The organism is Granulicatella sp. zg-ZJ, from assembly GCF_010892355.1.
Lineage (GTDB): Bacteria > Bacillota > Bacilli > Lactobacillales > Aerococcaceae > WM01.
In genome coordinates, this window is the sequence record NZ_WNJY01000002.1 from 1 (window position 1) to 115,343 (window position 115,343).

Annotated in this window: 121 protein-coding genes and 1 riboswitch (1 of these 122 running past the window's edge); of the genes, 35 read left to right on the forward strand and 86 right to left on the reverse strand. The window is 34.7% G+C overall.

All coding sequences use genetic code 11. From position 1 onward, the window contains the following. The coding region (locus tag GMA11_RS09480; RefSeq protein ID WP_205422838.1) for a transposase at positions 1 to 256 on the forward strand (256 nt) is incomplete at its 5' end. A gap of 19 nt (positions 257 to 275) precedes the next feature. Here the strand turns inward: GMA11_RS09480 and GMA11_RS00695 are convergent. Together GMA11_RS00695 and GMA11_RS00700 are read right to left on the reverse strand one after the other, a co-directional pair. Beyond that, entirely contained in the window at positions 276 to 1,514 is a 1,239-nt protein-coding gene (locus GMA11_RS00695; protein ID WP_163545288.1) for a CapA family protein, read from the reverse strand. A gap of 16 nt (positions 1,515 to 1,530) precedes the next feature. Then, complete coding sequence (locus GMA11_RS00700) at positions 1,531 to 2,298, reverse strand: C39 family peptidase (RefSeq protein ID WP_163545289.1); 768 nt, start codon at positions 2,296 to 2,298, stop codon at positions 1,531 to 1,533. Between the two features lie 260 nt (positions 2,299 to 2,558). On the opposite strand from GMA11_RS00700, the gene GMA11_RS00705 reads away from it, so the two are divergent. The 5 genes from GMA11_RS00705 to GMA11_RS00725 all read left to right on the forward strand — a co-directional run bounded on the left by GMA11_RS00705 (position 2,559) and on the right by GMA11_RS00725 (position 7,662). Then, positions 2,559 to 3,479, forward strand: coding sequence for a peptidase U32 family protein (locus tag GMA11_RS00705; RefSeq protein WP_163545290.1), 921 nt, complete (start codon positions 2,559 to 2,561; stop codon positions 3,477 to 3,479). Between the two features lie 13 nt (positions 3,480 to 3,492). Continuing rightward, a complete protein-coding gene (locus GMA11_RS00710) occupies positions 3,493 to 4,731 on the forward strand; it encodes a U32 family peptidase (RefSeq protein ID WP_163545291.1) in 1,239 nt (412 codons plus the stop codon). Positions 4,732 to 4,740: 9 nt separating this feature from the next. Then, positions 4,741 to 6,168, forward strand: coding sequence for an SLC13 family permease (locus GMA11_RS00715; RefSeq protein WP_163545292.1), 1,428 nt, complete (start codon positions 4,741 to 4,743; stop codon positions 6,166 to 6,168). A gap of 11 nt (positions 6,169 to 6,179) precedes the next feature. Then, positions 6,180 to 6,446, forward strand: coding sequence for a chorismate mutase (locus GMA11_RS00720; protein ID WP_163545293.1), 267 nt, complete (start codon positions 6,180 to 6,182; stop codon positions 6,444 to 6,446). A gap of 70 nt (positions 6,447 to 6,516) precedes the next feature. After that, on the forward strand, positions 6,517 to 7,662 hold the full coding sequence (locus GMA11_RS00725) for an AI-2E family transporter (protein ID WP_163545294.1): 1,146 nt from the start codon (positions 6,517 to 6,519) through the stop codon (positions 7,660 to 7,662). 49 nt (positions 7,663 to 7,711) lie between these two features. Here GMA11_RS00725 and GMA11_RS00730 read toward each other — a convergent pair whose 3' ends face one another. Next, positions 7,712 to 8,536: an undecaprenyl-diphosphate phosphatase gene (locus tag GMA11_RS00730; RefSeq protein WP_163545406.1), complete on the reverse strand. Its 825-nt coding sequence runs from the start codon at positions 8,534 to 8,536 to the stop codon at positions 7,712 to 7,714. An 87-nt stretch (positions 8,537 to 8,623) separates the two neighbouring features. Between GMA11_RS00730 and GMA11_RS00735 the strand changes: the two genes are divergently transcribed. Continuing rightward, on the forward strand, positions 8,624 to 10,549 hold the full coding sequence (locus GMA11_RS00735) for an ABC-F family ATP-binding cassette domain-containing protein (protein WP_163545295.1): 1,926 nt from the start codon (positions 8,624 to 8,626) through the stop codon (positions 10,547 to 10,549). Positions 10,550 to 10,595: 46 nt separating this feature from the next. Here the strand turns inward: GMA11_RS00735 and GMA11_RS00740 are convergent, their stop codons facing one another. Continuing rightward, the gene (locus GMA11_RS00740) at positions 10,596 to 10,877 is read right to left on the reverse strand and encodes a hypothetical protein (RefSeq protein WP_163545296.1); all 282 of its coding nucleotides are present in this window, start codon (positions 10,875 to 10,877) and stop codon (positions 10,596 to 10,598) included. Between the two features lie 156 nt (positions 10,878 to 11,033). On the opposite strand from GMA11_RS00740, the gene thrC reads away from it, so the two are divergent. Together thrC and guaC are read left to right on the forward strand one after the other, a co-directional pair. Then, positions 11,034 to 12,512 carry a threonine synthase gene (gene thrC / locus GMA11_RS00745; RefSeq protein ID WP_163545297.1) on the forward strand — a complete coding sequence of 493 codons (1,479 nt, stop codon included), beginning with the start codon at positions 11,034 to 11,036 and terminating at the stop codon, positions 12,510 to 12,512. A gap of 440 nt (positions 12,513 to 12,952) precedes the next feature. Then, positions 12,953 to 13,939 carry a GMP reductase gene (guaC, locus tag GMA11_RS00750; protein ID WP_163545298.1) on the forward strand — a complete coding sequence of 329 codons (987 nt, stop codon included), beginning with the start codon at positions 12,953 to 12,955 and terminating at the stop codon, positions 13,937 to 13,939. Between the two features lie 86 nt (positions 13,940 to 14,025). Here the strand turns inward: guaC and GMA11_RS00755 are convergent, their stop codons facing one another. The 12 genes from GMA11_RS00755 to GMA11_RS00810 form a co-directional block, all read right to left on the reverse strand. Further along, positions 14,026 to 14,937: a carbohydrate kinase family protein gene (locus GMA11_RS00755; RefSeq protein WP_163545299.1), complete on the reverse strand. Its 912-nt coding sequence runs from the start codon at positions 14,935 to 14,937 to the stop codon at positions 14,026 to 14,028. Between the two features lie 171 nt (positions 14,938 to 15,108). Next, positions 15,109 to 15,909 (reverse strand): ABC transporter permease, encoded by an 801-nt coding sequence (locus GMA11_RS00760; RefSeq protein ID WP_163545300.1) that lies wholly within the window; start codon positions 15,907 to 15,909, stop codon positions 15,109 to 15,111. 3 nt (positions 15,910 to 15,912) lie between these two features. Beyond that, positions 15,913 to 16,875 (reverse strand): ABC transporter permease, encoded by a 963-nt coding sequence (locus GMA11_RS00765; RefSeq protein WP_163545301.1) that lies wholly within the window; start codon positions 16,873 to 16,875, stop codon positions 15,913 to 15,915. Between the two features lie 15 nt (positions 16,876 to 16,890). Beyond that, positions 16,891 to 17,829, reverse strand: coding sequence for a succinylglutamate desuccinylase/aspartoacylase family protein (locus tag GMA11_RS00770; protein ID WP_163545302.1), 939 nt, complete (start codon positions 17,827 to 17,829; stop codon positions 16,891 to 16,893). A gap of 10 nt (positions 17,830 to 17,839) precedes the next feature. Beyond that, positions 17,840 to 18,595: an ABC transporter ATP-binding protein gene (locus GMA11_RS00775; protein ID WP_163545303.1), complete on the reverse strand. Its 756-nt coding sequence runs from the start codon at positions 18,593 to 18,595 to the stop codon at positions 17,840 to 17,842. After that, positions 18,592 to 19,368: an ABC transporter ATP-binding protein gene (locus GMA11_RS00780; RefSeq protein WP_163545304.1), complete on the reverse strand. Its 777-nt coding sequence runs from the start codon at positions 19,366 to 19,368 to the stop codon at positions 18,592 to 18,594. The genes GMA11_RS00775 and GMA11_RS00780 overlap by 4 nt, the downstream gene beginning before the upstream one ends. A 3-nt stretch (positions 19,369 to 19,371) precedes the next feature. Then, entirely contained in the window at positions 19,372 to 20,910 is a 1,539-nt protein-coding gene (locus GMA11_RS00785; RefSeq protein WP_163545305.1) for an ABC transporter substrate-binding protein, read from the reverse strand. 145 nt (positions 20,911 to 21,055) lie between these two features. After that, a complete protein-coding gene (locus GMA11_RS00790; protein WP_205422840.1) occupies positions 21,056 to 22,342 on the reverse strand; it encodes a hypothetical protein in 1,287 nt (428 codons plus the stop codon). Positions 22,343 to 22,407: 65 nt separating this feature from the next. Continuing rightward, positions 22,408 to 22,965, reverse strand: coding sequence for an NADPH-dependent FMN reductase (locus tag GMA11_RS00795; protein ID WP_163545306.1), 558 nt, complete (start codon positions 22,963 to 22,965; stop codon positions 22,408 to 22,410). Then, the gene (locus GMA11_RS00800) at positions 22,944 to 23,411 is read right to left on the reverse strand and encodes a MarR family winged helix-turn-helix transcriptional regulator (RefSeq protein WP_163545307.1); all 468 of its coding nucleotides are present in this window, start codon (positions 23,409 to 23,411) and stop codon (positions 22,944 to 22,946) included. The genes GMA11_RS00795 and GMA11_RS00800 overlap by 22 nt, the downstream gene beginning before the upstream one ends. Before the next feature lie 87 nt (positions 23,412 to 23,498). Continuing rightward, entirely contained in the window at positions 23,499 to 23,918 is a 420-nt protein-coding gene (locus tag GMA11_RS00805; RefSeq protein ID WP_163545308.1) for a CopY/TcrY family copper transport repressor, read from the reverse strand. Then, positions 23,915 to 26,095, reverse strand: coding sequence for a cation-translocating P-type ATPase (locus tag GMA11_RS00810; RefSeq protein ID WP_163545309.1), 2,181 nt, complete (start codon positions 26,093 to 26,095; stop codon positions 23,915 to 23,917). The genes GMA11_RS00805 and GMA11_RS00810 overlap by 4 nt, the downstream gene beginning before the upstream one ends. Positions 26,096 to 26,230: 135 nt before the next feature. Here GMA11_RS00810 and GMA11_RS00815 point away from each other — a divergent pair, with 135 nt between their 5' ends. The 6 genes from GMA11_RS00815 to GMA11_RS00835 all read left to right on the forward strand — a co-directional run bounded on the left by GMA11_RS00815 (position 26,231) and on the right by GMA11_RS00835 (position 32,813). Beyond that, entirely contained in the window at positions 26,231 to 26,959 is a 729-nt protein-coding gene (locus GMA11_RS00815) for a GntR family transcriptional regulator (RefSeq protein ID WP_163545310.1), read from the forward strand. 32 nt (positions 26,960 to 26,991) lie between these two features. Next, positions 26,992 to 28,155, forward strand: a complete 1,164-nt coding sequence (locus GMA11_RS00820; protein WP_163545311.1) for an SIS domain-containing protein — start codon at positions 26,992 to 26,994, stop codon at positions 28,153 to 28,155. Positions 28,156 to 28,168: 13 nt separating this feature from the next. Further along, on the forward strand, positions 28,169 to 29,317 hold the full coding sequence (nagA, locus tag GMA11_RS00825) for an N-acetylglucosamine-6-phosphate deacetylase (RefSeq protein WP_163545312.1): 1,149 nt from the start codon (positions 28,169 to 28,171) through the stop codon (positions 29,315 to 29,317). A 12-nt stretch (positions 29,318 to 29,329) separates the two neighbouring features. Then, the gene (lacD, locus tag GMA11_RS00830) at positions 29,330 to 30,334 is read left to right on the forward strand and encodes a tagatose-bisphosphate aldolase (protein WP_163545313.1); all 1,005 of its coding nucleotides are present in this window, start codon (positions 29,330 to 29,332) and stop codon (positions 30,332 to 30,334) included. Between the two features lie 259 nt (positions 30,335 to 30,593). Further along, complete coding sequence (locus GMA11_RS09395; protein WP_255465962.1) at positions 30,594 to 30,722, forward strand: hypothetical protein; 129 nt, start codon at positions 30,594 to 30,596, stop codon at positions 30,720 to 30,722. A gap of 159 nt (positions 30,723 to 30,881) precedes the next feature. Beyond that, positions 30,882 to 32,813 carry an Ig-like domain-containing protein gene (locus tag GMA11_RS00835; protein ID WP_163545314.1) on the forward strand — a complete coding sequence of 644 codons (1,932 nt, stop codon included), beginning with the start codon at positions 30,882 to 30,884 and terminating at the stop codon, positions 32,811 to 32,813. Positions 32,814 to 32,866: 53 nt separating this feature from the next. Here GMA11_RS00835 and GMA11_RS00840 read toward each other — a convergent pair whose 3' ends face one another. Beyond that, positions 32,867 to 33,496: a TIGR01906 family membrane protein gene (locus GMA11_RS00840; RefSeq protein WP_163545315.1), complete on the reverse strand. Its 630-nt coding sequence runs from the start codon at positions 33,494 to 33,496 to the stop codon at positions 32,867 to 32,869. Positions 33,497 to 33,615: 119 nt separating this feature from the next. On the opposite strand from GMA11_RS00840, the gene GMA11_RS00845 reads away from it, so the two are divergent. From GMA11_RS00845 to GMA11_RS00860, 4 genes are all read left to right on the forward strand, one after another. Next, positions 33,616 to 34,575 carry an aromatic acid exporter family protein gene (locus tag GMA11_RS00845; RefSeq protein ID WP_163545316.1) on the forward strand — a complete coding sequence of 320 codons (960 nt, stop codon included), beginning with the start codon at positions 33,616 to 33,618 and terminating at the stop codon, positions 34,573 to 34,575. Positions 34,576 to 34,631: 56 nt separating this feature from the next. Next, positions 34,632 to 35,978, forward strand: a complete 1,347-nt coding sequence (locus tag GMA11_RS00850; RefSeq protein ID WP_163545317.1) for a Mur ligase family protein — start codon at positions 34,632 to 34,634, stop codon at positions 35,976 to 35,978. Beyond that, positions 35,978 to 36,628: a type 1 glutamine amidotransferase gene (locus GMA11_RS00855; RefSeq protein ID WP_163545318.1), complete on the forward strand. Its 651-nt coding sequence runs from the start codon at positions 35,978 to 35,980 to the stop codon at positions 36,626 to 36,628. Before GMA11_RS00850 ends, GMA11_RS00855 begins: the two co-directional genes overlap by 1 nt. A 115-nt stretch (positions 36,629 to 36,743) precedes the next feature. Then, positions 36,744 to 37,361: a DedA family protein gene (locus GMA11_RS00860; RefSeq protein WP_163545319.1), complete on the forward strand. Its 618-nt coding sequence runs from the start codon at positions 36,744 to 36,746 to the stop codon at positions 37,359 to 37,361. A gap of 77 nt (positions 37,362 to 37,438) precedes the next feature. Here GMA11_RS00860 and truA read toward each other — a convergent pair whose 3' ends face one another. The 10 genes from truA to GMA11_RS00910 all read right to left on the reverse strand — a co-directional run bounded on the left by truA (position 37,439) and on the right by GMA11_RS00910 (position 48,308). Next, a complete protein-coding gene (gene truA / locus GMA11_RS00865; protein ID WP_163545320.1) occupies positions 37,439 to 38,251 on the reverse strand; it encodes a tRNA pseudouridine(38-40) synthase TruA in 813 nt (270 codons plus the stop codon). A 102-nt stretch (positions 38,252 to 38,353) separates the two neighbouring features. Next, complete coding sequence (gene cysS / locus GMA11_RS00870) at positions 38,354 to 39,760, reverse strand: cysteine--tRNA ligase (RefSeq protein WP_163545321.1); 1,407 nt, start codon at positions 39,758 to 39,760, stop codon at positions 38,354 to 38,356. Continuing rightward, entirely contained in the window at positions 39,705 to 42,401 is a 2,697-nt protein-coding gene (locus tag GMA11_RS00875) for a YfhO family protein (protein ID WP_163545322.1), read from the reverse strand. Before GMA11_RS00875 ends, cysS begins: the two co-directional genes overlap by 56 nt. 5 nt (positions 42,402 to 42,406) lie before the next feature. Beyond that, a complete protein-coding gene (locus GMA11_RS00880; protein WP_163545323.1) occupies positions 42,407 to 43,165 on the reverse strand; it encodes a hypothetical protein in 759 nt (252 codons plus the stop codon). Beyond that, on the reverse strand, positions 43,134 to 43,433 hold the full coding sequence (gene yidD / locus GMA11_RS00885) for a membrane protein insertion efficiency factor YidD (RefSeq protein WP_163545324.1): 300 nt from the start codon (positions 43,431 to 43,433) through the stop codon (positions 43,134 to 43,136). The genes GMA11_RS00880 and yidD overlap by 32 nt, the downstream gene beginning before the upstream one ends. A 128-nt stretch (positions 43,434 to 43,561) precedes the next feature. After that, a complete protein-coding gene (locus GMA11_RS00890) occupies positions 43,562 to 44,488 on the reverse strand; it encodes an LPXTG cell wall anchor domain-containing protein (RefSeq protein ID WP_163545325.1) in 927 nt (308 codons plus the stop codon). A gap of 700 nt (positions 44,489 to 45,188) precedes the next feature. After that, positions 45,189 to 45,980 (reverse strand): energy-coupling factor transporter transmembrane protein EcfT, encoded by a 792-nt coding sequence (locus GMA11_RS00895; protein WP_163545326.1) that lies wholly within the window; start codon positions 45,978 to 45,980, stop codon positions 45,189 to 45,191. Then, complete coding sequence (locus tag GMA11_RS00900) at positions 45,974 to 46,834, reverse strand: energy-coupling factor transporter ATPase (RefSeq protein WP_163545327.1); 861 nt, start codon at positions 46,832 to 46,834, stop codon at positions 45,974 to 45,976. Before GMA11_RS00900 ends, GMA11_RS00895 begins: the two co-directional genes overlap by 7 nt. Next, a complete protein-coding gene (locus GMA11_RS00905; RefSeq protein ID WP_163545328.1) occupies positions 46,810 to 47,649 on the reverse strand; it encodes an energy-coupling factor ABC transporter ATP-binding protein in 840 nt (279 codons plus the stop codon). Before GMA11_RS00905 ends, GMA11_RS00900 begins: the two co-directional genes overlap by 25 nt. A 20-nt stretch (positions 47,650 to 47,669) precedes the next feature. Beyond that, complete coding sequence (locus GMA11_RS00910) at positions 47,670 to 48,308, reverse strand: CPBP family intramembrane glutamic endopeptidase (RefSeq protein ID WP_163545329.1); 639 nt, start codon at positions 48,306 to 48,308, stop codon at positions 47,670 to 47,672. An 83-nt stretch (positions 48,309 to 48,391) separates the two neighbouring features. On the opposite strand from GMA11_RS00910, the gene GMA11_RS00915 reads away from it, so the two are divergent. The 6 genes from GMA11_RS00915 (at position 48,392) to folK (ending at position 54,776) form a co-directional block, all read left to right on the forward strand. Then, positions 48,392 to 48,961, forward strand: coding sequence for a GNAT family N-acetyltransferase (locus tag GMA11_RS00915; RefSeq protein ID WP_163545330.1), 570 nt, complete (start codon positions 48,392 to 48,394; stop codon positions 48,959 to 48,961). Positions 48,962 to 49,201: 240 nt separating this feature from the next. Then, positions 49,202 to 50,359 (forward strand): pyridoxal phosphate-dependent aminotransferase, encoded by a 1,158-nt coding sequence (locus GMA11_RS00920; protein WP_163545331.1) that lies wholly within the window; start codon positions 49,202 to 49,204, stop codon positions 50,357 to 50,359. A gap of 453 nt (positions 50,360 to 50,812) precedes the next feature. Beyond that, positions 50,813 to 52,054 carry an MFS transporter gene (locus tag GMA11_RS00925; protein ID WP_163545332.1) on the forward strand — a complete coding sequence of 414 codons (1,242 nt, stop codon included), beginning with the start codon at positions 50,813 to 50,815 and terminating at the stop codon, positions 52,052 to 52,054. Positions 52,055 to 52,072: 18 nt separating this feature from the next. Beyond that, on the forward strand, positions 52,073 to 53,125 hold the full coding sequence (locus GMA11_RS00930; protein WP_163545333.1) for a helix-turn-helix transcriptional regulator: 1,053 nt from the start codon (positions 52,073 to 52,075) through the stop codon (positions 53,123 to 53,125). 193 nt (positions 53,126 to 53,318) lie between these two features. Beyond that, positions 53,319 to 53,873 (forward strand): GTP cyclohydrolase I FolE, encoded by a 555-nt coding sequence (gene folE / locus GMA11_RS00935; RefSeq protein WP_163545334.1) that lies wholly within the window; start codon positions 53,319 to 53,321, stop codon positions 53,871 to 53,873. A gap of 75 nt (positions 53,874 to 53,948) precedes the next feature. Continuing rightward, positions 53,949 to 54,776, forward strand: a complete 828-nt coding sequence (gene folK / locus GMA11_RS00940; protein WP_163545335.1) for a 2-amino-4-hydroxy-6-hydroxymethyldihydropteridine diphosphokinase — start codon at positions 53,949 to 53,951, stop codon at positions 54,774 to 54,776. A 15-nt stretch (positions 54,777 to 54,791) separates the two neighbouring features. Here folK and GMA11_RS00945 read toward each other — a convergent pair whose 3' ends face one another. The 40 genes from GMA11_RS00945 to tmk form a co-directional block, all read right to left on the reverse strand. Beyond that, on the reverse strand, positions 54,792 to 56,174 hold the full coding sequence (locus tag GMA11_RS00945; RefSeq protein WP_163545336.1) for an SLC13 family permease: 1,383 nt from the start codon (positions 56,172 to 56,174) through the stop codon (positions 54,792 to 54,794). Positions 56,175 to 56,236: 62 nt separating this feature from the next. Beyond that, positions 56,237 to 56,329, reverse strand: a riboswitch (THF riboswitch). Between the two features lie 115 nt (positions 56,330 to 56,444). After that, on the reverse strand, positions 56,445 to 57,410 hold the full coding sequence (gene folP, locus GMA11_RS00950; RefSeq protein WP_163545337.1) for a dihydropteroate synthase: 966 nt from the start codon (positions 57,408 to 57,410) through the stop codon (positions 56,445 to 56,447). A gap of 484 nt (positions 57,411 to 57,894) precedes the next feature. Next, a complete protein-coding gene (rplQ, locus tag GMA11_RS00955; protein ID WP_163545338.1) occupies positions 57,895 to 58,275 on the reverse strand; it encodes a 50S ribosomal protein L17 in 381 nt (126 codons plus the stop codon). 23 nt (positions 58,276 to 58,298) lie between these two features. Further along, the gene (locus GMA11_RS00960; RefSeq protein ID WP_163545339.1) at positions 58,299 to 59,243 is read right to left on the reverse strand and encodes a DNA-directed RNA polymerase subunit alpha; all 945 of its coding nucleotides are present in this window, start codon (positions 59,241 to 59,243) and stop codon (positions 58,299 to 58,301) included. A gap of 125 nt (positions 59,244 to 59,368) precedes the next feature. Then, complete coding sequence (gene rpsK, locus GMA11_RS00965) at positions 59,369 to 59,755, reverse strand: 30S ribosomal protein S11 (protein ID WP_163545340.1); 387 nt, start codon at positions 59,753 to 59,755, stop codon at positions 59,369 to 59,371. A 23-nt stretch (positions 59,756 to 59,778) separates the two neighbouring features. Beyond that, entirely contained in the window at positions 59,779 to 60,144 is a 366-nt protein-coding gene (gene rpsM / locus GMA11_RS00970; RefSeq protein ID WP_163545341.1) for a 30S ribosomal protein S13, read from the reverse strand. Between the two features lie 23 nt (positions 60,145 to 60,167). After that, entirely contained in the window at positions 60,168 to 60,281 is a 114-nt protein-coding gene (gene rpmJ, locus GMA11_RS00975) for a 50S ribosomal protein L36 (RefSeq protein WP_050738992.1), read from the reverse strand. Between the two features lie 78 nt (positions 60,282 to 60,359). Beyond that, positions 60,360 to 60,578 (reverse strand): translation initiation factor IF-1, encoded by a 219-nt coding sequence (gene infA, locus GMA11_RS00980; protein ID WP_034551736.1) that lies wholly within the window; start codon positions 60,576 to 60,578, stop codon positions 60,360 to 60,362. An 87-nt stretch (positions 60,579 to 60,665) separates the two neighbouring features. Next, a complete protein-coding gene (locus tag GMA11_RS00985; RefSeq protein ID WP_163545342.1) occupies positions 60,666 to 61,313 on the reverse strand; it encodes an adenylate kinase in 648 nt (215 codons plus the stop codon). 76 nt (positions 61,314 to 61,389) lie between these two features. After that, positions 61,390 to 62,691: a preprotein translocase subunit SecY gene (gene secY, locus GMA11_RS00990; protein WP_163545343.1), complete on the reverse strand. Its 1,302-nt coding sequence runs from the start codon at positions 62,689 to 62,691 to the stop codon at positions 61,390 to 61,392. Beyond that, positions 62,691 to 63,131, reverse strand: a complete 441-nt coding sequence (rplO, locus tag GMA11_RS00995) for a 50S ribosomal protein L15 (RefSeq protein WP_163545344.1) — start codon at positions 63,129 to 63,131, stop codon at positions 62,691 to 62,693. The genes secY and rplO overlap by 1 nt, the downstream gene beginning before the upstream one ends. Positions 63,132 to 63,168: 37 nt before the next feature. Beyond that, positions 63,169 to 63,348 (reverse strand): 50S ribosomal protein L30, encoded by a 180-nt coding sequence (gene rpmD / locus GMA11_RS01000; RefSeq protein ID WP_163545345.1) that lies wholly within the window; start codon positions 63,346 to 63,348, stop codon positions 63,169 to 63,171. A 17-nt stretch (positions 63,349 to 63,365) separates the two neighbouring features. Continuing rightward, positions 63,366 to 63,860 (reverse strand): 30S ribosomal protein S5, encoded by a 495-nt coding sequence (gene rpsE / locus GMA11_RS01005; RefSeq protein ID WP_163545346.1) that lies wholly within the window; start codon positions 63,858 to 63,860, stop codon positions 63,366 to 63,368. A 20-nt stretch (positions 63,861 to 63,880) separates the two neighbouring features. Further along, the gene (gene rplR, locus GMA11_RS01010; RefSeq protein WP_163545347.1) at positions 63,881 to 64,237 is read right to left on the reverse strand and encodes a 50S ribosomal protein L18; all 357 of its coding nucleotides are present in this window, start codon (positions 64,235 to 64,237) and stop codon (positions 63,881 to 63,883) included. 72 nt (positions 64,238 to 64,309) lie between these two features. Further along, positions 64,310 to 64,846: a 50S ribosomal protein L6 gene (gene rplF / locus GMA11_RS01015; RefSeq protein WP_163545348.1), complete on the reverse strand. Its 537-nt coding sequence runs from the start codon at positions 64,844 to 64,846 to the stop codon at positions 64,310 to 64,312. Between the two features lie 41 nt (positions 64,847 to 64,887). Further along, positions 64,888 to 65,286: a 30S ribosomal protein S8 gene (gene rpsH / locus GMA11_RS01020; RefSeq protein WP_163545349.1), complete on the reverse strand. Its 399-nt coding sequence runs from the start codon at positions 65,284 to 65,286 to the stop codon at positions 64,888 to 64,890. Between the two features lie 32 nt (positions 65,287 to 65,318). Next, positions 65,319 to 65,504: a type Z 30S ribosomal protein S14 gene (locus GMA11_RS01025; protein WP_163545350.1), complete on the reverse strand. Its 186-nt coding sequence runs from the start codon at positions 65,502 to 65,504 to the stop codon at positions 65,319 to 65,321. An 18-nt stretch (positions 65,505 to 65,522) separates the two neighbouring features. Continuing rightward, positions 65,523 to 66,062 (reverse strand): 50S ribosomal protein L5, encoded by a 540-nt coding sequence (gene rplE / locus GMA11_RS01030; protein WP_163545351.1) that lies wholly within the window; start codon positions 66,060 to 66,062, stop codon positions 65,523 to 65,525. Between the two features lie 27 nt (positions 66,063 to 66,089). Then, complete coding sequence (gene rplX / locus GMA11_RS01035; RefSeq protein ID WP_163545352.1) at positions 66,090 to 66,401, reverse strand: 50S ribosomal protein L24; 312 nt, start codon at positions 66,399 to 66,401, stop codon at positions 66,090 to 66,092. A 46-nt stretch (positions 66,402 to 66,447) separates the two neighbouring features. Continuing rightward, positions 66,448 to 66,816, reverse strand: coding sequence for a 50S ribosomal protein L14 (rplN, locus tag GMA11_RS01040; protein WP_135125299.1), 369 nt, complete (start codon positions 66,814 to 66,816; stop codon positions 66,448 to 66,450). 43 nt (positions 66,817 to 66,859) lie between these two features. Further along, positions 66,860 to 67,126 carry a 30S ribosomal protein S17 gene (gene rpsQ, locus GMA11_RS01045; protein WP_163545353.1) on the reverse strand — a complete coding sequence of 89 codons (267 nt, stop codon included), beginning with the start codon at positions 67,124 to 67,126 and terminating at the stop codon, positions 66,860 to 66,862. A 28-nt stretch (positions 67,127 to 67,154) separates the two neighbouring features. Continuing rightward, positions 67,155 to 67,349 (reverse strand): 50S ribosomal protein L29, encoded by a 195-nt coding sequence (gene rpmC, locus GMA11_RS01050; RefSeq protein WP_163545354.1) that lies wholly within the window; start codon positions 67,347 to 67,349, stop codon positions 67,155 to 67,157. Further along, positions 67,339 to 67,773 carry a 50S ribosomal protein L16 gene (gene rplP, locus GMA11_RS01055; RefSeq protein ID WP_163545355.1) on the reverse strand — a complete coding sequence of 145 codons (435 nt, stop codon included), beginning with the start codon at positions 67,771 to 67,773 and terminating at the stop codon, positions 67,339 to 67,341. The genes rpmC and rplP overlap by 11 nt, the downstream gene beginning before the upstream one ends. A gap of 2 nt (positions 67,774 to 67,775) precedes the next feature. Then, positions 67,776 to 68,438: a 30S ribosomal protein S3 gene (rpsC, locus tag GMA11_RS01060; RefSeq protein WP_163545356.1), complete on the reverse strand. Its 663-nt coding sequence runs from the start codon at positions 68,436 to 68,438 to the stop codon at positions 67,776 to 67,778. Between the two features lie 3 nt (positions 68,439 to 68,441). Further along, positions 68,442 to 68,795, reverse strand: a complete 354-nt coding sequence (gene rplV / locus GMA11_RS01065; RefSeq protein ID WP_163545357.1) for a 50S ribosomal protein L22 — start codon at positions 68,793 to 68,795, stop codon at positions 68,442 to 68,444. Between the two features lie 18 nt (positions 68,796 to 68,813). After that, positions 68,814 to 69,095, reverse strand: coding sequence for a 30S ribosomal protein S19 (gene rpsS, locus GMA11_RS01070; RefSeq protein ID WP_163545358.1), 282 nt, complete (start codon positions 69,093 to 69,095; stop codon positions 68,814 to 68,816). A 45-nt stretch (positions 69,096 to 69,140) separates the two neighbouring features. After that, positions 69,141 to 69,971, reverse strand: coding sequence for a 50S ribosomal protein L2 (gene rplB, locus GMA11_RS01075; protein ID WP_163545359.1), 831 nt, complete (start codon positions 69,969 to 69,971; stop codon positions 69,141 to 69,143). Between the two features lie 39 nt (positions 69,972 to 70,010). Then, on the reverse strand, positions 70,011 to 70,301 hold the full coding sequence (gene rplW, locus GMA11_RS01080; protein WP_163545360.1) for a 50S ribosomal protein L23: 291 nt from the start codon (positions 70,299 to 70,301) through the stop codon (positions 70,011 to 70,013). Continuing rightward, positions 70,301 to 70,924, reverse strand: coding sequence for a 50S ribosomal protein L4 (gene rplD / locus GMA11_RS01085; RefSeq protein WP_163545361.1), 624 nt, complete (start codon positions 70,922 to 70,924; stop codon positions 70,301 to 70,303). The genes rplW and rplD overlap by 1 nt, the downstream gene beginning before the upstream one ends. Before the next feature lie 23 nt (positions 70,925 to 70,947). Then, a complete protein-coding gene (rplC, locus tag GMA11_RS01090) occupies positions 70,948 to 71,586 on the reverse strand; it encodes a 50S ribosomal protein L3 (protein ID WP_163545362.1) in 639 nt (212 codons plus the stop codon). A 23-nt stretch (positions 71,587 to 71,609) separates the two neighbouring features. Beyond that, positions 71,610 to 71,918 carry a 30S ribosomal protein S10 gene (rpsJ, locus tag GMA11_RS01095; RefSeq protein WP_163545363.1) on the reverse strand — a complete coding sequence of 103 codons (309 nt, stop codon included), beginning with the start codon at positions 71,916 to 71,918 and terminating at the stop codon, positions 71,610 to 71,612. A 677-nt stretch (positions 71,919 to 72,595) separates the two neighbouring features. Continuing rightward, positions 72,596 to 73,105 (reverse strand): chromate transporter, encoded by a 510-nt coding sequence (locus GMA11_RS01100; protein WP_240332441.1) that lies wholly within the window; start codon positions 73,103 to 73,105, stop codon positions 72,596 to 72,598. A gap of 16 nt (positions 73,106 to 73,121) precedes the next feature. Beyond that, entirely contained in the window at positions 73,122 to 73,679 is a 558-nt protein-coding gene (locus tag GMA11_RS01105; RefSeq protein ID WP_163545365.1) for a chromate transporter, read from the reverse strand. Positions 73,680 to 73,735: 56 nt separating this feature from the next. Continuing rightward, positions 73,736 to 78,067, reverse strand: a complete 4,332-nt coding sequence (locus tag GMA11_RS01110; RefSeq protein ID WP_163545366.1) for a PolC-type DNA polymerase III — start codon at positions 78,065 to 78,067, stop codon at positions 73,736 to 73,738. Between the two features lie 420 nt (positions 78,068 to 78,487). Continuing rightward, the gene (proS, locus tag GMA11_RS01115; protein WP_205422841.1) at positions 78,488 to 79,927 is read right to left on the reverse strand and encodes a proline--tRNA ligase; all 1,440 of its coding nucleotides are present in this window, start codon (positions 79,925 to 79,927) and stop codon (positions 78,488 to 78,490) included. Between the two features lie 403 nt (positions 79,928 to 80,330). Next, positions 80,331 to 81,137: a DUF805 domain-containing protein gene (locus GMA11_RS01120; protein ID WP_163545368.1), complete on the reverse strand. Its 807-nt coding sequence runs from the start codon at positions 81,135 to 81,137 to the stop codon at positions 80,331 to 80,333. A gap of 18 nt (positions 81,138 to 81,155) precedes the next feature. Further along, on the reverse strand, positions 81,156 to 81,488 hold the full coding sequence (locus tag GMA11_RS01125) for an initiation control protein YabA (protein ID WP_163545369.1): 333 nt from the start codon (positions 81,486 to 81,488) through the stop codon (positions 81,156 to 81,158). Positions 81,489 to 81,504: 16 nt separating this feature from the next. Further along, positions 81,505 to 82,464, reverse strand: a complete 960-nt coding sequence (gene holB / locus GMA11_RS01130) for a DNA polymerase III subunit delta' (protein WP_163545370.1) — start codon at positions 82,462 to 82,464, stop codon at positions 81,505 to 81,507. Beyond that, positions 82,464 to 82,793 carry a cyclic-di-AMP receptor gene (locus tag GMA11_RS01135; RefSeq protein WP_163545371.1) on the reverse strand — a complete coding sequence of 110 codons (330 nt, stop codon included), beginning with the start codon at positions 82,791 to 82,793 and terminating at the stop codon, positions 82,464 to 82,466. The genes holB and GMA11_RS01135 overlap by 1 nt, the downstream gene beginning before the upstream one ends. A gap of 22 nt (positions 82,794 to 82,815) precedes the next feature. After that, on the reverse strand, positions 82,816 to 83,463 hold the full coding sequence (gene tmk / locus GMA11_RS01140) for a dTMP kinase (RefSeq protein WP_163545372.1): 648 nt from the start codon (positions 83,461 to 83,463) through the stop codon (positions 82,816 to 82,818). Between the two features lie 94 nt (positions 83,464 to 83,557). Between tmk and GMA11_RS01145 the strand changes: the two genes are divergently transcribed. Continuing rightward, positions 83,558 to 84,640, forward strand: a complete 1,083-nt coding sequence (locus GMA11_RS01145) for an Mbeg1-like protein (RefSeq protein WP_163545373.1) — start codon at positions 83,558 to 83,560, stop codon at positions 84,638 to 84,640. A 93-nt stretch (positions 84,641 to 84,733) separates the two neighbouring features. On the opposite strand, the gene clpB is transcribed toward GMA11_RS01145, so the two are convergent. Next, positions 84,734 to 87,331: an ATP-dependent chaperone ClpB gene (clpB, locus tag GMA11_RS01150; protein WP_163545374.1), complete on the reverse strand. Its 2,598-nt coding sequence runs from the start codon at positions 87,329 to 87,331 to the stop codon at positions 84,734 to 84,736. A 171-nt stretch (positions 87,332 to 87,502) separates the two neighbouring features. Between clpB and GMA11_RS01155 the strand changes: the two genes are divergently transcribed. The 6 genes from GMA11_RS01155 (at position 87,503) to GMA11_RS01180 (ending at position 92,759) form a co-directional block, all read left to right on the forward strand. Continuing rightward, the gene (locus GMA11_RS01155; protein ID WP_205422842.1) at positions 87,503 to 88,219 is read left to right on the forward strand and encodes an ABC transporter ATP-binding protein; all 717 of its coding nucleotides are present in this window, start codon (positions 87,503 to 87,505) and stop codon (positions 88,217 to 88,219) included. Further along, a complete protein-coding gene (locus tag GMA11_RS01160; RefSeq protein ID WP_163545375.1) occupies positions 88,206 to 89,717 on the forward strand; it encodes a putative ABC exporter domain-containing protein in 1,512 nt (503 codons plus the stop codon). Before GMA11_RS01155 ends, GMA11_RS01160 begins: the two co-directional genes overlap by 14 nt. Positions 89,718 to 89,844: 127 nt before the next feature. After that, positions 89,845 to 90,564: a YebC/PmpR family DNA-binding transcriptional regulator gene (locus GMA11_RS01165; protein WP_163545376.1), complete on the forward strand. Its 720-nt coding sequence runs from the start codon at positions 89,845 to 89,847 to the stop codon at positions 90,562 to 90,564. Between the two features lie 140 nt (positions 90,565 to 90,704). After that, a complete protein-coding gene (locus GMA11_RS01170; protein ID WP_163545377.1) occupies positions 90,705 to 91,202 on the forward strand; it encodes a divergent PAP2 family protein in 498 nt (165 codons plus the stop codon). A gap of 13 nt (positions 91,203 to 91,215) precedes the next feature. Continuing rightward, positions 91,216 to 92,187: an NAD(P)/FAD-dependent oxidoreductase gene (locus GMA11_RS01175; RefSeq protein WP_163545378.1), complete on the forward strand. Its 972-nt coding sequence runs from the start codon at positions 91,216 to 91,218 to the stop codon at positions 92,185 to 92,187. Positions 92,188 to 92,279: 92 nt separating this feature from the next. Continuing rightward, a complete protein-coding gene (locus GMA11_RS01180) occupies positions 92,280 to 92,759 on the forward strand; it encodes a prolyl-tRNA synthetase associated domain-containing protein (RefSeq protein ID WP_163545379.1) in 480 nt (159 codons plus the stop codon). Positions 92,760 to 93,088: 329 nt separating this feature from the next. On the opposite strand, the gene dtd is transcribed toward GMA11_RS01180, so the two are convergent. From dtd to GMA11_RS01220, 9 genes are all read right to left on the reverse strand, one after another. After that, positions 93,089 to 93,532 carry a D-aminoacyl-tRNA deacylase gene (gene dtd, locus GMA11_RS01185; protein ID WP_163545380.1) on the reverse strand — a complete coding sequence of 148 codons (444 nt, stop codon included), beginning with the start codon at positions 93,530 to 93,532 and terminating at the stop codon, positions 93,089 to 93,091. Positions 93,533 to 93,567: 35 nt separating this feature from the next. Next, positions 93,568 to 95,769 (reverse strand): bifunctional (p)ppGpp synthetase/guanosine-3',5'-bis(diphosphate) 3'-pyrophosphohydrolase, encoded by a 2,202-nt coding sequence (locus GMA11_RS01190; protein ID WP_163545381.1) that lies wholly within the window; start codon positions 95,767 to 95,769, stop codon positions 93,568 to 93,570. Between the two features lie 128 nt (positions 95,770 to 95,897). Beyond that, positions 95,898 to 96,239 carry a hypothetical protein gene (locus tag GMA11_RS01195; RefSeq protein ID WP_163545382.1) on the reverse strand — a complete coding sequence of 114 codons (342 nt, stop codon included), beginning with the start codon at positions 96,237 to 96,239 and terminating at the stop codon, positions 95,898 to 95,900. A gap of 164 nt (positions 96,240 to 96,403) precedes the next feature. Beyond that, the gene (locus GMA11_RS01200; RefSeq protein ID WP_370516559.1) at positions 96,404 to 97,186 is read right to left on the reverse strand and encodes an ABC transporter permease; all 783 of its coding nucleotides are present in this window, start codon (positions 97,184 to 97,186) and stop codon (positions 96,404 to 96,406) included. Next, positions 97,183 to 98,097, reverse strand: coding sequence for an ABC transporter ATP-binding protein (locus GMA11_RS01205; RefSeq protein ID WP_163545383.1), 915 nt, complete (start codon positions 98,095 to 98,097; stop codon positions 97,183 to 97,185). Before GMA11_RS01205 ends, GMA11_RS01200 begins: the two co-directional genes overlap by 4 nt. Positions 98,098 to 98,463: 366 nt before the next feature. Beyond that, the gene (locus GMA11_RS01210; RefSeq protein WP_163545410.1) at positions 98,464 to 99,267 is read right to left on the reverse strand and encodes an ABC transporter ATP-binding protein; all 804 of its coding nucleotides are present in this window, start codon (positions 99,265 to 99,267) and stop codon (positions 98,464 to 98,466) included. Next, entirely contained in the window at positions 99,267 to 100,160 is an 894-nt protein-coding gene (locus GMA11_RS09250) for an ABC transporter permease (RefSeq protein ID WP_240332442.1), read from the reverse strand. The genes GMA11_RS01210 and GMA11_RS09250 overlap by 1 nt, the downstream gene beginning before the upstream one ends. A 12-nt stretch (positions 100,161 to 100,172) precedes the next feature. Then, complete coding sequence (locus GMA11_RS09255; protein ID WP_240332443.1) at positions 100,173 to 101,123, reverse strand: ABC transporter substrate-binding protein; 951 nt, start codon at positions 101,121 to 101,123, stop codon at positions 100,173 to 100,175. Between the two features lie 48 nt (positions 101,124 to 101,171). Continuing rightward, on the reverse strand, positions 101,172 to 102,191 hold the full coding sequence (locus tag GMA11_RS01220; RefSeq protein ID WP_205422843.1) for an ABC transporter substrate-binding protein: 1,020 nt from the start codon (positions 102,189 to 102,191) through the stop codon (positions 101,172 to 101,174). Between the two features lie 668 nt (positions 102,192 to 102,859). Between GMA11_RS01220 and GMA11_RS01225 the strand changes: the two genes are divergently transcribed. Both GMA11_RS01225 and GMA11_RS01230 read left to right on the forward strand, forming a co-directional pair. Beyond that, a complete protein-coding gene (locus GMA11_RS01225; protein WP_163545384.1) occupies positions 102,860 to 105,136 on the forward strand; it encodes a SpaA isopeptide-forming pilin-related protein in 2,277 nt (758 codons plus the stop codon). Positions 105,137 to 105,308: 172 nt separating this feature from the next. Beyond that, on the forward strand, positions 105,309 to 106,613 hold the full coding sequence (locus tag GMA11_RS01230) for an ISL3 family transposase (RefSeq protein WP_163545385.1): 1,305 nt from the start codon (positions 105,309 to 105,311) through the stop codon (positions 106,611 to 106,613). A gap of 295 nt (positions 106,614 to 106,908) precedes the next feature. Here the strand turns inward: GMA11_RS01230 and lysS are convergent, their stop codons facing one another. The 3 genes from lysS to rplS all read right to left on the reverse strand — a co-directional run bounded on the left by lysS (position 106,909) and on the right by rplS (position 109,952). Beyond that, positions 106,909 to 108,432, reverse strand: coding sequence for a lysine--tRNA ligase (gene lysS / locus GMA11_RS01235; protein WP_163545386.1), 1,524 nt, complete (start codon positions 108,430 to 108,432; stop codon positions 106,909 to 106,911). 42 nt (positions 108,433 to 108,474) lie between these two features. Then, positions 108,475 to 109,473 carry a tRNA dihydrouridine synthase DusB gene (dusB, locus tag GMA11_RS01240; protein WP_163545387.1) on the reverse strand — a complete coding sequence of 333 codons (999 nt, stop codon included), beginning with the start codon at positions 109,471 to 109,473 and terminating at the stop codon, positions 108,475 to 108,477. Between the two features lie 131 nt (positions 109,474 to 109,604). After that, positions 109,605 to 109,952, reverse strand: a complete 348-nt coding sequence (rplS, locus tag GMA11_RS01245; protein ID WP_163545388.1) for a 50S ribosomal protein L19 — start codon at positions 109,950 to 109,952, stop codon at positions 109,605 to 109,607. Positions 109,953 to 110,183: 231 nt separating this feature from the next. Between rplS and GMA11_RS01250 the strand changes: the two genes are divergently transcribed. Next, a complete protein-coding gene (locus GMA11_RS01250) occupies positions 110,184 to 110,417 on the forward strand; it encodes a helix-turn-helix domain-containing protein (RefSeq protein WP_163545389.1) in 234 nt (77 codons plus the stop codon). A 137-nt stretch (positions 110,418 to 110,554) separates the two neighbouring features. On the opposite strand, the gene GMA11_RS01255 is transcribed toward GMA11_RS01250, so the two are convergent. The 6 genes in view from GMA11_RS01255 to GMA11_RS01280 are tightly spaced (at most 27 nt apart) and all read right to left on the reverse strand, a layout consistent with a single transcriptional unit that may run on beyond the window. Next, positions 110,555 to 111,172: a Spy0128 family protein gene (locus tag GMA11_RS01255; RefSeq protein WP_163545412.1), complete on the reverse strand. Its 618-nt coding sequence runs from the start codon at positions 111,170 to 111,172 to the stop codon at positions 110,555 to 110,557. A gap of 27 nt (positions 111,173 to 111,199) precedes the next feature. Next, a complete protein-coding gene (gene srtB / locus GMA11_RS01260; protein WP_163545390.1) occupies positions 111,200 to 111,925 on the reverse strand; it encodes a class B sortase in 726 nt (241 codons plus the stop codon). A gap of 14 nt (positions 111,926 to 111,939) precedes the next feature. After that, the gene (locus tag GMA11_RS01265; RefSeq protein ID WP_163545391.1) at positions 111,940 to 113,097 is read right to left on the reverse strand and encodes a Spy0128 family protein; all 1,158 of its coding nucleotides are present in this window, start codon (positions 113,095 to 113,097) and stop codon (positions 111,940 to 111,942) included. 20 nt (positions 113,098 to 113,117) lie between these two features. Further along, positions 113,118 to 113,678: a signal peptidase I gene (lepB, locus tag GMA11_RS01270; protein WP_163545392.1), complete on the reverse strand. Its 561-nt coding sequence runs from the start codon at positions 113,676 to 113,678 to the stop codon at positions 113,118 to 113,120. Further along, positions 113,656 to 113,892 (reverse strand): hypothetical protein, encoded by a 237-nt coding sequence (locus GMA11_RS01275; protein WP_163545393.1) that lies wholly within the window; start codon positions 113,890 to 113,892, stop codon positions 113,656 to 113,658. Before GMA11_RS01275 ends, lepB begins: the two co-directional genes overlap by 23 nt. Next, positions 113,882 to 115,343: the final stretch of an InlB B-repeat-containing protein gene (locus tag GMA11_RS01280; RefSeq protein WP_163545394.1), read on the reverse strand. 2,060 nt of this gene lie beyond the right edge of the window; only the last 1,462 of its 3,522 coding nucleotides appear in the window; its start codon lies beyond the right edge, outside the window; its stop codon occupies positions 113,882 to 113,884. Before GMA11_RS01280 ends, GMA11_RS01275 begins: the two co-directional genes overlap by 11 nt.

Sequence of the window (115,343 nt, forward strand, 5' to 3'; positions counted from 1 at the left end):
TGAGCGTAGCTTTGCAGACTCTAAACAAAATCATGGGTATCGGTTTGCACAATATAGAGGAGTAGCCAAGATGCAGCAGTACACTTGGTTATCTTGTGCTGCCCAAAACATGAAAAAAATGGCAATTTTACTCACGAGAGATAGCCATTTTTTACAATATAGTTCTTTATTTATCATTTTTAAATGCAAAATCCAACGTATTTTTCAAAACTGGAGAAATACGTTGGATTTTTTATCGCTATTGTCAACAGTCTGAAGTGAGTAAATCTGAAAATTTACTCACTCCATTTTAAATTGATATGTTCATTGACTTCTTTGTATGCTTTATCAATTCTTTTTTGTGTTGCTTCATCGAGTATATCTCTATATTTTCCACCTTGGATAAAATCTTGTAAAATATAGGTCGTGTAGTCGTACAAATCATATCCATTCGGAGATTTTCTGCCATTTGGTGTGCGACTTACCCACGTTGGATGTGCCTGTACGGTATCGATAATTGTTTTGTCATTTTCCTTTTTGATTGTCACATCCATTAACAATCCTCGTTCTGTCCATTCATTGTCCAGTGTTTCGATACGCTGATTGGAAATAAAATTACCCATTGAATAAATAATAAATTTTTTATCCCCATTTTTCACAACCGTTTCACTCGGTTCAATCACGTGAGGATGCCCACCAAAGATAATGTCGGCTCCCCAATCAATCATTTTGTGGTATAAAGCAACTTGTTCTGGTGTTGGCTCTAGAGCATACTCGATACCCATTTGAGGCATCACAATCGTTATATCTGCTATTTTTTCTGCTTTTTCAAGATCACGTTTTATTTTTTCTTCGTTTAAATCAGCTAAATAATCGTCATAATCTTTTTGAGAAATCGTCTGTTCAATGCCATTAAATCCATACGCATAACCTAGTATCGCTATTTTAATACCGTTCACTTCTTTGACTAAAATCTCATTTCGACTTCTCTTAGCAAAAACACCAAATGTATCTATTCCTCTTTCATCAAAAGCTTTAACCGTTGATTTAATCCCTTCAATACCTGTATCTAAAATATGATTATGCGCTAAGTCCATCACATGATACCCCGCCCATTTTATCGCATCCGCTGTTTCGATAGGTGCATTAAATGTTGGGTAGCCTGCCAACTCTTTATCCGGAGCAATGGTTCCCTCAAAATCTCCAATGGCTAAATCGGCTTTAGCTAGCCATTCTTTGACATATTTGAAATTTTGTTTAAAATCATATGTTCCATTCTCTTGCAAAGCACTCATATACAATAAATCATGGTACAAAATATCGCCATTTGCCATAATGCGAGCTGTTTGCACGGATGATGTTTTTTGTGTTGTTGTGCTTTCTATATGTGGCTGCTCTTGTGTTTGTGTTGCAGGTGCTTTTAACCAAATATCTTTAAACAAAAAAGCAAATCCTAAAAGACAGCATACAAGAATGCTTAATACGCCAATCATGATACCGGCATGACTTTTTTTGCGATGTCTACTTCTTCTCATTTATATTCCCCCTCTATTACCAAGCATAATTTGGTTCTTCACATGTCATCATAGATTCAAATAATTCGGCTGGTGTAATCGTTTTTAATCCGCCATAAACTTTGTCTTGTTGGTTTGGAGATGGGTCTAAATAATACAAGACATCAATGTCTTTCCCGTCGGGTGTTGTTTTATACCCGATACCAATGACATTGTGTTCACCTTTAGAGCCTGTATACACTTTAGATACATCCATTGTATAGTACATCGGATAACCGTCTTGAATATTTTTCTTCACTCGTTCTTTAAATAGTCGCATTTGTTCTGATTGCGGCGAAGGATTTGTCACTGTTTCTAAACGATACCCCGCCTGATTCCCCGTAGGTACTTCGTATCCAAAAAGATGTTTGTTTAAAATACGAATAGCATCACGGTTATGCGTGCCGAATGGTTCGTATGTTCCCATTTCTTTTGCGAGCGTATATTGATCAACGTCAACATTTCGAGAAGACAGCATCATGCTCACGGTTGTTGGTGCACAATAATTCCATACTTGTTGAATTTGTGGTTTAACACTTAACACTACTTTTTGATTTCCTAGACTTTGTTGTGTGGTTTCTTTTTTAGTTTCTTGTTGTTGACTTTTTGGTTGTGTTGTCATTTGTTGTGAACTCGGCTGAGATGTTGTCTGTTGTGTAGTCACTATTTTTGAGTCCGTTGTCACGACCATTTCTCGTTTTACTTGTACATTTAAAGAACACCCAGCTAGCAGAAGGTATACACCCATAAATAAATATTTTTTCATAAGTTTTCCTCCTTACACATTTATAAGCCTATTATACTATTGAAACAATCTTTTTGTAAGTGTTATTTTCATTTTAGTTTTTAGGTTAAAGTCGCATTTATACTGGACTTTTTACATCAATTTACTTATAATATTGCTTAATAAACAACTTAGGTGCAAGGTAAGTTGTCGTGTCAAACAGACATCGTTACTTTGCTATTTCATGCTTAAACGACTTTGTCTGTTTAAGTTTTTTTATTATATACAGAAAGGGTTACTATATGATTGAAATTATCGCAACTGTTGAATCTATTGAACAAGCTCGCCAATTATTAGAAGCCGGGGTAGACTGCCTATATTTTGGTGAGGATACATTTGGATTACGTTTGCCTCACTCTTTTTCAAGAGAGGAGCAAAAAACATTAACTGAATTAGCACACCAATATGGTAAAAAAGTATCTATTGCCTTAAACGCTATTTTCCATAATAGTGGGATTGCAAAAGTACCTGAATATCTTACGTTTTTAAAACGTATTGGTGTGGATACTATCACATCAGGAGATCCCGGTGTCGTACAAATTATGAAACAAGATGAGTTATTTATTCCATATCGTTATGATGCTCAAGTCGTTGTAACAAGTAGCAAACAAATTAACTTTTGGGCAAACCGACGAGCTGTTGGTGCAGTCGTTGCCCGTGAAGTACCTAAAGAATCTCTGGAAATTTTAGCACGTGACGTCATTGTTCCCATCGAATATTTGGTATATGGTGCCACTTGTATTCATCAATCAAAACGTCCACTTCTACAAAATTATTTTAATTTTATTAAACGAACAGAATCTGTCGGTCGAAATCGTGGTTTCTTTTTATCTGAGCCAGATAAACCAGATACACACTACTCTGTTTATGAAGATGATAATGGCACACATATTTTTGCCAATAACGATATTTTGCTGGCACAATATTTACAAGAACTAGCTGATATGAACGTTACACAGTGGAAATTAGAGGGGATTTTCTCACCTGGGGACAATTTTGTAGACATTGCGAAACTATTTGTTCAAGCGAGAAATGACATTATGGCTAAAAATTGGTCACATGAAAAAGCATTACACTTAGAAGAAAGTGTAAAAGCATTACATCCTAAAACACGTGGTTTAGATACTGGATTTTATTTATTTGATCCAAACATTGTGAAATAACGAGGTGACATAGATGACAAAAATATTAAAAAAACCAGAAGTATTAGCACCTGCCGGTACACTGGAAAAACTAAAAACAGCCGTTTTATACGGAGCAGATGCTTGCTTCATTGGTGGGGAAGCTTACGGTTTACGTAGTCGTGCAGGAAACTTTGGTTATGATGAAATTGCAGAAGGTGTTGCTTTTGCACATGAACATGGTGCAAAAGTATATGTCGCTGCCAATATGGTTACTCATGAAGGCGACGAAGAAGGTGCAGGAGAATTTTTCAAAACGATTCGAGATATTGGTGTTGATGCTGTAATTGTATCCGACGTAGCATTGATGGATATTTGTGTGATGAATGCTCCTGGTTTACCTATTCACTTATCTACTCAAGCCTCTGCTGCGAATTATGAAAATTTAAATTTTTGGAAAGACGAAGGTTTAGAGCGTGTCGTTTTAGCACGTGAAGTGTCTATGGAAGAAATTTTTGAAATGCAAGAAAAAGTAGATGTAGAAATTGAAGCCTTTATCCACGGCGCAATGTGTATTTCCTATTCAGGTCGTTGCGTACTATCTAATCACATGGCACAACGTGACGCTAACCGTGGTGGTTGTTGTCAATCATGTCGTTGGAAATACGGTTTATACGACATTGACACAACAGGACAGACACATCATATTGGAAATGGGCATGACGGTGTTGACGAACCCTTTTCAATGAGTGCTGTGGATATGTCTATGATTTATCATATTCCAGACTTAGTAAATGCAGGCGTAGACAGTTTGAAAATTGAAGGACGCATGAAATCTATTCATTATGTATCTACTGTATGTAATGTTTACAGAGCTGCTGTAGATAGTTATTGTGAAGACCCTGATCATTACGAAGTGAAACAAGAATGGGTAGATGAACTATGGAAAACAGCCCAACGTGAATTGGCAACAGGCTTTTATTATCATGTACCGACTGAAAATGAACAGTTATTCGGAGAACGTCGTCAAATTCCTGCATATAGTTTTATCGGGCAAGTATTAGCGTATGACGAGGATACACAAATCGCAACGATTCAACAACGTAATAACTTTAAAGTAGGCGATAAAATCGAGTTCTACGGCCCAGGCATGCGTCACTTTGAACAAGAATTAACACAATTATGGAATGAATACGACGAAGACATTACTGTTGCACCAAACGCTATGATGATTTGCAAAATCAAAACAAACCGTCCTGTCAAACCTATGGATATGATTCGTAAGCAAAAATAGGAGGTACGTATGACACGCACAAAAAAAAGCATTACTTTTTTTAGTTTATGCCTTATTTTATTAGGTTATATAAACACACACTATCACTGGCAATTATTTGGCATTCAACCTGCGAGTTTTATGGCACTGTCTGTTTTTGTGGCAAGTTTATGTTTGTGGTTATTTGTCAGTATCGACTGGTCTAGTTTACTTTGTATTGTGTCGTTAAGTTTGGTCCCTACCATTAGCTTAAATCAGATTTTGGAAAAATCATTCGGAAATAGTACCTTTATCTTTTTACTATTTACATTTATATCTACTTACGCAATCAATCAAACGGTATTTTTAAAACGTGTGATTGCCAAAATATTGATGAGCCGCTTCGCAAGAAGTCATCCTACACGTTTTATATTTACCTTTTTAACAAGTGTTTTAGTATTGAGTAGTATTATTTCACCAACGGTTATGTTCATGTTTGTCTTTCCGATTTATGAAGAAATTTGTTTACAATTCGGATTAGAAAAACAAGATAAAGCAGCATCTTATTTATTGATTGCTGTATTTTCAACCATTGCTATTGGATGTGCAATGACACCTATCAATCACGTTTTTGCCATTACGGCAATGGGTTTATTCACAAGTGCTACTCATATTTCTATTACAAACAGTCAATATATGAGCATGGCTATCCCAACAGGACTTTTACTATATGGCATCTTATTATTAAGTGTACATCATTTATGTAAACAATCCTTTTCAACAAAAACCATTCATACATTAGATACTTTAAAGCATTTACCAAATCAGACAAAGCGTGAAACATGGATTGTCATATTATTCTTCATGATGATTAGCCTATGGATTTTACCGGAATTTTTTGGGGTATCGAAATATATCAGTATCGTACTGCCACCAATGCTTACAACGATTGCGATGTGTATGATACATATCGAAGGAAAACCTTTATTAAATTTATCGGATGCTTTAACTAAAGGTGTCCACTGGCAAAGTTTGTTTTTAGTTGGTGCCACATTAGTATTGGGTTCGGTATTATCTGATGCTAAAGTTGGTGTTATTGACTTACTGAACACCTATATGACACCATTTGTATTAAGTTTATCACCTATGTTCATGATTTTATTCTTTATCGCATGGGCAGGTATTCAGACAAATTTCACGTCTAATTTAGTGACCGTATCAGTAGTCACCACTTTAGCCATAACCATTTGGCAATCTGCACACTTACCTATCAATATGGGCGTTTTAGCCTGTTTCATCGGATTTATGTCCTCTCTAGCATTCGCAACAGCTCCTGCAATGCCCTATGTCGCAATTTCCATTGGATCTGGGTGGACAACAAGTAAAGATACTTTTTTATTTGGTACGTGGTTATTATTTTGGAGCATTGTACTTGCTGTGTTAATAGGCTACCCACTAGGAGCATGGATACTATCATAAGGAGATTAAATATGTTAGAAAAACAAAGGAAAGAGATTGATGCGATTGATAAAGAGCTAGTCGCATTATTTGAAAAACGAATGGCAGTCGCCTTAGAAGTAGCAACAATAAAAAAGGAGCATCAACTACCCGTATTTGATGCCAAAAGAGAACAAATGGTTTTTGAAAAAGTAATCTCTTATCTTGAAAATGATACATTAAAACCTTTATTAAAAGAAGTGTATAGCACATTGATGAAAGTTTCTAAAAATTATCAGAACATTCATTTATCTGAGTAAATATAACCATATTATTTTTTATGAAATTATGATATAATGCTTGTCAAATAAGGTAGAAAAGAGGCTTTATATGAAACGTTCAGATGAAACACCCTTGATACGATTTTTAGGGGGGAAAAACTTAATATTTACACTTGTATCCCTCTTATTATTATGTTTATGTATTTATCTTACAACTAAAATTTCATTCATTTTTGGTCCAATCAATATTTTAATGACATCTATCATTACACCTTTTCTACTAGCTGTTATTTTTTATTATATGTTTATTCCATTAGTAGATTGGTTAGAAACAATAAAAGTACCTCGTGCTATTGGGGCATGTATATCTCTTATTTTAATGCTTGCGTTCATCGTGATTGGTTGCGCATTTGCTATCCCAATTATTATTTCGCAAATCGTATCTTTTACCCAAGCGTTACCCGGATTGATTGAAAACTTTGTTGCAACACTTCAACAATTTAGTACATCAAAAGAATTCCAATCTTATTACAATCAAGCATTGATTTGGTTTAACGATAGTTTAACAGAATTAGTACAACAGTTAGTAAGCACATTAGGCACAACCATTCAAGGTATTACATCTATTTTGTCGACAATATCTAGTGTCATGTTCACACTCATGACTTTCCCGATTTTTCTATTTTTCTTATTGATTGATGGTAGAACCTTTAAAAATCATTTTTTAAGTATTTTTCCAAAGAAAAAAAGAGAAGAAATCAATCAGTTAACACATGACATCAATGTACAAGTGGGTGCTTATATTAAAGGACGTCTACTCGTGAGCTTTTTAGTGGGTATTTACTATTTCATCGGCTATTCTGTCATTGGTTTAAATTACGCTTTCGTATTAGCATTACTATCTGGTATCATGAGTTTAATTCCTTATCTTGGTGCTATTATCGCATTAGTACCCGCTATAATTATCGCTTGTATCCATTCATGGTTAATGTTTATTGAAGTATTGATTGTATGGGGATTTGCTCAAATTTTAGACGGTAATATTTTAGGGCCACATATCATTGGTAAGTCACTTAAAATGCACCCACTAACGATTATCATTGTCTTAATTGGGACAGGTAGTTTAATGGGTATCGTAGGTATGATTATTGGCATTCCGCTTTATGCGATTATCCGTATTATCTTTGGATTTTTCTTTAAAAAATATAAAGAACGTTACAATAAATATTTTGGTGAAACTGAAGACGGCTATTAAATACAAAAAGAGAGGTTGCGATTGCAACCTCTCTTTTTGTATAAAACTGCTATTTCACAAAAAAACTAGCTAATAACACAACAAAACCAAGAACAATACGATATTTACCAAATGCTGTGAAATTGTGTTTTTTCACATATTTTACTAAACGTTGAATAACAATCATTGATACGACAAACGCTACTAACATTGCGACTAAAAGCATCATAAATTCTTCAAGGGACATACTATGCTTTAATAAAAATTTTATCAATTTTAATCCACTTAAACCAAACATGGCAGGAATACCTAAGAAAAATGAAAATTCTGTCGCAACATAACGTGATGTACCTAATAAAACAGCTGCTAGAATGGTCACACCTGAGCGAGAAGTCCCTGGTATCAAGGCTAAAATTTGAGAAATACCAATAAATAAAGCTGTTTTATACGTTAATGTTTCTAATTGAGATATGCTCACTTTGCGTGACGCATTTTTTTCTATCCATATAAATAAAATACCATATAAAATAAGCATGAGTGCAACGGTCACATGATTCATAAAATGAGCTTCAACAAGATTATCAAGAGGAAATACCAACACAGCCGGTAATGTCGCAATAGCAACTTTTATCCACAAATCAATAGACTGTTTTTTCTCCTCTTGTGTTTTTGAGGGGGATATAGGATTTAATTTATGGAAATAAATAACCATAACTGCTAAGATAGCGCCTAATTGTATAACAACTTTAAATAACTCAAAAAAGTCTGGTCGTACATCTAATGGTAAAAATTGTTGTAATAAAATCAAATGCCCTGTACTACTAATCGGTAACCACTCAGTAATACCTTCAACAATACCATAAATAATGACTTTAATAATTTCTAACATACTAATCTCCTTTCACATCTGATAACAGTATATCACTTTTTTAGAAAAATATGGTATCATAATAACGCATTTAGTTTAGAAAAGGAAACGATTATGATTATATTACAAGGGCAGCAACTCTCCCGCCATTTTGGTTCTGATGTCTTATTTGAAAACATTCATATTGCGATTCAAGATCAAAGTCGAATTGGATTAGTTGGGCGAAATGGAACAGGGAAATCGACACTTTTAAAAATATTGGCAAGCATTGAACAAAGTGATAGTGGTCAAATTAGCATGGTCAAACAGTTAAAAATCGGCTACTTAGATCAACATAGTGCTGTAAATACAGAGAACACGATTTGGGAAGAAATGTTACACGTTTTTGATGATGTGATTGCTTTACAAGACCGACTAAATCGTATAGCACTCTCTTTGAGTGATGAGGCAATTTTAAACGATGAAAAAGCATATCAAGAAACACTTTCTCAATACGATACACTCCAACACGAATTAGACAATCGTGGAGGATACCAATATGAAGCCACAATAAAATCTGTATTAAATGGATTTAAATTTTATGAAAAAGACTATCATCAATCTATCGGAAATTTATCAGGTGGACAAAAAACACGTTTAGCTCTGGCTAAATTACTTTTGGAAAAACCCGATTTACTTATTCTTGATGAACCTACGAACCATTTGGATATTGATACATTATCGTGGCTTGAAACATATCTTATAAACTATCAAGGTGCCTTATTGATTGTATCTCACGACAGATACTTTTTAGACAAAGTCGTCAAAGAAATTTATGAAATAAGTCAAAAACAAATACATCACTATAAAGGAAATTATTCGTACTATTTAGAGGAACGTGATAAGCGTTTAGCACTTGAATGGAAACAATACGAAAAACAACAAGAAGAAATCGAAAAATTAGAAGATTTTATTGCGAAGAATATTGTACGTGCCTCAACAACGAAACGTGCACAGAGTAGACGAAAACAACTGGAAAAAATGGTCCGTTTGGAAAAACCAAAGGGAGATGAAAAATCAGCACGATTGACATTTGTAACAGAAAAAGAAAGTGGTAATGTTGTCTTACAAGCAGAACAATTAGGTATTGGATATGAAGATACCTTGCTGGCATACCCTATTGACTTAGATATTCGCAAACAACAAGCCATTGCTGTTGTGGGACCAAATGGTATTGGAAAAACAACGCTATTAAAAACATTACTAGGTACTTTACCAACAGTAAAAGGTCATTATAAAGTGGGTGCAAATGTAAGCATCGGCTACTATGACCAAGAACAACGGCATCTAACGCCGACAAAAGATGTTTTATCTGAATTATGGGACGACTATCCCTTAATGAATGAAAAAGATGTCAGAAGTGTTTTAGGGAGTTTTTTATTTAGTGGAGATGATGTAAAAAAACTAGTAGCTTCACTAAGCGGTGGCGAAAAGGCACGTTTGTTATTAGCAAAATTAGCATTACAAAAAGATAATTTCTTAATTTTAGACGAACCAACAAATCATCTTGATTTGGATAGTAAAGAAGTGCTAGAAAATGCATTGATTGATTTTGACGGAACGTTATTATTTATCTCTCACGATAGATATTTTATCAACCGTGTCGCTACATCTGTTTTAGAACTGTCTAAAAACGGCAGTACATTATATATAGGTGATTACGATTATTACATAGAAAAAAAATCTCAAGAAAAACAAGAGATTCTCATAGAACAAGAAAAAAACGTTTCTATTCAACAATCTGATTACACCCTTAGCAAAGAAAAACAAAAGCAAAAGCGTCAGCTGGAAAGACAGCTAGAAACTTTAGAACAGCAGATGCATGATTGCCAAGAACGCATAGGGAACATTGAAGAATCATTGGCTTCGCCTGATGTGTTTACGAATCACGAAGAATCTTATCGTTTAAACACGCAGCTTGAAGAAGAACGTCAGAAATACGACACCTATTTAAACGAATGGGAAACTGTCGCACTAACTTTAGAAGACTTGCCTATTTAATCAAAACGGAGACAATCGAACTCTAGTGCCGATTGCCTCCGTTTTATTATCCTTCAAAAATAATTTCATACGAATCACTATTTTCCATACGTTTTAATGGATAGTTTGTACGATACACACTTCTGGTTGGTTCTTGTTCTAAATACATAAAGAAATCATGTGTTTCACTCGGATAAATGGTGACCATTTTTGTGAAATAATGATCTTGATCAATAATGATGGTTTTCATTTGTGTCGGATCTGTAATCCATGGTGTGTAAACATTAAAAAATGCACCTGGAGATACTTCGTATTCATATTTTAATAGTGTAATCATTGGTAAATCCATGCCCTATTCTCCTTTCTTTAAATTCCTTTAAATTTCTTTAAAACCACTTGTAAACGATATATACATTGTATCACAAAGTTTATTAAAAATATATGATAGCCAATATATTAAAAACTTGATATAATGCAAAAGACAATGTATATAAAGGAGTTTATTATGAGTATCATCTATCAGAGTACACGAGATGCAAAAAATCAAGTATCTGCAAGCCAAGCTATCTTAAAAGGAATTGCTGAAGACGGTGGTTTATATGTTCCTGAAACATTTCCAACACTACCTGTTTCTTTAGAAGCACTAGCCGATATGTCTTATCAAGAAATTGCATTTTTAGTCTTACGTGCTTTTTTATCTGATTTTTCAGATGATGAATTAAGAGCGTGTGTCAACAGTGCTTACTCAACAACAAAATTTGATATTGACGACATCGTGTCTATTCAATCATTTGGCAACAAACATTATTTAGAACTATTTCATGGCGAAACTATCGCCTTTAAAGATATGGCATTATCCATTTTGCCATATTTAATGTCCACAGCTGCTAAAAAAAATGGCAGCCATAAAGATATTCTTATCTTAACGGCAACATCTGGAGATACGGGTAAAGCAGCAATGGCAGGTTTTGCCGATGTACCTCACACAAAAATTATCGTGTTCTATCCAAAAGGCGGTGTGAGCCATATCCAAGAATTACAAATGTTAACTCAAAAAGGCGATAATACTCATGTTATTGGTATTACAGGTAATTTTGATGATGCACAAAGTGCTGTTAAAGCAATGTTTACTGATACAGATATGATTGAAAAAGTAAATCAAGCTGGTTATCAATTTTCATCTGCCAATTCAATCAATATTGGTCGTTTAATGCCTCAAGTTGCTTATTATGTGTATGCTTATGCCCAATTAGTGAAAAACAAAGTTATTCGTTGTGGCGAATCAATCAATGTATCTGTCCCAACAGGTAATTTTGGTAATATTTTAGCTGCCTACTATGCAAAACAAATAGGTCTACCGATTGATACATTTATTTGTGCCTCTAACAAAAACAATGTATTATCCGACTTTTTTGCAACAGGCACATACAACAAAAACCGTCCGTTCTATGTGACAAATTCTCCGTCTATGGACATTCTAATTTCAAGTAATTTAGAGCGATTGATTTATCATGCTGTGGAACAAGATACACAAAAAACACGTGATTTAATGCATGCTTTAAGCCAACAAGGTGAGTACCATGTTGATTTAAATGATATTTTATCGGCCTTTTATGGTGATTTTGCAACAGAAGACAATATTACCGCACAAATTAAGCGTACATTTGATAACTATAAATATCTGATTGACCCACATACAGCCGTGTCTGATTTTGTATATGATATGTATGCTGAAAAAACAGGAGATAACAAACATGTCGTTATTGCCTCAACAGCAAGCCCATATAAATTCCCTAAAAGTGTCATGAGTGCATTTAGACACGATAATTTAGACGATGATATGGCATTAGTGGATGCATTAGAAACCTTATCAAACATCCCTCAACCACAAGCTGTTTTAGATGTGAAACAAGCAACTATTCGCCATCATAAAGTAGTATCCGTTGAAGAAATGGCGCAAAGTGTACTTGATTGTTTATCATAAAGCAATACTAAAATTTTTAAATAGTAAAAAGGCTTAAAATCAATATTTTGAACAAATTGATTTTAAGCCTTTTGAGTAATACTATACCTTTTAAAACAATCTATAGACAAATTTTGACTAGTTATTAATTTGTCTGAAAAGAATTATTTTCTCTGTCATAAAAAATTTTCTAATAAAAAGATTTCACAAAAAGCTTCTTCTATATAAATAAAAAACTTATTAAAACTACTTGTAAAAAATACTCTTCTTTTTTCTATGCCCAACTTTACTAAATAGAATTGATGATAAACACATATTATCCCTATTCCGATATGTTTATTATTTGACTTCAAGACATGAGTACGATATGATAACTGAGGATACATTTTCCCCTACACAGATTTTGTGCGATAAAATGTGTCTTTTTTTATGCATAAAATCAATTATAAAGGAGTGTTATCATGGAACAATTCTCTGTTTTTGATTACGAAGATATACAACTTATTCCAAATAAATGTATCGTGAATAGTCGTTCAGAATGCGATACAACGGTGACATTAGGAAAACATACATTTAAAATCCCTGTTGTCCCAGCAAATATGCAAACAATTATAGATGAAAAACTAGCAGAAGAACTAGCAAAAAACGGCTACTTTTATATTATGCATCGTTTTGATGAAAGCACACGTTCAACTTTTATTAAAAATATGCACGATAAAGGTTTAATTGCATCTATTAGTGTAGGTGTTAAACCACATGAATATGATTTTATTACAACACTAGCACAAGAAACACTAATTCCAGATTATATTACAATTGATATTGCACATGGACATTCTAATGCAGTCATTAACATGATTAAACATATTAAAGAGCATTTACCTGAAACATTTATTATTGCAGGAAATGTGGGTACTCCAGAAGCTGTACGTGAATTAGAAAATGCTGGTGCTGATGCAACAAAAGTAGGTATCGGACCAGGTAAAGTATGTATCACAAAAATAAAAACAGGTTTTGGTACAGGTGGCTGGCAATTAGCCGCTGTACGCTGGTGTGCAAAAGCTGCTAGAAAACCAATTATTGCTGACGGTGGTATTCGTACACATGGTGATATTGCAAAATCTATTCGTTTTGGAGCAACAATGGTCATGATTGGTTCTCTTTTTGCAGGACATGAAGAATCTCCTGGAAAAACAGTAGAAATTGACGGTAAGAAAATGAAAGAATATTTCGGCAGTGCTTCTGAATTCCAAAAAGGTGAAAGAAAAAATGTCGAAGGTAAAAAAATGCTTGTTGATTATAAAGGAAGCATTCACGACACATTAATTGAAATGCAACAAGATTTACAATCTTCTATCTCTTATGCAGGTGGAAAAGATTTAGATGCTATTCGTCACGTTGATTACATGATTGTAAAAAACTCTATTTTTAACGGTGACACACACTAATAAATAACCCCAGCAAGATGACTTGTTGGGGTTATTTTTATTCTTAATCAACTGGATTGGTCCTATAGAACTTTTTTGACTATTGTTTAAATAGGCTTCTTTTCTAATTGTGCTTTGCTATCTTTATACATGTTTTTTGGTAAATTACTCGACGCAACACTAACCACTTTAGTCGCAAGATGATTGGCGAAATATAAAGCTTCTTCTACTGTATACCCCTGGCACATTGCCGATAAAAATCCTCCAACATGGCTATCTCCCGCTCCTATAGTATTCACGACCGTCGCTTTTTCTGTTGGAACAAGATGACAGATTTTCCCGTCATAATACAAAGCCCCTTTTTCTCCACATGTCACAATCACAAGCTGATTCGTTTTAGAAAATAATTTTTTTGCGGCACTTTCTACATCATCACAAGATGCTAATTCTTTTGCTTCAACATCGTTCATATGCAAAATAGGACGGCAAGCAAATAATTTTTCCAAACGTTCTTTTGGAATAAATTTTCCTCTAGGACTTGGGGCAAAAATAATTTGACAAGGTAAAGTGGCCAACGTATCGACCAAACGCTCTCCATCAATATCCTCTACCTCTAAGCCACAAACATACACATAACGATACGCATTCATATTTAAATTTCCCAACCATGTCGGTTCAAATGTATATTCTGCTCCGTGATGTGATAAAAATGTACGTTCTCCACTTTTTTCAACAAAGCAATAACAACACCCATTTTCTTGTGTACTTTTCACAAAGGATTGAATACCTACTTGCTGTATATGTTTTTCGACAAATTCACCAAAAACACCTGTTCCTATTGGAGAAATAAATGTATAGGGAATATCTAAATGGTGCAGAACATGTACAACATTATACGCACATCCACCTAACCCCATTCGTTGATGTAACACATTCCCCGATTCTTGTCTACGTGGTAATGTATCGATATTTACAACAATATCACACACTGTTGACCCAATAACTAAGCATTTATCCATTTTAAAACCTCTAACATTATTATTTATTCATAAAAAATCATTCGTGTTAAAACGATTATATCACGATATTTTTGTTTTTTCATTCTTTTTTACAGAAAATGTCAGTTCTATTTAAACCGTAGACAAACAAAAAAGCTCTTCATCAACTTATGTTGGAAAAGAGCCTTTTTATTAGTTTAATTTTTGTTTTAATAACTCTCCAAAACGTGTGAATAATAACACGGTTAAAATAATCATCAAACATGGGAAAACAACAATCCACGGTGCTTCTTGAATATACGCTCTTCCATCATTTATCATCGCCCCCCATTCTGGACTAGGAACTTGTGCACCTAATCCAATAAAACTTAATCCTGCAATTTCCATAATCGTATTACTCACATCAAAAATAGCTGTCGTTAAAATTTGCGGAAATAAACTTGGTAAATAATAATTACGAATGGTTTGTAAGTATTCATTCCCAAACATTGTTGCACTTTGAATATATGGTTCTTCTTTTAATTGTAAAGTTAATATCCTTGTTAAATAAGCATATTTTGCCCAGTTTGTCATACAAATCGCAATAACCGTTTGCTGTAATCCAACACCTAAAATACCCACAAGCATAATGACAAAAATAATAGCTGGAAAGGCTTGAAAGGCTGTAATAATCAAAAAAATAGTTCTATCAAATTTACCACCTATTAACCCACTACTAATACCAATAAAAGAACCTACCGTCACAACAATAAATAAAATGAATAAGGACGGTATAACGGTTTGAATCCCCCCACTTAGTGTCCGCTCAAAGACAGATCTACCTAATGCATCGGTACCAAACCACTCCTTGCTATTCGGTGCATGAAAAGCTTGTGCCAAATTCACTTTCGTCACACTTTCACCAAATACAAATGCAGCGATACATAAAATACCGATAAATAAGAGAATGATAGCTCCGTATATCTTTAATTGATGATTCATTTTTCTTTTCATTACCTACACCACCTCTTTCACGCGCATGTCTTTTAACGCTTCTTTTCTTGTTCGTGGATTTAACCAAGCAATGACAATCTGAAACACTAAATTAACAACTAAAACACCTGCTGTAATAAATAAGACGATACCTTGAATAAGTGGATAGTCACGGTTCCCTGCAACTGTAATCAATAGTTTCCCGATACCTGGCCATGAAAAAAGATTTTCAATAATGGCGACACCACCTAATAAAGAACCTAAAGATAAACTTACTAATGTTAAAAGGAATGGTAATGTATTTCCTAATACATCAAACAGCAAAATACGCCATTCGGGAATGCCTCTTCCTCTTGCACCCTCTACGCTTGGAGAATGTAATTCATCAATCAAATGCGTACGCATTTGTGGAATATAGCGTGTCGACATGGTAATACTTACGGTTAAAACAGGAAGAATAAGCCCCAATTCGTTCGCCGTAGATTGAATAGGCAATAATTTTAATTGAACAGAAAAAATAATCATAAGCAAAATACCAATAACAAAACCTGGAATAGCATTGATAAAACCTGTTATCATTAAAATAGCTCTATCCATTTTAGAATGTTCATAATAGGCACTAATCAATGCAAACGGAATGGAAATTGTGAGTGTTGCCAACAATATATATAGTGCTAAATAAACTGTATTCGGGAAATAAAAAATCAACTGTTCCCAAACAGATGCTCCTGAATTATAGGTCACCCCAAAATCGCCTTGTAAAATTTTGAATAACCATATTCCATACTGTTCAATAAATGATTTATCAAATCCAAATTCGTGTCGTTTCAACGCTAGTAATTCTTGTGTATACGGAATACCTTGTGCCGATAAAATACTTTCTGCTGGATCACCGGGTGCTAAATAAATAAACAAAAAAGATAAAAAAGTTACACAAAGTAAAATCACGACAAAATGAATGACTGATTTTCGTATCATTTTTAACATAATAACGTCCTTTCATCAGTAGACAATCGTGACAAGTGATTCATCTTTTTCGACTGCTACAACTGCTTTTTTATACAGGAGTAATCCTTTTTGAGTGGCGATCACAGATTGAAGTAAAGCACCATGAACAGAACGAATTTCTCCTAAAAGTTGCCCCTCTTCTACATACGTCCCCACTTCAACATAAGAAAACCAACATCCTTGATATTCGCTAGATAAGACGTACGTTTTATCAAATACAGTTGCTGTATGCTCTTTTTCAATACCGTCTAAAAGATACACCATTGTATTGCAAACAGCTTCTTTTAATAATCGAACATCTTCACATGTACATTTTCCATTTTCACCTTGTTCTAAAATCACACTCGGAATACCATAATCAATAGACGCCGATTGATACAACCCTCCTGTTGCATGAGAAGCATATACAACCGGAATCCCGCTAGCTAATGCCATTTTTTTAGAAATTGTCATCACTTCTTCACTTGCTAGCAAAGAGTAATAACAATGTGGCAATAAGCTTTCTGTTAGATTCCCTCCATGCAAGTCAATAATGAATTGACACACGGAAAAAACTTCATCTTGTACAACTTGTTTGATTTGATAACTTAGTATTTCTTTATGTTCCTTATCTTGAAAAATACGATTTAAGTTAATTGTATCTTCAGGAACAAAACATGGATCTATTTCTAAAAATCCTGGCATATTCACAACATGAAAGAAGCACAATGTCCCATTTAAAGTCGTTACATCAATCTCTTCAATAAGATCTATCATCACTTTTAACCCAACATATTCGCTACCATGCACCGCTCCTGTAACACCAATAACTTTATCTTCCGTCTTTCCTTTTAAAATCGTAAAAGGAATAGATACACCCTCTCGAACATATAAATCGGATTGATAAATAGAACCCGGCTCTAATGTCTTAATGATTTCTTTTAAAATTGTCATCTTCTTTCTCCTATTGATTATATTCAAACGATTGATACTGATTTAACAATAATTTTGTATAGTCAGATTTTGGCGATGTCACAATATCTTTCATTTGTCCTTGCTCCATAATGCAACCATTTTTTAAGACAATGGATGTATCACAAAAGTCGCTGACTAATGCCAAATCGTGTGATATAAACAAAAAAGTTGTTTCTCTTTCTTGCTTAATTTTTTTTAAAAGTATCATAATATCCGCTTGAATCGTTACATCCAATGCACTTGTAATTTCATCACATACTAAAAGGTCAGGTTTAACAAGCAACGCTCTAGCAATACCTGCCCGTTGGCATTCGCCTCCACTTAATTGAAGTGGTAACTGATGCGCATGATGCTCATTTAATCCCACAGATTGTAAACTTTCTATAATCAAAGCTTCACATTCAGATTTTGTGGCTAATTCATAGTTTATCAAGACTTCCTCAAAACTTTTATACACTGTTCGTTTTGGATGAAAAAACCATTGTGGATGTTGTGGAATATATTGCACGCGTTTGTAGTAATCTTTCAAGGAATACTGACTAATATCTTTTCCGTCAAGTAATATTTGTCCTTTTTGTACAGGTGAAAAACGACATAAAATATGTGCTATTGTACTTTTTCCACTTCCACTTTCACCAACTAGACCTAATACACTTTTTTTCTCTAAATCGAAAGAAATATCAAAGACACCGACATTTTTTGTGTACTGATGAGTTAACTCCTGACATTTTAATAAAGCACTCATTCTGTCTCTCCTCGCTTTAATTTTGGTACAGCTTGTAATAATTTTTGCGTATATGGATGTTGAGGACTTTTTAAAACATTTTTTGTGAGTCCCTCCTCAACAAATTCGCCTTTTTTCATAATATAAATTCTGTCAGATAATTCATACGCCAAACTGATGTCATGTGTTGAAAACAGTAACGCCACATGCTCCGTTTTTCGTAGACGTTTTAATAATTCTGTTAATTCACGCTTGCTCACCACATCTAGTGCACTCATGGGTTCATCGGCAATTAGTAATTTTGGATTGGCAACCAGTGCTAGTGCAATACTCACGCGTTGCATCATACCTCCACTTAATTCAAATGGATATTTATCAATAATATCTTTTGGATTTTTAAACTCAACCAATCTCAAACATTCTTCTAAACTTCTAAGTTTACTTGATTTTCGACCATAACTTTTCACTAGATCATTATAGTGTGCCTTTATTTTACGTCTATTATTAAAACTCACACTAGCATGCTGGCTAATCCACGTCACATCTGTTCCTAAAAAATGTAGATGTTGGCGCCTTTTTTGTGGTTCAATCTGAATACCGTCAAATATAATTTGTCCAGATGTTTTTTCAAGTTCTCCAAAAGGAAATCCTAGTAAACTTTTTAATAATGTCGATTTGCCACTCCCGCTTTCGCCAACTATAGAAACAGCCTCTTTCTCATTCAGAGAAAGAGACATGTTTGTCAAAATAGTTTTTGTAGGGGATTGAACACTTAGCTGTTCTACCTTTAACATAGTTTATTCCTTTACTAATTCATTTGTGACATGGTAGTAGTCTGTCGGATGAGATACAAGACCTTTTACATCTTTGCCCATCACAAAAGCAACTTTGAAATGCCCGATGTACGTAAATGCATAATCTTTATCAATCAATGCTTCAATTTCTTGGCTCAACGCATTACGTTTTTCTAAACCAACAGTTGTTGCCAATTCTTTGATTTTCGCATCGACTTGTTCATTTTTATAATGTCCCACATTCACAACACCGTCAGAAGCAACAGACCCTAAGAAATAAGAATACGCATCTCCTATTGGTGCACCCACCATTGTATATGGTGATACATCATACGTATTTTCTTTTAAAGCAGGTCCAATTTTTTCAACTGTTTTAATCGTTGAGTCAATGCCTACTTCTTTTAATTGTTGTTGGAATGCTTGCATTGCCAATGGAATTTCTGCTAAACGATTATAAGATAATAGTTCTAAATTGATATTTTTTCCATCTTTTTCACGAATACCGTCATTATTCGTATCTTTATAACCCGCTTCATCTAATAATGCTTTTGCTTTTTCAACATTATATTCATGTACACTTGTATGAATGGCAAATCCTAAATTTTCTGTAAAGGCACTTTTCGCCACTTCTGCTGACCCTGCAAATAAAGATTTTGTATATGTTTCTTTATCAACTAATGTATCTAATGCTTGTCTAAATTTTGCATCTGCAATCAATGGTTTATCAAAATTATACATGAAGTTTACAAAACGAGTGCCCCCAACTTCTGAAATCGTATAATCAGCATTTGAACGATAAGACCCTAAATTTGCATAAGCAATACCAAAAGCCGCATCAATTTCTTTTGATTGCAGTGCTAATGATAATGCATTGGCATCTGTAAAGTATTTAATAGAAATTTGATTTGTTTTTGGTTTACCATTCCAGTATTGGTCATACGCTTTTAATTCAACACCACTTTCAGCAGTATAACTGGTCACAATATAAGGCCCCGTTCCCACAAGCGCTTTATCCGTGTCCAATTTTCCTGTTGTATCAACAATACATGCGTATGGTTCTGATAATAAATTTGCCATAATCGGCACTTCTTGTGTTGTTTTAATCACAACTTGATTATCTTTGGCTGTAATATTTTCAATCGTTAAATCGCCTTTAGCACGTTCATTTTTCTCTAGTAAACGTTCCAAAGATACTTTTACTTTTTCGGCTGTCATTTTTTCGCCATTTTGGAATGTCACATTATCTTTTAATGTCACTGTCCATTCTAATTGACTTGTTTGTTCAATACTTTTTGCCAACCATGGTTCTGGTTCTAATTTATCATTTAATTTAAATAATGTTTCCCCTGAACCATAACGAACTGTAAACCAGCCATTATAATCTGCAGCAGGGTCTATATTAGCCGGTAACTGATTATATCCGATTGTTATTTTTTGACTTGCCTGTTTTTGTTCTGTTTTTGGTGCAGTCTGCGTTTGTGTTGGGTTAACACATCCAGCTAAAACACATAAAGCTACACCTGTTAATAATGTTTTTTTCATTTCGTAGTCCCTCCTATTTACAAAATTATTATATAGTTATTATTACGTTTTGTAAACGTCTTTTTTTATAAGAAAAATGCGATTTACGAAAAAAATGTGTATATTTATTCCGATTTAGGTCAATATACACACTTCTTTTTACTTGTTAATAAACTGATTTTTCTACGACAATACTATGTTTTTTCTCAAACTCTCTATCTAAATACGTTTGGTACGTCCCCGGAGAAATAAAGCCTTTTACATTTAATATATCTGTACCAGCTCGACCAACGATACTATCTGCCAATAGCACACAGTTCGTGCTTAAAACAAAATATGTTTTAAATTTAGATGATGTAAATTTAAAAAGATTTGCTCCAGTTTCTTGTTTTAATTTGTACGCATACATCACATCTTGTTGTTCACCTTGTTTTGTCACATACTGATTTGGTTCCCAAGGTGTGACTAAAGCATCAATCGTATGTAGCTGCTCTTCTACTGCTTGTCTTTGTTTATCATCTAATGACAAACCATAGACTAATAATGTTTTATGACTTTCTTTTTTACAAAATGCAATATATTTTTCTCGGTCTGTTTTAAATAAAACACCGTCTCCAATCATACCAAATAAGCGTTCTGAATTTGTATCATAATTTCCATACGAAATCACTTGATTTTGATAACAAATATCTACATGCCCAATCGCACCAAATCCTGATTCGGTTACGTGTACGAATAATTCCAAATCAACGGTAGCCTCTTCTTTTTTCACATCATAAGCTAACTCAAGAGAAATATATTCATCTGATGCCATATAGTCATTTAATTTTTGAAGCGTTCGTCTTGGAATAAGTGCTGCAAAAACAATAGGTAGCGATACTCTGACACGTCTTGTTAATTCACCTTTATGCATTTCTTTATCGAATGTCACACCATCTCTTAAATTGGTTAAACCAAGTACAATTAAATAGATACCTAGAATAAACAATTGAACACCAACACTGTCTTTCGGCGTTAAAGCCGATACACCCAAAATAAATAACCAACATGCATCAAATAAAAACTTAAATCTTGGTTTAATATCGTTTTGACGATAGATGTAATACGTCACACCATTGATAAACGCTTGTAATAATTGGTAGATACCAACAAAAATCGTCAATAAATATAAAGGCATACGTACAATAATTGCTAAATCACCAAAAACAAAAATACATAATGGCTTTATGAGTGTTATCCAAAAGAACTGTCTTTTATCTTTTGCACGAAACGGCCACATAATCAAGTCAAAACTCGTAACCAATAATAGTAAAAACAATATCAATTCGACTGCATAAACAGCAACTACTTCTTGAAAAACAGTTAGTAGTATCCCTACGAAGATTTCTAATATCCCTTCAATGATAAGTTTTCTACCGGAATAACCGATGTCACTAATCTTTTTCACGCCCACTTGCCGTATACCTCCTTACCGTATTGATTATAACAAAAAAATCGGGGATAAACCCGATTTTTCTATTATACATTCACAAATTCAATAAATTGTTTTACTTGTTCATTCAAGGCAGCTTTTTGTTCATCTGATAAAATCAACTGACCTGTTACCCATGATTCCATTGGTAACGCAATACCTACACCTGTATCGTCCATAGTATTCATACGAATTTTTTTCAAATAAACACCTAATTGCTCACGTACGTAGAACGCCTCAGTAGAACCCCCTGCACCAGAGAATGTTATTGGTTTTCCTGCAATAACTGTTGGTTCTTGGCTTCCTGCTTCAGATGCTCTTGACAACCAGTCAAATAAATTTTTTACGATAGCTGGATACGCATGATTGTATTCAGGTGTTACAACCCATACACCATCTGCTTTAGCAACTGTTTCTCGAGTACGTACAACAGAAGCAGGTGTTGGAAATTCTGCATCTTGTTCTAATATAGGAACATCTTTATAATCTAAAAAAGATACATCTGCATGCTCTTGTAATTGTGCTGCGATATATTCCGCTAGCGCTTGATTATATGATTGTTGACGTGTTGATCCTACGACCATTAAAATTGATTTTCTTGACATTGTTTTTCCTCCGTGTGTACCTGTTTAAATGTTTTTAGTAAACTAATCAATAATGCTTTCTGTTCTTTGGATAAAAGACGATAAACTTCTTCTATTTCTTGGTGATGTTGTGGCAAAATTTCTTGAAAGAGTTGTTTGCCTTTTTCTGTCATACCAATAATAGTTGCTCGCTTATCTGTTGCTGAAGTCTCTTTATAAATCAAACCTTGTTTTTCCATATTTTTTAACACAACAGTCATATTTCCAGATGTGGCAAGCATACTTTGAATAAGCTCGCAAATACGTAATGGTCCCTTTGCATATAGGACATCTAGCACACCAAACTGTGTCATGGTTAAGCCATTCGATTTAACAATTTTACCTAGATTACTTTCAACTGTTCGCCATGCTTTCATCATTACAATATGTGTATGAAGTGATGAATTGGTTTCATATAAATGCTCCATGTTATCCTCCTGAAAAATACTACTAATTAGTGGCAAAAGCATTTTATCACTAATTAGTAGTATCGTCAATAATTTTATTACAAAAAGTTAGTGGCTTTTACAACAATGGCATTGCCCTTTTAAACACGTACACATTATCGTTTCGGGAGCTGTATCTTTTTTATATTGTAAAAGATGTATTATCTCTTCAATAATATTTTGCGTTAGCGGGACTGTTTTCATCATATCTAAAATAAGTTGCCCTTGTTTTGTGGGACATACGTGTTCTAAAACAGCATTCATTTTTTCAAGAGCAATCTCTTGTTCTAAAACGCTCGCTTCGTATAAAAAACACTTTCCTTGTTTTTGCACAGAAACGTATCCTTTTTTTACTAATCTACCGAGTAATGTTTTAATCGTGGATAATTGCCAATCTTTATTTTTCGCTAAAATATCAAAAACCACTTGCGCAGTGACATGCTCATTTGCCCAAATAACACGCATGATTTCCCATTCTGCTTCACTCATGATATACGCCCTCTTTTTCTATTTAATCTTAAAGCGTTAAGTACAACCGATACGGAACTTAGACTCATGGCTAACCCTGCCAACATTGGATTTAACATCACACCAAAGGAATGGAATAAGCCCATCGCAATGGGTATCATCGCAATATTATATGCGAATGCCCAAAATAGATTTTCTTTAATAATCTTCATTGTCCGTTTACTAATATCAATAAGTTGTACAACATCTTGTAAATGATGTTGCATTAGGACGATATCCGCCGCTTCAATAGCAATATCTGTCCCACTTCCAATCGCCACACCAACATCTGCTTGCGTTAATGCAACAGCATCGTTAATACCGTCCCCAACCATTGCCACCATTTTTCCTTTTTCTTGATAGGTTTTCACAATATCCGCTTTATCAATAGGTAACACGCCACTATAAACATCCACAATACCTACTTCTTTAGCAATCGCACGTGCCGTTATATCGTTATCTCCTGTTGCCATGACAACCTCAATACCTTGATGTTGTAGCATTTGAATAGCGTCTAAACTACTTGATTTAATCGTATCGGCAACACCTATTATTCCAACGACACAAGCGTCTATACTCACAAAAAGCGGTGTTTTCCCTTGACTAGATAAATGATGTGCTTTTTCACTAAACATCTCATACTGTGTATGCTCTTTAATAAATTCGCTATTTCCAATCATAACTTCTTTTCCGTTAACGATACCAGATATACCTTTTCCATCATGAATCGTATACGTTTGACACGATAACACGTTTAGTTGTTTTTCTTTTGCTTTTTCTACAATAGCATGTGCTAATGGATGTGTGGACAACTGTTCTAAACTAGCTGCATAAACAAATAAATCCTCCTCAGAAATAGACGTATCTACATCTGAAACACTTGGTTTCCCATTAGTAATCGTTCCTGTTTTATCTAAAATCACGGTATTAATTTGACTGGCATGCTGTAATGCTTCACCATTTTTGATAAGTATACCTTGTCTAGCACTTTGTCCAATAGCAACCATAATAGCTGTTGGTGTTGCTAAACCTAGTGCACATGGACAGGCAATAACAAGCACAGCAATCATCATATCAAAAGCAAAAAATATACTCTCTCCAACGAGTAACCAACCAATCAATGTAGCTAAAGCTAAAAACATGACAACTGGCACAAAAACACTGGATACTTTATCGACAAGTTGTGCAATAGGCAATTTAGTGCCTTGTGCTTGTTCAACCCATTTCATAATCATCGCTAAAGTTGTTTCTGACCCAATATGAGTCACTTCATACGTTAATGCTCCATTTGTATTCAAACTCGCACCAACGACTTTATCTCCTTTTTGTTTCGTAACAGGCATACTTTCTCCCGTAATCATCGACTCATCTACTTTTGCATACCCGTCAATCACAACACCGTCTAATGCTATTTTCTCGCCGGCTTTCGATAAAATAATGTCCCCTACACGAACATTCTCAACAGGAACAATACGTTCATTACCATGCTCTAATAATCTTGCTTCTTTTGGTGCTAGCTCACCAAGTTTTGCAATCGCACTCGTCGTTTGTTTTTTAGCTCTTTTTTCAAAATATTTTCCTAATGAAACAAGCGTTAAGACAATAGCTCCTGCTTCAATATAAACATGGACATCTTCTTTTTGAAATGCCATTAAAAAAATAGCAATTATTCCTTGTAAAAAAGCTGCACTTGTCCCTAATGCGACAAGAGAATCCATATTTGGCTGCTTTCTCCATATATTTTTAAAACCTACTATATAATAATGCTTTCCCCACCAAACAATAGGGATTGACAACACAAGTGTGACAATCGCATTGATGAGTGAATTTTCAAAAAGCATTGGTAAGCCAATCATGTGACCCATAGAAATATATAAAATAGCAAGTGATAGAATTCCCGAAAAAACAATCTTTTTCTTGGCATCTTCGTCATCGCTATTATCAACTGTCTCTTCTTCACTAAATAAATCGTATCCTAATTGAGAAACAGCTTGCTCAACATCTTGTATTGCTTGTTTATCAGTATATGTCACATACAATTTTTCATTGGCTAAATTTACATTCGCTTGAGTGACATAGTTAATTTTATTAACGACCTTCTCAATTTTACTGGCACATGCTGCACAGCCCATTCCTTTTACTTGATATACTTTTTCCATATTCGTCACCTCTTTTTTCTAATACCAAAAGTTTACATTTGTAAACGATAAAAGTCAATACTTTTTTATTGACTAGAGAAACATTCAAGCATACAATAAAAGCAACTGGTAATTACCAGTTGCGGAGGTTTATGTATGACAGATAAAAAAAACATCTCCTTACATTCCACATTGAGTGCAAAACTCATTGATTATATTCAACACAAAGGCTACGTTCATCAACAAATGCCCTCTGAAAGAGATATTTGCCAAACCTATCAAGTTAGTCGCACTACCGTAAGACGTGCGTTACAAGAGCTTGAAGTATTAGGGTATATTTATAAACAACATGGTAAGGGTACTTACATATCAGATCATTGGAAAACAAAACAAGATGTTTTTGAAGGATTTAGCTTTACAGAATATATGACGTCTATTGGGAAAACACCAAAAAGCATTGTTACAGATTTTAACATTGAACATCCCAATAGTTTCATTGCACATCAACTGGGATTAAGTGAAACAGATTTTGTTTTTTGCTTTAGTCGTATTCGCTTAGCAGACGATATTCCGATGCTTTTTGAAACGACATATTTGCCCCATGCTCTTTTTTCTACATTAACCTTAAAAGACATTGAGCAAATCCCATTATATCAACTACTTGAAACAAATTTTCATCAATCTATTTTATATGCAGATGAAACATGCCAAGCAGGCTACTTAACAGAGCAAGAAGCGAAACTTTTACATAAAGAAGTGAAAGAGAATTGTTTACGTTTAACACGGCAAACCGTTAACAAGCAGTTTCAATTACTCGAATATACAACGAGTGTGACACATAATGACTTATTCGTCTATCGTGTTCGCCATTATAAAAGGGGCTAATCATGTTATAAAAAATATAAAGGAGGTATTTTATGTTTCAATATACAAAGGAACACCTTGAACAATTAAGTGCTGAAATCACAACACGTGAAATTAAGCAACAACCTGAATTATGGCAGGAGGCGTTTGATTACTTTACAACACATAAAGAACGTATCCAAACATTCTTCAATCAATTACCAAATACACATATCCGTGTCATCTTTACAGGTGCAGGAACATCTCAATATGTTGGAGATACTGTTTTGCCACATATTAAACGTTACGGAGATGACAAACACTTCGACTTCCAATCTGTTGGGACAACAAATATTGTATCTAATCCACACGACTACTTTAAAAAAGATGTTACAACAATTTTAGTATCCTTTGCTAGAAGTGGTAATTCACCTGAAAGTGTCGCAACTGTTCAACTTGGTCAACAAATCGTTGAAGATTTTTACCAAATCACAATCACATGTGCACCAGACGGCAAATTAGCACAATATGCACAAGGCGATGACAAAAACTTATTATTGATGATGCCTGAACGTTCAAATGATGCCGGTTTCGCCATGACAGGAAGTTTTACATGTATGGCATTAACCGCTCTACTCATCTTTGATCATGCATCAGATGCAGATAAAGAAAAATATGTAAAAGCGATTTGTGACATGGGTCAATCCGTTATTGAACGTGAACAAGACATTCAAGAACTTGTCAACACACATTTCAACCGCGTGATTTACTTAGGTTCAGGTGCTCTGGCAGGATTGGCACGTGAAGTACAATTAAAAATTTTAGAATTAACAGCCGGTCGTATCGCTACTGCATTTGATTCATCATTAGGGTTCCGTCACGGTCCAAAATCATTTGTCAATGAAGATTCTCTTGCTTTTGTTTTTGTATCGAACGACGACTACACACGCCAATATGATTTTGACATATTAAGAGAATTACAAGGCGATAAAATTGCTCGTTTAGTTGGTAGTATTAATGTTGGAAAAGAAGAAAACTTCGACGGCGTTCAATTCACCTTTGACGAAGCATATCGTTTCATTCCAGACGGCTACCTAGCATTACCTTACGCTATGTTTGGACAAACATTATCATTATTAACATCTGTTAAAGTAGGGAATAAACCAGATACACCTTCTCCAACTGGAACAGTTAACCGTGTTGTAAAAGGTGTTATCATTCATCCGTTAGAAAAATAGAAAGAGGCGCAATATGGCAACATATATTTATGCAAAACAATTTTTCTATGAACATGACGTCAAAGAAAAAGGGTATTTAGAAATTCGTGATAATGGTACATTTGGTCAATATACAACAGAAAAACCAATTGGCACTATTATTGATTACAGTAATTACAGTATCGCTCCAGGACTTGTTGATACGCATATTCATGGGTATTTAGGCCACGATGTTATGGACAATGATATAGAAGGAATAAAAATGATTTCAAATGGTTTACCGTCTTGTGGTGTAACGTCGTATTTGCCAACGACTTTAACAGCAAGTGCTGACCTTTTAAACGATGTGTGTCAAACCATTGGTCAACATGCAAGCCATATCAAAGGGGCAAAAATTCAAGGAATTTTCCTTGAAGGTCCATTTTTCTGTGAAAAATATAAAGGGGCACAAAATCCAAAATATATGAGTGATCCTCAAAAAGAATTATTAGATAAATGGCAAGACAGTGCACAAGGTTGGGTTAAAAAAATTGCTATCGCACCTGAACGTGAGGGATCTGTCGATTTCATCAAACACGCCAAATCAAAAGATATTTATGTCGCACTTGCGCACACTGATGCAACTTATCAAGAATGCCTTGATGCAACGAATGCAGGTGCAAACATTTTCGTGCATGTTTACAATGGCATGCGTGGCTTACATCATCGTGAGCCTGGTGTTGTCGGTGCTGCTTTAACAATACCAACTGCTTTTGATGAACTAATTTGTGACGGACATCATGTCAACCCAATTTCTGCAAAAATCGTAATGGACTGTCACGGACGTGATAAAACAATGTTAATTACCGACTGTATGCGTGCGGGTGGCCTTGGCGAGTGTCAGTCAACACTAGGTGAATTTGATGTGATTGTGAAAGACGGTACAGCACGCTTAGTCGATAGTGGCAGTCTTGCTGGTAGCATTTTAGAATTAATAACCGGTGTACAAAATGTTGTGCGTTGGGGTATTGCAACACCGCATGAAGCGTTGAAAATGGCGAGTTTAGTCCCTGCTCAATCTGTCGGTATTGACAATGTTTGTGGACGATTAGACGAAGGCTATCCAGCCGATTTTATCGTGTTAAACGATTCACTTGAGCTACAAGCAACATATATTGACGGTACAGCTTACTATACAAAATAAAGGAGTAACAATATGACAAAATTAGTATTAACAAAAGAAAAATACGAGCATTTAAAACGTTTATCAAATGAGCAAAACATTATTGCTGCTTTGGCGATTGACCAACGTGGATCATTGAAAAAAATGTTAGCTGAAGGAAATCCAAATCCTAAAGGTGATGAAGCTATTATCACATTTAAAGAATGTATTTCCGAAGAATTAACACCTTACTCTAGCTCTATTTTATTAGACCCTGAATATGGTATTTCTGCTTCTAAAAAACGCGATGAAAACTGTGGTTTGATTGTTGCATACGAAAAAACAGGTTATGATGCAACTGAAATTGGACGCTTGCCAGATTTATTACCAAACTGGTCTGCTAAACGTATTAAAGAATTAGGTGCCGATGCTGTCAAAGTACTTTTATACTATGATATTGATGAAAGTAATGGCATCAACGATATTAAACACGCTTGGGTAGAACGTGTTGGTAGCGAATGTGTTGCTGAAAATATTCCATTCTTCTTAGAAATTGTTTCTTATGATGCGACAAATGACGATGTGAAAAGTGCAGCTTACGCAAAAGTAAAACCTCACAAAGTAAACGACGCTATGAAAGTCTTTTCTGAGGCACGCTATAATGTAGACGTATTAAAAGTTGAAGTACCCGTGAATATGGCTTTTGTTGAAGGCTTTACAAAAGACGGTGTTGAACCAGTTTATACAAAAGAAGAAGCAAAAGCATTCTTTAAAGAACAAGCAGATATCACACATTTACCATTTATCTTCTTGAGCGCAGGTGTTTCTGCGGAATTATTCCAAGACACATTAGTATTTGCGAAAGAAGCCGGTTCAAACTTTAACGGTGTTCTATGTGGCCGTGCAACATGGAAAGACAGTGTACCAGTATTTGCAAAAGAAGGCGAAACATCTTGTCGTGCATGGTTAGCTGAACATGGCAAACATAATATAGATGCATTAAATGACGTATTAGTAACAAGTGCATCTTCATGGGAAGATAAAGTAACCGTATTATAAGAAGTATTTAAAAAGAGTGAATAGCAACATATTCACTCTTTTTTTGTATCTTTAAAACATGTTATAAAAATGTAATATTATTTTAAAAGTGAATATTTATTCGTAATTAAATTTGAATATTTTATTTATTCATTTTTTCCTACCCCCTGAGTAGTATTTATACAAAAATAAATATGAAAACCGTATAACAGAGCTATTGTTTTCTAATGAGATTCATAGTACAATTTGTCAGTAAAATTAAAAATGGAGGAAATTTATTATGAATCATTTAAAGAAAAAAGGAGCTATTCTTTTTGCGGTGTTAGCACTCGTGTTGAGTACTATTCTACCAACTCTTTCACATTCAGCATTTGCTGAAACAAATCCTAAAAATACAATTGTAGGCTGAGTTAAAGTATGGTCAAACGAAAAAGCTCGTCAGTACCGTACAAGTTTATTTGACGTTCAAGGTGGCTCACACCCAGCAGGTGCAACCGACTTTACCGGCTATTCAGACGTTCCTGTTCTTCTAGCAAACGCAACAACTGGTGACGTCATTACATCAACTGTGTCACAAGGTGTAAATGGTGAATTTACATTTGAAAATGTGCCAGACGGAGAATATGTTGTGGCTATCGCTGGACAAACAATGACAACAAAACAACGTCACGATATTGTACCATTGTCAAAAATCTTTGACGGAGCTGAGTTCCAAACAAATGATGTGTCTCAAAAAATCGTGATACAAAATGGTGTTGTAAGTGTCCCTGGTTTAGTAGATGTTAATAATGAGCCTGAAACAGAAATTATCTTCGGTGTTGTTCACCACGCTTATAGCGTAACATTAACATCAAAATACGGGAAATTTATTTTTGGTACACAAAATGGTAACCAAGATTTCGGTACTGAAGTAGACGTAAACGGTACACCTTTACAAGTCTTTACTGCTTACCAAGGTGGATTAAGAACATTTGAACAAAACAATAATATTTTTGCATCAAACGCCGGTGTACTAGACGGTGATAGAATCAACAACATTACAGACAAATTACCTGAACCTACTTTGAGTGATGAAGAAAAAGCAATGGGTATCACATTTGTTGGATGGCTTGCTGAACCGGCTTATGCAACACCAAGTTCTTATGACAACAGTGATCTACGTACAATGGCTGAACGTTACCCTACTTTAGCAGGTAGTTTATTATCTCCAAGTGACGCAATTTCTTTTGTTGCATTAGACGATATTACATTACGTGCGGTATTTAATATCCCTCATCACAGTGTTACATTCGCAACAAACAGTGATAAAGGTCAAATCAATGATAAAGATAATAACAAAGCATCTTACGTTGAAAAACAATTTGAAGGTAACAACAAAAAAATTGCTGAATTACCAACTGTTCAAGCAAAACCTGGATATAAATTCTTAGGTTGGTATGCTGATTTAACAGAAAATGTTATTCCAGAAACTGAACTAAAAGAAATGGTTGTTAACCAAAACTTAAAATTCTATGCTAAATACGAAAAAGCAGACCCAGAAGTATCAAATATTCCTGTTATCAACCCTATTTCAGAAGGCGACACTAAAGTAACTGGTATTGGTATCAACGGTTCAAAAATAAAAGTAACATTCCCCGACGGAACATCAAAAGAAACAACCGTAAACAATAATGAATGGTCTATTGATTTTACAAGACCATTTAAATATGGCGAACAAATCAATGCAAATCAAACAGAAGTTCAAGAAGGCGTAGAGAAATTAGTTAGCCCAATCGTTAGTCAAACCGTTGTTAACCCTAAAAAATCTGAAAATCCAATCGTATTAGCTGTCAAAGAAGAAGCTGCTGCTGTTACAGGTAAAGGAATTGCTGGCTCAACAATCATCGTAACATTTAAAGACGGTTCAAAAGTAGCAACAACAGTTGCTGAAAATGGCACATGGTCTGTTGAAGTCCCTAAAACAGCTGCTTTAAAAAAAGGTGATAACGTATCAGTCGTTCAAATTGAAAAAGATAAATTACCAAGTAGTGCGGTAGATGCGACAGCTGTTCTAGATGAAAAAGCAGATGCTCTAAAACCTAAAACAAGCTTTGTTGAAGAAGGTACAAACGCAGAATTATCTCCAACAGTTGAAGGCTTAGTTAGCAAAAAAGATATTCCTAATTATAAATATGTGACAACTGAAGTTGTAGACGGAAACTTAGTTCATGTGTATAAAAAAGTTGACGAAAAACCAGATAAACCTGAACAACCTGAAACAACTACTACATCTACACATACAACAACTAAAGTACCATCTATACCAACAGTTTCTACACCAGTAAGACCAAGTGTATCAACATCTAAATCAATGCACAATACACAAAGTACAGCTACAAAAGAAACATCAGCAGTAGCTACATTACCAAAAACTGGTACACAAGATGGCACATTATTCGTCGTTATCGGTTTATTATTAACCGTTGTAGGTATCGTTGTTTACAAAAAAAATAATGCATAATTTATAAAAAGAGCTTGAACTCAACACATCCTGTTGAGTTCAAGCTCTTTTTTCTATCTATACATTTTCTCTCTTTTTCTAAAACACCACCATAAAACTATAAAACTAATTTCGACAATACCAAACACCATGATAAAACATCCCAAGAAAAAGTCTTCTGTCAAAATCAAAATAATCGGATCTGTTACTGGATTAAATAGCCATGCATCATTATTAAAAAAGACATGATGAAACAAAACAAACCAGTAATTGAACCCCATGGACAATACAATCACAATGACAATCGGTAAAAAAATCATGATACGACACATGCCTTTAAACCATGCCTCATCTTGATATTTTTTGATACAAAACAATACAAGAATACTTCCTACTAAAGACAATACAAAAATACCATTATTTAATAAAAATAGTTGTTTTACTTCAAAAAAATGAAATACACCTTGCGCTGATACGGGAATATTCGGCATGGCTAAAACGGATTGAAAAGGATTCAGTAAGTACCCCAATAACACATCATAATTTTGACTTACTTGTTCATGTGTTAACCCTACTAACACTTGAGTATCCAAGCTCGATAACTGCCATAAAAATAAAGGTTTACATAATAAAGTTATCAAAATAGCACCTGACAATATACACACTGTCAAACACGTTAACATTACCATTCGTTTCACATTCATAAACGACCTCCTCTCGTTTATTTTATATGATACTATAAAAACCGAACAAACCGCAATTCTTTTTATAGACGCTCCTCTCAGATTTGTATACAATAAAAAGGACGGAAAGGGGACTTTATATGTCTTTAAAAATTTTTAAAACCATTGTAGCAACACTTATTGCTACCATTATTGCAGATCTTTTCTCCATTCAATATAGCCTAACATGCGGGCTAATCGCGATGCTGAGTTTACAAGACACCGTTCTATCCACTTTAAATAACGCGAAAAAACGTCTATACATTGCATGTTTAGCACTAGGTTTATCAAGTTTATTATTTTTTGTATTCGGCTTTTATTTTTGGGTATGGGGACTTTTCCTATTCATATTTGTGCCTATGACCTATTATCTAAAAGGACAGATAGCACTTGTTCCTAGTTGCGTGCTAGTTGGGCATTTATACACGCTCCAATCAACTGACTATACTGTTCTTTTAAACGAATTTGCCATTTTATCCATTGGTATTTTAACTGCAAGTATCATCAATAGCTACATGCCAAAAAAAGATAAAGATATTGCTGAATTAAAACAGCGTATCGAAGAACATTTGTCAGTGGCATTAACACAACTTGCTATTCTTTTAAATGCACAAATATCCAGTGGTGCCACAGCGACAACAAATATGGCACATTCTATACAACATACACTTTATGCAGATTTAATCAAAGCTGAAACGCTTATTTTAAACGAAAGAGATAATCAAGTTTTTCATAAACAAAGTGATTATAATGTGTCGTATATTCTAATGCGAAAACAACAATATACTCTTCTGTCTTATATGTTTACCTATGTTCGCCCTGTCAACGTGCATCAAAAAGAACACGTTATCTATCTGTTTGAAAAAACAGCGCAACAAGTAACCGAATGGAATACAGCTGAAACGCTTATTCAGGACATTGAACAATGTTATACAACGCTTAAAGATGCACCACTACCCCAAACACGAGAGGAATTTGAAGAACGTGCCATGCTCTTTCAACTCCTAAATGATTTAGAACGTTTTTTAAATGTTAAAAAAGACTTTATTCTCAACTTATAAACTATCAGTCTTGATATATCTATGATATAATCAATCTAATGTATTGGAGGTTTACTATGTACTTAAAAAGAAAATTGGCTAGTTTTATCGGAAAAACAACATTAAAAACATTGCGACTTTTGAAAAAAAGTGGTAGTAGCTATCCCGGGAAAGTAGCACTTTCTGTTGATAAAGATGTCTTGTCAGAATTAGCACACGATTATGAAACGATTATTATTACAGGCACAAATGGTAAAACATTGACAACTGCACTGACTGTACAAGCACTGAAACAAAAATACCCAAATCTATTAACTAACTCAACCGGTTCTAATATGAAGCAAGGGATTGTATCTGCCTTTTTATCACATAAAGCGAAAAAAGGAGAGAAAAAAATTGCTGTACTTGAAGTTGATGAAGCTAATTTAGTCTATGTTGTACCACATTTAAAACCAAAAATCATTTTGACAACAAATATTTTCAGAGATCAAATGGACCGTTTTGGTGAAATTTATACCATTTATCAAAAAATTTTAGACGGTATTATGCTCTCACCAGAAACAATTGTAGTGGCAAATGGAGATAGCCCTATTTTTCATTCTGCCTCATTGCCAAACAAACGTGTCTTTTTTGGATTTAATTATCAAAAAGACAGTGATTTACAAGCACACTACAATACAGATGGTATTTTATGCCCTAACTGTGAAAAAATATTGCGTTATCGCTCGATTAGTTACTCTAATTTAGGAAAATATTATTGTCCAAACTGTCAGTTTAAGCGTCCTAATCTTGATTATGCTGTGACAAATATTGATTTATTGACACTACAAGAAAGTGTTTTCGATATTGACGGACATACATTTACCTTACCCATTTCAGGCTTATACAATATTTACAATGCACTTGCTGCATACAGCATTGCTTCTTTAATGGGTATTTCCGTTGAGGACATAAAAACAGGCTTTAAACAAACCCAACGTGTCTTTGGTCGACAAGAAATCATTCACGTTGACGATAAGTCACTGCTCATTAATCTTATTAAAAATCCAACAGGTTTAAATCAAGTTCTGGATATTTTACAGTTTGAAAAAAATCCATTTACATTGATTTCTGTTTTGAATGACAATTATGCTGACGGACAGGATGTCAGTTGGATTTGGGACGGTCAATACGAACAATTACAAGATATGCCTATCCAACAATTAGTTGTCGGAGGAAAACGTCATCAAGAAATGTCACTCCGCTTAGAAGTGGCAGGTTTTAAAAAAGAAAATATGGTTATTGCTGCATCAATACAGGATATTATAGAGCACATTAAGCATGCCCCAACCAAACATATAAATGTTTTGGCAACCTACACAGCAATGCTTGAATTAAGAAAACAACTATCTCTACAAGGATATGTGAAAGGAGAACTCAACTAATGAAAACCATTCGTATTTGTCATTTATATGGCAATCTATTAAACACTTATGGTGATAATGGCAATTTGTTAATTCTCCAGTGGCGAGCAAGAGAGCACGGATACAATGTCGACACAACCATTGTCAGTTTAGATGACCCATTCAATCCCGACGACTACGACCTCATTTTCTTTGGTGGTGGTCAAGATTATGAACAACGTATCGTTTCAAAAGATATTCAATACAAAAAAGACGCTATCATCTCTTATATCGAAAACAACGGTGTTGTCGTGGCGATTTGCGGAGGATACCAACTCTTAGGTCATTATTACACAAGTGCCGTTGGAGAACGCATAGAAGGTATTGGAGCAATTGATTATTATACTACTAATCAAGACGGTCGCTATATAGGAGATATTACCATTTATGATGAAGAAACCGGCTTTACTTATGAAGGATATGAAAATCATAATGGACGTACCTTTTTAGGTAAAAATGTCCAACCTTTAGGAATTGTCGAAAAAGGTTTTGGAAATAATAACGAAGATAAAACCGAGGGCGCTCGGTACAAAAATGTCTTTTGTAGTTACTTCCACGGTCCTTTACTCGTTCGCAACATTCATCTAGCCGACTATATTATCGAAAAAGTAATTCATCAAAAAATGGCTTAATCCATACCCCATAAAACTTAAAGTTTTATGGGGTATTATTTTTAAATGACTTTTTCATCATTTATTAGTATAATGACGTTATGTCAAAAATAATATCAACTAACGGAGTTTTATTATGGAAAATTGGATTACAGACTTTATGAGTCAACATGGTTATCTAGCAATCTTCTTACTGGTTGCTCTGGAAAATATTTTCCCACCCATTCCGTCAGAAATCATTTTAACATTTGGTGGTTTTATGACACTAACAACAAACATGACTTTTATGGGTGTTGTTTTATCTGCAACAGCCGGTGCTGTAGGTGGTGCCATTGTTTTATACGGTTTAGGCGCTTTACTAAAAAAAGAAACTATCGAAAATATTCTTGATGGAAAAATTGGTAAAATCTTTGGTTTTAAACGAACAGATGTAGACAAAGCGATTTCATGGTTTAATAAACACGGTGCAATTACTGTATTATTCACACGCTGTATCCCCGTTGTCAGAAGTTTAATTTCTATCCCAGCGGGTACAAGTCGTATGCATTTAGTACCATTTACACTCTATACAACAATTGGAACATTTTTATGGAATATACTAATGGTATGGATTGGTTCTGCTGCTGGTTCAGGTTGGCATGAGGCAGCGGATAATATTGACCATTTTTCAAGTCTTTTTAAATATATACTATTAGCCATTGTTATTCTTGTTATAGGATTCTTTATTTATAAAAAAAGAAAACAAAAAAATTAAATAAACAGGAGCTATCCTCCATTATACAAAAGCAGTGAACGGACGTTTTCAGACCTCCGTTCACTGCTTTTATGTATTTAGTTAGTTGTATCAACTGCCATCATCCCTTTATTTTCTTCATACGTTTGAAACCACTGATTTTCTGGTTTATAAAAAACACTTGTCAAATATAAACCATGCGGAGCTGCTGTTGGACCGGCTTCTTGCCTATTTTTAACAGTTAATAATCGCTTTAGTTCCGTAACAGGTTTTAATCCATCTCCTATTTGTAACGTTGTCCCAACTAAAATACGAACCATATTGTATAAAAAGCCGTTCCCTTCAAAAATAAAAATCAATTCTTGTTCCTCTTCCTTGTATACAATATCGGCTTTTGTCACACAACGTATCTTATTTTCTTTATCTGTTTTTGTTGAACAAAAACTCGTAAAATCATGTTCACCCAAAACATCTTGTAACGCTTGTTTCATTTTATCTATATTTACACGATACGGATGGTGTAAGGCATATCGCTTTTTAAAAGGTGATTGATACTCCCCTAAGGAAACATGATACATATACTGTTTTCCACATGTATGATACCTCGCATGAAATAATGACGAAATTATTTCAACTGAACCTATTCGAATGTCTTCTGGCAATAAACTATTCAATGCTTTTTGCATACGCTGAATGGGCAAAATAGCCGGATAATCAAAATGAATCACTTGTCCTGTTGCGTGTACTCCAGAATCTGTTCTTCCAGACGCCACAACGCCTATTGACATCCCTTTTGTCATTTTATATAACGCTTTTTCTAATTCTTCTTGAATGCTCTTTCCATTAAGCTGTCTTTGAAACCCAACATAGTCTGTCCCGTCATAAGAAACAATCGCTTTATAACGTTGCATATCATCTTCCTTTCTTTCACTTTCTTCGATGTATTATAGCACATCATTCTATGACAAGAACAGGATAAACCGATCTTTTCAAGTGTCGGTTTATCCTGTATTCTATATTCTTCTAAAACGAGTACCTTGAGGTGTATCATCTAAGACAATACCTTGTTCTTTTAAATAATCACGTATCTCATCACTTCGTTTAAAGTTCTTTTCTTGACGTGCGACACGACGTTCTTCAATTAACGCTAAAATATCATCATCTAACAGTGTTTCTTCTTCCAGCTCAACTCCCAGAATACTTACCAATGTTTTCAAACGTTCCAACGCAAATACCGCAACATCATGATTGATATGTTCTTTTTCGCTATAAATATTCATATCTTTAACAAGCTGATAAATAACCGTCAAGCCATTTGGAATATTGATGTCATCGTCCATTTCAATCACAAATTGTTCTTCATGGGATTGCACCGTTTGACGCATTACCTCATCGCTTTCAGCTACTTCTACACTTGCTGTTTTTAAGCGATGCGCTAAATTTCGATATGCCTGTTTTAATTTTTCAAGATTATTACTTGCCTCTTGGATAATATTTTCTGAGAAAGCAAGAGGATGTCTATAATGCGCACTTGCCAATAACAAACGTACCACCTGTGGATTAACTTGTTTTAACAAATCATGCGCCAACACAAAATTCCCCAAAGATTTACTCATTTTTTCGCCATCGAATGTCACAAATCCATTGTGTAACCAATAGTTCGCGAATGGTTTACCCGTTTTAGCTTCAGATTGTGCAATTTCGTTTTCATGATGAGGGAAAATTAAATCGTGCCCACCGGCATGAATATCAATCGTATTTGATAAATATTTCGTCGCCATTACAGAGCATTCAATATGCCAACCCGGTCTACCTTCACCCCAAGGCGACTGCCAACTAATTTCTCCTTGTTTAGCAGATTTCCATAAAGCAAAATCTAATGGATTTTCTTTTTTATCTTTTTCATCATCAATGGTGCGTTCACTAGCACCCGCTCTTAAATCTTCCAAAGATTGTCCACTTAGTTTTCCATACGCATCAAACGCACTTGTACGGTAATATACATCTCCACCAGAAACATAAGCAAATCCTTTTTCAATCAATTCTGCCACAAAAGCAATAATATCGTCAATAGAGTCCATAACACGTGGATTTAGCGTTGCTTTTTTTATATTTAATAAAGATGTATCCGCATAAAACGCCTCAATAAATTTATCCGCAACCTCTCTAGGTGTTAAACCTAATTCATGCCCTTTGGCAATAATTTTATCATCAACATCTGTAAAATTAGAAACATACTTTACGGTATAGCCTCTATATTCAAAATAACGACGAATCGTATCAAAAGCTACCGTACTTCTTGCATTCCCAATATGAATATAATTGTAAACCGTAGGTCCGCAAACATACATGCTAATTTGTCCCTCATTTATTGGAACGAATGTTTCTTTTTGCTTTGTTAAAGTATTGTATAACTTCATTTTTTCTACCTCCTACATATATCATGCCACCTAGTATCGCCAAAGAAACGACCGTTATCAATAGCCCTACACTAAATGCTTTAGGCACATAGACCATTTTAATACGATGTTGTCCACTTGCCATTGGAATTGCCATTAAACTATTCCAAACTTTTTGTGGTTGTACTTTAACATCATCTACCCAAATAGACCATCCTTCACTATAAGGAATACTAAATAGTAGGTGTGTACTATTATCCGTCAAATGAACCGTTCCCTCCATGGTGTTATTACCCCAATTTGTCACAGTCATTCCTTGTTTTGTTTTAGGCCCAATCGCAATATCAACAGCATTATTATCCATTTCCCACAAGGCAACATTTCTTAACGACACTTCATTTGCTTTTGTAAAGGTTATTTCAAAAGTGGTTTCTACATTTTTTTGTTGGTAAGCCACATTCCAAAGTTGCTGCTTATCAAACATTCCGTGATATTCATAATTTGCTTTATTTAAAGAAATTGCCATATCTGACCGTTGCTCACTAAGCATCCCCGGCAAAGATAAATAATAAGCATTATCCGTTGACGGAACAAATGTATAGCGAATTTTACCTGGTTTTGATAAATCCAATCGTTTAAAAGATGAATTAGCTAAATCATTCGGATTGGTTGCTTCTAAATTTTCTAGTGTAATCTCTTTAAACGCCTCACGTTTAAAATATTGAATACTTTGTCCAGAAAGATGTTGTAAAATAGCCATCTGGTTTTCTGCAGGTTTATTATCTTCAAGCGTTAAATTTAATAAACCCTCATTAACGCCAAATCCTACTGAAAAATAACGTTTATTTTCATAAACACGTACACGATCTGTTTCAGAAATAGCATTATAATATTGATAGAGATCTTTTCTCGTCGTTTCTCTTGAAAAACTGTAAATATATTCACTTTGTTTTTGTTCATCTGATAAATTTCTCATTTGGACTAAATAACGAATACCAAATAACGCATCTGTTAAAGGTGTCCCCGATGTATAATTTGTTGATGCATTGGCTCCTGATGAACCTAACGCATCAAATAAGTCCATGGTATCAACTTCCATATTCGAACTAAAATGAGATAACCCCGGATAGTCAAACATAAACGGATCATTATTTGAGCGTTGGAATATTTTTTCAATACGATAAAAATTTGTTTTCGGTGGACGAATTGGGTCAATCGCACTCTCTATTGTCTTTTGTGCATTTTCTAAACGATAGGCACCCGCATACCCTACTCGTGATTGTACAATATACGCATTAGCACCTAATTCCAAACATGTCACTGCCAATAAGACAATACTCGACCATTTATATTCTTTCATAAAGAACATCACAACAACAAACATCCAAAACAGTGTTGATAAAATTTGTTGAGGAACGGACATAAAAGATTGTGATGACTGATATACAATACCATTCACTAATATAATGATGCCTGAAGAAAGACATACTCCTGCTAAATCCACTCGTTGCCACTCTCTAATGGCTCGATATGCCAATAACACCATAAAGAAGCAAATCAAAAAACTAAAACGATGATAAAACCATGCTGGCTCTTGCCCTAAATGCCATATTCTATGTATCATATTAAAAATCATGGATAATAAAAACACACCAAAAACACCAACAGCAGCTATACGCTCAGACTTACGAAATACTTTTGTCATAAAGTAAAAAATAAAGCCTATCAATGCAATACTACCAAGATAAATATTCGGTAATCCATGTGGCATTTGATCATGGTCAAATGCTCCAATCATCAATTTTGATAAAAGTAATACCGGATCTGCTTCTATTTTTGTAGAAAAAACAAATGGATCTGTATAGGTACCTTTACTAATGAGCAAATTTTGAATAATAGGGTACAAAAACACAAAACTTATACCCACAGCAAGAAATGAATACCCTGCTAATTTTAAAATAGGGAGAAAATAAGATTTTAATTTCTCTTTGAGTGTTTTTCCTGTATAAATTTTCGCCATATAAAATAGGCTATACAAAATAATAAACAAACAAATCATATATGCCATATAATATTGGCAAATCATCATTACAGCCAATATCAATGTATATTTATACCCTTTTTGTCCGCTTAGTACATTCTCAACCCCCATGATAATCAATGGTAAAAAGACTAAAGCGTCATACCATAACGGATTCATTTGATACGCTACAGCAAAACCAGACAACGCATACAAAGTTGCAAAAGTCGGTACTAATAAAGGACGTTTTTTCAAAGCATCATAACGCTTCACAAGAAAATGACAAAATGTTAATCCCATACAACCATAACGTAATAACAATGTTACTGTCGCTGCCAATCGAATTTCATCAAATGGGAATAAAGCATAAATAAAATTAAATGGGCTAAGCAAGTAATATCCCCACACACCCATCATATCTCCACCAATAGATTTGGAGAACGAATAAAAAATACCTGAAAAATCTAAAGATAAAACACTTCTTCTAAAGAAAGCAAACAAATCAATGTATTGACTTGCAAAATCAATCGCCATTAAGGTGTTTGAACCAAATGGATAAACACCTAAAAAAATGTATACAATAAACATCACAACGATTGGTAATAAACCACTTAATATATAAATCAATTTTTTATCTTTCACACACATCACCCAACTTTAGACGGTAAAAACTCATCTAGTATACTAATAAATAAAAAGTATCTTGATATACTTGTCATTGGTTCTAAGAAAATTACCTTATACTCTTTCGTCTGAATGGCTAACATACCATGCCATGACACATCATACCAATTTAACGTATTCCATTCATAAAAGACATCATGTAAGACAATACCCTCTTTAGAAATAACAAGTTCGTGCTCTTGCGTTGGTGTTAATGACATTTTAAAAGATGTGACATCTTCGTATAAATCAACAGAAAACATTTCTCCATTTTCTAATTCTTCTTGAACAAATGATTTCCAAACAGCTGTATGATCCTCTTGAAATAATTCAAAAGCCTGAGGAGGTAGCATTGCAGATAAAATAACTTGTTCATGTTGATCTGTTTCAAACACTAATGCCTTTGCCTGTTTATTTGTTTGTGGAATAAATGAATAGTTAATAATATCATGATAAAAATACGTTTCTTCTGTTTTACTATTTTTTATACCTAATTCGTAAAATTCAAATACACCCGTTTTCTGATGCTGTCTAACCGCGATATACCACATCGCCACAATCAGTCCAATACTCACTAATTGTACAAATAAAAACATAAAAGAAATACTCGGATAAGTACTGAAAAACGCTTTAATATACTGGCAAACTAAACACAACAATAATAAAATAACACTAAAAAATGCATAGAGAACAAGCACATCTCGTCGCATTTTAAATGTGTTCTTCAATATTCCCATTTCCATTTTGGGCACCTCCATTTGATATATCTTCTTTAAACTGATTTCTTCTTAATGTAAAATAATCTGGAACCGGATCTACGCCGCCTTTAATAAAAGGATGACATCGACAAATTCTACCCATTGCCATCAGTGATCCTTTTAATGTTCCATGTTTTTCAATTGCTTCTAAAGCATAGTTAGAACACGTCGGTTCGTAACGACAGCTTGGAGGAAACAACGGGGAAATATAGTGCTGATATCCTTTTACCATACCTTTTGCTATTTTCTTCATAAACGTTTCTCCAAAAAACTATTCTTCCGTCTAGTATAACATAACTCATATCAAAGAAAAAGCTACCGTACTAATTCCAATAAAAAAGATTGCTATTCTTTCATAAAATAGCAATCTTTTTACATTTATCACGGTGGAGCCACTGTACCGAATCCTTCTGTTGCGGTTGTATTAATACGTGTTCTCAAAATTGTTGTCGTAAAATCATCTGGGTTCGCAGTTGGCAAGCTATAATTTGGTGCTGTATTTGGTACCGATGACTTCAATTCCAATTTTGGCAACTCATAATTTGGTGCTTCATCCGGCACCGATGAGATTTTCATCGTTGGCAAGCTATAATTTGGTGCCTCGTTTGGTACTGACGACTTCAATTCCAATGTCGGTAAGTCGTAGCTAGGTGCTTCATCTGGTACTGATGAGATTTTTAGTGTCGGTAATGTATAACTTAATGGCTCTTCCGGTACTGACCATGTACCTTTTGTTGTCGTATAATATGGCTTGTATTGTTTCACAAGAATATACCCAACATACTCATAGCAGTCATGAATATTTTCTGGTGTATGTGTTACTCGCCCATTTTGAACTGTTGTCGACACATTATTCATTAAATAACTATGTGCATACACATGATTTGTATATAATAAACCAATATTAGCTCCTGAAAAAATCAAGAATAACGCAATCATTTTTGAACGTTTACGTTGCCATTTACCTAATACAATCGCCCCAATTAAACATAAACTACCTAATACAATTAAAGTTGTCGTAACTTCTTTTGTGCCTGTATGTGGTAAAACACTTAGTTTTTGTTTTGGTGTTACCACACACTCCCCTGTTTGTTTATAAACAAGAACTACTTGCGCATTTTCACTATATACCGAAAAATCAGGAGATGCATAGACTATTTTGGATTTGTCTACTTTAGATAATTGAGCCATATCCACATGTTGATAAACGACCGTATTTTGTGTATACACTTCTGAACCAAGTGCTACTTGAGTCACACTACCAAAAACTAAACACAAAATACCTAAAATCTGTATCCATCGTTTCATAAAATCTCTCCTTTCTTTAATTTATTTTATCTATAATTTTTATAAATAAGACTAAAATATTGTACCCTCCCCCTTACGAATTTGTCAATCCTTATATTTTTAAAAAATCACTTTCAATCAAACAATAAATAATAATCTATAAAAAATTAACTTAATATAAGTTGGCACAATATCTCATAAGCGATATACATCATCAAAAATTCATTATAAAAGGATTATCCTATGAGTAATAAGACTAAATCTAAGAAAAATTATCACAAAATCAATAAATGTAACATTATATCTATCAATTTTATTTATTAATACAGTTTAATGAACAAAAATCTAGTTCTATAATAAAAGTGTAAAATGAAGAAAAACACAACACACATTCAAAACTAAATAAAAAAGCTCAAAAAACTTGAGCCTTTTAATCTATAATAACGCCAATCTTAAAAGTATAAAAGATTACATATACTGAAAAATAAATACTTTCTTAAAACACTTTTATATTAAAAAATCCGTTCTCAAATATCTTATGAAATATGTATGTCACACATACTTATCGACTATCAAGAAACAAAGCAATACGTACTTTGACCTACAAAACAATTATACATACCACACAAATACTTTAATTATTTACGATATTTCTTATTCTGCCGAATTTTCTCTATTTTTTATTTTGAATACAATTTTCATTGAAATCATGTGCAATGACCTATATACATAATACAATAATATTAAGAACTATTAACAAAACAAAAAGGAATGTATCACGAGCTGCCCATTGTAACTGTCGATATTTACTACGGTTTTCACCACCTTGGTATCCCCTAGCTTCCATAGCATTGGCTAATTCATCAGCACGTCGTAACTGTACTGCAAATAAAGGAATTAAAATTGGAATAACCGCCCTAATACGCTTGATAAAACTACCCTCATTAAAATCCACACCTCTTGAGCGCTGTGCATTCATAATCGTTTTGGTTTCATCTAAAATCGTTGGCACAAATCGCATTGCAATCGACATAATCAACGCAATTTCTTCAACAGGCACACCGATTTTTTTCAAAGGACGAATTAAACGTTCAATGGCATCTGCCAGCATAAGCGGATTAGTTGTTAATGATAGGACAGTCGCTGCACCAATAATTAACATAAATCGAAACGTCACAAACAATGCATTCCAAATACCAAGTGTTGTTACACTCACAAAAGAGAAAGAAAAAAGAATATCTCCCTCTTGTAATAAGAATATTTGTAAACTAGCTGTCACTAAAATAATCCACAACATCGGACGAATTCCTCTCCAAAAAAAAGAAAAAGAAACCTCTGATAATTTAACTGTTAACAGTAAACACATACTCAATAAAAGATAATCATAAATGGTGTTAGCTTGAAAAACAATCATCAAAAAGAAAATCGTTCCCAATAATTTTGCACGTGAATCAAGTCGATGAATGCGTGAATTTCCCGGAATATATCTACCCAATATCACATTGTCTAACATGAACGACCTCCTAATGCTTTCGTTAGTACATCAATTAAATCGGAAAAAGTTAAAACATCTTCCACATCGCACCCTCTATGTCTTAAAGATTGCACAAACGCCATAGCTTGAGGAGTATCAATTTCTTGATTTTTCAACCACTCTCTATCTCTAAAAACACGTATTGGTGTATCCATTTTTTCAATTTTTCCTTGTTTTAAAACAACAACATTATCTGCATATAATGCCACATCATTCATTTGATGCGTTACTAACACAATCGTTAATCCATATTCTTTATGTAATGTATCAAATAATGTCATCATTTCCAAAGCCCCTCGCGGATCCAATCCAGCCGTCGGCTCATCTAGTACCAATATATCCGGTTCAATGGCTAAAATACCCGCAATTGCCACACGTCTCATTTGCCCACCAGACAACTCAAAAGGAGAATGCGTGAAAAACCTCTCATCAATCCCCACCATGTTTAACGCTCGCTTCGCTTTTTGTTCAGCCTCTTTCTGACTAGCCCCAAAATTCATTGGCCCGAACATCACATCTTTTAATACCGTTTCTTCAAATAACTGCGACTCCGGAAATTGAAATACAATACCAACCAATTTTCGTAACATTTTCAAGTTTTTTTCTTTTGTCTGATTTGTTATTGTATATTGCTCAATGCTCACCATTCCCTCAGTAGGTTTTAATAAAGCATTCAAATGTTGAATAAGTGTCGATTTGCCACTTCCTGTTTGCCCAATAACTGCTGTATAAGTGCCTTTTTCAATAGAAAACGATATATCTTGTAAACCCGTATAAGTAAAAGGTGTATCGGGTTGATAAATATAGTTTACTTGTTCAAAAGTAATCGACATACCCATTCCTCCAACTCTTGTAATGTCATATACTGCTCCGGGACACGTATCCCATTTTCCGCCAATGCTCGTTTTACTTTTTCTGCAAACGGTAATTCTAAGCCTAATGTTTCGATGTCTGTGACCGTCCCAAAAATGTCGGCTGGGGTTCCTTCATATAAAAGGCGCCCCCCATTCATCACGAATAATCTATCCGCAAGAGATGCCTCCTCAACATCATGCGTAATAGATAAAACCGTCATATCCAATGTTTGACGTAATGATTGTACAACATCAATCACACGTTTACGCCCTTTAGGGTCTAACATAGACGTCGCTTCATCTAAAATAATAATATTGGGATGCAACGCTAAAACACCAGCAATCGCCACACGTTGCTTTTGTCCTCCCGATAAACGTGCAGGTTCTTTATCTTTATAATCACTCATCCCTACTAATGCCAAAGCTTCTTCCACACGCTGTTGCATGTCCTCTCTAGGTACACCTTGATTTTCTAAACCAAAGGCAACATCATCTTCCACCGTTGCACCCACAAATTGATTGTCAGGATTTTGAAACACCATACCCATACCTTGACGAATGTCCCAAATTGTTTCTTGAGATAATTCTGTTTTATCAATACATATTTTTCCACTATCTGCCACAAGCAAGCCATTCAATAATTTTGCCAATGTTGATTTGCCAGAACCATTATGTCCAACAATGGCAACCCATTCTCCTTTTTTTACGTGAAAAGACACATTATCTAACGCTTGATGTTCTTTTGTGCCATCTTCTTTTTTATATGCATATGATAAATTTTCTACAACAATCATGTTTTACTCCATTTCATATTCTACCTAATCCAGCCAAACATAACGGATACAGCTAGCAAATTATTGATGAGATGCCACAATATAGCACACTCTAATGATTTTGTTTTGATTAAAATAAGCCCCATCGGTATACCTAACATAAAATAAGTCACAAAAGAGGTTACGGTCACACCCGCATGTGCTAAAGCAAATAAGGTGGTTGCCACTAAAAAACCAATCCATTTTTTATTTTTAAAAATATTTTGAATAAATAAACTTCTAAATAATAGTTCTTCTATAATAGGTCCCATCATCACAACAGCTAAAAAAATAGATACTTCACTAGATTTTGTCGCCAATGTTTCAATCGACTCTTGATTAATTAATGTTTCTTTAGGCAATAATTCAACGATATAGCCTGTCAAAAAATGGCACACAATACCTATAAGCAACATCCAGCCAATATTTTTTAGTGTTATCGAAGAAAATTTAAAATGTTCCATACGGTAACAAGACATAATCTTCAACATCAAAGGAAATATAATCATTTGTGCTATCGCTTGAGCCATAAACCAGTCTATAGTAAAACTTGTAACTAAAAGAACAGAAATAAAGCCTTGTAATATAAAAAAGCAAAGTATAAGCCAAATCGTACTCATCCATTTATCTTTTGTTGTCATCACTACACCTCCGCTTTTCATTCATTACATTATAACATTTTTTTATAAATAAGATATAATAAAAGTATGAACGGAGGTTTATAATGATACGAAAAGCAACGAAACAAGATATTGATGCCATTTATCCATTGATATATATTATTTGGGAAGATATGAATTATCCATTGCTACGTCTACTAGATAAGGATACTTTCCAAAAAACAATGTTACATATTTTAGCGGACGAACACGCAAAATTTAGTTACAAAAACGCGTGGGTTTACGAAAAAGAAAACCAAATTATTGGTGTATTATATGGATATGCCGGTCAAGACGAAAGACAATTTGATGAACATTTTCATACCTTTATTGATGCACATTTTCCTCACCTAAACATACGCCAATACGAAAGTAATCGTGAAAGTCACGACAATGAATGGTATTTAGACTCTTTAGTTGTTCATTCAAATTATCGTGGACAAGGGATTGCTTCAGCATTTTTTGATGTATTAAAAGACATCGTCGCTCCTTATCAACGCGTTGGTTTAAATTGCGAACAAGATAATCTTCAAGCAAAAAAACTGTACGAACGTCTTGGTTTTTCAACAGTTTATGAAATAGATTTTTTAGGACATCGTTATTATCACATGGAAAAAAGTATTTCATCACTCTAAGTACAAAGACGATACCATCATAGTGGACCGGAAAAATATGTACACTTTTTAAATAGCAAAGGCTTGAAAGCAACATATTCAACGAGTTGCTTTCAAGCTTTTTGCGTGTTATTGAAATAGATACTTGCTTTAAAATTAGCTTCCTTTTATGACCTAAGAAAAAATGAAACGTTTATGAAAAAAACCTTGTACTAAATATCTTTTTAAAGTATTCTTAAGATATGAAAGTGAGGAATTGTAATGACAAATATCGCATTAGAAAAAATTGTCCCTTCAGAAATTTTGGCATATAACGAACTATTTGCACAAACAGAAGGCATTCATTTATTAACCATTGGTGCACCTGATTTTGATGTACCTGATTTTATTAAAGAATCTGGGAAAAAAGCTATTGATGATGGATTTAATGGTTACTCATCATCAAAAGGTATGCCTGTTCTTATCGACGCTTTTGTTCACTTTTTAAAACGTCGATATGATTTATCTTATGATACTTCTCATATTATCGTTACAACTGGGGAATCTCAAGGACTTGCCGCTGTTTTACAAGCACTCATCAGCCCTGGAGATGCCGTTATTATTCCAACACCTGCTTTTCCACAATATGAATTATGCACACTTATCAATCACGGCGAAGTCGTGACAGTGGATACCTCTCACACACAATTTATTTTAACACCAGAGGCTTTAAGACAAGCAAAAATCAATCACCCAAATGCAAAAGTGGTTATTTTAAATTATCCTTCAAATCCAACTGGTGTCACATATAGTCCCGAAGATTTAAAAGCATTCGCTAAAACAGCAAACGAATTAGATTTAATTGTGATTAGTGATGAAATTTATAGCGAACTTGTTTACGATCAAAAACATGATTCAATCGCTCGTTATTTACCACACCGAACAATACTCTTAAATGGTGCCTCAAAGACGTATGCTATGACAGGTTGGCGCATTGGATTTATCGCTTGCCCTCCTGATTTATTTACACCTATTTTTAAAGCACATCAATCTAGCACGCCTGTTGGATCTCAGTTTGCCCATATTGCTGCAGCCACAGCGTTCAATGACGGAGATGCCGTTATTGCAATGATGAAACAAGCATACCAAGAACGACGTGATTTTATCGTCAAAGAACTATCCAACATGGGATTTGATGTCGCTTCCCCAGACGGTGCATTTTATGTATTCCCACGTATTCCACAACACTTGAATATGGACGACAAAAAATTTGCACGTGAGTTAGCCGTTCATGGAAAAGTCGGTGTTATCCCAGGATCTGTTTTTGGAAAAGGTGGCGAAAACTACATACGCATTAGTTATGCAACAAGTATGGATATTTTAAAAGAAAGTATGGAACGTATTCGTCTATTCATTACAAACAATCAAAATACTCAATAAATAGCAAGAAGTATTGCACTGACGCTTTCACACGTCAGTGCAATACTTTCTTATATATTACGATAAAAAAGGAACAACCTCAGCGATATTAAACGAACATTTAATTAGTCCACTCAATATGAAAGACGGTTCTTTAAATTGTAGAACTTGGGCAACAAAGACTGGAATTGTTCCACTCCTCGCGGTGCAGATAAACAACTTCATGTAGCTAAGTGAAAAAATCATCCTTATAAAATAAATAGCATCTATTGTCACAACTGCTATGAATATGTCCACACTCGACGAAGCACCTCATGCCTATAAATCTTATCAAGAAATTATTCAACAGTAGATATTTTACCTATTTATAATTAAAAACTCGCTTAATAAAAAATTAAACATTGACTTAATTACTTCTTTGAGTTATACTCTTGTTAAATAAATGTTTAATTTTTTGTTAAGGAGTTTTTTAATATGAAACGTATTTTACAAAACAAACTATTCATGACAAGTTTCACAGCAGATTTATTATCCAATTTCGGAGATACACTCTTTTACTTGGCACTGATGAACTATGTATTAGTTCTACCCGATGCAACACTTGCTATCTCAGCAATTTCCATCTCAGAACTTTTACCAACGCTAGCCGAAGTTTTTACAGGCTACTGGGCAGACAAAACAAAATACAAACTAAACACCATTTTAGCAACACTGTTTTTTAGAGTAATGATTTACTCCATTGTCGGTATACTAATGGGCTTTCAACCAGCTTTATGGATTGTTATCATTGTTGCTATTTTGAACTTCTTTTCTGATATTTCTGGACAATACGAATCAGGGCTTTTTACACCTATTTCTATCTACATCATCTCAGACGAAGACCGTGAACAAGCCATGTCTTTTAGACAAGCTATCTCTCAAGTAAGTCGAATCGGATTTTTGTCATTGGGTGGTCTATTTATTACCTGGTTTTCTTATCAACACATTGCGTTTATTAATGCTGGCACATTTTTAGTATCTGCACTTATTATGTTAAGTATTTATAAACCATTAAACAAACTCGTCCCAAAAGAAGTAAGTCACTCTACAAAAGATAAATCACATTTTTTCAATAATTTAAAAACAGCCTATGAAAATGTAAAAAGTTTACCTATCGTTTTTAAAACTTGTATCATTGCTATTTTCTTAAATGCCGTGTTTTCATCAGTAAACACACTCATGTTACGCTATATTCACGATTTACCAAACTTTTTTATCATTAACTCACAAACAACTTTAGTGATTATGTCAACAAGCATCACCATTTCAGGTATCATCGGTAGTGTATTAGGTATGACACTTTTAAAAAATACGTCATTAACCACTCTTTTAAAATGTGCCACTATCTCACCCGTTATCGTATACTTAGGATTCGGATTGGGAAATATTTATATTGTTGTTTTTGGTCTTATGTCAGTAGGTTTATTATCAAGTGCATTAAACCCAAAATTTAGTGCCATTATACTTAATTCTCTACCCAAAGATTCATTGGCAACAACACTAGGAGGACTAGGAACCGCTCTACAATCTGGGCATTTAGTTCTTGGTGTAACCGTGTCAACACTCATTACATTTATCCCACCTTACATTATCGTGTGGACTTTATTAGGATTTTCTTTATTATTAGTATTATATATTCTACTTTATGCAAAATTTGATACAATAGAAGAAAAATAAAAAGTAAGGATCGATACCATGCAATTACATTATTATCCACTTTATAGTAAATTTATTGAAATTTGTTGTTTACCCGAATTACTTATTGACGAAGAAACACTCTTAAGCGTCAAACAAAAAGATATTTTATTAAGTAATCTTCCTATAAAAACAGATGATGTACTAGAATGTCTACAGCCTTTGAAAAGCGATATTAAAAAATTCTATTTCAAAAATTTTCCTAAAATTGCATTACACTTATTTAATGTATATGTACCAGAAACCGTACAAACATTTACTGAAGGATTAAATATTCTATGTGCCTTATCAAGCGAACAGATTATTGAGGGACTAGCATATTTATTCCATGAAGGAAAAATAAAAAAACAAAATACCATAGAAGATGTTTATCGACTGATTACACAAGCAGCTGACGCATTATCTGATTCAGATAAATGGAAACTCACAAACATACTGTATCAACCTAAAGAAATGATTGACCAATTATGCGATTTACTTCTAAAAATCGAAACGATTTATGACCCTTTTTATCAACAAATGCAAGAAGAACGCACAAATTTCGGTTCATCTCTAACAACTGCTGAAGCATTAATCAATCAAATTTCTATTTTTGACAATCAATTATTAAATCACGATACAAAAAAAGACACCTGTACCGTTTGTGTTTTATCTCCCTTTTTCGCCTATTTTTTATTTAACGGGAGAGATACTTTATCAAATAAACCAGCAATTCTACTCATTGGAACACGCATGGTAGAATTATTAAACACAGCTAATGAACAATTAGATGATGATACATTTCACGAACTTGCTAAAATATTGGGTGATGCAACACGCTATAAAGTGATGTTGGCACTATCAAAAGGCACAAAAACAAAAGACATTGCCGAAACACTTAAAATGACCAGTGCTGCTGTTTCCTATCACACAAATAAACTAGCTTCTAATTTATTATTGATTTTTCAAAATGATGAACATTCGCAAGAGCAACCTATCAAATATCTTGTTAATAAAGATATTTTACGAGCGCTCATTCAAAAATTAGAAACCGACTTTGACTTAAATGAATAAAGAAAAAAACGAAAAAGTTGCGGAAAATATCCGCAACTTTTTACAGGAGAAACTAAATTATTCTATAAAAATATAGTTTAATGTTTAGCGTTACTATCAGTTTATCGCTCTATAAAAGATTTGTCAACCCTTCATTGACTTGCTTTTTTTAGTTTGATAAAATGAGGTGTAATATCAAACAACGAGGTATAAAATGGACAAACAAAAAATTGAAGAAGCCGTTAAAATGATTATTGAAGCCGTGGGAGAAGACCCAACCAGAGAAGGACTTCTCGAAACACCTCAACGAGTTGCACGTATGTATGAAGAAATTTTTAGTGGTCTAAACCAAACAGCTGAACATCATTTATCAAAAACATTTGAATTGGTTGATAGTAGTGTCGTCATTGAAAAAAATATTCCATTTTATTCAATGTGTGAACATCACTTCTTACCATTCTGGGGGAAAGTTCACATTGCCTACATGCCAACTGGTCGTGTTGCAGGGCTTTCTAAATTAGCACGTACAGTTGATGTTTATGCCAAAAAACCACAATTACAAGAACGATTAAACTTAGAGATCGCCGAAGCAATTATGGAATATTTAAATGCATCCGGTGCTTTAGTCGTTATTGAAGCAGAGCACATGTGTATGAATATGCGTGGCGTCAAACGTCCCGGAACATCTACTGTGACTTCTATTAGTCGTGGGATTTTTGAAACAGATACAACATTAAAGCAAGAAGTTTATAAATTAATGGGACTATAACACTCTCAGTGAAAAAACATCATGATGATGTTTTTTCACTGACTTTTCATTTAGCCATTTTTAAAGGAGCATATTATGGATTATATTGTCGTATCCGACTTACTCATTTTTGCCAATCATGGTGTTTTTCAAGAAGAAAAAACACTCGGACAAAAATTTTATTTAGATTTAAAACTAGGTTTATCCACACAACGTGCGGCTTTATCGAATGATTTAAAAGCCTCTGTTCATTATGGAGAACTTGCACAACATATCACAACATTATTTCAGCAACAGTCGTATGATTTAATTGAAACATGTGCAGAAAAGATTGCACACTTTATTTTATCGACATATCCAATCGTTGATGAAGCACATGTACGTGTTAAAAAACCATGGGCTCCTATCACTCTACCTGTGGAGAGCGTCTATGTTGATATTGTCAGAAAAAGACATCGTGCTTTTTTAAGTTTAGGATCAAACATTGGTGACTCACAAGTACTTTTAGAAACAGCTATACAAAAATTAAATAATACGTACATAAAAGTAACAAAACTTTCTTCTTTGTATCGCACAAAAGCATGGGGCTTAACAGACCAACCTGACTTTTTAAACCAAGTTATCGAAATCGAAACCTTTTATGAACCACAAACATTACTACAACACTTACAAAATATTGAGTTAGAGTTAGGACGTGAACGACACATACACTGGGGACCACGGACAATTGATATTGATATTTTGTTCTACGATAATCAAATCATTTATGAATCCAATTTAATTGTCCCTCATCCTTATATTCAAGAACGCACATTTGTTCTTGAACCAATATGTGATATTGCTCCGCACTATATTCATCCCGTCCTACAAAAACCAATGCGCTATTTATTCGATACATTAAAAACAGATACAGCATCGCAATGATGTTGTATCTGTTTTTTATAAAATATGCACTATTTTCCACCATATCATATAAACAAATGCTAGTAAAATAAATGTCACGACTGTCATCGCCATTCCAAAACGTAGCATATACTTTTCAGAATAATATTGCTTTGCCGTCCCAATCATGACCGTTGCTTGATGAAATGGTAATAAAAAATGAATATTGACAATAATATACGTCATCAATGTTATGATTTCAGGTCGATACCCTACTTCTTGTGTAAGTGGTAATAGAATTGGTAGTACTACCGACATTGTTGCCACAGATGAACCAATACACAAATGTAAAACCATGACAATCAAAGTAATCATTAACAAGTATATATTAGACTGTTCAACTGGAATAAACTGCTTCAATGTTTGAAAAATAATCGCCGTAATGCCACTTTGACCTAATACTTTTCCAATACTAAATACGGTCATTAAAAATAACACAAAATGTGGATTTATCGCTTTTAAATCTTTTATACCAATAACACGTCCCCCATACATTACCAAAACGCCTGCTACAGCTGGAATAAATGCAGGAATAGAATGCCATCCATACGTCATCCAACAAAAAATAATCGCCACCATTGTCAATAAAACAATGGATTGATTTCTTTTTGGTATTTGCTCTTCATTTTGCTTTGTTGGTGCAATCATACCTAAATGGAAATAAGATAAGTCTTTTTTAAACACGATATAGACAGTCACAATCGTTACAATAGACGCTATTAGTGTTGGAACTGACATCAATGCAAACCAATGCTCAAATGTCAGTCGTTGCTTGACATGCTCTCCGGCAAACGTCAGTGCTGCTTGGTTAAGTACAATATCACCATTGTTAAAAAACATATACGTCATAACAACACCGATAAATCCGTTAAAAATAATAGCTTGTTTCGCTCGTTCTTCCTGTGGTGTTTTTGCCACAAGTAATCCATTCAAAATTGTTCCAATGATAATCACTCTCGCAAATGCTTGTGGAACAAGAAATATAAATAGTAGCCCGAATAAATACGGTACACTAAGCAGTACAATCTTATTCGTTGCACTTTTCTTAAAAATCTTTTCAACATATTGATGCACAATACCAGTGTTCATTATACCTACTGATAAAAGCATTGTCGTCATAATCAAGACATTCGTATCTGACCATACAAAACTAATTATATCAACCATATTTGTTTTTCCGAATATAGCGATCATAATCAAGAAAAATAGACATGCTAGACTTTTATGTACTGCCTCCGTTGCCCAAAGAGCAGCAGAACATATCAAACTAGAAAATAAAAGACTTTGTTCTAGCGTCATATTTAAAGGGTTAACGTAAGCAATCAATGCCGATACCGTGAGAATAATGCTTAACGGCACCCATTTTATGTGTTTTACCATACGGTAAACCTCCTCTATAAGATGTAAAAGCATCTAAACAGTGTTTACCTATTTACATGGCAAACAGCGGACGCAATCATTAGTCGCATGATACTCATTTCGTTTCGTGACAACATCCCATTCACGAACACTTAACGCTAATGATTTACTCTGTTTAATCAATTAACTCGCTTTCCAGAAAATATTATACAATATCGTTTATTTAAAATACAAGATATTTTACGGACGTTTAAAAGGAGTACATCATCATGTACTCCTTTTACCAAATGATTATTGATAAGCCTTCAAATTTTCATCTTCTACTTGTTCAACCATGCGTACAGCATCTGCAATTTTTATTGCCATAAGGTGTTTCGGTATCGTATGAACACGTAACACTTCAACACCTTGAACGGCTGCTAATGCCGTTAAAACAGCAGATGCCTCATCTCTATTATCCACACCTTTTTCAGATGACATATCCACATCAAAATGATTTTCTTCTAATAATGTCGTAATAAATCTTTTTCTAGAAACACCTAAAAAAGCACAACACCCTAATTGATGTATATCACTTAAATGATTTAACAACATAAAATTCTCACGTTTCGTTAACCCAAAACCAATTCCCACATCTAACATCATTCTGTTTTTTGAAATACCATTTTTTTGTGCAATAGATAACACTTTTTTAAAATAATATGACATCACATCATGAATTGGCATACTATCAAATGTGAATTGCTCTTTCTCAGTAAACACATCTTCCTTTGTAAATTTTGGAAAAATTTTTGAACTTTCATGGTGAGGTCTAGCAATAACAGGATTAAACATCGCAATAAATCCTACATCAGAATTACCAATGACCTTTGCCATATTCTTATCACCTAATAAACCAGTAATATCATTAATAATATCTACACCTGCATCAATAGTCGCTTGAGCTACTTCAGATTTCCATGTGTCTACTGAAATAGGAATATCACTAAAAGATTTTATCGCTTTAACAACGGGGACAACACGATTTATTTCTTCTTGTATGTCCACATAGGTACTTCCCGGTCTAGTGGACTCCCCACCAATATCTAACATTTTTGCCCCTTGAGCAATCAATTCTTTTGCTCTTTGTACCGCTAACTCAACACCAAAATACTTCCCACCATCAGAAAAAGAATCCGGTGTCACATTGATAATGCCACATAGAACTGTTTCTTTACAATCTAATGTATCCCCTCTATAGTAAAATTGTCTTTCCATATACCTATCGCTCCTCATTACACATAACGCTACATATTATTGTAACATATTTTTTACAACTATATACATTTCATCATAAGGAGGCACTCATGAAAAACAAATCGCAAACCATTTTAAAAATATCTCTATTATTTATCATAAATATGATTGTACTAAATATACTTGCTAATCTCGGATTTTATATTGTGATGAGCAAAAAAAGTTACCTATTCCCTCCACTATTCTCAACGGTAGTATTGCTATTTATCACAAAAGCAATTAAAAAATAAATTTATTAAATAGGGTTGATGGCTTACGCCATCAACCCTAAAAATATAGAACCATAAAATCCGTCACAGAACTTTACGTCATTATATAAATAAAAAAACTAATGAAGACTCATTAGTAGAATTGTTTGTATTATCACGGGAATACTCCCGTGATAATACAGCGAGCTAGACTAAGTATTTATATAGCAATACTAACATCATAACGCTCTATTTAATTAAACCAATTCAATAATTACCATTGAAGCGCCATCGCCACGACGTGTTTCAGTTTTCAAAATACGTGTGTAGCCACCTTGACGTTCACTGTAACGACTTGCTAAGTCATTGAATAATTTTTGTAATACTGATTCAACAACAATTGTACCTTCTTCTTCACGTACAGATGCTACTTCATTACGTAAAAACGCTGCAGCTTGGCGACGTGTGTGTAATGTACCACGTTTACCTAAAGTAATCATTTTTTCTGCTGTTGAGCGAATTTCTTTCGCACGTGCTTCTGTTGTTACAATACGTTCATTTATCAATAAGTCAGTTGTTAAATCACGTAACATTGCTTTTCTTTGTGCACTATTACGTCCTAATTTACGGTAAGCCATGGGTATCCTCCTTTACTTTGATACTAATCTTCTTGACGTAATGTCAAGTTTAATTCAATTAGTTTGTTACGCACTTCTTCTAAAGATTTGCGTCCAAGATTACGCACTTTAATCATTTCTGCTTCTGTTTTATCAGTTAACTCTTGAACAGTGTTGATACCTGCACGTTTTAAACAGTTATAAGAACGAACAGATAAATCTAACTCTTCAATCGTCATTTCTAGCATTTTTTCTTTATGCGTGTCTTCCTTCTCTACCATGATTTCAACTTTACGAGCTTGTTCATTTAAGTTGACAAACACATCTAAATGCTCTGTTAAAATTTTAGCTGATAAACTAATCGCTGCTTCAGGACTGATTGAACCATCTGTCCAAACATCTAATGTCAATTTATCATAAATATTTTTTTGACCAATTCTAGTGTTTTCAACTTGATAATTCACACGACTAACAGGAGTGTAAATGGAATCAATCGGTAATACACCAATCGGCATATTTTCACGTTTATTGTACTCTGAACGTACGTATCCTCTACCTGCTCTTGCACTTAAATTCATTTTTAAATGTGCGCCGTCTGCGACTGTACAAATGTATAAATCTGGATTTAAGATATCAACATCACTTGTTGGTGTAATGTCACCAGCTGTTACAACAGCAGGACCTACAATATTCAACTCTAATGTTTTTTCTGTTACATCGTTCAATTTCAATGCAAGCTTTTTGATATTTAAAATCATTGTCGCTACATCTTCAACAACACCTGGTACTGTTGAAAATTCATGTAGTACACCTTCAATTTGTATATCTGTAATAGCTGCTCCTGGTAATGAAGACAACAAAATACGACGTAGTGAATTTCCAAGGGTGGTTCCGTAACCGCGTTCTAGTGGTTCAACAACGAATTTACCAAATTTGGCGTCTTCGCTGATCTCAATCGTCTCAATTTTAGGTTTTTCAATTTCGATCATTTTCTACTATACCCCTCTCCGATGGAACAGTACATGATGACATACTGTTTTAAACTACTCAACAATGTCTATACATTGTTTGTTATCATTTTATGTTTTCGTAAAACTTTAACTGTCCCGTTTCACTATACACGACGACGTTTTGGAGGACGACATCCATTATGTGGAATAGGTGTTACGTCACGAATTGCTGTGATTTCTAAACCTGCTGCTTGTAATGAGCGAATAGCTGATTCACGACCTGAACCTGGTCCTTTAACAGATACTTCCACTGTTTTCATACCGTGTTCCATTGAGCCTTTAGCAGCAGATTCAGCAGCCATTTGAGCAGCAAATGGTGTTGATTTTTTAGAACCTTTAAATCCTAAAGCACCTGCTGATGACCATGCTACTGCATTACCATGAACATCAGTAATCATAACAATTGTATTATTGAATGTTGAACGGATATGTGCAATACCTGTCTCAATATTTTTTTTCACACGACGTTTACGTGTCACTTTTTTTGCCATGAAAGACTAACCTCCCTTATTTATTATTTTTTCTTACCTGCAATTGCTTTTGCTGGGCCTTTACGCGTACGCGCATTATTTTTAGTGTTTTGTCCACGAACTGGTAAACCACGACGATGACGCATGCCTCTATAAGAACCAATTTCAATCAATCGTTTAATGTTTAAGCTCACTTCACGACGAAGATCGCCTTCAACTTTTAGTTTATCTACTTCCGCACGAATACGGTCTAATTGTTCGTTTGATAAATCACGTACACGAATTTCTTCTGAAACATCAGCTGCTGCTAAAATTTCTTGAGAAGTTTTCTTTCCAATACCATAAATATATGTTAATGAAATTACTACACGTTTGTCACGTGGTATGTCTACACCTGCAATACGAGCCATTCTTTAGGTACCTCCTTTTTTAATTATCCTTGACGTTGTTTGTGTTTTGGATTTTCACAAATTACCATCACACGACCATTGCGTTTAATAACTTTACATTTTTCGCAGATTGGTTTAACTGAAGCTCTAACTTTCATTTTTTTGCCTCCTCATAATAAAACGATATAGTATCATTTGTTTACATTAGATTATCTCATTTATTTGACGGAGTATAATTATTTAAAGCGATAAGTAATTCTGCCACGAGTTAAATCATACGGTGATAACTCAACAGTTACTTTATCTCCGGGTAATATACGGATGTAATGCATTCTTATTTTACCAGAAACATGCGCCAATACAATATGACCGTTTTCAAGTTCGACTTTAAACATTGCATTTGGCAAAGTCTCAACGACTGTTCCTTCAATTTCAATCACATCGTCTTTCGCCACGCCTTAAAACCTCCTTAGCTTTCAAGCTTATTACGCTCTAACCTGTTAATTATACCATATCACGCTTTTTTTGAAAAGTGAATATGGCTATTTTTCAATAATTTTACGGACATTATCAAAAACTATATTGATGTCTTCTTCACCATTCACATTGAAAAGAACATTTTTTTCTTGATAATAATCCAACAAAGGTTTTGTTTGTTTTAAATTAACTTGAATACGATTTTCAACCGTTTCAGGTTTATCGTCTTCACGTTGATAGAAATCATGATTTCCACAACGATCACATGTTCCTTCCACTTTTGGTGGATTATTTAATGTATGGTATGTTGCACCACAATCACGACAAATAATTCTTCCTGTTAAACGTGCTTTTAAAACTTCTGGATTTACATCAATATTAATGACTGCATCTACTTGTTTTCCAAGCTCTAATAATATCGCATCTAATGCTTGTGCTTGGTTCACTGTACGAGGAAATCCATCTAATAAAAATCCGTTAACAGTATCAGATTGTGCCAATCTTTCTTTGACAATACCATTTGTCACTTCATCAGGTACTAATTCGCCTTTATCCATAAAAGATTTTGCTTGTAGACCTAATGGTGTACCGTTTTTTATCGCCGCTCTAAACATATCTCCTGTTGAAATGTGTGGAAAATGATAGGTATCGACAATTTTTTCAGCCTGTGTTCCTTTTCCAGCACCAGGTAATCCCATTAAGATAATATTCATATTGTTTCTCCTCTATCTAATACAAGATAAAGTGTGACAAAAGCAAGAATAACACTTCAAGCTTTTGCCTAGCACCCTATTGAATAAAACCATGATATTTACGTTTAATCAATTTACCTTGAATTTGTTTCGTTGTTTCTAAAATAACACCGATAATGATTAGTAAGTTTGTACCAAGTAACGCTAAATTAGGCGGCCAACCTGGAATAAATACAGACGCAAAATTTGGGATTGCCGCAATCAATGCTAAATAAACAGCACCAACTGTACTTAATCTCATTAACAATTTAGAAATATAATTTTCTGTACCTTTCCCCGGTCTAACACTAATAATGTATCCACCTTGTTTTTGCAAGTTTTCAGCCACTTTTTCAGGATTTACTTGCACAAACGCGTAGAAGAACGTAAATAATACAATCAATGTAATATAAACCGTTGCTCCTAGAACAGTACGATAATTAAACGCATTGTTTAATAGGACAAACCATGCTTCACCTTTATATGTTGCTGCAAAAAGGTTTAAAATTGTTGCAGGTATCAATAAGAATGAACTTGCAAAAATAACAGGAATCACACCGGCTGAGTTAATTTTTAATGGTAAATATGCCATTTGACTTGCGCCATTAGCACGTTTTGAATATTGTACAGATATTTTGCGTTTTGCTTGTTCCATAAAGATAACAAACATAATCATTGCTAATATCAATACAATAATACCTACCACAATAGATATGTTAATCCATAATGGCTGTGCATCACTAGCTAAGTATTTCATGAAGAGTGTGTATAATTGAGCAGGCAACTGTGCAACAATCCCTGCAAAAATAATCATAGACACACCATTACCGACACCTTTTTGTGTGATTTGCTCACCTAACCACATTACAAGCATTGTACCTGTTGTTAAAATGAGAGCAATAAGCATATAACCACCCATAGAAGTATCGCGTACTAAACCATATCCTGTTAATGCGTTAAAACCAAAAGATACACCGATTGCTTGAATGAACCCTAAAACAATTGTGAAATAAACAGTCGCTTTATTTAATTTACGACGACCAACCTCACCTTGTTTTGCCCATTCAGTAAATCTTGGAATGATATCCATTTGTAATAACTGCACAATGATAGAGGCCGTAATATATGGAGAAACACCCAATGCAAAGATTGAGTATTGTCTTAATGCGCCTCCACCAAATGTATTTAAAATACTAAATAAACTATTTCCACTTTCCGATAAGGTTGATAATGCTGCTGCATTAACGCCAGGAACAGTAATATGTGCTCCTATACGGAAAATGACAAGAATCATAAAAGTGTAAAATATTCTATTACGGACATCTTTTACTTGGAATGCAGATTTCAATAATGAGAACATTAAATCACCTCAACAGTTCCACCAGCAGCTTCAATTGCTTCTTTGGCTACTTTTGAGAATTTGTGTGCTTTAACAGACAATTTTCTCTCTAATGCTCCATTAGCTAAAATTTTAACACCTGATAATTCTTTTTTCACTAATCCCATTTCTACTAATGCTGCTGGAGTTACTTCAGCACCATCTTCAAAACGGTTTAAATCAGTTAAATTCACAATTACATATTCTTTACGGTTGATATTATTGAAACCACGTTTTGCAATACGTTTGAATAATGGAGTTTGACCCCCTTCAAAACCTAATCTCACACCACCGCCTGAACGTGCTTTTTGACCTTTTTGTCCACGACCAGATGTTTTTCCGTTTCCAGAACCTTGACCACGACCTACACGATTACGTACGTGACGTGAACCTTCGGCTGGTTTTAATGTATGAAGTTCCATGTTAACTAGGCACCTCCTTTTATATTTTTCTATAAAATTAAATTTCTTCTACTTCAACTAAGTGAGAAACTGTACGAACCATACCTTTAATCGCATCGTTAGCTGGTTTAACCACTTGTTTATGTGGTTTTGTTAAACCTAATGCTTTACATGTATCGATTTGATTTTGAGGACGTCCGATTAAGCTACGTTTTAAAGTGATTTTTAATTCTGCCATCTCTTTTTGTCCTCCTCTTACAATTCTTCTACTGATTTGCCACGTAATTTAGCAACTTCTTCAGCACGTTTTAATTGTTTTAATCCTTCTACTGTTGCACGTACCATGTTAATTGGTGTGTTTGATCCTAAAGATTTACTTGTAATATCAGCAACACCTGCTAACTCAACAACGGCACGAACAGGACCACCCGCTGCAACTCCTGAACCGGCTGGAGCTGGTTTTAACAATACATTACCGCCACAGAAACGACCAATTACTTCGTGTGGGATTGTAGAACCAACAACTGGTACTTCAATCAAGTTTTTCTTAGCGTCTTCGATAGCTTTACGGATAGCTTCAGGTACTTCTTGAGCTTTACCTGTACCAAATCCTACGTGACCATTTTTGTCACCAACAACAACTAACGCAGCAAAACGTAAACGACGTCCACCTTTTACAACTTTAGTAACACGGTTAATAGCAACAACACGTTCTTCTAATTCTAATTTTGTTGGGTCAATAAAAACCATGAATGGGTATCCTCCTTCTTTTAAAATTCTAGTCCATTTTCGCGTGCAGCTTCAGCTAAAGCTTTAACGCGGCCATGGTATAGATAACCACCACGGTCGAAGACTACTTGCTTAATATTTTTTTCAGCAGCTCTTTGAGCAATTAGTTTACCAACTGAAACTGCTTCTTCAGATTTTGTAGCTTTTGACACTTCTTTATCTAAAGTTGAGGCACTTGCTAGCGTCACACCCGCTACGTCATCAATTAATTGAGCGTAGATGTGTTTATTAGAACGGAAAACGTTCAAGCGTGGGCACTCAGCAGTACCAGAAATTTTGTTTCTTACACGCGCATGACGAGCTTGGCGCATTTTATTTTTATCTGGTTTTGTAATCACGATGTCACCTCTTTATAAGTATAAAATATAGTTATATATGATAGACAAGTAAATAATGCTTTTAAAAAGACATTATTTACCTGTTTTACCTTCTTTACGACGTACAAATTCGTTAACGTAACGAATACCTTTACCTTTATATGGTTCTGGTGGACGTACGTCACGGATGTTAGCTGCTAAAGCGCCAACTTTCTCTTTACTAATACCACGTACGATAACTTTTGTATTTGAAGGTACTTCAACAGTAATACCATCTTCTGGAGTAAATTCAACTGGATGTGAGTAACCAACGTTTAATACAAGTTTTGTCCCTTGTAATTGAGCACGGTACCCAACCCCGATTAGTTCTAACTCTTTCGCAAAGCCTTCTGTTACACCAACAACCATGTTATTAAATACAGCACGTGTTGTTCCGTGTAATGAACGACTTTCTTTTTCATCATTAGGACGAGTGAATGTTACTTCTGCTTCACCTACATTGATTTCAATGATTGGTGAAAATGTACGAGTTAATTCACCTTTAGGCCCTTTTACTGTTACTTCTTGACCATTTTTAGTAACGGTTACGCCACTTGGAATCACAACTGGTTTATTACCAATACGACTCATGACTGCACCTCTCTTTCTTTAATTATTATGTACGAATTATCTTACCAAACGTATGCTAAGACTTCGCCACCTACATTTTTTTGTCTTGCAACTTTATCAGTGATAACACCTTCAGAAGTTGAAAGAATTGCAATACCTAAACCATTTAATACTTTAGGTACTTCATTTGTTTTAGCATAAACACGTAAACCTGGTTTTGAAATACGTTTTAAACCAGTAATAACGCGCTCGTTATTTTGACCATATTTTAAGAACACACGGATAACGCCTTGTTTGTCATCTTCAATAATTTCAAAATCTTTAATGAAACCTTCGTTTTTTAAGATTGTTGCGATATCTTTTTTCATTCTTGATGCAGGTGCTTCTAGTACCGCGTGACGAACCATGTTCGCATTACGAATACGTGTTAGAAAATCTGCAATCGGATCTGTCATAACCATTTAGTTTAACCTCCTTTTCGATAGATATGGGATTACCAACTAGCTTTCTTCACTCCAGGAATTTGCCCTTTATAAGCAAGTTCGCGGAAGCAAATACGGCAAAGTTTAAATTTGCGATAAACAGAGTGTGGACGTCCGCAACGTTCGCAACGAGTATATTCTTGAACTGCGAATTTTTTAGGACGTTTGTTTTTTGCAACCATTGATTTTTTAGCCACTTTATTCGCCTCCTTATATTATTTTTGGAATGGCATTCCTAATTGAGTTAATAATTCTCTTGATTCTTCATCCGTTTTAGCTGTTGTTACGATAACGATATCCATACCACGTACTTTATCAACTTTATCATAATCAACCTCTGGGAAGATTAATTGTTCTTTAACACCTAATGTGTAGTTTCCACGACCGTCAAATGACTTTTTACTTACACCGCGGAAGTCACGCACACGAGGTAATGAAACTGTTACTAATTTGTCTAAGAAATCATACATTCTTTCGCCACGTAAAGTCACTTTTGCTCCGATTGGCATTCCTTCACGTAAGCGGAATCCAGCGATAGATTTTTTAGCTTTTGTAATGACAGGTTTTTGTCCTGAAATCAATGTCAATTCATCAACAGCTTTTTCTAAGTTTTTAGCATTAGATACTGCATCACCAACACCCATGTTGATAACAATTTTCTCAACTTTTGGTGCTTGCATTACAGATGCATAATTGAATTTTTCTACTAATGAAGGGATAATTTCCTTCACATATTTTTCTTGTAAACGATTCATTAAAATAGCTCCTCCTTCCTCGGTTTATTATTTATCGATAGCTTCACCAGTTTTTTTAGAAACGCGTACTTTTTTACCGTCCACTACTTTATAGCCAACACGAGTTGGTTGGTTTGTAGCTGGATCGATTAACATAACGTTAGAAACATGGATTGGCGCTTCTTTCTCCACGATTCCGCCATTTGGATTTGCTTGTGTAGGTTTTTGATGTTTTTTAACAATATTTACACCTTCAACAAGAACGCGATCTTTTTTCGGAAAAGCTTTAGTTACTACGCCTTCTTTGCCTTTATCTTTACCAGTCAATACTTTAACTTTATCACCAGTTTTTACGTGCATGTAACTTTGCACCTCCTTCGTTCTTAACTCTTATTTTTGGATTTAATTAGATTACTTCTGGAGCTAGAGAAACAATTTTCATATAGTTGTTATCACGTAATTCACGAGCAACCGGTCCAAAAATACGAGTTCCACGAGGGCTTTTATCATCACGAATGATAACACACGCATTTTCATCAAATTTGATGTATGATCCGTCTTTACGACGTGCACCTGATTTTGTACGAACGATTACAGCTTTAACAACGTCTCCTTTTTTAACAACTCCACCTGGTGTTGCTTGTTTTACAGTTGCAACAATCACATCACCAATATTAGCTGTTTTACGATTTGATCCACCTAAAACTCTGATAGTTAACACTTCACGTGCACCTGAGTTATCAGCTACTTTCAAACGAGATTCTGTTTGAATCATCTCGGTATCCTCCTTCCGAACTTGTTCTTACATATCTAATTGGTTAAATAATAATGGATTCCTCAACAATTTCTAATAAACGAAAATGTTTGGTAGCAGAAAGTGGACGAGTTTCCATAATTTTTACGATGTCGCCCATTTTTGCTGAATTATTTTCATCATGAGCTTTGAATTTTTTAGAATATTTAACGCGTTTACCATAAGTTGGGTGTGTTTTGTATGTTTCAACCACTACAGTGATTGTTTTGTCCATTTTATCTGAAACAACACGACCTTGATAAACTTTACGTTGGTTACGTTCTTCAGTCATCTTTAGTATGTCCTCCTTTGCTGATTAATTATTTTTGTAATTCTTGTTGACGCACAACTGTTTTGATACGCGCAATAGTTTTACGTACTTCTTTCAAGCGTGCTGTATTTTCTAACTGGCCAGTAGCTAGTTGGAATCGAAGATTGAATAATTCTTCTTTGAATTCTTTTTCTTTTGCAACTAATTCAGCAGTGGACAATCCATTTAATTCATTAATTTTCATTCGATTCACCACCCTGTTCTGTACGTTTTACAAATTTCGTTTTAACTGGTAATTTGTGAGAAGCTAAGCGGAATGCTTCACGTGCGATTTCTTCTGAAACGCCTGCAACTTCAAACATGATTTTACCACGTTTTACTGGTGCTACCCAGCCTTCAGGAGCCCCTTTACCAGAACCCATACGAACACCGATAGCTTTAGCTGTATATGATTTATGAGGGAAAATTTTAATCCATACTTTCCCACCACGTTTCATATAACGAGTCATTGCAATACGGGCAGCTTCAATTTGGCGGTTTGTAATCCAGTGTGATTCAGTCGCTTGTAAACCAAATTCACCAAAACTTACTTCTTTACCACCTTTAGCTTCGCCACGCATTTTTCCTCTGAATTCACGACGGAATTTAACACGTTTTGGTACTAACATGATTAATTTTCTCCTTTCTTCACATTTTTCTTAGTTGGTAATACTTCACCACGGTAAATCCAAACTTTAACACCTAATTTACCATAAGTTGTGTCTGCTTCTTCCCATGCATAATCAATGTCTGCACGTAAAGTATGCAATGGAACAGTTCCTTCTGAATAGCTTTCGCTACGCGCAATATCTGCACCATTTAAACGACCTGATACCATTGTTTTAATCCCTTGTGCCCCAGCTTTCATTGTACGTTGAATAGCTTGTTTTTGTGCACGACGGAAAGCAACACGGTTTTCTAATTGACGAGCAATTCCTTCAGCAACTAATTTTGCATCTAAGTCAGGTTTTTTAATTTCAACAATGTTGATATTAACATGCTCTTTACCTGTTAATTGTTTTAATTCTTTACGTAGGTTTTCTACCTCTGAACCGCCTTTACCGATTACTAATCCTGGTTTAGCAGTGTGGATAGATACTGTTACGACGTTATTTGCTTTACGTTCTGTTTCAATTCTAGAAATCGCAGCATCTTTTAATTTTCCAAAAACATACTTACGAATTCTTAAATCTTCATGTAAGAACTCTGCGTAATCTTTTTCTGCGTACCATTTTGCATCCCAGTCACGAATGATACCGACACGCATACCTATTGGATGTACTTTTTGACCCACAGACTATCCCTCCTTCTTCTCAGTTACCACGATTGTAATGTGGCTTGTACGTTTCATAATTGGAGAAGCAGATCCTTTTGCACGTGGACGGAAACGTTTCATTGTTGGTCCTTCGTTAACAAAAGCTTCACTTACTACCAAGTTTTCAATATCTAAATCATAATTGTGTTCTGCGTTTGCAATTGCTGACATCAATACTTTTTCAACAATAGGAGATGCAGAACGTGGTGTGAATTTCAAAATTGAAATTGCTTCACCGATTTTTTTACCTCTAATAAGATCTACTACTAAACGAACCTTACGAGGCGCAATGCGAACAGTTTTTGCAACTGCTTTAGCAGATGTAATTTCTGACATACTATTTTACCTCCTTGATTAACGTTTTTTAGTTTTTTTGTCATCGGCAGCATGACCACGATACGTTCTTGTTGGTGCAAATTCACCTAATTTGTGTCCTACCATATCTTCTTGAACATAAACAGGAACATGTTTTCTTCCATCGTAAACCGCAATTGTTTGTCCAACAAAGTTAGGGAAGATTGTAGAACGGCGTGACCAAGTTTTTACAACTTGTTTTTTATCACTTGCTGCTGCAGCTTCAACTTTTTTCATTAAATGGGCATCGACGAATGGCCCTTTTTTAAGACTACGACCCACAGCGAAGCCTCCCTTCTGTTTTCATTTATTCTTGAGTTTTATTTCTTATTTTTTACGTCCGCGAACAATTAATTTATTGCTACGAGCTTTTTTCTTACGAGTTTTCAATCCAAGAGCTGGTTTACCCCATGGAGTCATTGGTGATTTACGTCCGATAGGAGCACGACCCTCACCACCACCGTGTGGGTGATCATTAGGGTTCATTACAGAACCACGTACTGTTGGGCGTTTGCCTAACCAACGTGAACGTCCTGCTTTACCAATGTTTACAAGTTCATGTTGTTCGTTACCTACTGTACCTACTGTTGCACGGCAAGTTGATAAAATCATACGTACTTCACCAGAGTTCAAACGTACTAATGTATATTTACCTTCTTGACCTAATACTTGAGCGCTAGTTCCAGCTGAACGAATTAATTGCCCACCTTTACCAGGTTTTGTTTCAATATTATGGATCACAGTACCTACTGGGATATGAGATAATGGTAATGCATTACCTACTTTAATATCTGCATTTACACCAGATTCTACTTTTTGACCTACTTCAATTCCTTTTGGAGCAATGATGTATGCTTTCACACCATCTGCGTATTGAATTAACGCAATGTTTGCTGAACGGTTTGGATCATACTCAACAGCTTTAACAGTTGCTGGCATGTTGTCTTTAACACGTTTGAAATCAATCACACGGTAAGCACGTTTATGACCACCACCGTGGTGACGAACTGTAATTTTACCTTGGTTGTTACGTCCGGCAGTTTTTTTAATTGACTCTAACAATGATTTTTCAGGTGTTGATTTTGTGATTTCAGCAAAATCATAACCTGTCATGTTACGACGTCCGTTTGATGTCGGATTATATTTTTTCAACGCCACGTTATTTACCTCCTAAATTTTTCTTATATCTTGTGAATATTAGTCGTTACTTTCAAAAATTTCAATGTCTTTTGAAGATTCTGTTAATGTTACGATTGCTTTACGACGTTTTTTAGTGTATCCAGCATATTTACCTACGCGTTTGAATTTACCACGTACGTTCATAATGTTAACACTTTTCACTTCTACACCGAAGACTTCTTCGATTGCTTGTCTTACTAATGTTTTATTAGCACGTACATCTACTTCAAAAGTATATTTTTTCTCATCCATTGCTAGTACAGATGCTTCTGTAATAATTGGACGTTTGATTACATCACGAGCATTCATTATTTAAGAGCCTCCTCTACTGTTGAAAGAGCACGTTGAGTGAATAATACTTTTGTGTTTGAGAATACATCTAGTACACTTACGTTGTCTTCTGCTACAACTGTAACATTTGGTAAGTTACGAGCTGATAATGCCGCAAAGTCATTACCGTTTTCTACAACAACTAATACTTTTGATGTCACATCTAAGTTTTTCAATACTTGTGCAAATTCTTGTGTTTTTGGTGCACTAAAGTTTAATGCGTCTACTACTACTAAGTTACCTTCAGCCACTTTGGATGAAAGAACTGATTTGATAGCTAAACGACGAACTTTTTTGTTTAATTTATAGCTATATGAACGTGGTGTTGGACCAAAGACTGTTCCACCGCCTACCCATTGTGGTGAACGAGTTGAACCTTGTCTTGCACGACCAGTTCCTTTTTGACGCCATGGTTTACGACCACCGCCACGTACAGCACTACGGTTTTTTGTAGCGTGTGTACCTTGTCTTAATGAAGCACGTTGCATAATGATTGCATCGAACACAACATTCTCATTTGGTTCTACGCCGAATACTGCATCGTTTAATTCGATTTCGCGGACAGTTGAACCATCTTGTTTAAATAAAGTTACCTTTGCCATTTAATCGTTTCCTCCTTCCCAGCTTACTTATTTCCTGCTTTGCGAGCAGTACGAATTTCTACTAATGATTTTTTAGATCCAGGTACATTACCTTTGATTAAAATTACATTGTTTTCTAAATCAACTTTTACAACTTCTAAGTTTTGAATTGTGATACGATTTCCACCTGTTTGACCTGGTAAGTTTTTACCTTTAAATACGCGTGATGGGAAAGAAGCTCCACCCATTGATCCAGGACGACGGTGGTAACGAGAACCGTGAGCCATTGGTCCACGACTTTGTCCATGACGTTTGATAACACCTTGGAATCCTTTTCCTTTAGATGTTCCTGTTACATCAACAATGTCTCCTGCTTGGAAAACATCAACTTTTACTTCTTGTCCTAATTCATATTCTCCTAGCTCAACATTGTTAAATTCACGAATGAAGCGCTTAGGAGTAGCGTTTGCTTTAGCTACATGACCTTTTTCAGGTTTGTTTGTCAATACTTCACGTTTGTCTTGGTAACCTAATTGAACAGCTTCGTAACCATCGTTTTCAATTGTTTTTAATTGTAAAACGACGTTTGGAGTTGCTTCAACAACTGTTACTGGTACTAATTCACCACTTTCAGTGAAGAATTGAGTCATCCCTACTTTTCTTCCTAAGATTCCTTTGGCCATGGTACACCTCCTGATAATTTATTTTATAATTTAATTTCGATATCAACGCCACTTGGTAATTCAAGTTTTGTTAAGGCATCGATTGTTTTTTGCGTTGGGTTCACAATGTCAATTAAACGTTTGTGAGTACGCATTTCGAACTGTTCACGAGAATCTTTATATTTGTGAGTCGCACGAATCACTGTATATACTGTTCTTTCTGTTGGTAATGGGATAGGACCCGCTACACTAGCGCCAGTTCTTTTCGCTGTTTCTACGATTTTTTCCGCTGATTGATCTAAAGCACGATGTTCATAAGCTTTTAAACGGATACGAATTTTTTGTTTTGCCATTTTTTTACCTCCTTCGTCAAATGTTTGCATAAGACTAGCTCCACGAAAATTTCCGTCACACCTGACTAGGCAAAGCGTCCGGGTGTGTCGCAACCTCTCGCATCATCACTAACCCTCTTTTTTCAAGAGGGGGTCACTGTTTTCGGGCATGAATCGCCTATAAACACAATGACACTTCCAGTATTATACAAAAAAAAGCCGATTAAATCAAGCTTTTTTCGGAAATTTTTTTTACAATTTCATAACATTTTTTACATATTTTTGTGAAGCGTTACCATAAACATTATCGCCAAAATCAAAACTATTCCTTATAAACAAACATTACTTCAAAAATCAATTTCTATTCAAATAATTGATAATACTCAAAAAAGCTCGATATAACTCATTAAACCAATTTATATCAAGCCTTTTCGCAATTCTCTAAAAAACTACAGTGCAAACAGAATCCAACAGTTCCTTTTACATTTTAATAGTTACGAATTTTTTATCAACACTTACATTTTTTGATAAGCTGCACAAAAATTACTAATTGACATTTACTACTTTTCTAAAATTCCTTTTCTCTTTTTATGATTTTTACGTTCTTGAGTAAGTGCTTTTAACACTTTAGCCTTTCTTATCCGCTCTCGCATATTTATCGGTATAGTTTAAATCTATATCCCCTCCGATTATAAAACTTACGACATCAGATACATCAAACACATATTAAGAATACCTGCACCAAAAATAATAAGAAGGGTATTCACTTTTTTCATTCTGACAATAATAAAACATATTATCAATAGTAGAAATTGGTAGATCATACGTTCATTATTTGTCAACATCATTACTAAACTATATGCTACCGAAACAATCAGTGCTACAACAACCGGTCGAATTGCTTTCATGACTAATTGTACGCCATTTAAATTCTTATACTTGTAATAAATCATTGAAAAGAGTAATACAATACATAGCGATGGTAATACATTCCCAATTGTTGCAACAACTGCACCTATCGGTCCTCCTACTTTCATGCCAACAAAACTCGCTGAATTGATAGCTAAAGGCCCAGGCGTCATTTGAGAAATCGTTAATAAATCTGCATACGTATTTGTATCTAACCAACCTTTTTCTTGGACAATAATGCTTTGTATATATGGTAGAGAGGCGTAACCACCTCCGATACTCAACACCCCAATTTTCATGAATGTAACTAATAAATCAAGCAACATCTTTATGTACCCACTTTCTTTCAATGATAGCTAAAACAAGCCCAACAATCGTCATTATCATAATGACCATTAAAATATGAACATGGAAAATCATTGTAAGCAAAAGTGCACCAAAAAAGACAATCCAACTTACTATACTTTTTTGTTTATGAATACCAACAAGTAAATCAACCACAACATCTAAGATCACAGCACATACTCCCACTTGCATACCTTGAAGTAAACTTGCTACAACTGGATTTGTTTTTACAACATCATATAATACATACATACCCATTAAAATAACCATTGGTGGTAAAGCAGTCGCTAACATTGTGACAACTGCCCCAATAACACCTGCCATTCGATACCCAATCGCAACCGAAGCATTAACAGCAATTGCTCCTGGTGCGGTCTGTGCCAAAGCAATCAAATCTAGCATTTCATCTTCATCAATCCACTCTAATTTATCGACGAATGTCGTTTTCATCAATGGTACAATGACATAACCTCCACCAAATGTAAAGGCACTTATCATAAACGTTCTTTTAAATAATTGCCAAAGCATCTTTTTTCCTTTCTTAACAGAAGTATACACTCTATGATTAGAATGTCTACTTATTTTTAAAAATCAAATAATGATAATTGATTGGAATCTGGTAAATGTGTCAAAACACCATTATCGTTAAAATAATCCATAATCGTCTTACTTACTTTACCACGTTTTGCCAAATCTTCTTTCGATAAGAACGACGCTTCTTCTCGTGCTTGCATAATTTGCTGAGCAACGTTATCTCCCAAACTTGGTACAGCTCTAAACGGCGCTAATAAACTATTTCCTTCGATAATAAAATGACGTGCATGAGATTTTTCAATATCTACCATTTTAAATGTAAAGCCTCTTTCTAACATTTCATTAGCTAATTCTAAAACAGTCAACAAGTTTTTCTCTTTAACAGTAGCGTCTAATCCTTTATCATTGATTTCTTTCATACGTTTTTTAACCATTTCTTTTCCTTGCACCATACTCACTAAATCAAAATCATTAGCACGCACAGAAAAATAAGCACAATAGTACAATAACGGTTCATGCACCTTGTAATAAGCAACTCTTAAAGCCATTAACACATATGCAGCCGCATGGGCTTTTGGGAACATGTACTTAATTTTCAAGCACGATTGAATATACCATTCAGGAACATTATTTTCTCGCATAATTGCTTGCCACTCATCAGGTATCCCTTTTCCTTTACGCACGCTTTCCATAATTTTAAACGCAATACCATCTTCCAAGCCTGCATGAATTAAATAAACCATGATGTCATCACGACAACCGATAACTTTCGACAATGGGGCAACACCTTGTTTAATCAATTCCTCAGCATTCCCTAAATAAACATCTGTTCCATGTGATAGACCAGAAATTTGTAATAACTCTGCAAAAGTTGTCGGTTTTGTCGCTTCTAACATACCTCGTACAAATTTTGTCCCAAATTCAGGAATCCCAAGTGTTCCCGTTTTACTATCAATTTGTTCAGGTGTCACACCTAGTACTTCTGTCCCTTGGAAAATTTTCATCACATCTTTATCCGTTGGTGGAATTGTTTTTGGGTCACGTCCAGATAAATCTTGTAACATACGAATGACTGTTGGATCATCGTGTCCAAGTATATCTAATTTCAACACATTATCATGAATGGAATGGAAATCAAAATGTGTTGTTTTCCATTCTGCATCTTGTGCATCTGCTGGATATTGTACAGGTGTAAAATCATAAACGTCCATATAATCTGGAATAACAATAATCCCACCTGGATGCTGACCAGTCGTTCTTTTCACACCAGTAGCCCCTAGGGATAAACGGTCTACTTCTGCAGCACGATAGTGTAAATTTTTATCTCGTTCATAGGCTCTTACGTAACCATATGCCGTTTTATCAGCAACCGTACCAATGGTCCCTGCACGATATACATAATCTTCACCGAACAATTCTTTTGTATAAGCGTGGGCACGTGCTTGATAATCTCCTGAGAAATTCAAATCTATATCGGGTACTTTATCCCCATAAAATCCTAAGAATGTTTCAAACGGAATATCTTGTCCATCTTTATCTAATATTGTTTGGCAATGCGGACAAGCTTTTTCAGGCAAATCGTATCCCGAACCATATTGCCCTTCATCAAAAAACTCAGAGTATTGACAATTTGGACAACGATAGTGCGGAGCAAGCGGATTAACTTCTGTAATACCTGTCATAGTCGCTACAAAACTGGAGCCAACAGAACCACGAGAACCAACCAAATAGCCGTCCGACACACTTTTATGTACTAATTTTTGTGAAATTAAATAAATAACAGAAAACCCATTTCCGATAATACTTTTCAATTCTTTCTCTAAACGTTTTTCAACAATTTCAGGTAAATTTTCTCCATATAAACGTCGAGCCTCTTTATAACTTAACTCCGTAATTTCTTGCTCGGCACCTTCAATTTTCGGTGTATACAAATCTTTTTTCACAGGTGTAATTTTTTCAATACTATCTGCTATTTTTTGAGGATTTCTCCATACGATATTATCCACATCTTCTTTAGATAAAAAGTCAAAACAACGAATCATATCATCCGTTGTTCTAAAATGAACTTCTGGAAAATGGAGTTGTCGATTCACATTTGCTTTCATAGTTGAAATCAAAATTTCACGATAAATATGATCTTCTTTATTTAAGTAATGCACATTTCCTGTCGCTACAACAGGTTTGTTTAAATCTTTACCCATTTGGACGATTTGTGAAATGATGTCCTCTAAGTCTTTTTCTGTATGAACTAACTCTTCTGCAATTAGTGTTGAATAAACTTGTTTAGGCATCACTTCTAAGTAGTCATAAAATTTTGCTTTTTCAAGTGCTTCATCGTATCCTTTTTGCATAATTGCTTCAAAAACTTCTCCATTACTACATGCAGAACCAAGTAATAAATGCATTCGGTGCTTTTGTAATAACGAACGTGGAATACGTGGTACACGATAGAAATAATGGACATTACTTTCTGAAACAAGTTTAAATAAATCTTTTAATCCGTCTTCATTTTTCGCCAATATTGTCACATGAAATGGGCGAGAGCGTTTATAGCCATCTTTTACACCTAAATCATTATTCAATTCATCGTGATAAGAGATACCGTGTTGTTCAAATGCTTCTTTTAAGAAAATAAAGCATAAATGCCCTGTCGTTTCAGAGTCATATACCGCGCGGTGATGCTGTTCTAAAGCTACGCCATAACGTTTAGCTAATGTATTCAAGCGATGTGATTTTAATTCGGGATGCAATGCACGTGATAACTCTAGTGTATCAATAACTGGATTAGTAGCTTCATCAATCCCCACTTTTTTATACCCTGTATTCAAAAAGCCCATATCAAATGATGCGTTATGTGCCACTAAAATTGTCCCTTGAGAAAATGCTTTAAACTCTTGTAAAACCTCTTTTTCAGATCGCCCATCTTTTTGCACCATTTCATCGGTGATACCCGTTAGCGAAATGGTTGTCGCCGACAATGGATGTCCTGGATTGATAAACGCTTCGAAAGTATCAATAACATTTCCTTTATGCATCTTGACAGCGGCCAACTCAATAATTGTATCATAAACAGCCGATAGCCCCGTTGTTTCCACGTCAAAAACAACATACGTTGCATCTGAGAGATTTTCATGGGACGGGTTATACGCTACATCAACACCGTCATCGACCACATAAGCTTCAACACCGTATAGAATTTTCACATCATGCTTTTGTCCGGCAGCATACGCATCAGGGAACGCTTGAACCCCCGCATGATCTGTGACAGCTATGGCTCTATGTCCCCACTTGGCTGCTTGTGCAACATAATCACTAATATGGTTAGTTGCATCCATTTGGCTCATCGTCGTATGTAAATGTAATTCTACACGTTTTTTATCATCAAACGCTGTATCAATTCTCGGACGAATATCCACTAAATTAATATCTCTTGGCACGACAACAATATCTCGCATAAACTGGTCTTCTTCGAGTGCTCCTCTTACTTTAATCCAGTTTCCTTTTTTCAAATACGTCGCAAACAATTTCGCATCTGTTTCATTCCGTGAAAATAATTTCAGTGCAAATGACCCTGTATAGTCTGTAAATTTAATCGTAAATACTTTTTTCCCATTACGTAATTCTTTTTCCTCACTGGCAAAAATATACCCTTGGAATATAAGATTTGGATGTTCTTCAGTCACATCCCCCATTTGCTGAACAATCTCATTTGGATTGATTCGTCTACCAAAAATCACATCATTTTCCAAAACAATCTCTTCCTCAATTTTTTTCTCTTGTTTTGGTTCTTGTTGTGCCATTTGAATTTGTGCTTGATGTGCTAATTGTTCTAATTCCTGTTGTTGCTTTTCAAGAAATTGTTCTCTTTTTTGCAAAGATGCTTCTTCATCCAAAATCACATCTAATTGAAAAGCAGGAAACCCTAAAGAAGCATATACTTGTTGAATGCCTTCTTTATAGCGAGTAGAAACTTGTTGCAACACCTGTTCACTATCTACTGTAATTCGTAATATATTATTTTCTAATAACGCAATATCTTGTTGGCTTAACAAACGATATAACCCATTTGAAATACCTTGTCTTTGTAACACATACGCCCAATATTGACGCACATTATCTTGTTCAAGCACAGCATGTTCTGCCTTTACATGAACAAATATCTCTGCAATACGTGAAAAAGTTTCTTTAATCGCATTTTCTAAAAAACGCAAATGAGAAAAATCAATCAAGTCGTGCATACTCAAAACAAATGTCCATGTATGTTGCTCTTGATTGACAATTACTCGTTCTAAGACAATGCTCGTATGGTACGGCATAAAGTCTGGATGTTCATGCAAATTGACTTGTTGTAATAAAACTAAAAACAAATTTTCTTGCGTCATATTGTTACCTCTCTTTTATCTTTCATTCATATTATAGCATGAAATGAAAAGAAATTCTTTACAAGCAAAATACCGGTTAGACAATTTTATCTAACCGGTAGTCAATAATAGATAGCGTTAGAAAAACTCTCTTGAACACTTTCTAAAAATTCTTCTTCCAAAGTATATACACTTTGCTTCATTAAAAAGCCATAACTTCAAAAAATAAGACATATTTAACATACGTGATGATAAACAAAATCGGATGATAGTGTATGATGAATGCTACTATTCCAATTAGACATGCTTTCAACCGTAGACGCCTACTTCTTATTTTTTGTTTTATCGAAGTTATATAGATACATCACATTTTCTCTATATTTTAAGTCAATTTGACTTTTTTGGTATAAAATCGATAAATCCAGGATTTTATCCTATATCCTAATAAGCTCTTGCAATCCAAACTGTATACTTAGCTGGTTTACCACTTACTAAGCATGTTGCTTTCTCAATCGGTGGGCAAAATGGAATGTTACGTGTCGTAAATCCTGTTTCTTCTTTAATTTTTGCCTCGGTTTCTTCTGTACCGTCCCAACCAATCAATACCCAACCTGGCACTTCTTGATTAGCACGTTTTTCTTCAATATGTGCTTTCAATTCATCAAGGGTGTTAATATGTGTGTATTCATTTCCAGAACGCATACGTCTTGCACTTTCTAATAAACGTACTTGCATCTCATCTAATTGTGATACAACAAACTCAACTAAAGTGTCAAAGGATACAGCTACTTTTTCTTGTGCATCACGCATTTTTGTCATCACTTGCTGATTTTCTAAGTCACGTGGCCCACATTCAATACGCATTGGGACACCTTTTAATTCCCATTCATTAAATTTAAAACCTGGTGAATTATCTGTATCATCTAATGTTACACGTAACCCTTTAGATATAAGTGTCGCTTTAATCTCTTCTAATTTTTCTACAATTTCTGGATTTTTCTTCCATGGACCAACTGGAATTAAAACAACTTGTGTTGGTGCAATACGTGGTGGTAACACAAGACCTTGCTCATCTCCATGTGTCATAATCGTTGCTCCAATTAAACGTGTTGAAACACCCCAGGATGTTGTATGCGCATAGACATGTTCATTATCACGATTTAAATATTTAATATCAAATGCTTCAGCAAATTTTGTTCCCATATAATGACTAGTTCCAGCTTGTACGGCTTTGCCATCTTTCATCATTGCTTCGATTGAATATGTCGACACAGCCCCTGCAAAACGTTCAGACGATGTTTTTTCTCCGTCATAAACAGGAATAGCAAGCAAACCTTCAACGACCTGTTTATAAATAGTTAGCATTCTCATTGTACGCGTTCTTGCATCTTCTTCATTTTCATGAGCTGTATGCCCTTCTTGCCATAAAAACTCAGATGTTCTTAAAAATGGTAAAGTTTTCTTTTCCCAGCGGAATACATTTGCCCATTGGTTAATTTCAAGTGGTAAATCACGGTATGAGTTAATCCAATTACTAAATGCATGTCCTATCATCGTTTCAGATGTTGGACGTAATGCTAATTTTTCTTCTAATGGCTCCCCTGCCGCTTCTGTTACAAAAGGTAATTCTGGACTAAATCCTTCAATATGATCTTTTTCTTTAGCAAAAAAAGATTCTGGAATTAACATTGGGAAGTACGCATTACGAACACCCTCTGCTTTAAAATGTTTATCAAATTCTTTTTGAATATGTTCCCACAATTCGTAGCCGTCAGGTTTAAAAATCATACACCCTCTAACTGGTGAATAATCCATTAAATCTGCTTGTTGAATAGTTTGTAAATACCATTTTGAAAAGTCTTGTTTTTGTAAATTTTCCATACGCTCCTCCATATATTAAAAATACCACGATATAACCGCCAAAAAGGACGACTATATCGTGGTACCACCTTCATTTATACTCTTACATTGATAACGGAGTTTACTCCGATTTGTTTTCACAAATAAAAATCTATCAGTAGGTTCAAGTTATCAGCGGGTGTTTCTTTTCAGCTACCGAAACTCTCTAAAACCATGACAATCTTTACTAATCTGATTTTTATTTATAATAACGGAGTTTATCAAAAAAAGCAACTTATTTTTAGAAAAATCTGTGATGACCATTTCCAATAAATATCATTTTAACAAAAACATCGAATAAATATATCGAATAAATATAAAGAAAGCAGATAAAATTAAAAATCTTTGATTTTATCTGCTTTAATATTATTTGTTTTTCTGATAATTATTCAACGTCCTCGTTAGACAACTCTTTCTCAGAAGATTCTACTATCGACGTTTCCATTTCTTCATGAGCTTCTTCAACTTCTTTAATTTCTTTAATTTCTTGTACCGCTTCCTCTACATCTATTTGTTCAGATGTGCTTTTTTCTGTTGCGACAGTCTTTTCTTCATTCTCAACTTCAACTGATTTATAAACATAAACAACTTTTTCTTTTTCTGGTTCATTTGTACGACGGAAAAAGAAATTTAAAACCGGATTATCTATATCAATGACAAAACCATTCGTTGGGTACACAAGCCCTGCAAAATATAGACCTCCTAAAATAATCCAAGAAAAATAATACGCAAAAAGAAATACTACTAAAACAATTCCAAATAAAGCCGGAACGACATTTGCTAGAGCTGTTAAAATACTTAATATAATAGCAAATGGGAAAACAGATAGTACGTACAAATATATCGCTACTATTCCTCTATTCGTAAATCCTGAATCTCTTAAACGTCGCACTTGAATGGCAACAAATGGAATAAGTAAAAATAGTCCTACAAGTAAAATAAGTGAGAATAAAAATCTCAAAATACCAAAATCACTGTAATAGTAACCATAACGTCCAAAAGAATTTATTGCTTCCATCATAGATACAATCATTCCAAAAAATAGCACGAACAAAAAAACAGTTGAAATTAACGCTACCCACAAATACCCCGCACGTGTAGTGTAGCCGGTAAAATCAAAATATCCTTTAAAAAAATCATTGATTGCTTGTTTTGGTGGCACAATCTGACCACGTTGATCTATTTTAGCCATAATATTTCTCCTTATTTTTTATTCTTCTAATTGACTTAAAAGCGATTCACACAATAAACATACTTCATCTCTTTTTGCACCGTAAAAATTATGACAGACATGAACACCAGATTCATATAATCTTTCCAAGTTAATCATACTATACGTTTTTGAATTGACATCATTAGAGCGAGTTTGTGTGCTATCTAATGCATCAATTTTTTCTCTTAAATGTGCATTTTCTATCTTTAAACTACTATTCTCATCAATCAAAGTGTATATTGTCGCTTTCATTTGTCTAATGGTTTCTTCAATTGCGACACTTTGTTGTTCAATAAACGCTAACTGATCGTATAACGCTTGTGTGTTCATCTTATCATCCTTATCTTTATAATCTTACTATATCAATACTTAATGTTTCATAACATACTTGTGCCGATACGTTGGCATACAATCTTTCTTTCGCTTTTGCAATAAACAAAAACATATCTTTTGTAGAAAATCCCTCTTGATGCCCCATAGATTTGTGTTTAAAATGCACGTTTGATACATCAAAAGCACTAAGCATAACATCACGCATATATAAACTGACAATATCTAATCCTACAAAAGCAAGTGCTTTATCTTGAATAAAGGGTGCTAATGTTGTCTGCACGTAGACAAAAGAGGTGACGTCGTTCTCACATAGTAGCTTTGCCCAATGTAGCATTGCTTGATGAAATTCAAAAAATGTATCTGACTCTGCCCACTCCAACGCTTGTTGACTATCTTGCGTGAGAAGACTAATCCATTTTGCCAAATGGCTTGGAACACTTCTATCTATCAAATTTTTTTCAATGATTGTTGAAGAAATGCTCACAAAAGGTATTAATTGACATCGAGATTGTATCGTTTGTAATACTTTGTCTTTATGCTCCGTTAATAACAAAAAATAAATGTCTTGTTCAGGTTCTTCTAAAAATTTCAATAAACTATTGGCGGCACTAATAGACATTGTATCTACATGATTTAAAATATACACTTTTCGTTTATTTTCCAAGCTACTATAATGTGTACTTTCTTTTAGTTGTCTAACTTGTTCAACCTTTATAGATGCTCCGTCGGGTTGAATAATATCAACATCGGGAAAATCGCCTAAATCAATTCGCTTGCAAACAGAGCATGTCAAACACGCTCCCGTTTCACCTACTTGTTTGCAAAATAATAATTTGGCAAACCATTTCGCTACCTCTAACTTACCAACACCAGATTTTCCATAAAATAAGTAGGCGTGGGCTAATTTATCTTTATGGTAGGCTTGTAACAAACGTTGCCGAATATGAGGTTGTTTATCATATGCTATCATCATTAAAATTGATTAAACTGTTCAATTGGCAACACAAAGACAGTTGCTCCTCCAACAGCGACTTCTAAAGGATACGTTAGCAAACTTTCTAACCCTGCACCTAACATTGATTGTTGCATCACAATTTCTTCACGTTTTGAACAGTTTTCTTTAATCACATCAAGTGCTTCTTGTAAACGCTCATCTTCTACCCCAATTAAAAATGTTGTACTGCCATTTCTCAACAACCCTCCTGTTGATGCTAAACGTGTCGAACGTAAATTTGCCTCAATAAGAGATTGACTTAATACTAAACTATCTTTATCTTGTACAATCGCCACCACTAATTTCATCTTATTCTATACCTCTCTATCTTTATTTTGCTTCAAACAAATGTGGAAATCGCTGTTTAATAACACGATAACACGTTTCTAATACCTCTTGTGGAGAATGCATGCCGTCAATAACAACAATACGATCTGGATATTCCTTTACCAATTCTTCATATCCTTCATGAACACGTTGATGAAAAGCAATACCTTCCATATCTAAACGATTGATTTCATCCATTCGGTGATGATGAATACGATTTAACCCTTCTTCTATCGGAACATCAATATATAATGTTAAATCAGGTTGATGCCCGTCTATTGCAAAGGCATTAATTTGCCAAACATCTTCAGCACCAATTTGACGCCCTCGTCCTTGATAAGCAATCGAACTATCTACAAAACGATCACAAATAATACATTTATTTTCTGCCAATGCCGGTAATAAATTATCTACCAAATGCTGTCGCCTTGCTGCTGCATATAATAAGGCCTCTGTTCTTGCGTCCATTTGAGTATAATCAGGATTTAAAATGACTTCCCTTATTTTTTCCGCAATCACATTGCCTCCGGGTTCTCTTGTAGACAAAAGCGGAACATTTATCTCTTGTTTAAGTTTTGGTACTAATTTTTGAATAAGAGTTGTTTTCCCTGCACCGTCAGCTCCTTCAACGGTAATAAATACCCCAGACATACGCTCCCTCCTTACTATATGATATTTTTATTTTACCACACTTTTTTATAAATATGCTATGATAAACATATAAACATTCAAGGAGGCGTCGTGCATGGCTACATTATTTGATTACTTACACTGGAGAGGCGACTTAAGTTTTCGACAAAGCCGTTTTAATGTTGTTGATAGTATGATTTTAACGCGTTTTTCTTATTTACCATTTGATAATATCGTGAATGATTTTCCGCAAACAATCCAACAAATTGGTGAGCATTTTTTTGGTGTTAACCGCCAAAACGATCCAAATATCATTATGAGTAAGGACAATACCCTATTAGAAACACTTATGCATACAAAGCGCTTTTCAAAATTACTCGTGCAACATTACCAAAATACCGTGGACGTTGAACAGGAACAACAATTTTCAGCTATGATGTTTCAATTAGATTCTCGCACAACCTATGTCGTCTTTAGAGGAACAGATATGACACTCGTCGGCTGGAAAGAAGATTTCAACATGACATTTGAAAATGCTATTCCGTCCCAAATTGAAGCTGTATCCTATTTAACAAAGCATCAATCAGATATTAAAGAACGTCTTATTTTAGGCGGCCATTCAAAAGGTGGAAACTTGGCAATCTACGCAGGAGCATTTGCACCTCAAGATATTCAACAGAAAATTGTGTATATTCACAACTTTGACGGTCCAGGATTTAATGAGCAGATGTCAACAGATGAAGCGTTTGGCCCGATTCAGAAAAAAATTAAAACATTTGTTCCAGAAACAGCAATCGTTGGCATGATGTTAAACCATAACACACCTTACGATATCGTTAAAAGTAGTGCCACAAACGTCCTACAACACGACACATATAGTTGGGAAATCGAAAGAAATGATTTTATTTACTTAGAAAAAAGAGATGCAACGAGCAAACACATTCAACGCTCTGTATCTGCTCTACTTACCCGTCTATCCACAGAAGAACGAAAAACATTAGGAAATGCCATTTATCAAATGATGCTTTCTGCAAATATTACCGATGTACGTGATTTTTCAGTCAATACACCTCATAAATTGCTCAAAATGATGAAAGCTTATGGTGAATTAGACAAAGAAACAAATAAACTAATTACCGAAACCATTCAATTATTTGTCAAGTCTATCACAAAAGATGTGCTCAAGAAAAAAGAATAAGATGATACTATCCTCCTAATCTAACGAAAAATAAAAGACAGGTCAAGCGACATCTGAAAGGTCGCTTGACCTGTCTTTTATGATTGACAACAATTATTCTTTAGATTGAAAAACAAGTTTTCCCTCTTGTAATATCGCAAGAACCGTTTGCCCTTTTATAATATGTCCTTTAATGACTTCTTTTGCAAGTGGTGTTTCCAACTCTTTTGTCATAAATCGTTTCAAAGGTCTTGCCCCATAAATTGGGTCATAGGCACTATCTGCAATCCAGTCGAGAACATCATCGTTTAATTCTAAGCGAATCTCTTGTGCTTGTAATCGAACACTTAAATCTTTTGCCAGTTTTTTAATAATATCTTTAACAACTGCTTTATTTAATGGGGTAAATAAAACTGTATCATCAATACGATTTAAAAATTCCGGTTTAAAATGTGCTTTTAACAAGCTCATCACATTTTCTTGTGCTTCTTGCGTGATTGTACCGTCATTTGTTACACCGTCTAATAAAACAGATGAACCGATATTACTCGTCATAATAAACACCGTGTTTTTGAAATCTACCGTTCTTCCTTTAGAGTCTGTTAAACGTCCGTCATCTAAAACTTGTAATAAAATATTAAACACATCTGGATGTGCTTTTTCAATTTCATCTAATAACACAATCGTATATGGACTACGACGAACCGCCTCTGTTAATTGACCACCTTCTTCATAACCAACATACCCCGGAGGCGCTCCAACTAAACGAGATACAGCAAATTTTTCCATATACTCACTCATATCAATACGAACCATGTGCGTGTCTGAATCAAACAACTGTTCTGCCAACGCTTTTGCCAATTCCGTTTTCCCGACACCAGTTGGGCCTAAGAATAAGAAACTACCAATAGGTTTATTAGGATCTTGTAGCCCTGCACGACTTCTCAGTACCGCATCTGCAACACGTTGTACAGCCTCATCTTGTCCAATGACACGTTCGTGTAATGTAGCGTCTAATTTTAATAATTTTTCACGTTCACCTTCTACTAAACGTGTGACAGGAATACCTGTTAAACGCCCAACAACTTCAGCAATTTGTTCTTCCGTCACTGACTCTTGTGTTAAACGTTCCTCTTGTAAAGCATCTTGTTTTTCTTCCAAAACTTTTAATTCATGCTCTAATGTTGGGATTTTACCATGTCTTAACATCGCTGCCGTTTCCAAATCATAAGCACTTTCGGCTGTGTCTAATTCATGACGTGCTTGTTCTAACTCTTGACGTTTCGCACTCAGTGCATTAACCTCTTCTTTTTCCGTTTCCCATTTCAACTTCAATGCATTCGTTTCTTCACGCAAATTTGCTAACTCTTCTTGCAAATCTAGTAAACGTTTTTTACTTGCATCATCATGCTCTTTCTTCAATGCAGCCTCTTCTATTTCTAGTTGCATCAATCGACGAATTGATTGATCTAGTTCTGTTGGCATTGAGTTTAATTCCACACGAATAGTTGCACATGCCTCGTCAACCAAATCAATGGCTTTATCTGGTAAGTATCTATCTGTAATGTAACGGTTTGATAATACTGCCGCCGCTACCAGAGCACTGTCGTGAATATTAACACTGTGATGAATTTCAAAACGCTCTTTTAAGCCACGTAAAATGCTAATCGCATCTTCTACCGTAGGTTCTGTTACGAATACTTTTTGGAAACGACGCTCTAACGCTTTATCTTTTTCGACATTTTCACGATACTCATCTAATGTGGTTGCCCCAATACAATGTAGCTCTCCTCTAGCTAACATCGGTTTTAACAGATTTCCAGCGTCCATGCTTCCTTCTGTTTTACCAGCACCGACAATCGTATGTATTTCATCAATGAATAAAATAATACGACCATCACTTTCTTTTACCTCTTTTAAAACAGCTTTTAAACGTTCCTCAAACTCTCCTCGATATTTTGCACCAGCAATAAGTGCTCCCATATCTAATGAAATAATCGTTTTATCCCTTAAATTTTCAGGAACATCACGTTTCACGATACGCTGAGCCAACCCCTCGACGATTGCTGTTTTCCCAACTCCAGGCTCCCCGATGAGTACTGGATTATTCTTTGTTTTACGTGATAAAATACGAATAACATCTCGAATTTCTTCATCACGACCAATCACTGGGTCTTGCTTCCCGCTTCTGACCGCTTCCGTTAAATCGACACCATATTTTTTCAATGCTTCATATTGCTCTTCTTGATTTTGTGACATCACACGTTGTCCTCCTCTCATATCATCAATTCTTTGTTTCAACATATCTTGTGTTATGTTTTGTTTGATTAAGTATTGACACAATACTTGTTGTGGACATGCAAATAGTGCTAATAAAACAACTTCTGTAGAAATATATGCATCCTGAAATTGCTCACGAATAGCTTCTGCTTGTGCAAATAATTGAAATAGCTGCTGACTAATCGCTTGTCCATATTGAATACTTTGTCCTTCAACAACGGATACTTTATCTAATTGTTCATCTACATACGTATTAAAAGTATCTACATTGACACCAATATCTTCATATAATTGTCTAGCAAAATGCCCATGCGTTAAAAATACTTTCCATAAATGAATAGTATCGATTTCTTGATGTTTACGTAACATAGCGATTTGTTGTGCTTGCCCAATCGCTTGTTGCATGGTTGTTGTCATTTTTTCTATATTCATAGACATCACCTCTTTATACTTTAGCACTCTGTGTCTTACAGTGCTAATTATAATGCGAAGGTCAAATAAAGTCAAATGTTTTTTTGATTGTTGTTTAAATTAAGCCTAAAGTCCAATTTGTTTTTTTGTGTTTATTCGATATAATTATGATTAAGAAAAAAAGGAGGTTATATGATGTTATCAGTTCTTAACGTTAGTAAATCTTACGGTTCACATTTTGCAAACAAAAACGTAACATTTACTTTAGAAGATAGACAAATTACCGTTTTACTAGGAGAAAACGGAGCAGGGAAATCAACAATCATTAAATGTATTACTGGATTTTTAAATTATACAGGCTATATTTCATTAAATGATGTGTCAATCAATGACTTAAATGTCAAACGGCAAATTGCATATATCCCAGAAGTGCCAGAACTTTATAATGAATTAACGGTGTATCAACATTTTCAATTTATTGCAAATGCTTATCACGTAGAGGATTATGAAGAAAAGGCAATGACTTATTTAGATATGTTCCATTTAACACCTAAAAAAGATGAATTATGTGGTAGCCTATCTAAAGGGATGAAACAAAAAGTAAGTATTATTTGTGCTCTTATTTTAAATCCAAAAGTATTGATTTTAGACGAACCTTTAATCGGACTAGATCCAGACGCTATTAGAACACTAAAAGAAACATTAAGCACATTGAAACAAGAATGTTGTATTTTAATCAGTACACACTTGTTAGACAGTGTTTCTAACTTATGGGATCAAGTATTGATTATGAAGCACGGAGAAATTGTATTCCACGCAACAAAAGATACATTTGATGATACAAACTCATTAGAAGATATTTACTTTGGCTATACAGAAAAAGTAGGTGAATCTGATGGCACTATATAAACAATATTTACTTTTCACCTTAAAAAACGCCCTTAGATTTCCAAGACAAGCTAGTAAAGTCATTCCTGGCGTTCTTCTTAGTCTACTTGGAATTGGCTATACCATTTACTTACTTGTAACAACACAACCTACCTATGACACCTTAGGTGCTTTAAAAATAAGTTCCATTCCCGTTGTTGCAGTTATCTTAATATTTGGGCTTATTCTTTTAAGTATTTTTAACCAAAAAGCAATTGCTGGTTTCCGTTATGCAGATGCGAATTTTTTAATGCCCGCACCATTAACGCCATTTCAAACATTTATGTTTGTACAATTTAAGGCACTACTTCCAACTACAGGATTGATATTTTTCATTCTTCCTCTTCAAATGAGAGGTGCTATTGGATACTTGCCATTTTCAGTATTGCTTATTCCAATTATATTGGTGCCTATTTGGTTTATATATCTGTCATCACTCGTACTTTACATCGTTCGATTAAGAAATCGTTTATTAGAAAAATTAATTGTTTGCATAATCCTTGTTGGATTTGTAGGAATACTTCTGCATACATTTTTTACATCCGCAGAAAATGTTGCAACATCCCCATTCATTTATCTATACCCGCTACTAGGTTGGGCAAGTGCTTTAATTTACGGTCTTGCATCACTTAATGTATTCTACATAATCATTGGATTTGTGCTTTTAACACTGAGTACTTTTTTACTTTATAAAGTAGGATTATCCATTGATACATCTTATTACGAAACAGAATTAGCCTACATCAATAAAACAGAACAAACTATTGCTCGTGCCTCATCTGGCCAAAGCATGCAATTTAAAAACGTATTCAAACAATCGAAAAAAACATTCACAAGAAAAGGAGAAAAAGCCTTACTCGATAAAGCATGGATTACAGCCGGTAGATTATGGTTTGTCAACATTCCAAAATTTATTGCTATTGGTATTTTAATTGTCGGGAATATACTCTTACCTTCTTTAGAAGTTTCTAAAGAAAATCTTATTGGCCTTGCATCTGTATTCATCTTATATTCTCGTTTCTTTTTCCAAACAGTCAAAGATGAAACAATTATTAACGACACATATTTACATTTATTGCCGGTTAAAACCGTGTATAAAGTAACCTATCCCTTAATCGTTAAACTAGCACTTGAAGCGATTTATTGTATGGTCTTTACCCTTGTTTTTATGAATATATCTCACGATATGTTTTTATCTGTATATATGGGTATCTTAGTATTTGGATTGAAAAGTATCGATATTTTCCGTGTTTATAATATACAAGCTATTCTATTCCATAAATATTTTGGAAACTTTTTACAACAAGTCATTCACATGATTCTAACAATAGTGACTCAATTACCATTTGCTCTACTTCTATTTGGGTTAAACACAACACCATTGATAAGCACCATGGTATTAACATACGCTTTCGTTATTCTCTCTATTTATATGAGCATCGTTGTGTATCAACATTTTGAAAAAGGTAAATCTGAATAGTAAACTGTGTTGGTGGATTACCCCACCAACACAGTTTTTATGTCAATTCATATTCTTGTTTTACTTCCAATTTTGAAACTTTCAACGTATAATAGAAAAGTAAAATTTTAAAGAAAAGAGTGAAAATATGGGACGTAAATGGGCAAATATTGTCGCAAAGAAAACAGCCAAAGATGCAAATAATAGTCGTATCTATGCAAAATTCGGTATTGAAATTTATGTGGCAGCAAAACAGGGTGATCCTGACCCACAAACAAACCAAAAATTAAAATTCGTTATCGAACGTGCAAAAACATACAATGTGCCAAAACACGTTATTGATAAAGCCATTGATAAAGCTAAAGGTGGCGGAGAAGAAAACTACTCTGAACTACGCTATGAAGGATTTGGTCCAAATGGTTCTATGATTATTGTAGACGCTCTAACAAACAATGTGAACCGTACAGCTTCTGACGTTCGTGCAGCTTACGGAAAAAATGGCGGAAACATGGGTGTAAGTGGTGCTGTATCTTATTTATTTGATAACACAGCCGTCTTTGGTATTGAAGGCAAAAATGCTGAAGAATTATTTGAAGCGTTAATTGAAGCAGATATTGATGCACGTGACGTCGTTCAAGAAGATGACCAAGCTATCATCTATGCTGAACCAAGTGATTTCCATGCTGTTCAAGTCGCTTTACAAAATATGGGAATTACAGATTTTACAGTTGCGGAAATTGAAATGGTTCCTCAAAATGAAGTCGTGCTAACAGGAGATGATTTAGTAAAATTTGAAAAACTAATTGATGCTCTAGAAGAATTAGATGACGTACAAAAAGTATACCACAATGTTGATTTAAGCGAATAAGCAAAAAGAGTTGCCTACACCTAGGTAACTCTTTTTACATTCTCTTTACATTTTACGCAAACCATCACTTTTTGATACCTAAAACACTGGTTTCATGGTATCATAGTCAGGACGGACATACAAAAGAAAGGAGCGTTCATGTGTTATTAGATAATTTCCCACTGATTGCATCATTAGTTTCTATTTTAGTGGCACAGTTGGTAAAAATTCCTATTGCCTATTTTTCTAACAGCAATAGAGCTTCTTTAAAATTAGCCGTTTCAACCGGAGGAATGCCTAGTTCACACTCAGCGGCTGTTAGTTCTTTAATTACAGCTCTTGCTATTCAATACGGCATGGATTCTCCTTATGTGGCCATTGCGACGACTTTTGGCGTTATCATCATGTTTGATGCTATGGGTGTTCGTCGACAAAGTGGTGAACAAGGTATTGTGATTGAACGACTAACAGAAGAACTAGAAAACAAAAAAGTCATTGAAACATTAACATTTAAAGATCCTGATGACGACGATGACCTAGATTTACGTGAAATGATTATTACCAAATATCTAGGACATAAACCAACCGAAGTCTTTGCCGGACTTTTCACAGGCGTGCTTACTGCTATTATTTTAGATTTTTTTATTCATCATATTTAATTTTGGAGGAATTATGACAGAAATTTTTGACATTACCATTATTGGTGGAGGACCAATTGGTTTATTTACAGCTTTTTATGCACATTTGAGGCAAGCAAAAGTAAAAATCATCGAATCTTTACATCAACTAGGCGGTCAACCGATTATGCTTTATCCAGAAAAAACGATTTTAGACGTACCAGCCTATCCACGTTTAACTGGACAAACACTGTCTGAAAAATTATTGGAACAATTAAGTCCATTTGATACAACTGTTTGTTTAAATGAAACAGTGCTACATATTGAAAAAGAAAATGAACATTTTGTGTTAACGACAAATCAAGGTACACATTTCACCAAAACAGTGATTATTGCGATTGGAGCGGGTGCTTTTAAACCTCGTACGCTTGATTTAGAAGGTATTGATACATTTGAAAACATTCATTATCACGTTCAAAACATTGAACAATACAAAGACAAAGACGTTGTGGTACTTGGAGGTGGCGATTCAGCAGTCGATTGGTCGCTAGCCTTTGAACCTATCGCAAAATCAACACGAATCGTTCACAGACGTGATGAGTTTCGTGCTATGGAACACAGTGTTGAACAATTAAAGCAATCATCAATCAATATTCACACACCTCATCTTCCAACAAAGTTGATAGGAAAAGATAAAAAATTATCGCACATCGAGCTAACAAAAGTAAAAACAGATGAAACAGTGACCCTTCCTGTCGATCATCTATTTGTCAATTACGGATTTAGTACGTCTGTTGGTAATTTGAAAAATTGGGGCTTAGAATTGAAAAGAAATGCCATTATTGTAGATACAAAACAAGAAAGCTCTATTTCAGGTATTTTTGCCGTTGGAGATTGCTGCACGTATGAAGGTAAAGTCGATTTAATCGCCTCTGGATTTGGAGAAGCACCTACGGCTGTCAATAACGCGATGGTCTTTATCAATCCAAAAGCACGTGTTCAACCAATGCATACAACAAGTTTATAATAAAAAACTCTATCTTAAACAGTGTTTACAGTAGAATAAAACAAGGTTGATACACATGTATCAGCCTTATTGCTATAATAGGAGGGCTAAATATGAATCACGAAACATGGACATACACATTACTCGACACACTAAACATCCCGTATGAACGCTTGGATCACGAACCAATTTCATCTGTTAAAGATACAGATATTGTGCTCCCAGGGCAACAAGTAAAAAATTTATGCTTGAAAACAAAAAAAGGAAAAGATTACTATCTTATTATTTTAAAAGATGAAAAAATCGCCGATTTAAAACAATTAGCCACATTACTAGGGAAAAATCGACTTTCTTTTGTGAATGAAGAAGAACTCGCCAATCTCCTACACGTCACACCCGGAACTGTCACACCATTTGGTTTACACTTTGATACCGAACAAAAAATCCAAGTAATTATTGATAAAGAGGTTGACCCGACATTAACGGTTGGTTTTCACCCTTTTATTAATACCACAACACTCAATATTGCATACAGTGACTTCTTACGATTTCTTGAGTATACAAATCATTCACCACTTATTATATCTTGCTAAATATAAGTCATGATAATCACATCCCCTATTTAAATAAGCAATAGGTTTAAACAAAGGAAGGCTTTTGTGATGATACAGCTCAACGTGAAAAGATTAGTCATAATGCTATATATTACTCTAAATCCCTTTATATAAAGCCTTGTTTTGATAAGTTTACCTTGTATCGTATTTTTCACAACCTCGTTGTTCAGTGATTTTTCTTTCTATAAAAACAACATGAAAAAACACTAAAATATGACGATAAACAAAAAAATCAAAAAGAGGAATTCTGACGTTTTAAAATATCAGAATTCCTCTTTTTTGTTAAATAGGACATTATTTGAAGATTTTTATTCTTTTGTGTCAAAAATAATGGTGACGGGACCGTCATTGATAAACGATACTTTCATATCAGCACCAAATTGTCCTGTTTCAACCACAAGTCCATTTTTTCTCAACTCTTCATTAAATAACTCGTAAAATTGATTTGCTTTTTCTGGATTAGCTGCCTTTGTAAAACTTGGACGATTTCCCTTTTTTGTGCTTGCCAATAAAGTAAATTGTGAAATGGATAAAATACTTCCTTTTATATCCATAATACTTAAATTCATTTTATGCTGCTCATCTTCAAAAACACGTAATTGTGTAATTTTTCTAACTAAATACATAACATCATCTAATGTGTCTGTTTCTGCTACACCAACAAGCAAGACAAATCCATGTTCGATTTGACCGATAATGGCATTATCCACACGCACATGTGCTTGTTGACAACGTTGTACAACAACTTTCATTATAACCTCCTAGTAATAACCTTCTATACAATCTCTTATGCAATCACCCGATGAACACGGTAAACATCTGTAATCATTTTAATTTTATCGACTAGTTTGTCCAGTTCAGAAATATCTTGAATACCCACGCGAATGGTAATTGTCACAATTTGATTGTCGTCTACTTTCGCATTGATACTTTGCATACGTTTCACAACACTGTTTACTGTATTCACAATATCCGTGAATAATCCATTTCGATCATATGCCGTTACAACCAATTCTGTGTCATAATCTACGGTTTGTTTTGTCATGGAAGCATCCCACTCGACATCAATCAAACGATTACGTTCTTCACCAAATAACTGAACATTTGGGCAATCAGAACGGTGGACAGAAATACCGTGCCCTTTGGTAATATACCCGACAACCTTATCTCCCGGAACAGGACGACAACAACGACTAAGACGAATTAACAAATTATCTCCTCCGGCTACAATAATGCCATTTTCATCTCGAATTTTCATCGCCGTTTGTGTTTGTTCAGGTTCGGCAAAGATTTTCTTTTCTTCGATTTCTTGTTCACGCTGGCGTCGTTCTTTTTCCGTTAAGCGATTGGCAACCGTAAGAGGAGATAGTTCTCCAAACCCAATAGATGCGTAAATATCGTCATCACTCGACATATTCATTTTGTCCACAATATCGAGAATTTTTGATTTTGTCAAAAATTCTTTTGGATCAAATTCTAAATCTTGGATAGCTTTTTCAAGTAATGCCTTTCCACGTTCAATGCTTACATCACGTTCTTGTAATTTAAAATAACGTTTAATTTTATTTTTAGCACGACTTGTAACAACAAAATTTAACCAGTCCGTTGACGGATTGGCATGATTACTCGTCCGAATGCCAACAATATCGCCATTTTTTAATTGAGTATCCAATCCTACATTACGTCCATTGACTGTAGCACCAACTGTTTTGTTACCAAGTTCGGTATGGATACTATAAGCAAAATCAAGTGGTGTAGATCCTTTTGGTAACTCTGTCACATCGCCTTTTGGTGAAAATACATAAACTCTATCATAAAATAAATCAGTTTTTACACTTTCAACAAAATCACCCGCATTTTGTGAATCGTGTTGTAGTTCCAACATATCCCTAAACCAGTTGAAATGTTCTTGCAATGAATTGGATTGTACTTTTTGTGTCACACCCTCTTTATATGCCCAGTGTGCAGCTACCCCATTTTCTGCAATACGATGCATGTCAAAGGTACGAATTTGAATTTCAACAGGAGTACCTCCCGGTCCTAATACTGTTGTATGGAGTGATTGATACATATTCGGTTTAGGCATCGCTATGTAATCTTTAAATCGCCCTGGTAAAGGTGTCCATTTTGTATGTACAGCACCCAATACAGCGTAACAGTCTTTTATATCTTCAACCAACACACGCACGGCAAGTAGGTCATAAATTTCACTAAATTCTTTTTTCTTGCCAACCATTTTTTTATAAATAGAATAAATATGTTTTGGTCGCCCAGTAATATCCGCTTGAATACTCATCTCCAAAATTGCTTTATGAATATCCACAATCGTATCATTGATTTGGCTTTCTCTTTCTTCACGACGGCTATTCATTAAACCAACAATTTCATAATATTTTTCTGCTTCTAAATAGCGTAAAGATAAGTCTTCTAGTTCCCATTTGATTTTACTCATCCCTAAACGGTGTGCCAAAGGTGCATAAATTTCCAATGTTTCTTCTGATTTTTGAGCTTGTTTTTCAGGTGTTTGGTACTCCATGGTTCTCATGTTGTGCAAACGGTCTGCTAATTTTACAATGATAACACGTAAATCATTTGCCATTGCCAACAACATTTTTCGATGATTTTCTGCTTTATTTTCTGCTTTTGATTGATATTCAACTTGTCCGATTTTCGTAACACCTTCAATTAAATCGGCAACTGTTTGAGAAAATTGTTCTACCATATCTTCATACGTGTAGTCTGTATCTTCTACAACATCATGTAAAAATCCTGTCGCAACCGTTGAAGGATCCATATGTAAATCCGCTAAAAGACCTGCGACTTGAATAGGATGTAAAATATAAGGCTCTCCAGATTTTCGTGTGACACCTTCATGTGCTTTTTCAGCAAAAGCATAGGCTTTCTTCACAAATGCCACATGGTCTTCATTCATATAAGAAGCACAAATATTAAAGACTTCTTGTGCTGTATAGTTTGTTTGCCTTGCCATAAAGATCTCCATTCTCAATTTTATAATCTATGTGCTATCATACTTGAAAAACATTGAATTATCAATGTTTTTCTAAAAAAATCTTTTATTTTTCAGATAAAAAAAGCCTTGTTTTAACAAGACTTCTCTTATCTGTGTAATTCTCCATATAATCGTGCAACAGGTCTTGCTAAAGTGACGTCATTTTCAGATTTTAGCATAATCAAACGTAATTGTTTCCATTTTTCTGCTAAAAAAGCGTCTAACAATACATGATGAACAATAATCGTGTATTCTAACTTCCCAACGCATTCAACAATCATTTTATTTAATAGGGATCCTTGATAATTCGTATTAACAAATGAGGGAATATACGTTTCGACAATTTCTTGTATTTCGAGTTCGTCGGACGTTTTATCTTCTTTTGTCATTAAATAAGAATTCATATCTATCATCACGTCAAGAATATCTGAACGATATGTTGCTAACATATTATAGCCTCCTTTTCGTTATTCATATTATACTCCTTACCTCTTTTTTTGTAAACGCTTAACAGTGATGTTGTAAAAAAGTATGAAACAACCTCTCCAGATTGTTTCATACTGACACATATATTCGTTTTTCTGATGTATAAAACACATGCACTATTCAAATACTAGCTTCGCAATCCTCTTCCTGTTTTGATTAAATACCAATTTACCGCATATAAAATCGCAATAATCAATATTAAAACACCTATCGACACAACAAATGGAACGTCCTCAACACCTAAAAAGCCGTATCGAAATCCGGAAATCATGTACACAATAGGGTTAAATGAGGATACGGTTTTCCAAAATGGCGGTAATGCTGCAATGGAATAGAACACACCACCTAAATAGGTTAAGGGTTGTAAGACGAAAGTCGACATAATGGACACATCGTCATAATTTCTAGCTAAAACGCCGTTTACTAAACCTCCTAACGAAAATAAAACAGCCGTCAATACTAAAACAAGAATAACAGCAAACCAGGAATGAACGTGTAGAGGAATAAAAAATAGCGACACCATTGTAACTAATGTACCGACAATCAGACTACGCCCTGTACCACCTGCAACAAATCCTAAAATAATCATAGATGCGGGTACGGGTGCAACTAAAATTTCCTCAATATTTCTTTGAAATTTTTGAGAAAAGAAAGACGATGATACATTTGAATAAGCACTTGTAATACTAGACATCATAATTAAACCAGGGACAATAAATGCCATATAAGAAAAACCACCCATATCCCCTACACGTGAGCCAACCATTTGCCCAAAGACAATAAAATACAATGATGTTGTAATCACAGACGGTAAAAGTGTCTGAATCCAAATTCTTAAATAACGATTGGTTTCTTTTGTGGCAATACTTTTAAAAGCGATCCAATATAGATGTAACAAATTTTGCTTCATTGACTTTCCTCCGTTAAGCGTAAAAATAGTTCTTCTAAACGATTTGATTTATTTCTCATGGATACCACTTGAATACCTTGTGCATTCAGTTGCTCAAACACACCATTGATACCTTGATTTCTTTCGACTTCAACAACCAATGTTTGCTCGTCTTCCATACGATAACCATAACCATCTAAATAACATGCAGGTTGATTTGGTGCTAAATCAAAAATAAATGTTTCATATTGTAATTTAGACAATAAATCTTTCATACTCGTATTTTCAATCAATTTTCCAGATTGAATAATGCCAATATTTCGGCATAGCATCTCTGCCTCTTCTAAATAATGTGTTGTTAAAATAATCGTTGTCCCATTATCATTTAACTCTTTTAAAAACGTCCACATCTCACGTCTTAATTCAATATCTACTCCTGCTGTTGGCTCATCTAAAATCAATAATTTAGGCTCGTGCATCAACGCACGCGCAATCATCAATCGACGTTTCATTCCTCCCGACAACATTCTGGCACGTGTATGACGTTTTTCCCATAAATTCGATTGCTTCAAATATTTTTCACTACGTTTTAACGCTTCTTGTCGAGGCACACCATAATAACCTGCTTGATTGACGACAATTTGCTCTACTGTTTCAAACTGACTAAAATTAAACTCTTGTGGCACAATTCCAATGTGCTGCTTTACTTGAACAAGTTGCGTATCTAAATCATACCCAAAAACAGACACACTACCCGATGTTTTATTTACCAATGACGTCACAATACCAATCGTCGTTGACTTTCCTGCTCCATTCGGTCCTAATAACGCATAAAAATCGCCTTCTTCAACACGTAAATCAATACCTTTTAACGCTTCTGTGCCAGACGCATAGACTTTTTTTAATCCTTTTATATCTAGTGCATAGACCATTTCTATACCCTCCTATCCGTTTCTATCTTCCCAAACAAAAAGGTTCACTATATACTGCTAAAACAGTGTCATAGTTGAACCATATGGTTGGTAATCTTTCATTAAAGTATAGCATAGTCTATAGTTATATTCAAATAATGCTACCCCATACCTTAAATAACGCCTACTATTTCGGCACGCTACATACATTCTAAAAAATATCTTTCTCAAAAAAATAACCGCTATATCTTATTGAGCAACTTTAAAAAATGGGGCTGGGTAAAATCAGAAATTCTAACAAATTTAAGATAAAAATATTGTTGTTAAAATTTATGAATTTTCTACTCAGACCCACTAAAAGATAAAATCAACGAACATAAAGAATCACTACGATAATATCAAAGAATCGCTGGTCATAAATTCCCCACTTCTTTGGTGGAAGAGTTCCATCAACTGTGGTACAGTTAAATGTTTCTTCTCTTCTCCAGCTATGTCCACAACAACACGTCCACTTTGCAACATAATCAAACGATTCCCATAGCGAATAGCATTTTCCATATTATGTGTAATCATAATAGTAGTGAGATGATGTTGTGTGACAATTTTCTCTGTTAAAGCCATAACCATTTCACTCGTTTTAGGATCTAAAGCTGCTGTATGTTCATCTAAAAGGAGCAATTTCGGACTAGCTAATGATGCCATCAACAATGTTAATGCTTGTCTTTGTCCACCAGATAAAAATTCCACACTTGTTTTTAAGCGATTTTCTAATCCTAAATCAAGCTCTTTTAATATCTCTTGATAAAAGGTTCTATTTTTTTCTTTAACACCCCACGACAACCCTCTTGATTGCCCACGTTTCATCGCGATAGCTAAATTTTGCTCAATCGTCATACGACTTGCTGTTCCCATTTTTGTATCTTGAAACACACGGCTTATTTTTTTTGAACGTTTTCTAACAGGTTGCGTTGTAATATCTGTATCTTCTAAAACAATCTGTCCCATATCCGCTTGTAAAACACCTGCAATCACATTCATTAAGGTTGATTTTCCAGCACCATTACCTCCAATAACTGAAATAAAATCTCCCTCCATAACATCTAGTGAAAGGCCTTTTAATACATGATTTTCATTGATTGTCCCCGGTTCAAAGGTTTTGTGCACATTTTTTAATGATAATATTGTACGCATCATGCTTTCTCCTTACTTATTCTTGGTTTGATTTTTAATGCTTTTTGCACTTCAGGCACATACAAAATAACTGCCAATAAAATAGCCGATACAAGTTTCACCATTTGTGTATCCATACCTGGTATTTCTAATACAAAAACGATAATTAAACGGTACACAATAGACCCTAGAATGACAGAAGCGAATCGCCAACCTAAACTCAAATTTTTAATCATGACTTCTGCAATAATAATCGATGCCAAACCAATCACAATAGTTCCAACACCCATATTCAAATCAGCAAATCCATTATTTTGTGTTAAAAGTGCACCTGATAAAGCAATCAATCCATTACTAAGCATATAGCCTAAAATTTTCATAGCAGATACATTGATACCATTCGCTTCACTCATTGGCACATTATCTCCTGTCGCTAAAAAACCGAATCCAATTTCGGTTTTCATAAATAATGTGACGAAAGTAGACATAAACCCTACAAAAATCAATCCAATGACAATCACTGCAAAAGACTTATCTAATCCCAAAGATTGTACTTGAGTGACTAATGTTTCTTGTTTCAACAATGCGACATTCGCTTTTCCTAAAATTTTCAAATTGATTGTATACAATCCCGTCAAGGTAATAATCCCCGTTAACAGCGCAGGAATTTTCATTTTTGTATGAATAAAACCAGAAATAGCACCTGCTACCATACCTCCTAACATACCTAAACAAGTTGCTAATAATGGATGCCCTCCATTAACTAACACACTTGCACAAATCGCTGCACCAAGAGGAAAACTTCCCTCTGCTGTTAAATCCGCAATATCTAATAATCGGTATGTAATATAGACACCGATCGCCATAACAGACCATAACAGACCTTGCGATATACTTGATACAATCATATCCATTTTATATTCCTCCTAATTTTTTAAAAGTATCGATGTGTCAATCCCCAACACTTTCGCTATCTCCTCATTAACATAAAGATTGACGACTTTCGGATACTCTACTGCCATTGTTTCTATTTTTTCACCTTTTAATAAACGAATAGCCATTTTAGCTGTTTGTCGTCCTAAAAATTCATAATCTGTACCATAGGTAAACAAACCGCCCTCTTTCACCATATCTATGGACCCTCCAATAATAGGCACCTTATACTTCGTAGATAAATCACCTAGTAACGTCATCGTACTAGCAATCAAATTATCTGTAGGTACCATGATGACCTCTACTTCTTTCATCAAACGACTGGCTGTATCTTGTATATCATGGCTATTCGTAACACCTTTAACAACAACTTCAATCTGTTCCTTGTCTAATAATTGCGTTAATTCCTCCACTTGAATGTGTGAATTTTGTTCACTCGTATGATATAAAACCCCCACTTTTTGAATAGTTGGATATAAAACCTTCATCAACATCACTTGTTTATCCAACGGTACTCTATCACTTGTCCCACTCAACAAGCCAGACGGATTTTCCAAAGATGTTACTAACTCAGCAGATACCGGATCTGTTACTGCCGTAAATAGAACCGGTACTTTTTCAGAAACCATTGCCAATGTCTGTGCAGACGGTGTTGCAATCGCTAAAATAAAATCACTATCTCTAACAAGCTGCTCAGCCATCGTTTGCAACTGTTGCTGTTCACCCTGTGCATTTTGTACCGTTAGCACAACCTCTTCGCCATTTTTATATCCTTGTTGTGCTAATTCTTCCTCAAATCCTTTACGTGCTGCTGTCAAAGAATTATGCTCTACATATTGTAAAACCCCTATTCGTACAGCAGACTTACTTGTTTTTTGTGACATATTACATGCTCCTAAAGTCACCATAACCAATAAAACAACTATCCATTTTTTACACATCATACTATCTCTCCTATGTCTATTTTTAAACGTAGGAAAAAGAAATATAGTTTACTCGATACCTAATGCTTTTTCTAATTGGACAATATCTAAACCTAGTGAAGCTGCCATTTCTTTGTTTATTTTAATTGACGGATTTTGTGGTTGTTGAACAGGAACTTCGCTTACTTTTTTACCTTTTAAAATTTCTACGGCTTGTTTTCCTGCTTGCTTACCAATTTCTTTGTAATCTACACCATACGTCACAAGCATCCCTTTTAAAACAGCTTCATCACCACCAAGAGCTGGTATTTTTTTCTCCATTAAAACATCTTTAATGGTTGAAATCGTTGATGCAACTGTTGTATCTGTTGGGAAGTAAATAGCATCCACATGACTTGCAAGTGATGTTAATACTTGTTGTACATCATTTGTATTCGTTACAGTCATTTCAACAGCTTCAATTCCTTTACTTGCTAAAAACTGTTTTGCTGCATTTGCTTGAGATTCTGAATTCACTTCACTAGAGTTATAAAAAATACCAACTTTTTTAGCATTCGGAACAACTGATAATAATTTCTCAACTTGTTTATCAACTGGTGTTAAATCGGTTGTCCCCGTCGCATTCCCATCTGGTTTTTCCACATCACTCACAAGCCCTGCTGATACAGGATCTGTCACTGCTGTAAATACGGTCGGTGTTTTAGCATCTACATTCACAAGTCCTTGTGCAGCCGGTGTTGCAATCGCAAAATGAATATTTTGCTTACCAGCTATTTTCTCACTCATACTTTGTAATTGACTTTGATCTCCCATCGCATTTTGTAATGTCACCGTCAAATTATCACCTTCTTTATAACCGGCTTCACGCAATGACTCTAAAAATCCTTCACGTGCACTTGTTAGAGCATCGTGTTCTGCAAATTGTAAAATACCAATTTTTACATGTTCCGTTTCTTTAACAGATGTAGATGACTGTTGACTACAACCTACCAATAATAAACTTAGTCCCATAAGTGCTGTTGCACCTATTTTTTTTACATTCCATTTTTTATTTTTCAATTGTTCCTGACTAAATCGAGTTTTTTCCATTATTTCTCACTCCTATATTTTGTATTATTTTTTGATTAAACATGAAAAACCGTTTAGAAAATCTAAACGGTTCATCTATATCTAAATGTCTATCACATAAAAAGATGATTGATGTACTACCCGCTTAGAATCTTCATCTATGCGGATAAACACATATCAAACTGCCTTAGCCCCATAGATACAAACTTTTATTGTTTGTATCCATTGACTGAACACAAACATTATCTAAAGTAGCTAAAGTAATAACGATTTGTACGGTTCATTTGCTGTTTGATATTGCTAGTCATCTACAATCTTCCTTTCATGTATTTTTAATCTTGGGATTACTATATCCTAATTTTTTTGAAAAGTCAAGTAGAAAAATAATTATTTTTTGAATGAGTAAATGCTTGTTACCATATTTTATAAAAAACTTGACATATATATCAATCTTCATTTTTTAATTTAGTAAACATCAAATAGACTAAAACGTTAAAAAATAGTGGTTTTTTATGGCAAAACCCTTGTTCAACATAATAGAGGGGGGTATAATACAAATAGATTTGTCTAAAAGGGAGAATGCTATCCACAAAACAATACTATAACGGATTTTGTGTACGTTAACATACTCCAAATAGTAAACTACAAATTAAGTGATTGAATAGCATTCATTAGGAAGGACATTAAAAATGGGACTGAAACATTTTTTACATAAAATAAATCAAACACTAATCATTACAACGCTTGCTGCAAGCAGCTTACTTTCACCATTGACAATTTTAGCAGAAGAAAATCCCTCAGCATCAGAAAACCATATAACATCTACCTATGAAGACGAGTGTAAAGTTGGAAGAAATGTCAACAAAACTTTTACTGATGTTAAAATTGAACATAAAAAGTGGGACGGTGAAAAAGTAGATGGTGTTCCAAAAGGCTACTCAGATTCGAGTGATAAAATTTGGGAGATAAATGACGAACAAACAATTCATACTTTTTTTGACGGAACATTAAAAAACGAAAATCTTTCACTAAAAAAAGGAGATTTTTTCACAGTTCAATTACCTCCTGAAACGCGTTTTGAAGATTTACTTCAACAAGATCTCGCTCGAGCAAAAGATATTTACACAAAAGATGACGATAACGCATTAGTCGCAACAGCCCACTATGATTCAACAACGAATATCATTACTTATATTTTTACAGACTATGTTGAAACTCACAAAGATATTCAAATTCATACAGAATATGTTGAAACACTGAACCAAGACAAACTTCGTGGAAACCAAAACTATACATTTACAGGAAACTATGCAGGTCATGAGTCTTCTTATAGATACTACTTAGACAACTGGTCCGAAAATGATGTTACCCGTTTCAAGAGTGTCAACTCGCAAAATCCCTCAGAAGTTGTCGTTAAACTAACAGAAGTCAATCCTATAAACAAGATATTTAAAACGGTGATGAATGCAAAAGTTTCTGGTACTGGCAGCAAATTAACATTCACTTATGATCAAGATTCGAGAGTGTCACGAAATGCCGATACACATTTAACTATCTATGCTGTTCCAGAAAGCGAAATACTCGACGGAAGTTTCCGCTCTCATAATAATACATGGGAAGATGTGACTCATACTTTTACTAGAACAGAAAATGGGAAAAATCTTGAATACACTACCCAAAATAACACGCATACAAAATATGTTGTTGTCGCAAGCGGGAATTATAATCCAGAATTTGGTATTTGGGTTCAATTGATCACTACTTATACAGATACCATTTCAGGACAAACGAAATCCTCAGGAATTGTAGCCTACATGTCAAAAGAACCTACTCAAGAATGGGCAAAAGCCATTGAAAGTGGTGATTTAACACCAGTAGAAAGATGCGTTCCTCATAAAGATTTAAAAATCAAAAAAATTGACAGTATTGATAAAAACAAAAGTCTAGCAGGGGCCAAATTTATAGTGCGTAACGAGGCAGGAATTGAATACCCTGTCACAACAGATGATAAAGGTGAAGCCACTGTTTCCAATCTTAAATTAGGTAAATACACTATCACAGAAACAGAAGCTCCTAGCGGATATATTCTTGACAAAGAACCAAAAACAGTTTTTCTTGATGACACAACTCCAGCGATTGTACCTTATCAAATTGAAAACATTGGAAAACGTAGTGTTAAAATAGCGAAGGTCGATGCAGACGATAATACAAAATTATTAGCAGATGTTGTCTTTGTCTTGAAACAAGGAAATGTTGAAGTAAAAGAAGTAAGAACAGACAAAAATGGAGTAGCACTTTTTGAAGATATTCCATATGGTAACTACACGCTTGCTGAAAAATCAACCATTACGGGATACGACTTAAGTCAGGAAACACGTCAAGTAAGCATTACTGAACCAGGTGAACCACTTGACCTTGGTATATTTACGAATCATAAAACAATAATGCCAACATTTGTTACACTTGAAGCAGAAAAAATGCTAATTGGAAAACAATTAGAAGCAGGACAATTTAAATTTGTACTCAAAGGTAACGGCATTGAACAAAAAATAGCTACCAATGATAAATCAGGTCATATTACATTCCCAGAATTGACATTTAACAAAGAGGGAACTTATACGTATACAATTACCGAAGAAAATGACGGCCAGACTAATATCACTTATGATACAAATGAAGTAAAAGTTCTTATCACAGTCACGAAAGATAAAAATGGTCAACTTGTTGCTAAAGTAATGTATGATAACTCGGATAAATTACCAACTTTTACCAATAAGTATACTTATCCTATACCACCAAGTACCACTCGAGTAACGAGTACAACTTCTACTCCTAATTCATCAAAAATACCAAATACAAAAACTCTTCCGCATACAGGTGAATCAACAGTAATGTGGATAGAAATACTTGGAATAACAATAATTATTTTAACTTGCTTTGTTTATAAAAGAAAAAACATAAAATAATGGTTCTATCATAAATCGTGTTGGTGGGAATAATCCATCAACAATCTGCTAAAAAACGGCTGTATAATTTTTAGGGTTGATGGCATAAGCCAGCAACCCTAATTTCATGTAGACAAAAAGGCAATTTTCTCTTAAATTAAAAGTACCACCAAATAATAAGGAGAAATTGCCTATGTCTAATATAACAGAAATCTTACTACAATTAAAGGATAAAAACATCACATTTGATCATGAAAACATATCTGAATGTGTCATTCGACATAAAAAATCATTAGTCTTATACGGTAAATTAACCTATACACCAGATTGTTGCCCAAATTGTCACGCAACCAATGGCATTGTAAAAAATGGGACACGTCAATCGCGACTGTCTTTATGCCAAATTTCAGGACTAAACGCCTATTTATCACTCACTAAACAACGTTTTTATTGTAAATCCTGTCAATCATCATTTACAGCTGAAACACCTATTGTGGATAAGCATTGTTTTATCACAAACCGTTTAAAACAAAAGATAATGGATACTTTAACAGAAACCATTTCAGAAACCTACATCGCTAAACAACACAATGTATCTGTACATACGGTCAGACGTATTGTTGATAAAGTCGCCTCTACTTTAAAAGTAAATCACAACACACAATTACCTCATCATCTATGCTTTGATGAATTCAAGTCAGTAAAATCTTCTGATAGTGCCATGAGTTTTATCTATTGTGATGCACTGACTCATCAACTGATTGACGTTGTACACGACCGTAAATCCAGCACGCTATTAGACTACTTTGCTAGATACGATACCCATACAAGAAAAGCTGTTAAAACAATTACGATTGATATGTTTCGCCCCTATATTCAGATAGCCAAGCAAGTATTTCCTAACGCACATATCATTATCGACCCTTTTCATATTGTACAAGCATTAAATCGTGAGTTAACAAAACACAGAGTGCATGTAATGAAAGCTTTACATCAGAACAATCGCCGTTTATACAACAAAATGAAACGTTATTGGAAGTTGTTTTTAAGTAACACAGATACACTAAGTAGTTATCCTTATCACCGTTTTCCACTGTTTGATTGGATGACGCATACACAAGGGATAGTCGATTATTTATTGGAACAAGTCCCCGAACTACGAGCCACATACGATGTCGTTCATCAATTAAGAGATGCTTTACATAATAGAGATTTTGACCGATTTGAAGAAATACTCATATGGGCTAAACAGGAAGCTATTTCTCCTGGTTTACGTAGAGTATTAAGAACGTTCAAAGGGTATTTACCCTATATTAAAAACACCTTTATCTACCATCATTTGACTAACGGTGCACTTGAAGGAATCAATCATAAAATTAAAGTACTTAAGAGAAATGCCTATGGTTATCGTAACTTTTCACATTTTAGAAATCGTATTTTATTAATCTGTAAGTTATATGTACCATATACCGTACCATCTACTTCACTAGTTGCTTAATAGTTTAAGTCAAAAGTGATGTACGAATAGCTCCTTCCCCGCACAACGTAGGGGAAGAGAAATGTATCGTGTACATGTCGGTGAGCCGTACATCACTTTGTGACTTAAAATAAAAAGATAGTGACATAACATTTGTTACATCACTACCTTTTATGAGTCATCAACCTTATTTGACATAGAGCCTTTTAAAATTCAAAATCCAACATATTTTTCAATTTTTAAAAAATATGTTGGATTTTTTATCGCTATTGTCAACAATCTGAGAACCGTTTTTGCGAAAAACGGTTCTTTTTTATTATAATTGTCGCATTGTAGGGAACAACAAGACATCACGAATAGATTGAGCATCTGTTAATAGCATTGTAAATCTATCAATACCGATACCTAATCCTCCAGTTGGCGGCATGCCATATTCTAACGCTTCGATAAAGTCTTCATCAATCGGATGCGCTTCATCATTTCCTTTATCTTTTTCTACCATTTGTGCTTCAAAACGTTCACGTTGGTCGATTGGGTCTGTTAATTCTGTAAAGGCATTGGCATATTCTTTTGTAACAATGAATAATTCAAAGCGATCTGTAAAGCGTGGATCTTCTTCATTTTTACGTGCTAAAGGAGATACTTCCACAGGATGCCCGTATACAAACGTTGGTTGGATACATACTCCCTCTCCAAACTCTTCAAAGAACGCATTGATAATATGTCCTACCGTTGTATCATGATCATTTAATTTTACATGATGTTTTTCAGCTACTGCTTTTGCTTCTTCAAATGTCATTTCTTGCCAGAAATCAACACCCGTTTGCTCTTTGATTAAATCAACCATATGCACTCGTTTCCAAGGTGTTTCCAAATCAATCTCTTGACCATTATATTGTAATACCGCTGTACCTAGTACACGTTTTGTAACATGACGCAATAAGTTTTCCGTTAAATCCATCACATCTGTATACATTGTATACGCTGTATACACTTCCATTGACGTAAATTCTGGGTTGTGTGTCGTATCAATCCCTTCATTACGGAACACACGTCCAATTTCATAAACTTTCTCCATACCCCCAACCACAAGACGTTTTAGATGTAATTCTGTGGCAATACGTAAATACAATTCCATATCCAACGCATTATGGTGTGTGATAAATGGACGAGCTGTCGCACCACCTGCTAAAGTGTGTAACACTGGTGTTTCGACTTCTAAATAACCTGCATCATCCATATAACGACGAATTTCACTTACGATACGTGAACGTAAAATAAAACGTTGACGACTTTCATCATTACTAATTAAATCTAAGTAACGTTGACGATATTTTTGTTCAACATTCGTTAAACCATGGTATTTATCAGGTAGAGGACGCAATGCTTTTGTTAAGTGAACAAACTCTTTGGCACGAACTGTCAATTCACCCATATCTGTTTTCATAATTGTCCCAACAACACCAACAATATCACCTAAATCAGCCACTTTAAAAATTTCGTATTGTGCTTCACCAACTTGATCTTGACGCACATAAATTTGAATACGTCCAGATTGATCTTGTAAATGCGCAAAACCCGCTTTCCCTTTTCCACGTTTTGTCATTAAACGACCTGCAATTTGCACAGTAACGGGCTCTTTTTCAGCAATATCCTCTTTTGTAAATTCTTCAAATTCCACTTGTAAATCAGCTGCTAAATGATGACGCTCAAAACCACTAGCAAATGGATTCACATTTGTTTCTGTTAATTTTTGCATTTTTTCACGACGTACGAGTAACTGGTCGTTCAATTCCATTTTCACATCTTCTGACACTTGTTTCACTCCAATTCTTTTCATTCTTCGTGTCTATCATAACACATAGAACGTGTTCTTTCACTATTAAATCTCTATTTTTAAACTTCTTTCTTCAACTTCTTCAATAAAAGCATCCATCAAATCAATCATTTCTTGTTGTGTTGTTGCTTGATTGATTAAATTTTTCGTCTTGGAAGCACGCGGAATCCCTTTTAAATAGTAATTCGCATGTTGTCTAAACTCTCTTGACGCAATTACTTCCCCTTTTAAATCAACCAAGCGTTGTAAATGCACCTTTGCAATATCAATCTTCTCTCTAGGTGTATGCGGCGGTAATAATTCTCCTGTTTCTAAATAATGCACGGTTTGTTTAATCATCCACGGATTTCCTAGCGCTGCTCTACCAATCATAACTCCGTCAACACCCGTTTCATCTAACATACGTTTAGCATCCTCTGGTGTTTTCACATCGCCATTTCCAACTAGAGGAATCGTTTTTAACGCTTGTTTTACGTCCTTTAAAATTGTCCAATCAGCATATCCCTCGTACATTTGTACACGTGTACGTCCATGCATCGCTACCATGCTCGCACCCGCACGCTCTGCTGCCAGAGCATTCTCAACAGCATACAAATGCTCGCTGTCCCAACCTGTACGCATTTTCACCGTAACAGGCACTTTGACCGCATCTACAACAGACGCAACCATTTCATATACTTTATTCGGATCCAACAACCACTTAGCGCCAGCCTCTGCCTTAATCACCTTATTTACCGGGCAACCCATATTGATATCAATAATCGCCGCTTGCGTATGCTCCTCCACATACTTGGCAGCCTCCACCAAGGTTTCTTTACTTCCTCCCATAATTTGTACACTTAAAGGATACTCTTGAGGCTCAATATGCAGCATACTTAATGTCTTTTCATTTCTGAATTGAATGCCTTTATCACTAATCATTTCGCATACTACTAACCCTGCTCCCATTTCTTTAACCGTGACACGAAAAGCAGCATTACTAATACCTGCCATTGGCGCAACGACAACGGGATTTACAATATCAATGTTCCCAACTTTAAACATATTTTCTCCTTATTTATCATTTAACTTTTTATCAAATGCTGTTACCATCCGATAAAACAAATATATATCATCTATTCTAGTTTAATAACATATTAAAAAATCTCGCCCGTATGGGCGAGATAGACTGTCTATTAACGACGACGCTCTGCAATACGAGCTGCTTTTCCGTGTAACGCACGTAAGTAGTATAATTTCGCACGACGTACTTTACCATGACGAACTACTTCAATTTTTGCTACACGTGGTGTATGTAATGGGAATGTACGTTCCACACCAACACCGTTAGAGATTTTACGTACTGTATAAGTTTCACTGATACCAGCACCACGGCGTTTAATAACAACACCTTCAAATAACTGGATACGTTCACGAGTTCCCTCAACAACTTTAGCGTGTACACGCACTGTATCTCCAGGACGGAAATCAGGAATATCTGTACGTAATTGTTCTTGTGTAATCTTTTCGATTAGTTGACTCATCTCTTTTTCTCCTTCTTCTGCGAATATTCATATACGACATTTTCATATAGCGGAATACTCTGAATATGTGGTCGCCCACTTCGTATTATTGTAGCATTTTTTAAGTTACTTGTAAATATGTATGTCGTGGTAAATTTGAGGAAGTAAATTATATCATTAAGTTAACCAGTAGTACAAAAAAGCATCTCATAGGATATACTTTTCATAATCACAAAAAAAGGATAACAAGAGATGCAAGAATACTATAACACAAAAGGCAAGCATATAACAGAAAAAGAACGTTACTTCATCGAAAAATGGAAAAAAGAAGGTAAAAGTAATCGAGAAATCGATAGATTATTAGATAAAAATTACCAAACCATCAATAACGAAATTAAACGTGGACTTATCGATTTATCTTTTCATGGTGGCACTAAAGAATACTATGCTCAAAAGGCACAACAACTGCTACTCCTAACGAAATAACGGCTATTGAACACTGGATAAATCGTTATCGATTGATAAAGTTACTTAATTTTTGAACACCAACACGATTTATTATAGAATCAATATTCATGAAATCAAAAACAAACGGACATCTCAAAATGTCCGTCTGTCACTCATTATTCTTCTTTATCATCCCTACGTCTTTTTTTCCAAGCAATAAGGAAAAGTCCCAATGCTAAAACTCCTACGCCAACAGCGATAGAAATCTGTTGTTCACCTGTGAAAGGAAGAAATACCGTAGATGCTTTTGTTAGCACCGTTGTTGTTTCATCCTTTTTGTTAGGTGGAAATACCGATTTTATGTTATTGTGAAACACAATATCACTTTTGGCAGTTTCACCAGATTTAACAGCAATAATTTTAGCTGTTAATCCATTCCCAACATCATTCAATACGCGTACCAAGACGGTATACTCACTTGAATCATAGTCAATCAATGGATTATCTCCTACTTTTTGTTTTACCGTATACGTATAGTCACCGACTCTTGTATACGTAAATCCTTTAAAGTAAGCTGTCGTATTCGCTTTAACGTCAAGTTCTTTTTCTGTACCGTCCTCAGATGTTAGGACAGCTTTAAAAACCGTTTCTTTATAGTAATTGGTATGATCATCTATCTGAATAGTCGCAGGAATATTCATTTCGTAGCCGGCAGACTCGGCAAAAGCGTCCACTTTATCCACCAGAGCAAATAACATGATAATGGTTACGAAATAAGTAATAATTTTCTTCATGTTTATATCTAACTCCTTTCTGACTAATTATTTCAAACTGATTCGCCCAAATACCAAAATACGTCCGTTTGTTGTGGTATCCGAACAAGTTGATAAACAAATCAACTGATCTGTTGGTTGAATACCAATTTCTCGATAATGCACAGCGTTCTTTTTAACGTGCTCAAAAACTTTCATAGCATCTCGGCTTGTCACATTATAGACAATTTCATCAGAAGCTACTGTTCTCATTGTCGCAAAAATACTCACACGGAATTCTTTTTCAAGTGCTGACAATGTCCCTGTTTGATGTTTATCAAAAAAATCTTTTTCTAAGAAATTTTCTAAATCACCAAACATCGCTCTATTGCTCATGTGATGCCCATAAATAACCGTATATGGATCAGTAAAATCTCGACTATTTTGAGAATCTAAAAAGATAGCACCAGATAAGGAAAAATTTCCATAAACATCTTTGTTAATATACTCTAATGTTGTTTTTCCAATAACAAGTGGATAATCAATATGCGTATCATCAATGGTTAGCCAACCACACACGTCAGCGTTGATTTTTTGTAAATCCACTAAGGATAATGGACTATCCTGATGTGGTTTATACGCCAATAAATCTTTAGATACAAAGGCACCTTGGCTAATTCTCATATTATCCCAAAGACAATAGCTACCAAAAAGTAACATAAGAATGGCTAAGAACAAGAAACACTTTTGAATCACTCGATTCCCCGCTCGTGCAAATATAGCAGCTTGTTCCATGAATTATTTCCTAATTATTCTTCTTCTGAACGTCTACGTAAGCTGAAGATAAGCATACCAGCTGCTGCCGTTACTAATAACACATATGGACCATATTCAAGTAATAAACCTGTTGGTGTTGTGATTTCTTTTTCGTTAATGAATAACACTGTATCATTCGCAGATATTGTTTTATCTGCAACAGCACTACCTACAATTTCATCAACTACGTTTTCACTAAGTTTATATTTTGTTGTATATCCATCATTAGTGTATGATTCCTCTGTGATAGTCACTTTATCATTTGATGATAAACCAGTGATTTCTGCATATTGGTCATGTTTTAATTTAATACTTACTTCTGAACCGCCACTTACAAGTTGAACTGCATCACGGTTATCACTGAATTTCACATTATATTTTTCACCGTCATCACCGACAACTTTTAATTTGAACGTAAATTCTTTTTGTTTGTCCCCTTGGTTACCACGAACTTCTTTTTTAACTTTTAATTTGCTTAACACTTTTTTAGGATCGTTATTTTGATTTGGTTCTGGGTCTGGATTATTGTTTGGGTTTGGGTTATCTAGAGTTGGTACGATTGGCGGAGTGTCAGTAGGATTCACACCATAGTCATTGATAAATGCGCCACCAAGTGCATCTTTTACTTTGTTATTATCTTTGTTAACAAATGTATAAGCGTACACTTCCATAGTACCATTTGCACCATTTTTTACATACACATCAAAATATTTTTTATCTGTACGATAATTCATACCTGCGTAGTTACCTACTGTTTCACTAATTACATAACGGTATACACCTGGAGCTTTAAATTTATCATTATTAATTTTTAATTTTGCTTTCTCTGCTGAATAAATCACGTTTTTTTCTAATGATGATTCTACTTCAGGTTTTAAGCTAATTGTATCTTTTTCAAAAGTAACCCCACCCTCAGGTCCTGCTAAAACAGCATTGTTTTGATCATTTGCATTCGCAGCTTCACCTGATTCGATTGTAAAGGTAAAGTCTGTTGCCGGACCGTAAACACCTCTTTCTTTACGTACCCATTTTTGGAACTCTAGGTGCTTTGGCACAGCTGCATTTTCTTCCGCACGAGCCACACTTGGAACATTTGATGCTAATAAACTTAAAGCTAAAGCTGACACGGCAAATTTTTTGATATTTTTCATAGTTATATCTTTCTCCTCATTTAAATATTAGATTTTCTTAAAATAGTAATAACTTTTCCTTTTATCATGTGAATGTTGACTGGTCCAAAATAACGACTATCTTTGCCACCCTCACGATAATCTGCAAGAACAAACACTTCTTCATTCGATAACTGAAGTGGATATGTCACACGAGAATCATATTGAGCTGTTGTTTGATAAATATAGCTTTCTGTCAACAAACTATCGTTTACTTTCACATAATTATCTCTTGTAATCTCTACCTTTTCACCAACTGTTGCAATAACACGTCCTAAATAATGTTCGCCATCTTTTTCAAAGTAAATGACGTCGCCACTACGCACACTCTTTTCTAAGCGATAATATAAGAATATATCTCCCGCACTCATACGAGGCATCATTTCATCATTTGGAACTGAACTCAGCCCAAAAACAAAACCAAAGAGGAGATACACACTCCCTAGCAATAGAATAAGATGTTTAAAAAATCGACTAATGTCCTCTTTATCACGCAATCTCTTTAAACGTTGCTTAATAATATCCTCAACAGTTTGTTCTTTAATAGATTTCCTTTTTTTCATCATGATGACTCCTTCTAGCATTGATGAGATTATCACGCTCTGCCAGTAAGGCCTCATACTTTGCATCGTGTATTGCGATTAATGTTTGATACTCTTGTTGCAAGTTAGCTAATTTTCTCCAAACATCCTTTTCATCTACACCGAAAAACAATTTCTTTTTGAATTTTAATTTTTTGAAAAAGGCAAGTAATTCTGTTTCACTCTTAATCGTCATAGTGTCTACCTCTTTTTTGGAAAAGTACGATATATAAAATAGCTATGAGTGCAAATCCACTTAATAGCATTGCAGGGACACTATCAAAAAATAGTCCTGTAGGTGGAGAAGCAATCTTCGTATTTTTAAAGACGACATGAGCATTATCACTCGTTTCACCCACTTCATACTCCCAGATTTTTACTCCATTTCTATCCGCTAAACTACCTAATGGTTTTTTCTCCATTACGTTTGGATTATTCAATGCAAATTTCCATGTTTCGACATCTTGAACATGATCATTCTTTACTTCTGCAATTCGAATACCGGCACCCTCTGGTAAAACAGTAAAACGTTTGTTTGGATCTGGTTGATCTGCCGTTATTTGTTCTAAAGTTTTTGTTTCACCCGGACGAAGCGTAAAGCTTCCGTTTATACTACTCCGAGATTCAAATACGGAACCAGGTAGATGGATTTTATAGTGAAAAGTAAATTCTCTATTAGGTGTATTATTATCAATCTGATTACCATCAACTTCTTTTTTCACGGTAATCAGCGCTTCACGTTGCCAACGCGCATACAAAGCATTTTCGCTTTCTTTGTTTAACGTATCGACATGAAACTTGTCTCCAGTTTGAGCGAATTCAGTATTCCCTGTCGGTTGAGTAGACCACCCTAAGAATTTATATCCCGCTAAAGTTAATTTATTCCCAAAGAATTTAGCTGAATTATTTCCACCAATTTTTGCATTATCATCATTCGCCTCAAATTGTTGAACTAAAGGATTTGGCTGTTGACTTGAATAAAGTGATGGATAATTAAAATGATAGGTCACATCTACTTTTCTGTTTTCTGACCACTGTGCATACAAATGTGTATCCCCAGCAGGCAATGGAATAGCATCTCCCGGATAATAAGTCGTCCCTGTCCCATCAGCTTTCGTATTCCAACTAACAAAACCGTCTGACGTAGCCGGTGCTCTCCAGCCCCAGTTCGTTTCTATTTTCTCAACTTTACCGTCAACATCTGGAAAATCCGAATTTGTTGCTTTTTTTATTTCTCCAGTCGCCGTATTTGGATAATAATACAAATTAGCAACCGTTGTCGGTATCCATTGTGCAACCAAGGTAATATTTCGATTCACTTCTGAATTGAAACTATACAAATTACCATTTAGTTTCCAACCGGCAAACCGATAATTTGGTCGTGTTGGGTCTGTTGGTTTTTTCGCACTGTCTCCTGACGCAAGTGGCTGACTTGGAACAGATGAACCACCATTGCTATCAAAAGTTACAGTCACATCAACCGGTTTCCAAATCGCATATAACACTAAATTATTTGCATCCATTTTATAAGAACCATCAAATTTTATAAATTTAGAACCAGCTGGATCTAATGCCCAACCTTTCCACACATAATGAGATGGAATATCTGCCGGTCTACTAGGTTCATTTAAGTTATAAGAGGCATCT

Excerpts from the sequence above, each read along its gene's own strand:
- dusB (WP_163545387.1), bottom strand. The coding sequence starts at position 109,473 with ATGTTTAAAGTTGGGAACATTGATATTGTAAATCCCGTTGTCGTTGCG.
- GMA11_RS00810 (WP_163545309.1), bottom strand. The coding sequence starts at position 26,095 with ATGGAAAAAGTATATCAAGTAAAAGGAATGGGCTGTGCAGCATGTGCC.
- GMA11_RS01105 (WP_163545365.1), bottom strand. The coding sequence starts at position 73,679 with ATGCTTTGGCAATTATTTAAAAGAACGTTTATGATAAGTGCCTTTACA.
- rplF (WP_163545348.1), bottom strand. The coding sequence starts at position 64,846 with ATGAGTCGTATTGGTAATAAACCAGTTGTGATTCCAAGTGGCGTAACC.
- GMA11_RS09255 (WP_240332443.1), bottom strand. The coding sequence starts at position 101,123 with ATGATGTGTAAAAAATGGATAGTTGTTTTATTGGTTATGGTGACTTTA.
- GMA11_RS00735 (WP_163545295.1), top strand. The coding sequence starts at position 8,624 with ATGATTATATTACAAGGGCAGCAACTCTCCCGCCATTTTGGTTCTGAT.
- GMA11_RS00845 (WP_163545316.1), top strand. The coding sequence starts at position 33,616 with ATGTCTTTAAAAATTTTTAAAACCATTGTAGCAACACTTATTGCTACC.
- rpsH (WP_163545349.1), bottom strand. The coding sequence starts at position 65,286 with ATGGTTATGACAGATCCGATTGCAGATTTTCTAACACGTATTCGTAAT.
- rplD (WP_163545361.1), bottom strand. The coding sequence starts at position 70,924 with ATGGCAAAGGTAACTTTATTTAAACAAGATGGTTCAACTGTCCGCGAA.
- GMA11_RS00985 (WP_163545342.1), bottom strand. The coding sequence starts at position 61,313 with ATGAATATTATCTTAATGGGATTACCTGGTGCTGGAAAAGGAACACAG.
- GMA11_RS00740 (WP_163545296.1), bottom strand. The coding sequence starts at position 10,877 with ATGGATTTACCAATGATTACACTATTAAAATATGAATACGAAGTATCT.
- GMA11_RS01210 (WP_163545410.1), bottom strand. The coding sequence starts at position 99,267 with ATGCGTACAATATTATCATTAAAAAATGTGCACAAAACCTTTGAACCG.
- rplE (WP_163545351.1), bottom strand. The coding sequence starts at position 66,062 with ATGAATCGTTTACAAGAAAAATATGTGAAGGAAATTATCCCTTCATTA.
- GMA11_RS00890 (WP_163545325.1), bottom strand. The coding sequence starts at position 44,488 with ATGAAACGATGGATACAGATTTTAGGTATTTTGTGTTTAGTTTTTGGT.
- cysS (WP_163545321.1), bottom strand. The coding sequence starts at position 39,760 with ATGAAGTTATACAATACTTTAACAAAGCAAAAAGAAACATTCGTTCCA.
- GMA11_RS01225 (WP_163545384.1), top strand. The coding sequence starts at position 102,860 with ATGGGACTGAAACATTTTTTACATAAAATAAATCAAACACTAATCATT.
- rplX (WP_163545352.1), bottom strand. The coding sequence starts at position 66,401 with ATGCACGTAAAAACTGGTGATAAAGTTAAAGTATTGACTGGTAAAGAT.
- GMA11_RS01200 (WP_370516559.1), bottom strand. The coding sequence starts at position 97,186 with ATGAAGCAAAATTTGTTACATCTATATTGGATCGCTTTTAAAAGTATT.
- dtd (WP_163545380.1), bottom strand. The coding sequence starts at position 93,532 with ATGAAAGTTGTTGTACAACGTTGTCAACAAGCACATGTGCGTGTGGAT.
- rplC (WP_163545362.1), bottom strand. The coding sequence starts at position 71,586 with ATGGCCAAAGGAATCTTAGGAAGAAAAGTAGGGATGACTCAATTCTTC.
- GMA11_RS00920 (WP_163545331.1), top strand. The coding sequence starts at position 49,202 with ATGACAAATATCGCATTAGAAAAAATTGTCCCTTCAGAAATTTTGGCA.
- rplW (WP_163545360.1), bottom strand. The coding sequence starts at position 70,301 with ATGAATGCTCGTGATGTAATCAAACGTCCAATTATTACAGAAGCATCT.
- GMA11_RS00905 (WP_163545328.1), bottom strand. The coding sequence starts at position 47,649 with ATGATTGTTGTAGAAAATTTATCATATGCATATAAAAAAGAAGATGGC.
- rpsK (WP_163545340.1), bottom strand. The coding sequence starts at position 59,755 with ATGGCAAAAAAAGTGACACGTAAACGTCGTGTGAAAAAAAATATTGAG.
- GMA11_RS00915 (WP_163545330.1), top strand. The coding sequence starts at position 48,392 with ATGATACGAAAAGCAACGAAACAAGATATTGATGCCATTTATCCATTG.
- GMA11_RS01120 (WP_163545368.1), bottom strand. The coding sequence starts at position 81,137 with ATGGCTAAAATAGATCAACGTGGTCAGATTGTGCCACCAAAACAAGCA.
- GMA11_RS00945 (WP_163545336.1), bottom strand. The coding sequence starts at position 56,174 with ATGGTAAAACACATAAAATGGGTGCCGTTAAGCATTATTCTCACGGTA.
- thrC (WP_163545297.1), top strand. The coding sequence starts at position 11,034 with ATGAGTATCATCTATCAGAGTACACGAGATGCAAAAAATCAAGTATCT.
- GMA11_RS00840 (WP_163545315.1), bottom strand. The coding sequence starts at position 33,496 with ATGAATGTGAAACGAATGGTAATGTTAACGTGTTTGACAGTGTGTATA.
- GMA11_RS00880 (WP_163545323.1), bottom strand. The coding sequence starts at position 43,165 with ATGGAAATGGGAATATTGAAGAACACATTTAAAATGCGACGAGATGTG.
- GMA11_RS00900 (WP_163545327.1), bottom strand. The coding sequence starts at position 46,834 with ATGTCGATTACTTTTGAACAAGTAAACTATATTTATCAACCCGATACA.
- GMA11_RS01125 (WP_163545369.1), bottom strand. The coding sequence starts at position 81,488 with ATGAACACACAAGCGTTATACGATCAGTTAGCGTTTATTGAACAACAA.
- GMA11_RS01175 (WP_163545378.1), top strand. The coding sequence starts at position 91,216 with ATGACAGAAATTTTTGACATTACCATTATTGGTGGAGGACCAATTGGT.
- lacD (WP_163545313.1), top strand. The coding sequence starts at position 29,330 with ATGACAAAATTAGTATTAACAAAAGAAAAATACGAGCATTTAAAACGT.
- GMA11_RS00720 (WP_163545293.1), top strand. The coding sequence starts at position 6,180 with ATGTTAGAAAAACAAAGGAAAGAGATTGATGCGATTGATAAAGAGCTA.
- GMA11_RS01165 (WP_163545376.1), top strand. The coding sequence starts at position 89,845 with ATGGGACGTAAATGGGCAAATATTGTCGCAAAGAAAACAGCCAAAGAT.
- rpmC (WP_163545354.1), bottom strand. The coding sequence starts at position 67,349 with ATGAAAATTAATGAATTAAATGGATTGTCCACTGCTGAATTAGTTGCA.
- GMA11_RS00795 (WP_163545306.1), bottom strand. The coding sequence starts at position 22,965 with ATGTCAAGAAAATCAATTTTAATGGTCGTAGGATCAACACGTCAACAA.
- rpsE (WP_163545346.1), bottom strand. The coding sequence starts at position 63,860 with ATGGTTTTTATTGACCCAACAAAATTAGAATTAGAAGAACGTGTTGTT.
- folE (WP_163545334.1), top strand. The coding sequence starts at position 53,319 with ATGGACAAACAAAAAATTGAAGAAGCCGTTAAAATGATTATTGAAGCC.
- GMA11_RS09250 (WP_240332442.1), bottom strand. The coding sequence starts at position 100,160 with ATGGATATGATTGTATCAAGTATATCGCAAGGTCTGTTATGGTCTGTT.
- guaC (WP_163545298.1), top strand. The coding sequence starts at position 12,953 with ATGGAACAATTCTCTGTTTTTGATTACGAAGATATACAACTTATTCCA.
- folK (WP_163545335.1), top strand. The coding sequence starts at position 53,949 with ATGGATTATATTGTCGTATCCGACTTACTCATTTTTGCCAATCATGGT.
- folP (WP_163545337.1), bottom strand. The coding sequence starts at position 57,410 with ATGGAAAGACAATTTTACTATAGAGGGGATACATTAGATTGTAAAGAA.
- GMA11_RS00850 (WP_163545317.1), top strand. The coding sequence starts at position 34,632 with ATGTACTTAAAAAGAAAATTGGCTAGTTTTATCGGAAAAACAACATTA.
- nagA (WP_163545312.1), top strand. The coding sequence starts at position 28,169 with ATGGCAACATATATTTATGCAAAACAATTTTTCTATGAACATGACGTC.
- tmk (WP_163545372.1), bottom strand. The coding sequence starts at position 83,463 with ATGTCTGGGGTATTTATTACCGTTGAAGGAGCTGACGGTGCAGGGAAA.
- rplQ (WP_163545338.1), bottom strand. The coding sequence starts at position 58,275 with ATGGCTTACCGTAAATTAGGACGTAATAGTGCACAAAGAAAAGCAATG.
- GMA11_RS00815 (WP_163545310.1), top strand. The coding sequence starts at position 26,231 with ATGACAGATAAAAAAAACATCTCCTTACATTCCACATTGAGTGCAAAA.
- GMA11_RS00855 (WP_163545318.1), top strand. The coding sequence starts at position 35,978 with ATGAAAACCATTCGTATTTGTCATTTATATGGCAATCTATTAAACACT.
- GMA11_RS00775 (WP_163545303.1), bottom strand. The coding sequence starts at position 18,595 with ATGAGTGCTTTATTAAAATGTCAGGAGTTAACTCATCAGTACACAAAA.
- GMA11_RS00895 (WP_163545326.1), bottom strand. The coding sequence starts at position 45,980 with ATGTTAGACAATGTGATATTGGGTAGATATATTCCGGGAAATTCACGC.
- lysS (WP_163545386.1), bottom strand. The coding sequence starts at position 108,432 with ATGAAAAGAATTGGAGTGAAACAAGTGTCAGAAGATGTGAAAATGGAA.
- GMA11_RS00765 (WP_163545301.1), bottom strand. The coding sequence starts at position 16,875 with ATGTTAAAAATGATACGAAAATCAGTCATTCATTTTGTCGTGATTTTA.
- rpsJ (WP_163545363.1), bottom strand. The coding sequence starts at position 71,918 with ATGGCAAAACAAAAAATTCGTATCCGTTTAAAAGCTTATGAACATCGT.
- rplS (WP_163545388.1), bottom strand. The coding sequence starts at position 109,952 with ATGAGTCAACTAATCGAAAAGATTACACAAGAACAATTACGTACAGAT.
- GMA11_RS01110 (WP_163545366.1), bottom strand. The coding sequence starts at position 78,067 with ATGACGCAAGAAAATTTGTTTTTAGTTTTATTACAACAAGTCAATTTG.
- yidD (WP_163545324.1), bottom strand. The coding sequence starts at position 43,433 with ATGAAGAAAATAGCAAAAGGTATGGTAAAAGGATATCAGCACTATATT.
- GMA11_RS01100 (WP_240332441.1), bottom strand. The coding sequence starts at position 73,105 with ATGAAAATTGGGGTGTTGAGTATCGGAGGTGGTTACGCCTCTCTACCA.
- GMA11_RS01135 (WP_163545371.1), bottom strand. The coding sequence starts at position 82,793 with ATGAAATTAGTGGTGGCGATTGTACAAGATAAAGATAGTTTAGTATTA.
- GMA11_RS00820 (WP_163545311.1), top strand. The coding sequence starts at position 26,992 with ATGTTTCAATATACAAAGGAACACCTTGAACAATTAAGTGCTGAAATC.
- GMA11_RS00710 (WP_163545291.1), top strand. The coding sequence starts at position 3,493 with ATGACAAAAATATTAAAAAAACCAGAAGTATTAGCACCTGCCGGTACA.
- GMA11_RS00755 (WP_163545299.1), bottom strand. The coding sequence starts at position 14,937 with ATGGATAAATGCTTAGTTATTGGGTCAACAGTGTGTGATATTGTTGTA.
- GMA11_RS01155 (WP_205422842.1), top strand. The coding sequence starts at position 87,503 with ATGATGTTATCAGTTCTTAACGTTAGTAAATCTTACGGTTCACATTTT.
- proS (WP_205422841.1), bottom strand. The coding sequence starts at position 79,927 with ATGGAAAATTTACAAAAACAAGACTTTTCAAAATGGTATTTACAAACT.
- GMA11_RS01275 (WP_163545393.1), bottom strand. The coding sequence starts at position 113,892 with ATGACGATTAAGAGTGAAACAGAATTACTTGCCTTTTTCAAAAAATTA.
- rplP (WP_163545355.1), bottom strand. The coding sequence starts at position 67,773 with ATGTTAGTACCAAAACGTGTTAAATTCCGTCGTGAATTCAGAGGAAAA.
- rpmJ (WP_050738992.1), bottom strand. The coding sequence starts at position 60,281 with ATGAAAGTTAGAGCTTCAGTTAAACCAATCTGCGAAAAATGTAAAGTT.
- rpsM (WP_163545341.1), bottom strand. The coding sequence starts at position 60,144 with ATGGCTCGTATTGCAGGTGTAGACATACCACGTGACAAACGTGTAGTA.
- GMA11_RS00695 (WP_163545288.1), bottom strand. The coding sequence starts at position 1,514 with ATGAGAAGAAGTAGACATCGCAAAAAAAGTCATGCCGGTATCATGATT.
- GMA11_RS00700 (WP_163545289.1), bottom strand. The coding sequence starts at position 2,298 with ATGAAAAAATATTTATTTATGGGTGTATACCTTCTGCTAGCTGGGTGT.
- truA (WP_163545320.1), bottom strand. The coding sequence starts at position 38,251 with ATGCAACGTTATAAAGCGATTGTTTCTTATGACGGGACAGACTATGTT.
- GMA11_RS00805 (WP_163545308.1), bottom strand. The coding sequence starts at position 23,918 with ATGAGTGAAGCAGAATGGGAAATCATGCGTGTTATTTGGGCAAATGAG.
- rplO (WP_163545344.1), bottom strand. The coding sequence starts at position 63,131 with ATGGAACTTCATACATTAAAACCAGCCGAAGGTTCACGTCACGTACGT.
- clpB (WP_163545374.1), bottom strand. The coding sequence starts at position 87,331 with ATGAATATAGAAAAAATGACAACAACCATGCAACAAGCGATTGGGCAA.
- GMA11_RS01230 (WP_163545385.1), top strand. The coding sequence starts at position 105,309 with ATGTCTAATATAACAGAAATCTTACTACAATTAAAGGATAAAAACATC.
- GMA11_RS01265 (WP_163545391.1), bottom strand. The coding sequence starts at position 113,097 with ATGAAAAATATCAAAAAATTTGCCGTGTCAGCTTTAGCTTTAAGTTTA.
- GMA11_RS00715 (WP_163545292.1), top strand. The coding sequence starts at position 4,741 with ATGACACGCACAAAAAAAAGCATTACTTTTTTTAGTTTATGCCTTATT.
- GMA11_RS01180 (WP_163545379.1), top strand. The coding sequence starts at position 92,280 with ATGAATCACGAAACATGGACATACACATTACTCGACACACTAAACATC.
- holB (WP_163545370.1), bottom strand. The coding sequence starts at position 82,464 with ATGATGATAGCATATGATAAACAACCTCATATTCGGCAACGTTTGTTA.
- GMA11_RS00785 (WP_163545305.1), bottom strand. The coding sequence starts at position 20,910 with ATGAAAAAAACATTATTAACAGGTGTAGCTTTATGTGTTTTAGCTGGA.
- GMA11_RS00780 (WP_163545304.1), bottom strand. The coding sequence starts at position 19,368 with ATGTTAAAGGTAGAACAGCTAAGTGTTCAATCCCCTACAAAAACTATT.
- GMA11_RS01160 (WP_163545375.1), top strand. The coding sequence starts at position 88,206 with ATGGCACTATATAAACAATATTTACTTTTCACCTTAAAAAACGCCCTT.
- GMA11_RS00860 (WP_163545319.1), top strand. The coding sequence starts at position 36,744 with ATGGAAAATTGGATTACAGACTTTATGAGTCAACATGGTTATCTAGCA.
- GMA11_RS09395 (WP_255465962.1), top strand. The coding sequence starts at position 30,594 with ATGAATCATTTAAAGAAAAAAGGAGCTATTCTTTTTGCGGTGTTAGCA.
- GMA11_RS00760 (WP_163545300.1), bottom strand. The coding sequence starts at position 15,909 with ATGAAAAGAAAAATGAATCATCAATTAAAGATATACGGAGCTATCATT.
- GMA11_RS00705 (WP_163545290.1), top strand. The coding sequence starts at position 2,559 with ATGATTGAAATTATCGCAACTGTTGAATCTATTGAACAAGCTCGCCAA.
- GMA11_RS01220 (WP_205422843.1), bottom strand. The coding sequence starts at position 102,191 with ATGGAAAAAACTCGATTTAGTCAGGAACAATTGAAAAATAAAAAATGG.
- GMA11_RS00800 (WP_163545307.1), bottom strand. The coding sequence starts at position 23,411 with ATGGAGCATTTATATGAAACCAATTCATCACTTCATACACATATTGTA.
- rplN (WP_135125299.1), bottom strand. The coding sequence starts at position 66,816 with ATGATTCAAACAGAATCTCGTTTGAAAGTAGCTGATAACTCAGGTGCA.
- secY (WP_163545343.1), bottom strand. The coding sequence starts at position 62,691 with ATGTTCTCATTATTGAAATCTGCATTCCAAGTAAAAGATGTCCGTAAT.
- srtB (WP_163545390.1), bottom strand. The coding sequence starts at position 111,925 with ATGGAACAAGCTGCTATATTTGCACGAGCGGGGAATCGAGTGATTCAA.
- GMA11_RS00930 (WP_163545333.1), top strand. The coding sequence starts at position 52,073 with ATGCAATTACATTATTATCCACTTTATAGTAAATTTATTGAAATTTGT.
- GMA11_RS00910 (WP_163545329.1), bottom strand. The coding sequence starts at position 48,308 with ATGACAACAAAAGATAAATGGATGAGTACGATTTGGCTTATACTTTGC.
- GMA11_RS01190 (WP_163545381.1), bottom strand. The coding sequence starts at position 95,769 with ATGGCAAGGCAAACAAACTATACAGCACAAGAAGTCTTTAATATTTGT.
- GMA11_RS01145 (WP_163545373.1), top strand. The coding sequence starts at position 83,558 with ATGGCTACATTATTTGATTACTTACACTGGAGAGGCGACTTAAGTTTT.
- rplV (WP_163545357.1), bottom strand. The coding sequence starts at position 68,795 with ATGTCAGAAATTACATCTGCTAAAGCAGTTGCAAAAACTGTTCGCATT.
- GMA11_RS01250 (WP_163545389.1), top strand. The coding sequence starts at position 110,184 with ATGCAAGAATACTATAACACAAAAGGCAAGCATATAACAGAAAAAGAA.
- GMA11_RS01255 (WP_163545412.1), bottom strand. The coding sequence starts at position 111,172 with ATGAAGAAAATTATTACTTATTTCGTAACCATTATCATGTTATTTGCT.
- rpmD (WP_163545345.1), bottom strand. The coding sequence starts at position 63,348 with ATGGCAGAATTAAAAATCACTTTAAAACGTAGCTTAATCGGACGTCCT.
- GMA11_RS01195 (WP_163545382.1), bottom strand. The coding sequence starts at position 96,239 with ATGTTAGCAACATATCGTTCAGATATTCTTGACGTGATGATAGATATG.
- GMA11_RS00725 (WP_163545294.1), top strand. The coding sequence starts at position 6,517 with ATGAAACGTTCAGATGAAACACCCTTGATACGATTTTTAGGGGGGAAA.
- lepB (WP_163545392.1), bottom strand. The coding sequence starts at position 113,678 with ATGAAAAAAAGGAAATCTATTAAAGAACAAACTGTTGAGGATATTATT.
- rpsQ (WP_163545353.1), bottom strand. The coding sequence starts at position 67,126 with ATGACTGAAGAACGTAACCAACGTAAAGTTTATCAAGGTCGTGTTGTT.
- GMA11_RS01205 (WP_163545383.1), bottom strand. The coding sequence starts at position 98,097 with ATGGTCTATGCACTAGATATAAAAGGATTAAAAAAAGTCTATGCGTCT.
- GMA11_RS00770 (WP_163545302.1), bottom strand. The coding sequence starts at position 17,829 with ATGACAATTTTAAAAGAAATCATTAAGACATTAGAGCCGGGTTCTATT.
- GMA11_RS00960 (WP_163545339.1), bottom strand. The coding sequence starts at position 59,243 with ATGATCGAAATTGAAAAACCTAAAATTGAGACGATTGAGATCAGCGAA.
- GMA11_RS00925 (WP_163545332.1), top strand. The coding sequence starts at position 50,813 with ATGAAACGTATTTTACAAAACAAACTATTCATGACAAGTTTCACAGCA.